Raw genomic sequence first — 115,343 nt, forward strand, 5'->3', positions numbered from 1 at the left:
GCTGGTCCTCAAGCGCGTTGAGCGAGCGGCTGGCCGCGGCGTTCGACATCTCCAGTTTCGCGGCTGCCTTCGAAAGGCTCCCAAGGTCCGCGGTCAAAACAAACAGCTTGATTTGCGCCCAACGGTCCATCGTTCGCTCCTGCCTTCCCGGGCGCTGCAGCGTCAGCTGAGCTTAGCTAATAACGCCGGATCTTTCGACGGACCTTAACAATCCTTAGGAATCCGGTTTGCAGACCTCGTTTAACTACGCTTATCGACACAATCGACCCCGCTCATTTTACGACGCAAACCACGGCCTCGACACTTATCAGGTCGGCACGCATATGGCGAAAGTTTCCTGGCAGTAACGTTACCGCACAGCCACTTAACCGGCGAGGACCTGAACACCTGCTCTCGCGATCAGCGCATCCTGATCTGGCTTCACGCCCGACACCCCGACCGCACCGACCACCTGGCCGTCGACGATTAGCGGCACGCCGCCTTCCAGCGTGCCTTGCAGCGGCGCGCTGAGGAAGGCGGTGCGGCCGTTGTTGATCATGTCTTCATAGAGCTTGGTCTCGCGACGGCCGATCGCCGCGGTGCGGGCCTTTTCCGTCGCGATGTATGAGCTGGCCGGCGCGCTGCCATCCAGCCGCAGCAGTCCGAGCGGGTGGCCGCCGTCGTCGACCACTACAATCGCGACCGCCCACTGATGCTTCTCGGCTTCCGCGCGCGCGGCGTCGAGGACGCGGGTTGTTTCAGCAACGGTCAACACGGGTTTGCTCAGCATAATGAATCTCCAGTCTCTGTTATGGAACGGATGCGTCCAGAAGTTCGATCCAATGACGCACTGGCGTGCGCCCGGCACTGTCCAGATGCGTCTGGCAGCCAATGTTGGCCGTAACGATCAGTTCCGGCTTGCCGCTTTCCAGCGCATCAAGCCGGTTGTTGCGCAATCTTTCCGCCAGCTCGGGCTGAGTGATCGAATACGTGCCCGCCGACCCACAGCACAGGTGAGCTTCAGGCACGGCGGTCAGATCGAAGCCGAGCCGTTGCAGGATCGACTCGACCGCGCCGCCCAGTTTCTGCGCATGCTGCAACGTACATGGGCAGTGAAACGCGATTCGCCGTTGCGCCTGTCCAAGCAAACTCTCGGGCAACGTCGCCGGAAGGCTCGTTGGCAGATTCACCGGCGAATTCGCCTGCAACCGATCGAGCGGCTCGCCAGCCAATACTTCGACGAGATCCCGCGCCAGTTCGCTGACACGCTGCGCTTTCGACGCATAGCGCGGGTCGCCGCGCAACAGATGCCCATACTCCTTGACGAACGCACCGCAACCGCTCGCCGTTTGCACGATCGCTTCAGCGCCGGCCTCGATGGCGGGCCACCACGCGTCGATATTGCGCCGTGCGCGCACCAAGCCTGCTTCCTGCGCATTCAGGTGATAGTCCGTCGCGCCGCAGCAGCCGGCCCGCTCTGCATCGACGATGCTGATGCCGAGCCGGTCGAGGACGCGCGCGGCGGCCGCGTTGGTGTTCGGTGACAGCGCGGGTTGCACGCAGCCCTCGAGCATCAGCATCGTGCGCGGATGCCTCGGCGCCGGCCGGGCTTTCGGTGAAGCGCCACGCCTGGGGATCTTCCGGCCAAGCGCAGCGGGAAGAATCGGCCGCAGTGCACGCCCGGCTTTCAGCAGCGCATCGAACACCGCCGGATGCGGGATCGCGCGGCGCAAACCCTCGCGCAGCATCCGTTCGGCCGCAGGCCGCGGAACCCGCCGCTCCAGTTCCGCGCGGCCGATGTCGAGCAGCGCGTGATAGTTGACACCGGACGGACAGGTGGTTTCACAGTTGCGGCAGGTGAGACAGCGGTCGAGGTGCAATTGGGTCTTCTGCGTGACCGCCTCGCCTTCGAGCATCTGCTTGATCAGATAGATGCGCCCACGCGGGCCGTCGAGTTCGTTGCCAAACAGTTGATAAGTCGGGCAGGTCGCGTTGCAGAAGCCGCAGTGCACGCATGAGCGCAGGATCTGTTCGGCTTCGTCCGCGCGCGACAAGGTCCTGGCGGCGTCGCTGAGATTGGTTTGCATGCTGATGTTCCCTTCAATGGATCGCCTTCAAAATTCAGAGCCCGGCGTACAGGCGGCCGGGATTGAAGAGACCGCGCGGATCAAGTTGCTGCTTCAGTTGCCGATGAAAGCGCAGCAACGCGGGCGGCAGCGGCGTGAACGGCTCGGTGTCCGCATGCGGCGTGAAGCAGGTCGCATGTCCCCCCGCGGCATGCGCGATCTGGCGGATCGTCGCGGCCGGCGCATCGCTTTTCAGCCAGCGTTGCGCGCCGGCCCAGTCGAGCAGCGTGTCGCCCGGCAAGTCGAACAACGGCGAAGCGTTCGGTAACGACAGACGCCACAGCGGGCGCGTGTCGTCGAAAAATGCCAGCCGGTGCTCGCGCAGGTCGTCCCAGAAGCGCGGGTCGAGTTCGGTGCCGACGATGCGATCCAGCGCCGACGCAACCGATCCCATGCCGCCTTCGAGCCGCACATGCAGGCGGCCGTCGACGTGACATGCGGCGCTCACCGGCAGCACCGCGCGGCGCCACGCCGAAAGTTCGCGCATTGCTTCAGCCGCGTCGAGTTCAAGCGCGACGCTTGCAAGTGCACGCGGTTTGGGCAGCACCTTCAGCGACACTTCCGTGATCAAGCCGAGGCAGCCGAAGCTGCCCGTCAGCAAACGCGACACGTCATAGCCGGCCACGTTCTTCATCACCTCGCCGCCGAAGCGCAGATGCTTCGCCTGGCCCGTGATCACGCGGCAGCCGAGCACGAAGTCGCGCACCGAGCCGGCCCACGGCCGGCGTGGTCCGGCGAGACCCGTGGCCACCATGCCGCCGATCGTGGCGGCCGCGCCGAAGGCCGGCGGCTCGCACGGCAGCATCTGTTCGGCGGCGTCGAGAGTCGCGTTCAGCTCGGTGAGCGGCGTGCCGGCGCGCGCGGTAATCACCAGTTCGGTCGGGTCGTAACTGACCACGCCGCGATGAGAGCGCGTGTCGAGCGACGCGCCTTGTGCGGGACGGCCGAGGAACGCCTTGCTATTGCCGCCGCGAATCGCGAGTGGCGTTCCGCTCGCGAGCGCTTGCGAGACTTCGGCGACGAGCCGTTCGCTATCGTCCATCGAGACAGGTTCGACGCGCATCAGAAACGTTCCAGTTCGGGAAAAGGCAACGCGCCATGGTGAACATGCATCGAACCGAATTCGGCGCAGCGGTGCAGGGTCGGCACGTTCTTGCCGGGATTGAGCAGTCCGGCCGGATCGAACGCGGCTTTCAGTGCGTGAAAGAAGCTCAATTCGTCGCTGTTGAATTGCGCGCACATCTGGTTGATCTTTTCGCGGCCCACGCCGTGTTCGCCGGTGATGCTGCCGCCCACCGCCACGCACAGTTCGAGAATGCGCGCGCCAAGCGCTTCGGCGCGTTCGGTCTCGGCCGGTGCGTTCGCATCGAACAGGATCAGCGGATGCATGTTGCCGTCGCCAGCGTGAAACACGTTGGCGACTTTCAGTCCGTATTCGTTCGACAACGCTTCGATACCCTTGAGCACGCGCGGCAATTCGCGGCGCGGAATGGTACCGTCCATGCAGTAGTAGTCGGGCGAGATGCGGCCCACTGCCGGGAACGCATTCTTGCGGCCGGCCCAGAAACGCTGGCGTTCGGCTTCGTCTCGCGCGACCCGGATCTCGGTCGCGCCCGCGTCGCGCAGCAGCGCTTCGACACATTCGACGTCTTCCTGTACGTCGCTTTCGACGCCGTCGATTTCACACAGCAGGATCGCCGCGGCATCGACCGGATAGCCAGCGTGGATGAAATCTTCCGCCGCGCGAATCGCGAGGTTGTCCATCATCTCCAGGCCGCCCGGAATCACGCCCGCACCGATGATTCTCGCGACCGCCGCGCCGGCCCTCTCGACGTCGTCGAAACTGGCGAGCAGTACCTTCGCGCTCGGCGGTTTGCTGAGCAGCTTAACAGTGACTTCGGTGACGATGCCGAGCATGCCTTCCGAGCCGGTGAACAGCGCGAGATAGTCGAAGCCGGGGGCGTCGAGCGCATCCGAGCCGAGCGTGATGCGCTCGCCGTCGATGGTGATGATTTCCAGCTTGAGGATATTGTTGACCGTCAGTCCGTACTTCAGGCAGTGCACGCCGCCCGCGTTCTCCGCAACGTTGCCGCCAATCGAGCAAGCGATCTGCGATGACGGGTCCGGCGCGTAGTACAGGCCGTGAGGCGCTGCAGCCTGCGAGATGGCGACGTTGCGCACGCCGGGTTGCACGCGGGCGGTACAGGCTTCGGGATCGACGTCGAGAATCCGGTTGAAGCGCGCCATCACCAGCAGGATGCCTTTGTCGAGCGGCAGCGCGCCGCCTGACAAACCGGTGCCGGCGCCCCGCGCGACTACCGGAATCCTTGACGCGTTCGCGTATTCCAGCAGTGCCTCGACTTGTTCGACCTTGTCGGGCAAAGCGACCAGCATCGGCGTCGCACGATAAGCAGCAAGGCCATCGCATTCGAATGGCCGCAAATCTTCCTGCTCGTGCAGCAGTTGCAACTCGGGGATCAATGCCCGCAACTGCGCGACGACAGTGGCTTTGTCGTGCGTCGCGAGCGGGCCGTCGACGCTCTCGTCGTAGTGATAGCTCATGGGAAGTCTCCTGGCGTCGCGCCTGACCCGTAAGCCGGTGGAAATACACCGTGCGAACAGGCCAGGACCGTGTCTCCGGGGGAATTGTTCCCGTTGGGCCTGTGAATGTCGATGGCCATCTCAAGTGGTCATACCAGTTTTTTATGAGATGGCGTCCAACCTATTTCGGCAATAATGGTTACCTGTATCGCTTGTGTTAAAAATCCCAATGCGCCGCGTGATAGTATTTTCAACTGGTCACACCAGTTGGAATAAGCGATGCAGATAACGGATCCGGACAACCGCAGGCAGGTTGCCGACGTGGTCGCCGAGCGAATCGAGCGGCTGATCGTCGACGGCGTACTGAAAACCGGGCAGGCATTGCCGTCCGAGCGGCGCCTCACCGACAAGCTCGGCGTATCGCGCACGGCGCTGCGCGAAGGACTTAAGCTGTTGCGCGCGCGCGGCATCATCGAGACCTCGCATGGCAGGGGCTCGTTCGTCGCAAGCCTGACCGCGCAACCCACGCTCACGCCGCTGATGCATCTGCTCGGCTCGCAGCCGCGCACGCTCTACGATCTGCTTGAAGTGCGCGGGCTGCTGGAAGCGGAATCCGCGCGGCTCGCGGCGCTGCGCGGCACACCCGCTGACTTCGTGCTGATCACGCGCCGCTACGAGGAGATGGTCTCGGCGCACGGCGAGGAAACAAGCGCGTCGACTCACGCGCGGCTCGATCACGCATTTCACCTCGCAATTTGCGAGGCTTCACATAACCCGGTGCTAGCGCATACGCTGAGTTCGCTGACCGATCTCCTGCTGAGTTCGGTGTTTGCGTCGGTCAACAATCTGTATCACCGTGAGCCGCAAAAACGCGTAATTGATCGTCAGCATGCGCGGCTCTATAACGCCGTCACCGGTAAACTGCCCGAGCAGGCACGCAAGGCGGCAGCCGAGCATATTGAAAGCGTCGGCGCAAATTTGCGCGAAATTGAACAGGAAGGACAACGGCTCGTACGCGCTACGTTGCGGCTGGAAGGCTGGTAGTGATTCGTGTATTAGCGCTGATTTTAGGTCCAATGCGGGAGATAAACGCAGCCCAGCCGCCATCTCTCGACGACCGACCGTCGTTGACAATCTGCTTAAGATAGGACGGGTAAGATGCCCGCTCCTTTTGGAGACATCCGCTCGTGTCCCGAGTTAGAAATTCGTAGACAAAATCGTTCGGCACGGGGCAGGACCTGGTCGGACGACTTGGTCCAGATGAAAGGCCTCGATTTGCGTCGTATATGCAGAAGCAGATTAAAGAAAGCCGAGCCATGCGACTGCGAGCGACGCTACTTGGGAAGTCGTTTTAACTACGTTCAATCTCGATTGCGAGCGAGAGTTACGCAGCGCTCTTTGACGGCGTTCGACGTCGAGCGTTTTCGGGAAACCATTGCATCGGAAGCCGTTGGGAAAGTGACGTCTATGAAGATAAGTTTGATTATCTTGCCGTGAGGAATTTCTCAATCACCTGACAGCGGGCGCCCCGCCTCCTTCAACCGCGGAATTAAGCTGCCCGTGCACGAGGAACAATCCGCATTGCCGAACGCAGTCGTTCAGCGCGTCATTGCGCCAGTCAACCGAAGCACCGTCCAAGGCGCAGCGAACTTCTGCGGCGAGCCGGGGGCTGGATCAAGGTCAACCACCGTCGAGACGGTGCTAAGCGCCTCGCGGTATTCCTCGTCGTTTTCGATGCGATGCGCGGTCATGGCTCGCCCTTGGTGGAACCGCCATCACTGCCGTCTCAGGCAGCCCGAACGGGACCGGTGAACGCAGCGACTATCGATATGTAGCAGCGGTAACAGTGCCAGGCGCCATTGTGCGGCGCACACTGAATTTCCACGTTCCCGCAGACTTTGTTGTACCCGAACGGCGAACCTTACGATCCCGCAGACTTTGCCGTGCGCCGATAAGACGTATGGACGCACAATAAAGTGTGCAGGAAAAGTCCTCTGTAATGCCCACACCGTCGTGGATGCTCGCATCCCCAGTGCGACCCAATGTCTGCAGGATCTTCCCCGGTCGCGAATTATCGACGCCGTCCAGGAGCACAAAGTCTGCGGCAAGCTTGCAACAGAAGGCAGAGCAAACGGGGGCTACATCAAAGGCACGTCGCTTCATTGATGCAGCGCAACAAGCCGGCGTGCCGCCGCTGTCGCGCACGATGACCGTCGGAGTCAACGGTCAAAAAAATAAGCTCTGAACTGAGACTTTTGCTCATCAGTTTCGCCCAAGCGCAATGCATAAGCCGTTCGAATTCTCCGCTATTTCGGGGCATCTCGGACGTCGGCAGTTTGCGAAACCAAGATAGAACGCGCTCGAAGTAGGTTGCGCGTGATTCAACCAATCGACGTAGCAGTTCCGACCACCGCTTGTTGGTAACCGTCCGACGGCGACCGTTCTTGACAGCATGTTGATGTCGACCGTTGAACGCAGCGTTGAACGCAGCGTTGAGTTCAGGGGGCGTCGTGGTGAAGCTGATCGGCGACGACCCATGGCAACAGCTCGTCGACGCGATTGACGGGATGCTCGGCAATGCAAGCGATCACGTGGCGCAGGTAGGCCTCGGCGGTCCAGAAAGTGGCTTCGCAACATCGTCGATAACCGTCACGGGCAACAACGGTGGTTGAGTTTCCTGCTTCGGTTTACGCGTCGCGGTTGCCGTCACCGTTGGCAGACCATAGGCGCCCTCGAGATATTGATGGCGCCACTTGAACAGCAGATTCACGTTAATGTCGTTCTGACGGGCGATCAACGCGGACGGACGCGCCGGGTTCCCACGCCACGTCTTCGAAGGGACGTCCGCGACGAGCATCAAGTTTGTCCCTGAAATCAGGCCACTGCTCAACGTGTGACCGAAAGCTGGCAGCCTTCACGACTCGAACTACGCGTCGGTTCCAGCTTCTTTGCATCCCGGCCGGAAAACGCACTGTGGTTAGCAACAGCTCGCACTGCTCTATCCATTGCACGCCTGCAAGCGGAGGGATCGCAATCTGATCAACTGGGGCGAGCTCTAATTTTGCCTCAGACTGGTTGGTGTTCAAAATCGCTGTGCCGAACAGCAGCACGGTAAGGCTGCGGCATCATCATAGATATGGTTCAACGTACACGAAAGCAACCTCGAACTCGCGTTCGTTGCTGCCCCGTGAGTGCGTGCCATGATAGATGCGTGAGCGTCGCAAACTCCGCAATGTTACGAGGCCGGTCCGACGGCGCAACGCGACCAAGCCATTCGAGTACGCGTTCGAAGTACGCTGATCGAGATTCAGCGAGCTCTTGTAATAAGCTCGACCACTTTTTGTTACTTCTCACCGCTTCCCGAAGATCTGCTGCTCGAAGAATACCGCTACCACTGATCCGAACCGGTGGCTCGACGCGGAGTTGTTCGTCACGAATTTCGTGCAAGCGAACAATGTCGTTTTCGCACGGATTATTCTTTGGCGGAACCCTGCTACGATTCGGAGATCTATGAGCATGGTTAAATCCCATCAACCATGCATGATCATGGAATGCCAACGCATTCCAAATGGTTGTTCCAGCGAGATATGCTGAACTTATTCGGCGATCTGGTGGCGCGTCGCGGACCAATTTCTGCCATTTCCGCCTTAGCGCTTCAATCTCGGAGCGAGAAATCTTCTTCGCCCTTGCCTTTTCGGGCATTCTCGCGAACACCTTGGCTCGAATCCAGTTGGCCGCAGTGCTTTCCCCGATCCCGATTTCTCGAGCTGCACCTAGCCTGGTGCAGCCCGCAGCTAATAACCCGTGGAGATGCTCTCGATAACGATCTCCATATGCGTATGGCACCATCCGCTCACCGCAGACGCTGGCGTCAGGAGACGTCTTGTAACTAATCCCACACGTGCACTTCACTATCCATCTCCCCGAGCGCCGAACACGAGTTGCGGCACCGAATGAATCCGAATCTCTGTGCAGTAATCCGCTACACTCCGGCATCGTTGGTTGGTTGGCAGCTGGCATACTTTGCGATCTGGTGGGCAAGTGCGGCCCAGAGAACTTACCGTGAGCCTCGAATAACACGTCGGCAGCTAAGAAAATAAACGGGTGAGGGAAAGTAAGCCTAATCGAATCCGTTGAGACAAACTTCCACCACCACAGTATCTTACTTTCATGTATTGCAGTGAGTCGGCAGTATGTGGGACCAAAGAATGCTAGCCAGTCGCGTATCAGTTCAGTGGACCGCAAGCGACCGTCAGGCGTGATATACCCTGCGTCGTGCACTAACCTGACGTAGTGAGCCCTCTCCCTATTGCTTCCACTTGCGAGTTGCTGCGCATTATCGACTGAGATTTTTTTTATTGCCTTCTCTTCGGCTGCTGTTATCTCCATCAAAGCCGTCGATACGGGTGAAAAGCTTCCCGCTTTCAACAAACGAAGATGAATCTCGCAATAATAGGACCCAGGCAACTGATGACTAATTTTCAAATACGGTGCTACCCCCGCACGACGCCAATCGCTCAAGCATGCATCGCAATACCGAACGCCAACGTCGTATCTACTCTTGAACGGGAAAGCTAATCGCAACCCGCCGGCCTCTCGAGGATTTCGCATCGTCTCCCGCATTCTCGCCCGTATCTCGGGTGACACCATCATCGCAACGTAGTTGAATTCGGTAGCCATCTCAATTATCTGATCTGCCTTAAGGCCCCAATAATCCCGAGTCTGTAGTACGAGATTGGAGATGCCGCACGGCAGTCTCGTTCCCGAACGGCATTGATGACCAAAAAGGCGTCGCCATAGGCTGGACGTGGATTTGAGATTCATATAACACGCATAACGCGAAAAATTGCTTTCGAGTGTCTCGCCTTCGTTAAGCGGAAATAGTGAAATAGCCATCGTAGAACTCCCGCAAAAGAATCCTTCTGGACATGGTCTGCAAAGAACACGTGGTTGATATTCCGCGGCAAATTGGCCAACACTTGTGACCCTGCCCTAGCGTTTCTGCAATCACATATTGAAACCAAGATTCAATCCGATGCATCAATCGCCTCCCGGATTCGATGCACTGTTTTTTATGCCTTGAGGTACGTACAACGAACGCCCGGGTGGCGTTCGATTGTCACGGTTGTATGCCATAAACCATAAGTGATCGTATCGCGACAAAGTCCTATATAGCTTTGAATCGATCCGATAAGCTGCGGTGATGCGTTTGTCCGGGCGGGCACTCCGAACAATAGAGTGCCAGCGGGTTCTAAGGCACTCGATCTCTGCTTGGGAAAACTGCGCCCCCTCCTTGTCTCGAATACCTTTCCGTATCGAAGGTACAAACGATCCCGGTGACGCAGACCGCCGATACAGTACTGACTCGGCCGCGATGAACATAAATGCATGAGATGGCTCGCACGTGCTCCTAACATCCGCGATGTTCCGCGACCAAGCATTCATTTTTTGCCCGGTTAATCCGGCAAGCCAGCAGTACTCGGCACCGAAATGCGTCAGCATGCTTTCGATCAAACCTCGATGGTCTGTCTCACCGCTAGACCGCACTAGGCCGGCCTCTCGCAGCAAATCCCGAAAAGACGTCAACGATGGAAGCCTATCCACCCCTCTCAGGTACCGAGCACTTCGCTTCGCAACGTCCTCAATCGCATCTTTGTGTTCAATTGAAGTGGTTATCAAGATCTGTTCATCATCCTTCGATCTCAACGCCGTCAACGTTTGGTCAGTAATATCTTCCGAAAATTGCTTCTTCACCCCTTTAAGAAAGTTCGAATGTAGATAGCAAAGATACACTCCAGGTAGCTGCTGACACAAAATCCGATAGGGGCATACTCGTTTCCTCCTCCACTCTGATAGGCAATGCTCGCAATATCGAAACCTTGAAGCACGCTCTCCGACCCAACCGCATGCGCTCCTACGGAAGCATCTTCCTGCCGGTTGGGAAAGCATATTTGAGAATAGCGTGAGTTTTTGAGCCTCCGGCAAAGTTAAGGTTGCGTAGTTGAATTCGGTATGCTCCAAAATAATCTTTTCTGCCTGCAAGCCCCAATAGTCGCAGGTTTCCTCTGCGAGATGTAGAATCCCACTTGGGAGCTTTGTATAGGGCCTACAGGCATGACCAAATAGTCTTCGTCTAAGCCTTAAGGTAGTATGAAGACCAACGAAATCTGCGTATCGCCCTAAGTTGCTACCGATCGTTTCTCCTTCGCACATGGGGAGAAGAGCTATTGCCATGAGATTTCTTCCTTCTATCCAAACTTGAATAACGGAAGCGGGCACGCTCTTCATTTCCCGCTTCCAGCGAACGAATTCTCATTGTTTGCAAGCGCCCGTATTACCGCTCCATCAATAGGATCGAGTACGGAGATCGATTACACTGTTTCCTATCTACCGCGATCCAATGACTTCTTCTTTCGACCTGATGGCATTCTGCAGAGAGGTCGCCGGTGCTTTCTTCTGATAGAACCGTCGTGCTGCTTCATTACTCAATTCCTGAGATGATGCTCTCGGGTATTCCTTTTGCACCGCGTTCACGAGCGAAGACGCCAACTCCTGCGGCACACCCAAGAGCAACAACCTAGACACCGCGCTGATCGCCGACTCATTCTTGTCGTGCTCCATCGCAAGTTCCTGATTGCCATGCCGCTTCGCCTCGGCCTCGACCGATTCAACGATATCGTCGAGCGTATCGCCCAACAAATCGTCATATGCGAGCATCCTCGCCTTATCTCTGGAACGGATAGCGTTCATCATCGGCCTCAGAGAACCCATCTTCTCATCGAAAACATCTCTAACTAGCTTTTTGGAAAGTCTCTCCGCGCCAGAGGAGATTGCCGCGTACTGCGCCAGCTGGTAAAGAGGCACCGTTACGCCGGGAAGCCCTTGAGTCAAGAATAACAAGTACCGTCGCAAGGCGTCTGACAGAGGAACAGGATCAGCGAGCCATTGATACTTCTGCAGTTGATTACAGAATCGGCGCCAGTCATCTTCGTTCCGCATTCCGTCCCATGTGATTACGCCTTGACTACTGATACGTCGCGCCGATCGCAGCGTCTTCCGAAATAGCTGGGCTCCCTTTGGTGTTCCACTGACAATGACCGGAATTCGCACAACGTTGGTGAGATTGACAAAAAAGTCAAATAGCGGGTCGTTCTTCGCAACCGCGTGCAGCGCGTTCTGCATTTCGTCGATCACAATGAGACCTGTCTGATGCCGCTTCGAAATACGGTGTAGCTTATTTGCATAGTCGGCCAGAGTCGCTCGCGACCCCACTTCCGCCGAGTAATCAGTTCCGAGCAAGCTATCAAACTCGAGTATCAGAAGTTTAAGCGTGTCTTTTAAGCTCGCACTCTTAGGGCAATCTACCTTTATCCAGACGACCTGATTCAACCCGTGATCCTTGTGGTGGATTACCTTTGGCAGTAGCCGCAGCGCCGACTCTAATGCTGTTGTCTTCCCACCACCCGAAAGTCCGAATACGCCTGCGCAATAGGCATGCGAACGCTCGTGATGGTAAATAGGCATGAGCTCCCCATCTTGATTCTCACGATAGCGATCCTTGATACCTTGTACGTAGTCGTCCCCAATATTCACTCCAACATAGTGCTGTCGCACCATCAGCTGCAACGTGCTCACCACGTCGAGATGCGCAGGGAGAGCCAATACAAATCGTGATAGTCTTCCTATGGCGTGCAAGCGATACTCTTCGGACCTAGACCGTTCATCCTCCGAAAAGGCGATAGGCACGTCGAGAGCCTTCAAGATCGCACGTTTGTCCCAAATGCGCCCCAATGCAGCGATCAACGGATTTTTTCGATACTCTGGCAGCAAATCATCTCCGCTGTAATAGCATGCCTCAACTGACTCAACGCATTGCATAATGGGCCCAGGCTGGTTGGACTTCTTACCTGAGGTCACTTTCGCAACCGTTTCCTTGATGTTCATCATATGCTCCTATCTGTCCATTTCCTCGAGCAACTCTCTCGCACGTTTCTCGCGTAGCTCTTTGGAAGTCATTTGAACGGTTTCATCCGACGGGACGTTTGCATCATTTTCGGATCTCTCATAGGCATCTCCTTCCTCGTCATACGTTTCCTTCTGCTCTACAGAGGCTCCCACGCGGGCGCCTTGCACGATCTTCTTGATGATGTTTTTGAAAGATCCACCGGTCTTGCTGTTCCGCCGAGTTTTCCTGGCATCCTTTGATGCATCTTCTGCCAACAAACCTTTGCTCGCCGACCGCTCTACGTTACGCATCTCATCTATATCCTTGATATCAGGCCGACCCATGCCTGCATCGCGCAAGGCCTTTGCAGTCTTCGAAGTCGCTTCCTTGGCGATTTTGGAGATGTTGTAGTCAGTCTTAGCGCGCTCAGGTTCGGCAGCTTCTTTAGTCATCCCCCGATTGGTCGCATCAAGGTCCTTCGCAAGGCTCTGTTCCTGGTATGTCACACCTTGCAAGTTCCCGAGGTCATGTTCTGAAATCGGACACGTGATGGGCTCACCCAATCCGTGAATCTGAATACCGCTGTTATCGGTAGAGTCGAATGTGATTTCAACTTTCGTTTCAGTTCCCTCTGCGCGGAACATCGTTTGCCGCTCAACGAGGTCGAACGTCGGACATGCATAGTGCAAATCGTTGTGCAGTATTCCCCGAGCATAGATTGAAGCTGTCGTTTTGGGCATAACTTTGGCCCGAAACTCGTCTACGTCAACGTGCCTTCCGCAACCGTTTACCTCTGTCCCATACTTCCAGAGGTTGAGCGGCGTCGGCGCAAACTCCCGTTCGATCATCTCCGGAGGAGTGGGGTAGCCTCGGATGACGCGGGTGTTGTAACTCAGCAATGAGTAGCATATGACTCGCCGAAGTTCTTTCAGGTCAAGCGCCGCGTGGTACGCCGGATGTGCGACTCCGCGGTCGAATGAACTCTTCTCGACGATCCCCGGAACAAGCGAAGTCCAAATTGCAGGGATAATGCCAAAGCGCCGCTCCATCACGCTGCGAAGATCTGGACGGTATGCTGGTGCATTCGAGACGCCCACCCGGTAGTGAGAAATCAGCGGGTGCGCTTTGTGGACGCTACTTACCTCGCCCTGATCCGCATATACGCCCTCGCAGAGACGACAAGCGGGCCACTGGTCTTCCCGGATAAGAATATCCAACGACCTGCAGAATTCGACCTTTGGACTGATAGCGTTGACAAGCGCCATCATTGCTCCATCCCAACACGGCGGATCGAATGTGAGATAAAAGCCGACGGCCATTCCAGAATAGTCGTCGATCACTAGATACAAAACTGGTCGACCAATAACTTTCGTTCGCAAAATCTGGCCGACGAGATAGATATCAAGCACGGTCGCATCGATATGAAATCGTTCTCCTGGTCCCTTCGTTGTCCGCAGTTGACCTTTCAGTGGTCGCTCGTGCAGTAGATATTGCCTGAGGCCCACCTTATGAATACGGCGTTCCTCGTATGTAAAATTTTTCAGTATGTAATACTGTAACTGTTTGACCGTTATGACAATTCGATCACTCAACCGAAGCTCGACCATTTCCCCTTTTTCGTTGTACACGGCCCTATCCCGTAGGAAAGTTGCGCGTATCCAGTTCAAGGCCTGCTCGAGCGTCTTTTGGGATCTCTTTCCCTTCATGTACTGGAATGAGAAATAGTAGTCTGCGGCCAATGCAATGAGTCGTCGAACCTCTTGATCGCACGCTGATGCGCCGAACTTCCTACGCCGAGGAGCCTTGCCCGGTCGGCATTTCCATTCCCTCTGCTGATTTCTCCCCCCACACAAATCATAGTCATCAGCGGCGGCTGCGGGAGTTAATCCTCGCTGACAATAGCGGCGGAACGTTCGATATACCGTATCTTCAGAGGTGTTTGAAATTTTGCAATAGCGCAAAACGCGCTTTCGACGTGTCTCAGGTAGAATTAACGCTTCGAATTCGTCCCCGTAATATGACGGCTCAGGCGCCTCACCCTTTTCGTTCAGAGGCAGGTCGAAGGTCAACAGGCCCGCGATGAGTTTCCAGCCTTTTGACTTTGTTGGGTCAATCAATATCTCCTTATAATTATCTGATCTGTTCGACAACGCGAAGGGATGTATTCTTCGCCTTTCTGATACGTCGGTCGGCAACTTATTCAATCTCTCGAGCGCATCTTTGTCTTTGTATTGCTCGGAAAGACGATCCATCAGTTCATCCGTTTTCCGCTTTATTGGTAGCGCCTTATGATTGCTACTGGACTTCTTCTCATGTTCAATATCGATGAGATGCGTCCAACGCGACCCCTTCCCCGTCTTAAGGACGATGTAAACGGTTTTTCCAAACCGTTCTTTTAGAACGTCGCACACGACAAGCTGTGTCGGATATGTGGATTTCATTGGCATGGCACCCTCCGCGGCGCTTCATCGAAGCGTCAAGCATTCCTTTTTGGCCTCCAAACCTCACCAAAGAGCAACTGAATAGGATCGGGAACGTTTAGATTGAACGCCAAGTGTTTGCCGCCGGCGAGTTGACGAAAGGCTTGAACAGCTGTACCCGAGGCCAGTTCGAAGGTGCGATCGACGTACCGGCACGCATCAATCACGCGCATATCTTTTCGCTTTCGAAAAATACGGAGAATTTCCCGCCGAGCTACTAACTCGAAATTCGATAGCTGTCTTCCGACGGTATCGTTGTGAGCACGAAAAATCCAGGACAGATTTTTCGACCGGTTTGCATGCATGCCGTTAGCCGTCACGAATCGGTAGATTGCTCCCTCGTCCTCCCACATCCGGCGTTCAATCAACTGCGCGCGTGTAAGCGTCTCTCCCACATTGGTACGTGCCGATTTAACGGAATGGGCTTCCCTAATGTACGTGCTACCGCGCCGAACGTTGAACACTAGATCAGTGCTTAGCACCGCTGGTTCGGTTCGGCCATCGTATCTGGGATGGTCGATATTGAGGGAAAGTGCTGCACGTTGCGTTTTGGTTCTGTCAAGAGCGTACTGGTCAAAAATTGTCACGACATCGTCGCGGTACCACGCCTCCAAAAAAGCGGCGTGTTCCGCGTCGGACATAAGGTGTAGTTCTTCAGCAGGGGCTTTTTCGCATGCCAAGCGGGTTTTTATCCCTGATCCGGGCATATCCCGCGTGTGGAGCCAGCGCAAATATGTGCCAGCCCTTTTCGCACAATCTTGCTCGTTTAGCTTTCGACTGAGAGTGTGCTCCTTCATTCTTAGCGTTCGTGATGACATAGCAAATCTCCATTTCAGGATTTAGGTACCCGCACAAATCTGTTTCATAGATTAGTATTCCTATGCTTCTGCATAAGTTTTCTCTCCAAATATTCAGGTTAATCGATGATTAAACGACGCTATGCTGATGCACGAAATGACGGTTGAGTTGTTACATTCGTGAGTGAAGTTGACCTCAGCAACGAACCCCGTCTACCTCACAGCAATCTCTGCGAACACCGCGCGAGATCCTGACCTACCCGGAAGCGCTAAGGCAACGATTGAACAATCGGTGAATAGACCACTCGCGCAACAATTGTCCGATGTCGAAGGGGTTCCGATATGCATTGCGTTTGTTGGTCATACAATCTCCTTAGCCGCATCGCGGAGGAGCTTTTCAAGGGATTGCATCTTCTCGGGCTTAGTCTTTTCGGCGCGAAGCTCGAAGTTGATTTTGTTAGTCAATCCATTCTTTGCAGTCAGAAGTATGATTTCGCCCAAACCACGCGACAGGCCGAGATTTGCAACGCTCTTGCATAGTGGCAAAATGTTTAGACCAAGATTTTTTTGAATCAGGAGGTCAATGCCGAATTCCCCGACCAATCCGGCAAGTTCGTCGTATTGCTCGCGCTCTTTCTTGTACAGATAGCCGCCACCACGGCCAACTTCCAGCCAGCCCTTTCCGCCGAGCTTTTCGGGTGTCGTGTTAATGGCCGTAAAAGCTTTATCCCTATCCATATCAAGGATGATGCATTCGAGATGAGTGTAGCCAAGCGCAGTGCAAGCGGTCAAACGGCGATTGCCATCCACCAGTTCACGCTCAGCGGTAATGAGTACAGGATAGAGTTGCCCATACTCCTTGATGCCGTCGATCAAATTTTTCAGCTTTGCTCCCTCTTTGGTTCTGGCCGCCGGGTTGTACGGGGTACGCGAGATTGTCGCGATAGGAACAATCAAAATCTTGCGCTCCGATACCTTGCAATCGAAGACGACTTTGGTCATTTTGTGATCGCTCATTTTGCCGCCCTCTCATATGTGTACCAACCTTCTAAGATCTCCGCATTCGATCCCTCGTACATTAGCTGCTGTGCAGCGATCGCCGTCCCAATGCACATGAGCTTCTTTTCGACTCCGATAACAGTTATGTCCAAGATGTGCCTCCATCTAAAGCGGATTCCTCTACTTGGCGCCAGAGCCTGCTCTTTATTGCGCGCCAGCGCTTCTTTCCGTATCGGCAGTGCTGGTACTGTCATGTCAACCTTCACAAAAAACTATTTTCGGGAGAAGGTGCCAGACAACGATCCGTGCCAACGAACAAAGCTACGATGTTGTCGGTTGGCGGAGTAATCGGCTGTGACGGGTCCGCACCTCCGCCTAAGCCCGTTATCCTGCTGCTAGATAGAACGACTTCGCGCGCTATCGCCAGCGACGCTCCCGCGGGAGGCGGTTGACGGCAAAATTGTTGCAATAAGCTTTAGCGGCGCGATCATTTACGTTGTAGATAGCTGCACTCCTGACAAGCCGAGAGATCATGGTATTTCCATATCCGCATTCCACGGCTTTGCGTTGCAACGACTTGTCCACTTGCGTCCCGTAATGAACTACGGCGGTCGCACCAACTTGAACGCGGAGGACGTTATCGGTGTGGACACGGCGAGAGCTATCCGTTTGATTGCGCGCGGCGAGGCAACGTATCAGAGCCCGAACCACTGGCTTCGGAGAGGAAAATGCAGGATCAGGAGCAACCGCCGCCTTGGGCATCCAGGTCATGTATTCGCAACAACGTTCCGCTACAGACGCGCCGACATACCGACTCTTTGCACGGGACTTCAGATGAATTTCGCCCAAGCTGATGCCAAGTGTCTCCATCGCGGATTTCAACGTCTTGGCCGTCTGATGCGAAAGATCAACAGCACAGATCACAATGACTCTCCGCGCAACCAGCCTTGCAATTTGAACGGCGGTTGAGAACAGACACTGAGAATGGTCGTCGGGTGACTCAAGGGCGATAAACCGGGTTTCCGAAACGCGCACACCCGCCACGACCATACGCAAACGCGAATCGAAGCTCTGCAGCCGCGTCACCCTGAGGATGTAACAGCATCGTGGTGTCTCTTCATTGCTCCCCACGGCAGACGAGCTACGCTTCGCCAGAAATTGCAAAACACCGGACATTGCACGCGTTCGGTAGGGCGAATCGGGACCGTCCAGCAGCACTACCTCGACCGGGCGGTCGAAAGCATATTCCTGACGATGAGCGGCCTGCCGGCGACCGTTGCCGTCTGCGACGGGTTCCTGTAAGTCAGACGTTGGGCGGCAAACGGCGCGTGAAGCGCTCTGAACTGAGGACCCCACCTCTGTTGCCATCTGTGCAAAGTCCACAGAGCCCAGTCGAGACGCGCGGTCATAGACGTTAGACGAAAGCATACCCCTTCTCCTTCGGAGAACGGTTGACAAACGGCTCGGTCAGGGCCACCATCTGTCTTGTCGAAGGACAGGATCGGTTTGCTAATTGAGCCGACAATAGCGGATGCTCCGTTTCGTGACGGATCATCCGCTTTCTCTTTACGCGGGTGTCGGTGGCCGCGCCAAGCCGGTCAGCGATCTCTGCGACAGCCCTGCGGAAATGCGAGGCTAGCTTGAGCTCGCTAGACAAATTCTTTTGCTAACTGCCTCCTTCTATACGCCCGATCAGAGCTTGGGAACCAGCATCTTGATCGAAGTTTTTTGGGCCGTTTGTGTCCCGGCGTGCGAATCAACGCTACCTTTGTTTTTCCCTACTGGCGTGCGATAGCAGGAAGCTTAGTCACACATCAATTGGCAACACAAGCCCAATTTTCCCGCCTTGAACGCTTCTCGTACTTATATTGCACCAGGCGCGTTGCGTCATCGAGATTGTTCTCGCGATTGCTAGATTTGCGTGAGCAGCCTTGCCTGCGCATTTCGTGGCATAGCAATTTCGAATCGCGGAAGTTAACTGTTCTCTTCCCACTCGTCGGGCTTCCAGCGGATCAATTGTGCAAGTCCAAACTTGCATGTCAGCATCGCTGGGTCATAGCGAATTTCTCAAATTTTGAGATACCATCGCCTCATACCCATCTAGCACGACATACATTAATTTGTTGTCCTTAGTTAATTTTTCAAGCATGTCTTTCTGTGCTATATATTCGATATTGTGAGGTCTGCACTTTGCAACCACTCCCGCTCGCGGTTCCGTTCGGCAAATCGCGTTCGCGGCCTGACTATCCCGAACTCGATGATCTGTCGCAGCTTGCTATTTTAGTGAAACATACGTCAGGTTATGAAGGTTGCGATCAGCGTGTTCCAAATAGCCGAGCATCTCACCAACACAAGCGGAAAAAATCTATGTGAATTTTTTTCCACCTAGATTTTGAGGCACATCAACATGGTTTGTAACATGCGAATTTTTGGTGTGTCGGATTTGTAGTATGAATGATGTCGTAAGTGCCGTCGCGATAAAGAGAATCAGAGGGCTAAGCTACCTGTTAGGAAATGCACAAGCGCCGAGATCGCCGCTGCAACCAGCTCGTAGCTTGCATAAAGGCCCTGCACCGACAATTCGGTGACAGTTGATCGGAGATATTCCGTTTTCCAATGGATTTCCATCTCGCTCAGGCTTGCCAGAGAGCGCATGTCTCAGCCAAATAAGCGCCGCATTTTCAAGCAGTCGATGAATCGACCTGCTGAGGTAGGAAACTCTCTGGCAAGTATCGCGCATACTTGCTGTGTAGAAGTGCCACGCCCTGATCTGTCGTTGCCGTGTAGTCCAGCCTGCTTCGAAACGCTTCCAACCTCGCCCGAGACGCCGCAATCACTTCGGCCCATGTCGCCAGGCCAATGCGTAGATTGTCTTCCTGATGAAAGAAACCGTAAGGCTTCCCTTGCTGCCGAACAGTTCTTGCCGCTTCCGGCGACATCTCGTTGGAGATGGCGATAAAGGTCCAGTGCGTGTTTCTGACGTCAAACCTCTCGTCGCTCGCCACAGTCAGCGCATAGCTTTGTATCTGCGACGCTACTTCGAGATCAATCTTTTGGGAGGGTCGTTTCAGCTCCACTACTAGGAATTCCCGCCTGGTTTGCGCGTAGGCGGGTACTTCTCGCGCAAGCAAAAGATCAATCACGGCCTGAGTGCCGTCGTCTCGCACCACTGGAGCTGCCCTACGTCTCGTACCTTTTTCCGGCGGACGAAGCTTCGCGAGATGCTTTCGCAACACCGTATTCAGATTCTCGTCGCTGCTGGTCAACAGGTACTCTTCCCCAAATAGCCAGGTCTCGTTTTCTAGCATGCGATGTAGCTGGGTTCGCTCGCGGAGGCTCTTTTTTGTATCCGGCCGGAACAGCAGTTCCTGAAATCCTGTGAGAAACTGCAACCGGTCGGCTACCATCTTGCTCGCCTCGATGATTGACGACAGGGTCGTGTACTGAAGCAGATCTGCGAGTTCCGTCTGTTTTTCTTTCGGCAACTCCAAAACATCTGACAGGATCCGCTTGAGCGACTCTGGGTTTTCGTCAAGCGCCGCCTTCAACATCCTGAGAGTGAACTGCCGGTCCTTGGGCCGGCCCTCGCGAAATGAGTCGAGGTATTGGTGAACATTCAGGGCGCATATGTCGAACACCTCTCGCCGCGCGGTTTCTAGTGAACCTGCTGCATCGCCGGAAAACGGATAGACCCCCTCGTCTTTCCATTGCTGCACCAACTCAGAGGCAGCCTCGGCCTTGCGCCGTCGGAAATGCGAACGGAGCGCTCCTCGCGCGCTTTCCGCAAGACGGCGCAAGTCCGGGTCGAGTTCGTCAAGCGCCAAGCCGTTGTCATGATTCAGCTTGGCGATGTAGTCCGATCGGATATAGGCTGTGAAGTTGAATTCCGTACCGGGTCGGACGCCCGCCTCTACTTCATGTAGCGCGAAACCCTCAGAATCGCAAAGGCAGATCCGTCTCTCCTTTTTTGAGAAGGACCATTCAACAATATCTAGTACCGCTGTGATTTCACTGCCGTCGGCAGCAATGAACGCTGGGAGTGGCACGGTTTCGTGGGATTTCTGAACGGAAGCCGGGTCAATCCGCTCGCCGCGGTAGATGATCTCCGTGGCGGGATAGTTGCGAAGGTAGAGAGCAAACGTTTCGGCAAGTTGCCGGTTGGCGGAACCATCGCTAGACAAGACACCGAATGGTTCGGGCAAACTGTCAATGCGCACGCGGGTGCCGCGCGATCGAGACATCGGCGCGCTGCGCACCTTGCCAATCTCGAAATCCTGCAACCGGTCGCTCCGCCCGCTTATGACAAAGTGCAGTGGCGTGTCGTTATTGCCCAGATAGACCGAATCCCACACCACTTCGTGTCCAAGCGCAAATGCCTTGAAACGCCCCTTGCCGTTCCGGCCGTGCATTTTCTTGTTTGAGCGAGCGGTGACGCGGTGCTCCCGTTTCCACGAACCGCCAAGACTACCAAAAGTCCTTTCGGCATCTTCAAACGTGATGCCTAGACCGTTGTCCACCACCTCAATGGAAACAGGATTGCCAAGACCGTTGTCCGTCACGCCAATCCGCACGCGGTCTGCGTCGGCGTCAAGCGCATTCCAGACGAGCTCAGCCAGTGCGCTGACCGGTTTTCCGCGGGCGAGAGATGCAAGATGATCAGGTTTCGCGTCGACGTGAATAAAGCGCGGCTCGCCGGCGTCTGTCTCGATCAATTCGCTCATTCGCATCCCCGTTGTCACTGTTATTTACAGGTGCCGTGCGGCACCGACCCGCGATGTCCGGGCGACATCTTATCCCGATCCTGCCCGTCTTGACAGCCGCCGCCATACCGTGCCCGACCGTCAGCCAACACATGAGACGGTCCATGCGGGCCTGCAAAGATTCTGCCCGCGTGGCGTGCCACCGGCTCAGTTTCTCGGAAGGTATCCGGCAGCTTGGCCGACAGGCGTGTTGTACGGCGGGACATAGTAGGTGACCAAACAATACATTTGCGATAAATAACCTTATCGCAAGATGTGCATGCGCGACCTAAACTGGTTGTATGCACATCGCCCCCGTCCCGCCCTCCGGACAGGGGAACGGACCTTCCGGTGGAACGCCCGCTGCCCTGCCCGCGGCACTGCCTGATCTCGCGTCGCTCGGAGCGCTGCGCGCCTGGCATGAAGGGCTCACCGCGCGCGCCGCCGCCACCCGCTACCTCGCCCACGTCCGCGATGACGGCCAGTCCTCCCGTAGCCTGATTGCCCGCATCCGCCGGCAGCTTGTGGCGTGCGCCGCCGCGCGCCAGCGCAACGATCTCATCCCGCTCTTCCAGTGTCCGGCCGACGGGCGCACCCGACAGGCGACCGCCGTCACGCACGCCATCGACCTGCTGCGTCATACGCCCATCCCGCTGCCACGGCTGACCGATGCCGTCGGTGCCTGGCTGCCTCCGCGCCTCGCGCGGACGCTGTGCGCCGCCCGCCTGCGCACGCTCGCCGAGCTGACGGCGCGGGTGCCACGCCGGCGCCTGTGGTGGCGCGACATCCCGGGGCTCGGCCGCGCGGGTGCCCACCAGGTCGAATCACTGTTTGCCACGCATCCGGCGCTGACCCGTCAGGCGTGGGCACTGGTCGAGCGCATTCAACCGCTGTACGACGACGACATCGTGCCGTGGGAACGCCAGCACCCGGTGCCGGAACTGGACGGCTCGCACGGTCGCTTCCGGGCGTCGCCCCGTGCCTGCCTGCTCAACGCCCGAAATGACTACCAGGCGGTGCAAGCCTGGCTGGCGCTACACGAGGCGCCCCACACGGTGCGCGCGTACCGGCGGGAAGCTGAACGGCTGATGTTGTGGGCCATCGTCGAGCGGCGTCAGGCGCTGTCGTCGCTGACGACGGATGACGCAATTGCCTACCGCGTGTTCCTGCGCCATCCCGTGCCGAAGACGCGCTGGACCGGACCGCCGCGGCCTCGTGAGTCCGTCGAATGGCGACCGTTCGCAGGCGGCCTGTCAGCGCACTCGACTGCCTATGCGATCGCCGTGCTGAACGCGCTGTTCCGCTGGCTGGTCGAGCAGCACTATGTGATTGGCAATCCATTTGCCGGGCTGACCGTACGCGGCGGCCAGCGCGCCACGCCGTTCGATACGGCGCGTGTGCTCACGGACAGTGAATGGCAGGCAGCACGCAGTCTCGCGGACGGCCTTGAGTGGTCGTACGGCTGGCAGCTCCCGGCTGCCCAGCGCCTGCGCTTCGTGCTCGATTTCACGTACGGGACGGGGCTGCGCGCGCACGAACTGGTTAGCGTGACGCTCGGCGACCTCCACACGGATGCCCATGGCGACTCGTGGCTGCGAGTGACGGGCAAAGGCGCGAAGCCGGGTGAGGTCTCACTGCCGCCACTCGTACTCGAGGCCCTCGAGCAGTACCTGCTACAGCGGGGCCTGCCCGTCACGCGCCGTCGCTGGCATCCGTCGACGCCACTGGTGGTATCAGTGGACCCAGTAGGCCACGGCAGCAAGCCGATTACACCGACGCGGCTGCGCCAGGTGACGACGGCGTTCTTTACCCTCGCCGCAGCACAGGTCGCCGATGACAACGTTGAACTGGCCACGCGACTCCGGGCCGCCAGCCCACATTGGCTGCGGCACACGCATGCGTCGCATGCCCTCGCACGGGGCGTCGAACTCGTCGCGGTCCGGGACAATTTACGGCACGCGTCCATCGGGACGACATCGACCTATCTGCACGGAGACGATGCGCGGCGCGCCCATCAGGTCGGCGCGGCATTCGGGCGACGCGTGACGCGTGGATAGCCCGTGTCCGCGGCCCGGCCGATCGCCCAACGGTAGACGAGCCGTCGCGTCGCGAACACCAGGAATCACCCAAGGTCCTACTGTGCAGTTAAGCCTGACCTAGCTTCAATGCATTGCACTCTGTTGGTCCGCCCCCAACGGCATCAGAACGCTAGCTTCTCAGCTGCGTATTGATGGGCGGTCCGCTCTGGCCAATCGTTTTCCGGCAAAACAGATTGCGCTCTATGCACCCGTTGCAGCCTTGGCGCAGGCAGCCAAAAATATTTCCTGCCGAAAACTCGAAGCACGTGAGCCAGTTTCCCGAATTCGACGTGCGTCCATCTTCCAGATTCGTGATTTCGCGATTTTCATGACCGCCTCGCGCGCTTATACGAAGAGGTCTGCCATTGCGGACATCGGGCCGTCCGCCGGATGGACACCTCCCGAACAACAACGAGTTACATATTCGAAGAGGCTATTTTGATGACGTGCAGCTCTAAAATTTTGATTGGCGGCTATGAACTGGATGAAATGAGACGCTCCTACACCGTGTGGGAAAGATTCGAAAAGAAGGACCGGGTGATTCGCTCGCCGAAGTATCCCCTTCGTTGGGACATGCCCGACGGTGAACAGCGAATGACGCTCAAGTTTGCATATTCGGTAACGGCTGACGTGCTTCGCAGGCGCCTTGGACGCGCGGGTTTTACGCGGACAACGTTGGAACAGGAATTCCAGCAGTACTACGAGGCCGTTTGCCAGCAATCGGGGACATTGTTCTTCGATACCTACCTCGACTCAAAAAAGGCACAGGCTCGCGCCGACGCATTCCGGGCTGCCACACTGGACGACTGGCTGGAAGCGCTCGCGAAGGCGGTCAAGGCGAGGGTCACCCGGGTTCGACGGAATGCCCGTGAGGCCGCTCATCCCGACGACATCCTGGTGGACATCATCACTGGTTCCGACGCACCCGATGAGCCCAACCTGATGCCCAAGCACTCCCTTCTCGGTTTTCCGTGCAGTTCGCTCGACAACATGGCGGTCGCACTGCTGGAGGTTGTGGATGGCGACGCGCAGTGCGAGCAGGACGTGTCGATGTTCGTCGAGTTTCTGGACGATACGACGTTCGATGACATGAGGCTCCGGCAGAAGCAGCCCGCTCAGGGTGTGGTTCACGACGAGTGCGACATCTAGCAACACGCCCCGCGGCGAATCGTTACAGACACAGACTTGGGTTGGAAACATCGAACGGGACTACAGCTTACTGAACGTCTCAAGCGAGTAGAAAGAGTCTTCCCTGGAATGTGCTCTCTCAAGTATGCAAACAAAGGAATTTATATATGCAATGCGTCGTACATACCACCATCGGTGGCTACCCAATCGCGACTACAGTCAACCGGTACAACCGCTGGTACTTTAAGCCGGAAGACCGGCTCATCCGTTGCAGAGAACGAGGTCCCGAGACGGTCGACCTTGAGTTTGTTTACTCGATAACGGCCGATACGCTTCGTCGGCGACTCGCCGGCGCCGGATACAACCGCGCTACGTTGGAAAGAGAGTTCTGGAAATACTACGAAAAGGTCAGCATGATGTCTGAGGGAGCAAACCTGCACTTCACTGGCGAATCCGCTGAAGCTTACGGAGAAGCGTTCCGAATGTCCGGCTCTCTCGGTGGTTGGCTCAATGCCCTTGAAACTGCCGTGGAAACTGGCGTAACTCCCGCTCGACGGGCTGCAGAAGGATTCAAAGTAACAGGCAATCCATACGTGGACATCATTACCGGTCCGGACAAGCCTCCCTTTGAAGACCTTGAACCTGAACATGGTCTCCTGGGATTTCCGTGCAGTACCTTCAACAACATGGCGGTGGCGTTGCTTGAAATTACGGATGGAAATGCAGTGTGCGAGCTGGATGTGACGTCGTTTGTGCTGCATCAGGGCGACATCACCTTCGATGACATGCTCGGGCGAAGGGACGAATATTAAACTCAACGTGCGCGACTGACGGTTGCGCACGTTTTTCTGCTTTAGCTGCTACGAGACGAAACGGGGTTCGTTCGATCCAGAGCCACTTTCGTGCTGTCGCACAGGAGTCTAGCCAAAACAGATGTGAAACTGGAAGCTCGAAGCCGATTCACAGGGCCGCGAGTCAAGCGGAAGGTGGTGGAGCTGGCCGGAGTATTCTTTGATTGCCACGTCGGCAACGAATGTCGCACTCGCCCTTTCGAAAAGGCTCGATCAGCAACAAATGAAAAAACGAGCGCAACATGTGGTGCGCTCGCCGGAGATGCATACTGCCCCAACTCTACGGATTGGGCCAAACCAAAGCTGCCTTTCCTTGGGTTATGGGATATAGGACTGCCACTGTTGCCACGGCTTGTCATCCCATAGCGACGAGCTTCCTAGCCATATATATTCACAGCACCATCCACCGATGCATATTCAAACATACTCCGCATCAACAGATAGTGCTTGTAAAACTTCCCCCTCCTTTGTAATCGGACACGGTCATCCCACTTATCGAATTCGCACACCAGCTTTGCCGAGGCGACTGGTCCTATCATTCCACCATTTCCAGAGCGAAAGATGTCGCGAAAAGCAACCTTACTGTCAGCCGCAGGAATTTTCCCTTCGCACCCTACGAGATAAGATAGCTCCATCACCCAATCAACGAACTCGTCATGGTCGTCGAATAGAAAAAACCTCTTTCTTTCTGCACATACGTACCGCGCGTTGACATCGAGTCCCTCAGTGAAAAACGGGCTCCACGGATGGCCATATACAGTAACGAATTCGTTCCCGTTTTCAACAGCGTCGACCTCGTCATCGAAGCTGATAATTTTCTTTAAGCCTTTATAGGCCAAAAAGCTAACTGGCATTGTTTTTCCCGTATCAATTGTATGGTTGCCGGGCGACGAACGCATAGTTTCGCCGCATCGCGCGTCGCAAGATGTCTCGGAGAATGACAAAGCTCGGATTGTTCTCTGTCGTCCCCGACGCGACTGATGTCCTGCAAATCAGTATAAGAAGATCAACCGGGGATAATTTGAATAACCTGGATGAAAATGCGATTTCCCTGCTCTTCCACATGATTGACAGCGGAGGCGGGAGACTCCTATTGTGATACCGGCTTCAGGTATCCTGGCGGCACATGTGATGTAAGCCAAACACCGTTATCCGACTGGGAAAAGGAAAGCCCGTCCGCGTGCATTCTGCCTGCGTCAACCTCCAGCACGATGGGCCGTCCATGGCGCTCCCCTACCCGAGTTGCCGTAACGATGTCGGTGCTCAGGTGAACTGCGTGACGATTGCCGGGTTTTAGTCCTTCTTTGGATATGGACGGCCAACTGCTCCACGCGGTACCGTGATAAAGGACCGGCGGCGGTTCGCTGTCCGCATACCCCAAGTCGACGTCGATCGAATGCCCTTGCGCGGCACGCAGTCGCTTTCTATCGGGGGAAACCGAAAAGCGCTGCTTGTCGCTGGAAGCCACCACATCCAGTACGAGTTCCTGTGTGACGGTGGGCAGCGACTTTAAGCGCTTCGGCGCCTGTGCAGCACGGGCACTGCGATTGATTGAGCGCACGAGTTCGTCGATTGCCACCCAGCCTTGGGCATCCAGACGGATGCCAACCATTTCCGGCTCATGCCGTAGTATCCTGGACAGCACTCTGCTCACGGCCACATGCTCTTCTGTTGCCATCCGCCCCTTCTGTTCATTGCTCATCTGGCGACCCTCCAGGCTTCTCTTAGCTATTCGATTTGCGACATGGACCTTGTCCAACGCGCACTCAAACGCCACAAACATCCAGAGAACGATACTACTGCGATCGGCGGCTCATTAACTATGTTGACGCGAGCCTGCCTGGCTGCTCGACGCGATGCTCTGTCAGTCACCTGCGAGGCGACAGTTTCGAATGGACCGAGCGACTTGAGTCCCAAGTCTCTCGTACACAATTCCCAGTGCAGCCCGCTCGACGCAGTGCAAAATCTCAAGAGCACCCTCGCCACATCGATTGCCATCGCGCTGCGCATATCGTAGCTCTCGCTGGAGATTTCGTTTCCGAAGCTCCGAGAAAATCCACTCAGATGCCGCCTCTCTATCCTGCGGACGAGCCGCCAACGGCAGAGCCATCATCATTTCCGCGTTCGCTTCATCGAAGGCGTAAGTGGCCAGAACGCCCTCGACTTCACTCAGTACGTCGCTGACAGACTGTTGGCGGACCACAGCGGTCGCACGCCAATCGGGAAATTGACGCGTTATGGCTTCGAGCACCGCTTTAAGGTCGAAGTCTCGCCAGAATCGCGGTAGCGGCCTATAGGCGTACTCAAACGCGAAACAAAGGTTGCCTACGTTGACCTGGTCGCTATTCATTCCGCAGTCGACCATGAATTCAACTACGGCATTGGCAACCTCCGTGCAGATGATTTCGGTGGCCCGCTGCTTCGCTTCTGCAGTTTGCATGCTGGTTTTGGTCATTTGCGAGGGCACGCAACAAAATAAACTGGACTACCCACAAAACACCCCGAAAATAGTATAGATTTTTACGCAATGGTGGCGCTTGATAATCCCCGAAAGAAGGAGAATGCCGTCTTACCGGCATTTCCAAACCCGCTCCAAGGGACCGCTGGACGAATTTATATCATCCAAATTCGAGACAAACAAGTGGAGTTCCATGTTGATTTACCTATTATCGAGCGCATATAAAAAATTCACCCCTTAGTAACGGGGAGATTTTGGAGTAAATATTTTTCGCTCACTGCGGCTCTGCCGACTCGGCGCACAGTGGGGGGTTCACTTACGCCGAGGGCCAGCAAGCCAACGCTGGCTGCGAGCCTGCCTGATGCGGAGAAGCGGCCTAACGATCAGGAATTTGGGCCCAAAGTGGCGCCACAGAAAACCAAAAATGGAGGTCCAAGTCAAACTCCCTTTATACGAACCGAAACTTTATAATTATTATTTTTATTCACGCTGAAAGGCCGACCAATACATGGTTTTTCATATTTTTTTCGCTCATCGGCACATGTATCGACCTCCAAAACAGGCATGCATTTACACTTGATTTTTAAAATCGACAAGCTGGTTGCGCCGACCGAAGTTGTACACGGCACCTTTCGGCCAAACATATCATGGCCGCGTACCTATACTTTACTCAACTGACAGAATGCTCAGACAACACGGAGCACCGCCGAAGCGACTACGCCGAACATCACGTAGCGCAGTAGGAATGCCTTCCCCGGCCTCCGGTAGGCGAGCAACAGCGAGAGTGGGAACGGTCAGCTCATTCCTCGTCAGATGCGGATGTCCTGTCGGCCTTTGCTGTAATTTGGCAGGCGGCTTGATAATGCGGCACCAACGCCCTCGTCACGTATCGGCTATTCGCAGTCTTATGATGGAGCTTCAGCCCCCTTGTTCCAGCAGCTTCACCACATGTGGACGAGAGACGAATAGCAGCGTCGCCGCTTCCGCGGTGGACGTGAAGTCGCCGGCATCAGCTCGCCTGGCGGGATGCTGGTTCAGTATCTCAGTGAGGATTGCGTCCACTCCGCTGGAGAGCTCCCGTTGAAGCTCAGCAGGCAGGCTGGACCCCAGCCTTCTGAACAGCTCTTCCATACGCTCATGCGCGAGTGCCATTGCGTCGGCGATCGATGGCGTCGAAATCTTTCTGTCATTCGACATTGCCTCACCGCGGTGAGTAATGATTGAGTGTAGACCTTCTGTGAAAACAACTAAACGCTCGAAGGCCGAAAGCATTTGCACCCGAGTTCGCCAAACCAGTCCGCGTCCATGCGCGCCGGGGGCGCAACAGAGAGCGGTACACGTGCGAGTGCACATTGGTGACGGGCGTACGTACCCATCCTCGGTCCATGCCGAAGACCACATGCGTAGCGGTGTCCCACGCCATATTGGCCCTCGCAAGTTGTTGTTATGCGCGATCTTACTAACCGGCGCAACCGGCCATTTCATCGAGCTAGTCCCTGTCGCCGCTTCCGTCATAGGGTCTGCTTACGACATTTGCGCCGATAGTTTCACTCCGCACTAGCCGTGGCTATCGAGCCACGCACGACACCATGAAAGACCTGCTGATTCAGCGTCTTCGTCAGTCTCGTAGGTCCCAAGCACCCCGACACTTCTACGACTTTAGCGTCGCGCATGATCGTGCCGCTTGCCGTGAATCGCTCCGCTCGCAGGATGTCCTCTTGCTGGAAGCTAGTGTGGCCCCACAGCGTGTATCCGCGATATTTCTCAGTTTGCTTCTGTCGAGTCAGCCCGAAGGATTTGCTCGGTTCCCTACCACCGATAGATAGAAGCTGATCAGCCGTGCGGCGCTTCGCGGTCGCACCGTCAAGGCAGGTGCTATCCGGCGCTATCTGTGATGCGACAGTCTCTGCCGCTACCTTTTTTAGTCTAGCCGGCGCAGAATGTGCATCAACATGCGATGGACTCTGGACAGGGTCGCCGACCACACGGATTTTCACCATTGTCAAGTGGCTTGGAGAGATTATGGAAATGAACCATTCGATCGAGCGCGCCGCCCAGTGGTTGAAGGATGCGAATGGTTTGCTCATCACCGCAGGCGCCGGTATGGGCGCCGACTCCGGGCTGCCCGATTTTCGTGGCACGGAAGGCTTCTGGCGCGCCTACCCAGCGCTGGGTACTGCCGGAATCCGCTTCGAAGAAATCGCGTCGCCGCAGAGCTTTCGGAGCGACCCGACGCTCGCATGGGCCTTTTACGGGCATCGGTTGGATTTGTATCGCGGTACTCAACCGCACCGTGGCTTCGACATCCTGCGCGGATGGGCGGGAAAAATGCCTCGCGGAGCGTTCGTGTTCACGAGCAACGTGGACGGGCACTTCCAGAAGGCGGCATTCTCAGAAGACAGAGTCGCGGAATGCCATGGATCGATAAACTGGCTGCAGTGCGTTGACGAATGCACTCAGCGCACTTGGCCCGCAGACGACGTGTTTCCTGTCGTCGACGATCGCAATTTTCGGCTCGTCTCGCCTTTACCGACGTGTCCGTCCTGTGGCGCGGTCGCCCGGCCGAACATCCTGATGTTCAACGACTCGCACTGGATAGAGAATCGGACCAACCAGCAGATTCGACACTTGGAAAGCTGGATTTCGCAATGTCACAACCTTGTCGCGCTGGAACTTGGAGCGGGTCGAGCGATTCCGACTGTACGTCGCTTCAGTGAGCACTATGCTCACCGCCTGATTCGTATCAATCCGCGCGAGTTCAAGGTCTCAGAGGACCGAGGCGTTGGAATCGCTGAAGGCGCACTCGATGCGCTCGAAAAAATTGAGCGACTGATGCAGCCGCCGCGGGAAAATTAACTGCTCCGAAACCTGTTCGTCGGCAGCGCCGTATCTTTAAGGCGCTGCAACGACACTGCAATGCAATGGTCGCAGCCCTACCCATTCCTCCACCAGCTAAACACTTTCGAAAATTGCAGTGAATAACTGGTGGTTGCGACCGCTGAGCGAGACTGCGGGGTACCATCTTCCGATACCCCCAGTCGCGTCACAAGCGCGATTACTCAACCGTCGACGCACTCATCCCGTCGTGCACCTGCTCGGGGGCTTGGACCAACGGCACCGCTGTCGCCGCCGTCTTCTTGCTAGCAGATTTTTTCGCCGCCCGCTCGTCCGTCGCTGGCTTATAGGCTACGGATTTTTTCCCGGTTGACTGCTTGGATGCCGCCGCAATCTTCTTCGCCATCGTCAGCTTCCCGGCTGGAACTTTCTCGATAGTCAACTTATGCGTCGAAACCTTTTTGGCCGTAGTCTGCTTCGGTGCGGCATCGCTATCAGCAGCAATTAGAAATTTGGTTCGGTCTTTTGCTCCGGCGATCCACGCCGGGGCTCGTCCACGCCCGCTCCAGGTTGCTCCGGTTTTCGGGTCACGATATTGCGGCGCCTGTGGCCCACGAACATAGTTTCCGGCTTTCGCCGGTTTCTTGGCTGCAACCGCCGACTCCCCCACGCCATCGACAATCAAAAACTTGCTTCGGTCTTTCGCTTTCGCTATCCAACCCGGCGCACGGCCCATGCCGCTCCATGTCACTCCTGACTTCGGGTCACGGTATTTCGCCGTTGCTGCAGGCTTACGAGCCAATTTCTCGCTTGCAGGCTTGCGACCTCGTTTTTTACCTCGCCCGGATGCTTCGATGTCGGATATGGTCAGCCCATGCTCCTGCATAAGCTCTCGAATTTTGGCGATAACCGTCGACGACTGATCTTTAACAATCGCTTCAGCTTGCTCCTGCAGCTTGGCTATTTTTGCTCGTAGATTTTCTAGCGTACCCATTGTTTCTCCCGTGTGTTAGCAACTGTCGAACTATGCCACACCGAGCATCGTGTCGACAAAGCTGCCAACGAAGCGGTCAGCGCAAACGGGTTGTGACCTATTCGACAAAACTGAGGCGCTTGAGAACAGGCCAACGTAACCATCAAATGTCAGCGGTTGCGTTACTTCGATTGAAGCAAATGTGGACCGCCACGGTGTCGCGGCCCATCTGGTTGACCATCAGTGCCGAACTCTGAAGTCTAATGTGCCTTTTCCTCCCGAATACTTCCGACAACACATAGCCGCCGTACGGCATATCGACCGCAAAAAGATTAGCGCTGTCCACTCTCCCCAATCTGTCGGGGCTCACCTAAGTTCGCACGGCCTCGGCAGCCCGCAAACCTAGGATCAACCAGCCTATCGAGCCTTTTAATCGGCGTGCACGGGCCATAAATCTTGATGCTATCGACATATTTAAGGCTCGCTTACGTTTCAAGTGGCGATCCGCCTATGGTCGATATATGATTTCAGGGCTCGCGAACGCGAGCGAACAAAAGACGCGGTTTACTAAAACAAAAGAGGAAGACCATGAGTATTGTTGAGGGGTTCGAGCGCAAGGCGCTTTTTAACATCACGCGGGCCGTGGCTCTCGTTTGCGTAACCGTCTTTCTACTTGGCATCGTCGGCGGCGTGTTCTACGGCGTTTCAGTCTGGCAAGAACAGGTCAATACAGAAATCTCACCGCAAGAGATTGTCGACCGGTTGAAGCCTGTTGATCCGCCCAAAACGGAGATGCAGCAGCCGCAGGGAACACAGCCTCCGGTCGCCCAAGGGCCAGCACAAAGTCCCTTGTCCGGATTCCAAATTCCCTTTTCACTGCAGAAATATATTTCAGGCGACAACGCACAAATCGTACGCACTCACCTCAATGAAATTCCTGCTGAGGAACGTCAGGCATATCTGAATGAACTCGGAGCCGTTGTTACCGCCGCAGAAGCTAACAAGATCAATGCGGTCGAGGCAATAAACGCCTACATGGAAGCAAAAAGTGAGCGCTATAAGCAAGCGGCGGTAAAGCGCGCAGAGAAATGGGAAACCCTCAAAGTCGTGGCAGAAATCACCGCTAGCGGCCTCTTTCTTGTGGCGATCTTTAGTCTGGTTCTAGTTCTGCTCGCTATCGAACGCAACACCCGCTCACTGCGTCGTTCGAGCGGGTTGCCTATGAAATCTCAGGAGCAAGAGGTCATCGGCGCATGAACTCAATCAGAAGACGGCACTTCAATTTTCTGCCTTGGGTTGCCACAGTTGCAGCCGCGATGGTTATGGCCGCATGCGGTAAGAACGCTGGACCGCAGAATTCCGAGGTCGCCTCAAAACAGTATCCTGGATACCAGCAGGTGGGCGGCTCAGGCGATGCCGCGCAGTTATGGTTTAACCCAACGGACATCTCCCGAAGCGGCAGCAGCTATTTGATTCACGCGCTCAAGGCTTTCCCCCAAGGCTACGCAAGGTTCGATGTAGCGACGAACTGTCGTGACACAACTCGACGGCAAGCGGGCACTCAGTATCGCGCAGACGGAACCGCCGAGCAGGAGTACCCCGGCAATGATGCCGCAGTCCCCGCGAAATCCGAACCGGGCATGACCGAGTTGATGACGACGGCGTGTGGAGTCGCAATGGCGTCCCGTTCAATCGCTGGAGATTTCAGCGCTCCCGCAGCACTTGAGCTCCTGTACGGACCGTATGACGAGAGTTCGAAGACTGCGTCGTGGACCGACGCGTCTGTTCCCGCAGATCTGCCGTGGCGCGACAACCTACAGTTTGCGCCTGGGAAGGTGCTAGCAGTCACCAGTATGGCCATCTTCAACCTGACCGAGGGCGGAAAGGAGAAAAAAGTTTTTGTGACGAATGCGGTTCCGGACGGCGGCGGTTGTCATGCCTGCACCGGATTACTGGGCGTCGCCGTATTCACCAAAGACGGCAACAACTGGAAGGTCGAGTCGAACAACCCATACGTCGCGTCAATGGGCGCCATGGGTTCGGTTGGCAGCCACTTCGAATGGGCACCCGCCGGCGACGACACATACGCGCTGGTAATTGGTGGCGACGACATGCATCAGGGCTACCAAACGGCGTCGATTACAGCCTTCATTCGTGGCAAAGACGGCGCGTTTTCACCTGCAATCGATGATTCAGATACCGGAGCCTCCGACCAAGAGACCATCTCGACCAAGACCACGTTTATCAAAGGCAAAAACGCAGCTCACTATGACGTCAAGGTAGCGTTCTCGTATTCGTTACCAGGTCAGGCGGCATATATAGCCGACCACGTGTACCAGTACGCGGGAGGTAAATATGTATTGGTCAAGAAGGACGATCCGCCGAAATTTGTTCAGACTGCCGGTGACGTGACTTCTGTCGACACATCTGCCAACGTCTCGCCCGCCGCGTTGCAAGCACCCCAAAGGATGTTACCGCCGTCGACTGCATCATTAGCTCCTAGTTTCGATTGCTCCAAAGCAAGGTCAGATGCAGAGCATTTAATTTGCAGCGACCCCGAACTGGCGTCCGACGATGTTGCGCTGGCAAGCATTTTCGTCATGGCAAAGGCTGCTGTCGTCGATCAGACAGGCTTCAAGGAACGCGTTCGCCGGCAGTGGAACTATCGAGAGCAAAACTGTCACGATCGTGAATGTCTGCTGCGATGGTACGCGGACCAGAAGGCGGCGCTTTCGCAGATTGCGCAGACCGGGCGTCTGGATTAGGGATCGTGTGTCACAGGCGGTCGACATTGTCGACCGTCCTCTCCTGTTGGCCAACGCTTGCAAAACGGCTTCGGTCAAAAAGCGGTGGACTCACTTTTGGCGACCGACAGGAGCCTGAGACTACTCCGAACTGCCAGATCCGCGCTTGACATGCAGGCGATCGGCTAGACGGCCCATTTCCACGTCGAGTTGTAAGTCCAGATGTCCATGTCCGACCAATACTCTTTGACCCACATATCGACGCCGTTCGTGTACTTCAAATTGTCAGCCAGCAGGTTGTAGACGTCAGCGGTGATGCGAGTCGGCTTGCCAGCGAGATTTGTAAGCTTTGCGGCGTAGTTTGCAGCCCGACCAATCCAGACAAGATCGTTGTCGCCGCGTACACCGATACGTGCTGTTCTCAGGCGACTTGTGTCGATGCCAACGACATGCTTCAAGACAAAATCCGATGTCCAGCCCTTTGAAATTGATGGCTGGATAATATCCAAAACAGCGGCGTTTATACGCAACGCGCATCGGGTAGCAGACGTGTTCTTGGAGCCTCCGGTGAAAACAGCCATCACCCGGTCGCCGTCATAAGCGGTAATCACACCATCTTCGTCCTTGATGATATCGGAGGCACATTTCAAGAAGGTCTTATAAATCTCAGCGCTGAATTCCCATTTCTTGGTATTCACCATGTCGGTGGAACCATCTAGGTCCGCATAAAGCACAGTCGCAGCATTGAGGTCCTTCGCGTGATTGGAGTTGAGACGCAGATCCTGCGCGTTGGGTACGCCCGTCGTCTCCTGAACCTCCCAATCACTGGCAAACGTGTCACCAACCCACTTCTTCAGATCATCAGCGAGCGCCACTGGTATTCCTTCGCTTTTTTTATAGCGACGCGAATGCTTCTAAAAAAAGCACGCACGGCTTGATATCACGCTTTAAGAGATCGTCCCGAGGCTCATGATGTGCTTGCGGAGCGCAGTCGCAGCCGGGCCGAACTTCGCTTCGGTATCAGTCTTTTCATCGTAGACATAGGGAATGGTCGTCACGCCCGCCATATCGCTCGGGAGCTTTACGCCTTCGCCTCGCGGCTCCATCAGGATCGCCCGCTTGCGTCCGAGGCGCCCCATGAATAGTCCGAGCTCAAAGACAACGTTGTCTCGCGGTGCAGGCCACTCAGTGCCGCGGGCAGTGGTAACGTCGTCCCCATGAGCGATAGCTACTGCAAAATCGCATTGATCCAGCTCGCGTTCAATATCATCGAGCGTATAGTTCGCGACCTTAAACACGCCCTGGTTCCAGGGTACAGTCAAAAACTTGTCATGTGCGAACATGGATTGCAGCAGATGCGCAACCCCGACTGCTTCAGCGCTCGATATCACGAAGACACGGATTTTGTCGCGCTTCGCATTCACAAACTGATTGCGTTCAATGAGGCGTTTCGAGAGTTCCTTTGCCATGCGACGCCATAGGTCCGGATAGCGGCTACCGAGTTCGCTGAGCTGCTCTTCTGAAATTTTCGCGATAAGGGAATCTTCAAACGCACTCACCGTCGCAGACCGTTTCTGAATTGGTTCGACGGCCGCCATTTCACCGACCGAGTCACCGGGAAACCGCCGCCGGATTGGGGTAGCGTTGACGACAATGTCAAATCCGCCGGCAATGATGAAGTACAAGTCATTGTCGGTGGCGTCCTGCTGGATGATGACACCGCCGGCCTTGACCGAAATCAACTCCGCCATATCCGCCAACTCCGCCGCCAACGCTTTGTCGCCGCCGACCAGTTTCTGCCCCATGAAGGCTTCGACACGCAGGCGTTTGCCCGCGTCCCCGGAAAATCGCTCGATCATGCTAGTTCTCTCTATTTTCGTTTTATACGTAACACACCAACGTCAATCTTAGGTGAGGATGTGTAAGTGCTTCCCGTCTTCTGCCCGCGTCACATTGATATCTCGAGCGAGGGTGCCTTAGACCCCCACAATCTCATTCCAATGGTCAATAAACTGTTGTGTCCATGATGCCGTCGACAGCAACATTACACGTCAAAACTTCATGTAACCCGCCAGTGCCAACGCCCAAGGAATGATTGAAAACGCGGACCAGACATAAGCCCGGCGGAGCGACGAGAATTTGTGGGTCAGGATGACTGAGTTGCGCCAGCTCTGAGATAAAAGATCTTCCGTGAGCGAAGACGAGGAAAGTCGCGAGAACTCAACAATAAAGTCATGCTCGCCCCGCGCTGCAATTTCACGGAAATACACGAGAGATCTCGCGCCTCCGTCGAGGCTCGGAAAGGAGCCTTGATAAAGATGATACGAGCTAACCCCCAGCGCAGCCAGGAAAATGACAACCAACCCCCAAAGGATGTAGGCGGGGTACGTCGCGGTGCCGACCGCGCTCACGCGAGTGAACAGCACGCCTAGCATGCCCACGTTTGCACCGAGCACAACCGATAGTTTGGTGTCGACGCGGGAAAAAAAGCTAAGCACCAGATTCAGCTGGTCGCGCGCAGCTTTCAGCCGATCTTCCTCGCTCAATCGCACAAGTGCCGGTTGACCGTCTTCTGCCATTTTTAACCTTCTCAGATGATCGAAATAACCCGGAATCAGCCCGGTTTCCTGTTACCAGCAGTAGTTTCGGCAATGGCTGCCTTCATGGCCTGATAGTTCTCGACAACCAGTTGGTTTGCCGCCGGCGTCTGATCGTACTCGTACATGTCGAACCGCAAACGCTTATAGAAGTAAAACAGCATCGCCATGCGTACGGGCAGGACAATGCGGTCTTCGGACATGCCATAGTCGTGCGCCACAGTGCTTCTTTGAGACTTGCTCAATCCAGGATTTGGTGCGAGAACGACATCGAACCGTCGATTCCAAAAGGTGTCGTCGCTACTGGCTGCCGCTGCCACGCTCTGCTCACGAACTCCGGTAAACCGCGAGAGGACGAAGTCTTTGAAACCCATCGAAAGATGACAAAAGGCTCGGACGTGCCAGCGAACTCCGTCAAAACCGAACGCGTGGGGTGTGATCCGTCGCCACAGTTTCTCCGGCCTCACAGCGTTAAACGACTGGTATTCAACCTCGACGGATTGTTGCGCCCTAATCACAGCCAGCAGATCGCGCAGAATTTCCGGTGAAATCCTCCCCTGCGGGATGAGCATTGCGTCCACATCCGGCTCTGCCGAAATCCAGGTGTCGGCCAAGCCCATGCCCCCGTCGGCCACAGCGCCAACCTGACTCAAATATTGCCCGGCGTTCGGTGTGAGGAACCGAGATTGAAAGCTCACAGTCGCGACGTAGCGCTTCAGACTGCTGTCATAAATCAGGTTATCAGGCGCCACCTCTTGATAAAGGGACAGATCTGCCGACGCTTGAGGCACAGAAACGCCAAACTTGTCGACGATTTCCGAACGGTTGACGCCGCCCTCCCAGTAGACGCGGAACTCGATGAATTCAAGCCTACGCTCGGTACCCCAACGGATCTTGCCCTTCGTGTCTTTTTCCATATGAAGATAGTATCTTGACGGGTAATATTTTGCTACCCATAATGAAACTATACGCATATCCGCGTTGAAGTCCAAGACCAAGAAACATTCTGAGAGGAAAAAGATGTCGCATACCTGGAAGCATGACCGCGCGGCGGAGAACATCGACAAGCGCATCAAGGATGTCGAGTCGGTCAAGATCGTCGATTACGTTCGTGACACCGACCTCGAAAGCATTCCCACCGCAAAGGCCTATAAGGTAGACGGTGTGCATCTGTATGCGGACATCCTCAATCTCGAAGACATGCTGCACTGCACTGACTTCGAAGGCGAGACATGCCACAAGCGCACGCTGCGATTCCTGAACCAGCACTTCCGCGCTGTCGATCGTATTCTTAACAAGACCGACGCAAAACGAGTCGACTTCCACAACCAGCGACTGCACGCGCTCATTTCCAAACCGTACAACACGCAAACTGGAGCGGAAGCAGCGCGCGTCAACCGGGCTGTTGCGATCGCTCAACTCGTCATCGACGTTCTGAAGCAAACCGGCGATAGCGACGAACACATTCCGGATGCGAAGGTTCGAGTAGGCATCGACAGCGGGCGTGCACTCGCAGTCAACAATGGACGGAACGGTTATCGCGAACCCCTTTTCCTCGGCGAGCCCGCAAACCAGGCCGCAAAAATCGCTAATGGCGGGGCTTCAGGCATTTTCCTGACCAACGCGGCTCGCAAAGCGATCGGTCTCGACTCGCTAGAGCAGCCTGCAAAGACGGCTCTTACCCGTGAAGAAATCGAAGCGTGTCAGGACAAAGCCGCTTTGGACGTCACTGCGCAGACGATCGTGAGCGAATGGGAAAAGGACATGGAAAATAATCCCATCGGCGCGTTTCAGTTTTCGCGCCATACCCCGCCGTTCCGGACGATGGACATCCCCTCGCTGACGCCTGCCAACTCCCGTCGTCAGGAAGCCATCTCCATTTATGCGGACATCGATGGATTCACGAACTACGTCAATCGACACATCGATGACCGTCCCGAAGACGTGGTCAAGGCATTGCATGTCATCCGCGCAGAGTTGGAACGTGTCTTGACGAGTGACTTTGACGGCCGCCGGATCCGTTTCATCGGGGACTGCATCCACGGGCTGCTTTGCGAGGGTACAGCCCAGACCACCGACATCGAGGAAACCATCCGGAGCGGAACATTGTGCGCGGGCGCTCTCCGGAGCAGCTTCGATCTGGCGTTGGAAAAACTTGGGGATAACGGTGTCGATACCGAGGGACTAGGTCTCGCCATCGGATTTGAGTATGGGTTTATGGCCGTCAGTCGTTTGGGCATAAAGGGTGGACGTGTTCGCTGCGCGGTAAGCCGTGGCGTCCTGGCGTCGGAACGAGAGCAGATGGGCTGCACTGGTGTGCAAACCGCAATCGGACAAGCCGCGTACGACAACGCTCCCGACGAGATCAAAAAGCTTTTCGGATCGAATAGAAAAAAGAGCGATCTTGACTACGACGCAGCGAATGCCGGCCAGGCCGAACAAACGCAAAAGGCCGAATCTCGCCAAGGCGGTGGACTGCTGCGCAGTGCTGCCCCAGCTGCCGCAGCAGGCGGTTTCAGCTTCCCCGCAAAAGCGGCCGGTCCGAGCAAAAAGCCGGCATCATTCGCATGATGTGGGCGATCGAAGATCTCGTGCGGTTCGCACACGAGCGAGACGCGATTGCGTCACTTTCGGGTAGCGTCGACTGGCTTACTGTCGTTCGATGGTATCTGTCTGATTCGCATAATTTTTGCGTAGACGCAGATCTGCAAATCGGAAGCGTGACGCGAAAAATCACGCTCAAATACCCAGAGATGTTTCCACACGCACCGCCTACGGTCGTTCCCCGAGAATCTGAAGGGAGGTGGAGTGCTCATCAGTATGGTTCATCGGGGGAGCTTTGCCTGGCGTACAGACCGGACAATTGGGTTTCGACCATTACCGGCGCTGACATGCTCGCCAGCGCTTACGAGCTACTTGCGACCGAGAGCGGCGTAGCCACCGACAATGCAGAACCTCGAACGGTTCCGTCCGCTCATCGAACATCGCTGGGACAGGCCATTCGAGGTGAGTCGTGGCGATTTTTGCTAACTGCCTCGACAGAAGCCCTCCTGCGCAAGCTCGCCGCAATCGAGGTTGGAACGATCAAGTTTTGCTCTACGGCTGGAACCGTGGTGGGCTGGCTGAGAGCGGTCGGAGCGGAGTCCGTACCAGTGAACGAAGCAGGTTTTCCAGCTGAAATCCGTTCCAATTGGCCTGAGACGCGAGCCACGATTATTCCGATTTCAAATGCAGGCCCCGCGCTTACAACTGAGGTCGGCAAGGACGCTAGTGCGCTCCGCGCTGCGCTTGTCGGTACACAACAGGATGCCGGCGACGCGAAGGATGAACTCCTGCTCCTTGTCACACCCACAAGCGTCCGAGCAATCTACCTATGGGTTGAAAGCGGTAGGAACAGCGCCTTCGAGATTTCGGTTATACCTATGGCTGAGTCGCGACCCCGGCAGGACAGCGAAGCGGCCGCACTCGCTGACCGACGAATTGCAATAATCGGTTGCGGATCACTCGGGTCAAAGGTAGCGTCCATGCTTGCGCGTGCAGGCGTCAAAGACTTTCTTTTGGTCGACGACGACTTATTTCTTCCGGAGAACATCGTCCGCCACGAGCTCGACTGGGAGTTCATTGGTCTACATAAAGTAGACGCCTTAGCTTGCCGCCTAAAGCTCCTCGGTGCGAGGGATGTGAGCGTACGTCGACAGCAGCTAGGCGGCCAGGAGTCCGGAGGCTCTCTCGCTAGTGTCATGCTTCAATTGAAAGAATGCACTTTGTTAGTAGATGCGAGTGCAAACGATCTTGCATTCAGCTACGTCTCTGCCGTCGCAGAGCGTTTCGATAAGCCGGCGGTATGGGGCAAGGTCTTTGGTGGAGGGTTCGGAGGAGAAATTGGTCGTGTCCGCCCCGGCATCGAGCCTACCGCCGAAGTCGCACGCCACATTATTGCGAAATGGTGCGACAGTCGGGACAGCGCGCCGCCGGCCTCAGCAAACGGAAGATACGAATCCGGTGAAGCTGATGCACCGATGATCGCTTACGACGCTGACATTTCGGTCATTGCGGCACAGGTTGCACGAATGACTATTGATACTGTATTGCAGCGTACGCCCTCCGCTTTCGAAAGTTCGGCTTATCTGATTGGGTTACGCAAGGAATGGATTTTTACCGCCGCATTTGATACCTGGCCAATCGATTTGGGCGGATCGGTGCAAGCTGAGGAAAGAATGTCGTTGCCGGATGACCGGCTCAAAGCGGCTGCAGAAGATCTCCTAAAAATTGTGAAACAGGTCCAATGATCTCGGTTGAATTATCCAGCCGCCAGATCGAACGCTTTCGACGCGAGCTTCGGCGAGCGGGCAACCAAGAAATCGGCGGTGTAATGGTCGCTGAGCACTTGGAAGACGCTGCGTTCCGCCTAGCTGGCTTTTCTGTGCAGCGAAGCGGCGGAAGTTTCGCGTCTTTCGTGCGCAAACCTGCGCTACATAGAAGGTTCTTAAGCAGATTCTTCCAGCAAACTGGCCAAGAGTTCGAACGCTTCAATTATCTCGGCGAGTGGCACTCCCATCCGTGCTTCGTCGCTCGTCCTAGCAGTCAAGACATTGTTCAAATGCAGGCGTTGGTCGACGACCCCGATCAGGCAGCGCTGTTCGCCGTGCTGCTGATAGTTCGTCTCGGGCGTCACAATGATCTCGAGGTTTCCGCATATGCATTTCGACGAGGGTGTAGTCCCGTCGAGGCCGAGATTTACTGCGCTGACGAGTTATTATCGGCTCCCCGAGAACCAAGCTTCCGTGTCGGAAAAAGCCGTCTGCAGTTGGGATACCGCCGGCGGCGTCGCTAGCCCTTCAACCCTGACTCGGCAATTTGGAAATCCGGGCGCCGGAGGCGCTACACCGAGTAGCGCCGCAACGATCGCAGGAAAAACATGTCGGCAAGCACAGGGAGGCACACTCGGGTTCGCAGAGAGATTCGCTGAACACAACTCCTTGGCATAACACCATGTACCCATGCACCGCACGGCTGTTCATTTCGCATTTCACGGCCAACTCAAGCGATTGCCGCATGGTGACGCAGAGACACAAGCCAAGCGCAACAGCCACTGCGTTCGCAAGCTTCCGTGTAAAACACCACCTCAGCGCACATAAACGTCCCCAAAGTGACGGACGCTCCCGAATTTCGCCTCTCAATCTTCACACGGCGTAGGTGTCGCAACGCTTGCGGCTATCATCTCCCGTAAAACCCACCGCCTGAGTTGACGCAGCAAGAGCGATATACGAGTCACGCTGCGCATTCAACCGAGACACCGCCCACAACATCTCCTCCCTGGTCAGCCGGCCGCGCAGCGACAAAAACACTCACCTGCGAAACAAGGAACATCTGCTCGATCGAGCACGCTCTCCCACACCTAAAGGAGATCCTCAAGGGAGGATATGTTTTTTGAGGGTTGCTAGTGAGGATATGCTTACGTAAGAAGAGCGGCAATGCCGGAGGCCCCCAGCGATGTCGCTGAGTGCCTTCTTCATCGCTCATGCAATGACTCCGCCAGACTATTTGCAGGTCCCGCGCCTCTAGCTTCGCCAGCGCGTTCGTTGTCTCAGGACCGATCCCCGTGGAACGAATTTCCCTGGCGCGCCACCGGTCGCAACCCGTCCATGCCAGCGGTCACTGCCGATGCCCTTCAGTCGGAAGGGGCGGCACTCTCATCGGGCGGCTAGTGCTCAGCCGATGCGTGACATGTAAGGTATAACAGCGCGGCAGCGGCATCGTCAACGCCGCGTGAAAGTCAGACGATGGAATGCATCCGCTGCTACCTCGAAATCTCGAAGCCTAATTGAGAGTATTTCGATAAATTCCGACATGAAGTTTTTTGTAACAATACGTCGGTCGCAATACAGGTAGTCGCAATGAACAATTTGTTTTGGCAGCCGCTCCGCTTATGCTGTTCAACAAGTGGCAATGGGATAGCTGAGCAAACAGATAAGCACGAGTAGATAAATAGGCCGCAGCTTTCTGAGGATCATCCGCAGGTTGTGACCTGCGCTGCACCGCATGCATCGCATGCGCCGAGTGCGCCGTCGAGCCAGTTCCGGTCCAGTCTTCCGTCTGTCTTCATGTGGCCGATGACTGGTTCGATTGCGCGGCCCTGCTAATCATCGCTCGTAGTGAACGTGTGATGCCACGCCGCAAATCCGGGCGATAGGTCTTCGCGCCGTCGACGGCGACGCCCTTAACCACGATCCACGATTGTCACCTTGGGATTCGCAACACTCAGGATCGCGGCCTGTTCCAGCGCATCAGCCAGCGTATGTCCGCCGTAGTGATTACCTGGCATCGAACGCCTGCCGACCACCGCCCCTTCCTTGTAGATCGACGGGCAGCAGTTCCCTTTTTCGTCGATGCGGGCTAGAGTCAACACCGGCGTCGCGCCCGCAGCATTAGATGCTCACGCAGGAACCTTCGACGTGACCGCATCTTACTGTTGGTACGACTGTGCGGCATGTCTGCCGTGACGGCAGCTCACGCGACCGCCCGTCCAAGATCCACTCCGCACAATTGCCGTTTTCGCCTTTACGATCAAATGGAGGCCATGGCGAGGTCTTGCAGGCAGCCGCATCGGCGGCGACGCGTTTGGTACTTCGCTCAGCAACCGGACGTGCATCTGCGCAAGACGTTCGGGCCCTGCGGCAAACACGATTTCTATGCCGATTCGGTCGGCTGTGCCCGTCGCTGCGCGCCGGCCGAATCAACCGTTACCTGCCTGTATCGATGAGACTCGCGGTTCCTGCAGACTCCAACGCGAGTTTGCAACCCTGTTTAGAGTAAATAATCTAATCAATAAACACTAACTATTTATTGAGTGATTTTTCGACAGCCGCATTTCATACATTTTTCTAAAGCGCCAGATGCTTTTCAATCCAATGTTCTGGTATTAAGATACAAAACATACTTCATTTGCCCTTCACGAAGCAAATTTAGTTAATTCTTCGAAATTGTGCGGATCGCAAATATTTCTACCGTTTTGCCCTTCTAACATGACTGCTCCCGATACACTTTTTCGTGCCACTCTTTATCTCAATCGAGAGAAGCACCGGCTTCGCCCTTCCATTGATCTCCGCATCGATAAGTCGAATCATTCGAGCCGTCGATGCGCTAACACATCAACAGAAGGGAATGAAAGTAATGTCTGTTATTTTTGTAGCGTGCAAGGGTCTCAGGAAGTTCAATGGCATCGTTGACGACCAGTTCCGCAGTGCACATTTTGATACCGACGCGGTCGAAATCGATGAAAACCCTAAGTGGCCATATTTCGCCAATGGTCTTGAGGTCGGCACCACGTATATGTACGAGGAAGACTGCTGGTTCAGCTTTGGAAGAAGGTATCCGTTCTACGAAAACGTGGATAAGCTAGCCGTTTTTGTGGGCTATGACTATCGGCTACCCGGCGCGGGTGACCCGGGCCCCTTTCGCGAATTATTTTGCTGGGGCAAAGGAATGGTTGGGCCTGTGATTTCGGCCAAGCTGGTTAGCGATTTCGACGACTGGGATGACCGAGCTCGAGCACTCGACGACGAGAACTTCTACAACTTTTATCAAGATATGCGCAGGATGTTCGAGTTTGCAATGAAGGATGGTTGCGTGTTTCTTCGGAACATGTGACCTAACTCCGAATCGGCCGCTGATATTTGAAGCCATTTGATTTATTGGGCGCGGCATTTTCATGCCGCGCCCGCGCTTTATGATTGTAAGTGCCGTTGCACAGTCCCGTACCGTCTCAACCTACGATCTGCCAGCTTGGCTTCAGGTAATGACCTCGCCAACACAGCGGTGTAGCTCTCTCCTACAACTTTCGCACAACCATGAGCATCATTGAAACCAACCAAAAACCGGGAACCAATACTCGCAATGAAGTGGCCAATGCCATCGTCGACTTCATGTCCGACTGCGGATTGCGAGACGCCGACGTAAATGCAGGCCACCTGTTTCTTGCGTTCGAATTTGCGTACCGGCCGCTCCCGAGGTTTTGGCGCGAGTTCGACTTTCCAGCGCTCGTAGAGGCCATCACAGAGCGCTTTCCTAACTGGCGTTCCGCCGTCCAAAAGCCGGACCGGAATGCTGATGATGCACTGCGTGAAGTCGAAGAAATCCTGCACTCCAATGCATTCGACGAAGCGAATGCTGAGATGATGATGCGCCTGCCCACGCACGCTCGACCAACTGAATGGCAAGAAGCCGCCGATTGGATTTGCGAGGAGTTGCGCAAGAGGAAGCTCGGAGCAGAGCTGAGCTTTGCCGAGCGGCTTGGCAAACGTTGCGGCGAAGGCGCGCTGCAAGAATTGCACTGCCTCGAGCGCATTGCAAATGGGGTTTCGTTCGAAAGAATCGGAACCGGGGTCGCCCGGACCTGGCGCAACCGGGCGCTGGCTGAGCGGCAGAAAGACGGTTGCAACGCCTGAGGCGAGGTGCGGCGAGTAGAAGCGACCGTCGCTTCTCTTCCGCACCGTGCCCCGCCGCGGATGCTGGCCCTCGGTGCTTCCCAACGACTACTCAACGGTAGGGTCATGATGAGCAGCGACCCGCAACGCGGCCGACATTGGGCTAAGGTTCCCCGTTGTTGGCGGCTAGTTCGTCGGCAAGCGATCCGCAAGCTGCCTCTTCCGCAGCGCATACGTAACGGCGGCGTTCTTACGCAAGGACCGGCTTGCGGCAGTTTCAGTTTTGAGGCAAAGTAATATCGATGGGGACCGGGAGGGCTAATCGGCGACCCCTGCGAAGCGCGTGAGCGCAACCGTCCTCCGCTTCTGGACATACATAAGACATGGAATTTTTGAGGAATCTTCCGCAACGACCTCTGGTGCCCGCAGCGGCGTCCGGAGTTTGCTCGCGACCTCAAAATACGCATATGAAAGGCTAGCCACCAGCTTCTTGCGTGACAATCGACGATCCGGACGCCCCTCGCGGGCGTTTTTTATTTTCAGGCCTGTTTTTCCGCTGAATTTAGAATCCGGAGCACACGATGAAGTTCTCACAACAGTTTTTTTCGAACAGTTTTTTTGAGCAAGACAACACTAGGCTGGATCTGACCGATCTCGCTCGCAAGGCATGCTTCATCCACCAGGACGCCGCAGGACTTTACTCATGGATGTCGCTGGGATTGAGGGCTCAACGTCGCGTCGAAGTCGTTGTGCGCGAGGAGATGGACCGGGCCGGATTTTGCGAGGTCCAGATGAGCCTGCTGCAGGATGCCGACCTGTGGCGGCAAAGCGGGAGAATCGACGCCTATGGCGACGAGTTGATGCGAGTGACCAATCGGAGTGGTCGGCTTTTTTGCCTCGGCGCTACGTGTGAGGAACTGACTACCAACATGGTCAAGACTCACTACAACAAGACGGACCTGAGCCTAGGCCTCTATCAGTTTGGCAACAAGTATCGTGACGAGTTAAGGACGCGCAGCGGGTTGGCGAGAGCCAAAGAGTTCATCATGAAAGACGCCTATGCGTTCAATGCCACGGAAGCTGGCGCTCGAGAAGCGTACGAGGCGGTTCGTGATGCATACATTCGCATCTTCAACCGGCTTGGATTGGACGCCATCATAAGGTCCTGCGACAACGGCGAAATCGGCGGACGAAGTTCCGAGGAGTTCCATGTTCTCAGTGAACTGGGCGAGGACGAGACCGACGGCCAAAAATCGCTCGAATGCGCGCACATCTTCGACCTCGGCGACCGCTACTCGAGGGCCATGGGGCTGGTCAATGCTCAGGGCGAATTTGTCAAAATGGGTTGCTTCGGAGTGGGCATTTCACGCCTTGTAATGCTCCTGCTGAGCCGCCAACGCGACGATCGAGGATTTTGGGGAAGTGAATGTTTCAACGCGTTCGATGTCGTGCTAACGGTGATCGACTGGGAGCGTCAGGAGCACCAGGACGAAGCCGAGAAGCTTCGACGCGTTCTGCAGACGAAAGGATTAAGTGTGCTCGTTGACGACCGACTAGCCCAGGCTGGGAAAAAGCTTGCCGATGCTGAGTTGATTGCGTGTCGGCAACGCGTGGTGGTTGGCAAAAACGCCATCCTGTCTGGCCGCTTCGAGTGGATGGACCGACGCACGCTCGCGCGAGAAAGTGCGACGGTTGAGCAGATCGCGGAGCTTTGCACGAGGAAGCTGTAAAGAGCTGAGGGCCGTGGATCTTCACGGCCCTCTACCAGCAATTGCTGAAGATCTTGGTCGATGGCGAGTGTCTCAAATCGGCCCGATAAGCGACAGTTCGAGCCATACCTAATCGGGGGAACGACGGCGGCCCAAACATCGGATTTTCCTACTGTGGATTTTTCCGGTCTTCAGCGTCCGGGACAAATATTTGGACCGAATTTAACGCTTGGGGCAACAAGCTTTTCAAGTGGATACCCAAAAGCGCACATCCCCCTCAAGGCGCCACCTTATACTAGGAGCAGTCCCTTGAATCGGGATTGTCGCGTGGCTGGTCGGAGACATAACGGCAGCGGCCACGGGATACCCCGGGACTGTGGGATAGTCTTGAGACCCCGGGCAAGGTGGCGAAGTTAGTGCCTTGGAGACGAACGACTGACGGGTGACGCTGGCTCCGGGGTGCATCGAAAAGATGCTCGCGAGTTGGGTCTGAAGGCTCCCGGTAGGATGGGGGCCGGGCTCAACTCCACCACGATGCATCTCAAAAAACAGAGCATGCATCTTGAGCGTTGATCTCAAACCTAAGCTCGTGAGACAAGAACGGATTATCCGTGGAGAAGTGCAGGTTACTTTGCCGCAGCTGTACATACCGGCGTGCTGGAAAACGGACTTGGAAATTATCCAGTTCTACTTCTGCGCCCTCCAAGCATCCATGGCAATGCGGATCGAACGAAAATTCTCACGGGCTATTAAGGCAGTACCTGCCTGAAAGCACCAACCTGTCAGAATATTCCCAAGCCAAACTTAATGCTGTAGCAACACGATTGAATGAGCGTCCGAGAAAGACCCTGAACTCCGAAACGCCAGCCGGACGATTCCAGCAAATCATTGCATCCACCGGCTGAATCCCGACCGATGGTTGACAGTCGGGCGCTGGTTTCCGCCCGATACCCGTCATTGTAAGTGGCGGACAGTGTCCGGTCTTTCAGGGGGCCGCTCCATGATGGAAATAAAAACCCAGGATTTCTGTTGGCAGGCTCCGACTCTCTTGCCTGAACGCTCTCTTTCGCTACCGCTACACAGAAAAAACAACGGCGTCGCTGCGAAATCAAGGTCGCTATTGTGATTTAGAATCTCGATCTCGGTCTTCGCGGATAGGCAAAGTGAATTGAAACGTCGCCCCCGAGCCCATATTGCTCGATATCCACAACTGCCCGCCATGCGACTCGACAATTGAACGGCTGATACGAAGTCCCATGCCTGTGCCATGCGGCTTTGTCGTAAAGAATGGGTCGAAAATCTGCTCCGCCAGTTTCGACTGGACACCGATTCCGGTGTCCCTGATCGACACGAGAATCGCCTCGCCAGTCCGCTCGGCCGTCACGACTATCTCTCTTAAGCCATTGATATCCTTCATCGCTTCTATGCCGTTAAGAATCAGATTCATCGCGACTTGCTGCAATTGCACTCGATCTCCCACCACGCGAGGGAGGTCGGGTGCCAAGTCAACTCTCACGGCTACATCGTATCGTTGAATCTCGCCGCGCAAGAGGGCGATTGTGTCACGAACGATCTCACCGACCTCAAAGACTTCACGGTTCAGAGCACCCTTTTCGAATTGTTTGCGGATCCTGACCACGATCTCCGCCGCCCTCCGAACGTTTTCCACCATATTGGTTGCGGCCGTGCGCGCCTCTTTTGTGCGCGGCTTGTCACGGGAAAGCCACCGTAGACAGGCGCTTGCGTGGCCGATCGCACCCGAAATCGGTTGACTGACTTCGTGGGCCAGAGAGGCTGCCATTTCTCCCATGGTTGTCGCGCGATTGATGCGTGCAAGATCGATCATCGCCTGCCGCAGGCTCTCCTCTGCCCGCTCGCGTTCCGTCACATCACGAACAGCACCGACAAAATCAAGATTTTCTATATTGACCGCTTTACCCGAAGCGTGGATATATTTGATGCGCCCATCAGGCATCAGAAAGCGATGTTTGCTATCAAAGTCCTTCTTTTCGGTCCAGGAAGCGTCAAGGGCTCGACGAACGGAATCTCGATCTTCAGGGTGAACGCGCAGCAGTACGAGCTCGACGGAGGGTTGAACCCGGGAATCGTACTCGATGATGTTATAACCCTCCTCAGACCAATAATGGTCTCCACTCGATGCATTCCAACCAAAGCTGCCCGTGTGACTGATCTTCTGACCTTGTGAAAGAAATGCTTCACTACGCTGCAAATCGGAATACAGTTTTGCGTTCTCCAACGAAATCGCAGCTTGCGAGGCAAGAAGTTGCAATAACTCAACTCGGTCAGAGGTGAAAACACCCGCTGCCAAGCTGTTTTCCAGATAGAGAATGCCGATAAGTTTCGCCTGCTTCAAGATCGGTAAACACAAAAGGGAGCGCGATCGCTTCTGGTTTACATAGTCATTCTCCGAATAGAAAATGTCGCGTGATGCATCATCGAGTAGAACACGCTCTTGAGTGCGGATTACGTAATCCAGCGCTGCTTGCGGAAGGTCTGACGACGTGACGATCGACTGCCGCACGACAACATCAATTCCACCGGCCTGGCTCGTCGCCTCGGCCTCGATTCTCGGCTCACCACCCTGCGCAGCGCTTCGAAGCAAAATGAGCAAGCCGCGCTGCGCTCCCGCATTTTCGACAGCAAGTCGAACCAGCTTCTCGATCAGGCTCGGTAGAACCATCTCGCTCGACAGTGTCTGCGAGACTTTGATGACCGTGGCCAAGTCGAGAAGTGAGGTCGGTGCGGTGATCGTGCCACTGAAGGCCGGCGTGGTCAGGTGGCCGTTGAGATAGGGGTACAGTTTGTCTAGCTGTTCGACCTTGCTTATCGCACCCCAACTGAGATAGCACCGGCGAGCATCGCTTAGATAAGTACGCGCAATCTTGTCAAATTCCAAAGTCGCATAGAAGCGCCCCGCTAGCTCGCTTGCAGTTGCCTCGTTGTGCACAAATCCGTTCGCACTCGCCGAACGAATGGCCTTCTCATAAGCAAACTGGGCATCGAGCAGACGCCCCTCGATGCGGGCAATTTCTGCCTCCACCAGCGCCGCGCAGTTTTCGAAATTGGCAGGACAATTCGTTGCCCATATCCTGAGCTGTCGATAGTGTCGGTTTAGTGCCTGCGCATGCTTTTTTCTCAGCTCGTCCGTCGCGTAATCGATGGCGCAAGCTCTTGCTAGAGCACCATAAAAATGGAACTCCATCACTTCAAAATTGGAATGCGACTTCTCGAAGAGTCGCGCGGCGTGCTCCGACGCGTCGATGGCACTTTCATAGTCGTTCGCCAGAAAGCGCGCCTGCGACTTGCGAATCCAATACCAGCACTCAGGCCTCGCTAACGTCGGGTTGCTGGACAAATGACGCTCAAATCGAGATTCATCGAAACGATCGTCGTTGAAGGTCCCAAATCCTCCGGTGAGGCCGCGAAGCGTCCGAATAAACATGACCTGCGTAGTGATCGTGCTGATGACACGGCCGAACTTCAGTTTCTCTGCAAATGCTAGACCCGTTTCTGCTTCGCGCTGAACCTCGGACAGGGGGTCTCCGGCTGCAAGCATGTTCGTGTATAGGTTGCTGCAGCTATATGCTGCAAACGTAAGGTCGCCAGACTGGATCGCGGCGTCGAACGCGCGGCACACCAGATCCCGCCCTGTCTTGACATGGCATCGCCATGGCATGATCAGATTGCCGAATCGCATGTAAACCCGCGCCCGAAACCGAACAAACGCGTGCTTTTCGACCAGTTCGTAACTGAGTTTCCCGAGTTGGAATCCGGCTTCGTAATTACCAAACCGGGATCCGGCGAGCTGACCCAACGTGACATATGCAAACGACGATGCATCACTATTGCCATAGTCGAGACTTATTTCTACCATTCGGCAAAGAATAAGGGCGTGCAGGTTCTCATCAGTGAATTGCGCCGTCAGAACAGCTTCGGTGAGCACATCCAGAATATCGAGCAGATCAGCATCCTTGACCAGGGGTAAGTTGACAAGCTCTCCCTTCTGCTTCTCACTCACGCGCGACCAAACCTGATTGAACTCCTTCGACACTTCGCCGACCGATGGGTGCGGTGACCACCTTTCGCCGCGACCTCGTTGATATTCAATGAATACATCGACGCCTCTGTCGCTGCGATCTAGGAGGTTGTAGAGCGTCAGACGCAAACGCGTGATCAATGCCCTATCGCGCGCACTCGTGGCCCGTCGCGCGAGCATCGAAAGCCGCGCTTCTGCAGATGCCAGATTAGCCGTCTGTACATCGCATTCTGCAAGGAGACTCTCGATTGAAAAGATCAGTTCGTCGTTGCGGTCACACGTCTCGTCCGTCAGCAATTCACGCCCGGCGTTGAGATACCCAATTGCCGAGGCATATACCGTCGAGGTCTTCGCCCGTCGTCCGGCGATGAGATTCAACTGAGCAATCCGCTCGCGCTCCTCAATCGAGTTGACCAGATGAGCGCCACGATTAAGCTGGTTCACAATTTCAAAGATATGCTCATCCAGCGCTTGTGGTGACGCACGCGACGCCATCAACATGCCGATCCGCAAATGCGCATCCGCCCGCAGACTTTGAGGAATCAGCGAGTAAGCGGCTTCCTGCACACGGTCATGAACGAAGCGGTAAGAGTCTTCGAGCTGATGAACAAGACCCATTCGAACTGCGTGCCAAAGCTGGTCATGCAATTCATCAATCGAGTCCTGATAGACCACATGCAGTGTCGCAAAGTCAGCACTGATTCCCAGACAGGAAAGCTGCTGAAGTGCTTTCTTGGTTCCACTCGGTAAGCGATTCAGTTTTTCCACCATCAGGTCCACGACGTTGTCGGTATAGCCTTTGTCGCGGATGCGATTCAGATCCCAACTCCACGCCCCTCGACCGTGGTCGAAGATAAGCAGTTCTTCCTCGAACATCGCGTAGATAAATTGAATGACAAAAAACGGGTTACCGCGGGTCTTCGCCTCTACGAGTCGTGCCAATGCGCCGACATGCGGCCGCTCACAATGCAGCGAATCCGCCAGCAACGCCTCCAGATCACTGCGCTCTAACGGTGCAAGCACAATGTCGCTCACCCTCACACCTGAGCGGCGGACCGCTTTCAGCTTGCGCTTCAGCGGATGCTCAGGCGACACCTCGTTGTTGCGGTAAGCACCGATTAGAAGAAGGCGCTCCACATCTGGCTGGGTGACGAGATCTTCGATTACATCGAGCGTGGCTGCGTCGAGCCACTGCAAATCGTCGAGAAAAAGCGCCAGCGGTTGATCGCGCGTGAAGACGCTGATGAATCGCCGGAATACCAGTTGAAAGCGGTTTTGCGCCTCTCTCGACGAAAGTGCAGGAGGGGCCAACTGTTCGCCGATGATGAGTTTCAATTCCGGAACGAGATCCACCATCAGTTGACCATTCGGTCCGAGCGCTTCGCGGAAAGCAACTCGCCACCGGTCTAACTCTTCCTCTCCTTTTGAAAGGATCGCACGGACAGGGCCTTGAAAAGCTTCTGCGAGAGTCGCATACGGAATGTTGCGCTTGTATTGGTCAAACTTTCCCGATGCGAAAAAGCCCCGGGGCGGCACGAGCGCCTTATGAAGCTCATTGACGACCGAGGATTTGCCTGCACCGGCATAGCCGGACACGAGTACCAGTTCCGGCCGGCATCCGGCAGCAACTCGTTCAAAGGATTCGAGCAGTACGCCGATTTCCGATTCGCGCCCGTATAGCTTTTCCGGGATCAGAAGTCGGTCCGGCACGTCGCGTTCACCAGGCAGGAACGCATGGACTCGCCCGTGCGTCTCCCAATCGTCGAGGCATCGCCTGAAGTCACGCTCCACGGCTACGGCTGTTTGATAACGCTCCTCAGCCGTTTTGGCCAGCAGGCGCATGATGATGGCGGCGACGGAAGAAGGAATGACCGATCCCTGTTCTCCGGGCAAGCGCGGCTGCCTTGCAACGTGACAATGCACCCACTCCATCGGATCTGACGCAGAGAATGGGAGAGCGCCGGTGAATAGCTCGTATAGTGTGACGCCGAGGGAATACAGGTCGCTGCGAGAATCCACAGAGCGATTCATACGCCCCGTCTGCTCTGGCGACATATATGCAAGTGTGCCGGAGACGATCTCAGGCGGCATGGGCGGCAGACGTTCGCGCGGCACGCGTGATGCGATACCAAAACCCATAAGCCACGCGCGTCCAGAATTGTCCACGAGTGTATTTGCCGGCTTAACGTCGCGGTGTATGAGACCGTGTCGGTGAACCTGGTCCAGTGCCGCCACCAGTCCGATGGCAATGCGCAGGCAACGCGTCAGATCGATCTGAGTGTTTTTTTGCTGCGTAATGATTCGATCAAGAGGCTCACCGCCCGGATCCTCAAGAATAAGGGCCGTGCGCCCTTGGTGACGCGTTAATGCAACTGGACGGGCCGCCCAGGCTGAATCGAGCGCAGTCGCGAGCGACCACTCATGTTCGAGCCGCTGCAGAATGTGTGGCGACGGCTGAGGGACGGTAGCAGCAACCGCCACGATAGGTGTTAACGTGTTCGAATCCCTGCCACGGTAAAGTGTGAGACCGGCGTCTTCGCGAAGCAATTCCAGCGTGTACCCGGAATCCTCTGTCATAGAGAACACCCGTCTGTCAGAAAGGAGAAAGCGCTTCTATCAACGCGAAAGAAACGGTTTTTGGAGATTACATAGTCGCGGACAATGCTGCCTTCAGACCAACAATCGCTGAAGCCAGCATAGATCTTGCGTTTCACGACTATGCCGTCGTTCGTAAACGCTCAACCATTCCGCAATTTCTTCGGCACAAATAGCACAAGGCAGGCGGCGAGTAACAACGCGATCGAAATCCCATACAAGCCGGACCGGGAATTGTTCGTGGCCATGCTTGCAGAACCATACGCATACTGGCTCGCATAGTTTGCTAGAGACGCGAACGCATTAAGCGCGCCAATTCCTACTACCGCCGCTCGCCCCTTAAGGTATGTCGTTGTATAAGCCCAAAACACGCTGACACAGCACATGATTCCCGTGTACGCCAGCGACAACGCACCTATTGCGACATAAAAATTCGTTCCATCTCTGGAAGCCACGAGTAACGCGAAGCCGCTCATGGAAGCGGCTATTGCATAGTGCCATCGGCGCTCCCCAAACCGGTCTGAAGAGTATCCCCATATGATCATTCCGATACTTGCAGACAGATAGGGAATCGCAGTGACTAGGCCGTTTCTGCTTAGCGTCCGAACCCCAAGATCGTGAACAATCTGGGGAAGCCAATACGCGAACCCGGCGACAGCAACACCCCCAATGATTTCAATGAAGGCGAGGATCAGAAACGTCTTCGATGTCATCGCTTCCCATACGCCGGACCGACGCCTGACTTCCGATTCTCCGCCAGCGTCCGATGCCAGGGCAATCGCCACCGATTTCTTCTCGGCCGCAGTGAGCCATCTCGCAGTTTGCGGCGAGTTTTCAATCATAAAATAGGCCAGTATGCCGACAATGATCGAAGGAATACCTTCTACCAAGAACATCCATTGCCAACCTTTAAGGCCATTGACGTTATGCATAGTCTCGAGCAAGTAACCAGATAATGGCGCACATAAAACGCCAGCTACCGGAATAGCGGCAAGGAAGATGGCGATCATTCTTGCGCGAAGCGCATCAGGAAACCAGAAGGTCAGATAGAGGTAGACGCCAGGCGCCAGTCCGCCTTCAGCGACGCCCAGCAGAAATCTAAGCAAATAAAACTGCGTCGGCGAGGAAATACACATCATTAGCGATGAGACAATTCCCCAAGTAATCATTATTCGCGAAATCGTCGCACGAGAGCCGATGCGTACAAGCAGCAGATTGCTGGGCACGCCCGACACCAGATACCCAATAAAGAATATCCCCGCGCCCATCCCATACATCGCATCGGTCAAACCCAGTTCGTGAGAAAACTGAAGCTTCGCGTACCCGATATTGACGCGATCCATATAGGACAGAACGAATATCAAAAACAGCACTGGCATAATCCGCCAGATAACTTTCCTAAAGACCTTATCCGGCTCGCTCGAACCGGTCGACGTGAAATTTCCTGAAGGAACTGACCGCCAATGAACATGCGACACAAGCCACCTCCTCCGCGGCACGGCCCGAAAACTGCAAATGCGTAGTGCGGTCGCAATACGCCAGGATAGTATTGCAAATGCTCAACTCTAGCGCTGTTCCAAATGGAACACAACGAAAGGCTCAAGACGCCTGTTTTTTGCAGCCATGGGGACGACTGTGAAGATATCGTGGCTCGCCGGCGCTTCGATGATGGCGATAACCAGCGGGCTGCCCGCTCAAAGCGCGGTTACGCTATATGGGTCGATCGATGAAAGCTTGCTGCTGAACACGAACAATAACGGGAGCCGCGCCATCAGCCTCAGCGACAACGGCATACAAGGTAATCGGGTCGGGCTATCGGGAACGGAAAACCTAGGCAGCGGAATGCGCGCCGTGTTTAGGCTCGAGAACGGCTTCAATGCGTCGAATGGCGTTCTGGGCCAAGGCGCTCGCCTTTTTGGCAGCCAGGCCTATGTCGGACTTGCCGGCGACTTCGGCTCTTTGCGCGCCGGGAGGCAGTTGAATACAGACGTCGCGCTCATCGCACCGGATTTCGCGGCTGCGTCCCAGTGGGCTGGCATCCTTGGCTCGCATCCGGGAGACGTCGACAACTTTTACGACACATTCCGGGTACCGGGCGCGTTGAAGTATGTTGCGCCGCAAATCCGCGGCTTCAATCTTCAGTTACTCTACGCGCCGGGAGGCGTTGCCGGGCACATCACCCGGGGACAGGTTGCATCTATTGCTGCGACATACGATGTTGGGTCGGTCGTCCTTGGTGCCAGCTACAACAATGTCCAATCGCCAAACCGGGGACTGGCCGCCGAAACTGCCAACGTCAACATTCCGGTTACAACGGCAGGCGTCTATTTTCTTTCCCCGGTCGACAGTGGGTTCGCGTCTGCCCATACTTATCAGGTGTTTTCTTGCGGGGCATCCTACAATGTGGGATCCGCCATGTTCGGGGTGCTCTATACGAACACGCAGTTTCAAGGCCTCGGCGATCTCGATGCAGGACCCAACGCTCTCCAATATACCGGAAACGCGATATTCCAAAACATCGAGTTTAACGTCCGGTATACAATCTTACCGTCATTGATCTTCGGGTCTGCATTCAACGTTACGACCAGAAATAGCGTATCCACCATTGATAATCCAAATGGGCTCGGTTCCGCAAGCTACATCCAGACGACAATCGGCATTCAGTATTTCCTTCAGAAGACTACCTTCATTTATGCTGAGGCGATGATACAAAAAGCGTCTGGAGTCGACTCGACTGGACAAACTGCGGTCGCTGCCAATAACTTTATCGGCCGGTCGTCGAACTCAACGCAGACTGCGGTGCGCGTGGGACTCAATGTTCATTTTTGAGCGAACCTGAAGGAGACACAATCAGTCGCCCTTACACAATAGCTTGGCAATTAGTGCAAGTAGTTCCTCATCGTCCACCGGCTTTGGAAAAAAACCAGCAGCCCCGTCAGCGCTCGCACGAGCCAAAATCGCTTCCGTCGCGTAAGCTGTAATGCAAATCACCGGTATTGGAGGCGCCCAGAGCTTGATGGCAGCGAGCAAGGCAAAGCCGTCGATGCCGGGCATCTGGATATCCGTGATCACCAGCTGAAGCTTTGTCCGACGGGTATCAGCCAGCAGTTGCTCAGCCGAAGAGTAGGTAGCGGACTTCCAGCCTTCTGCGCGTAACATGCTTGCCAAGCCCATCCGAGCGAATTCGTTGTCGTCGACCACGCCAATGAGTGCAGAAGCGCGTTTTGCTTTCATCTCAGGCCCTGACTTCGTTGGAATGATTCTGGGATCTGAATCTAGGGCAAGTCGTCGTCCAGCGGTCGACACGGCAATAAGGTCTTCGAACGACGCAGATTCGGTGACAGTGTCCTACGGGGACATCCTGGGCACAGACGACCGTGCGCGACGTATGCGCGCAGAAGAACTACTGCGATACCTCGTGAGACGGCTATACTCGTTGATGCATTTTGACCAGACCGTATTAATTTGCGGGGAAACATGGCCCGCCCAGCGCGGTAATCTGCATCGAATAGTGCCCCGCATAGATCCCTGGTCTGCTCAGGGAGAGGCCGGAGAAGAGAGTGATCCGCGTGGCTATATTGGGCACCTTCCGCCGCGGCCGGTGTGCGGGCGTCACCAAGAAGCTGAATCGCCGACGAATATTCAGTCGACCAGCGAGCCGAGCGAAGAACGCTTGACGGTGCGATACGGATAAACTCATCGTTGTCTACCATTCAGATCATCCCGGAAGATTGTACCGATCGCATCAAGTGGCCGATTGATTGAGTTTCGGCTCAGTCGGGTTTCTCAGATCAAGTTACTACCTAACCGATTGCCCGCCAATTCGACCTTCGGATGATACAAATAGACGTGGGAATGATGAGATGGAAAAACGTTCCGCGCAGCGCTACTGTCCTCGCGCTTCGGGACTAAAGATTAAGCGAGAAATTGGTCCGTGCCCCCGTTAGCCTTTTGATGTCAACTGCTGCAACTTTTTAATTAGATCCGCTACAGACCGGACACCCAACTTGTGCATCGCTCTTCCGCGATGAACCTTGATTGTCGGTTCGCTGACTCCTAACGTGTCAGCGATCTGCTTGTTCAGAAGTCCTTGGGCCACCAGCTTTATAACTTCCTGCTCTCGCAAAGTTAGCGAGCCGTATGTGGTGCGCACGTCCGCAACAAGGCTCTCATTTCGCTTTGATTCACGATCTTTCCTTAACGCTGCGGCGACGGTGTCAATCAACTGTTGATCTTTGAACGGTTTTGTCATGAAATCAAAGGCACCCGCTTTCATTGCCTTTACCGACATCTCGATATCGCCGTGTCCGGTAAGAAACACAATCGGGAAGCGAATACTTTCTTTCAAAAACTCTTCCTGCAAAACCAGGCCGCTGGAGCCTCGCAGCCGGATATCCAAGATAAGACAGCTGGGCACTGCCGGCAATTCTTCGGCCAGGAAGTCGTCTGCCGATTCAAAGGCCCGCACCTGGATGCCGACGGACGTGAGTAACGATGCGACCCCGCCGCGAACATGCTCGTCGTCGTCGATTATGTAAACCAGCGATTTAGGTACCGGTTCCCTTTCTGTTCCACGGATGTCCTGTTTCATGGCTAAGTCTTCGAAATGGTTTGACGAAATCGAGCGGCCCGCTTTCACTATAGTAATCAACGCCCGCGCGTTTCGCCGAAATTTGTACCGATTCCGGTATGTGCGCCTTTGTGTCTTGTGAGGTAGAAGCTTCTGGACCCGCTGGTGCTGCACGTCTTTCATCTGACGAAAATGCAGACGCCGAGGGCCATGACGGACGACTCAGCTGCAAGATTGGCAACAGACGCACCCATCTTCGTCTCAACCACACGAAGTTCCAGCGTGCCTGATAGACCCGAGTCAAGATGGCCACGCGTCGTCCATCCTTGCAACATCGACGATCTGAGTATTTCAGTAATACCCACGTATAACGAACTTTGCGCCCGACGCAAGAAGGGCAGCCGTTTGTCGAATGGTGAATCTTACGATCAAGGCTTAACTTACCTCTATGGGTCCACTGTTCTTCGTGACCCACAGATGAGAGCGAAACAGGGACGGACTCCCTGGCCTCACGCAAGGCAGGTTCAGTTCCACTGGCATTACTGAGCCGGGTCGCTCCCACGGACTCTTGCATCAACGAAAATCATGGGCGCACCTGACGGGGATGCAGACTACCTTTGAGGTGGATGATGGCATACGCGAGCAATCAGGACATCTTCGAACGAGCTATTTTGACGCTGCTTAATCCCGAGCGGGTGACGATGGGAAAGGCCGTGAAAAGCACCTTCGAAAGAAGATTTCGCCCCGGCAAACGCAAGCCCCCGAGCCCATACCGCGACGCTGAGGCGACTCCTCGTCCGTCCCGAATCTTTGTACAGGAGATACTTTCCGTTCACACCGTGAGTATTTACTGGAGCGATTCGCAAACAGGACACTATGCAGAACAGCTCTGGCGGCTTGGCCTAGCGAGAGTTGCCGGATGCTGCGCTCTTTCAGGCCGGCCTATATCTTCCGGCGAAAGGGTCTTTCGTCCAAGGCGCAGTCCGATGAATGTTCCGGGTAACTGGGACCGCATGGTCTTGGCATCAGCAATCCTGGAACAGACGCAGACACGCCACAGCGCGTGAGAATGTTGAAGCGGATCCTACGTCGCCTCATTCACGACGCGATTTATATCGGCATTCCGAATGGCTTCCCTTCCGCGGAGGAAACTGACATGAGCCAGCACGAATTACAAAGCACGGCTAGGAACGCAAGCGGCAGCACTGTCGACATGAAGCTCGAAGTGGTCGTCATCCCGGTGTCGGACGTCGATCGCGCGAAGGAGTTTTACATCGGCCTAGGTTGGAAACTCGACGTCGACATCACGAAAGGAGATCGATTCCGGGTCGTACACTTCACACCACCAGGTTCACATTGCTCCGTCTTGTTCGGCGACGGAGTCACTACGGATAAGCCAGGATCAGTTCAAGGACTTCACCTGGTTGTCTCTGATATAGAAGCAGCTCGGACGGCACTAATCAGCCGCGGCGTAAATGTGAGCGCGATCTTCCATGACGTGGGTGGCGTATTCCACCATGCCGGCGAGGAAGGACGCGCAAGCGGCCCGCATCCGGCGCGGACAAGCTACGGCTCTTTCGCTGCGTTCAATGACCCTGACGGCAACGGCTGGGTTTTCCAGGAGGTAACTGAGCGACTTCCTGGAAGGGTACGAGACGGTACGACGTTCTCATCGGCAACGGACTTGGCGAGTGCGCTCCGCCGTGCTGCGGCCGCGCACGGAACCCACGAAGCGGTGAGCGGGGAGCGCGATGAAAATTGGGCAGACTGGTACGCCGATTTCATCGTCCATGAGCAAACTGGCGAGCCATTGCCAACCTGAATCGCGGCGGCGGGTCGGGAAGACGTGACACCGTTCCACCCAGGCCGCTCCGCCTAATAAGCTCGAAAAAAGTTGTTGGCGAAAATCGAGACTGTACCAAGCCAAGCACACAAAGCGGTGACGACAGACGTGGCACCGCAGTTTGCATAGCATTACGAAAAGATCCTCCTGGGGTCCTCCCCGATTTAATTGACATTGGAGCAGATTATGAACGCTTTTAGAACGCTTAAAGCTGGCAGTATTGGAATGATCGTTTTTGCTTCCGTCCATGCGTGGGCACAAGAGAATGGTACAACAGAGACATCGGCGGCAACGCAGAGCACCTCGAAGTCTTCTATCAGAAAGGCAAATCTGACTCTGAGCAAAACGGTGATACGGGCGCTTCACAAGGGCGGTGTCGACACTATGAACATCAATGCCCTAGCGAAAAACGGTGCAGTAACGCTCGCCGGATCAGTTCCGGACCCGTCGCAAATCGACAAGGCAGGTTCGATAGCTGAAGGAGTCTCCGGCGTAAGCTCCGTGAGGAACAATCTTACAATCCACGAAACTGGAAATTAGCATACCGATTCGTCTCGGCCAATCTTCGGAATTGTCACCTCCGCTATATTGACCGAGACATTCCGTCTGCCACCATAATTTAAAGCATTCCTATTGGATTCTTACCTTCTCTTGATGAGAATGTTGTTGAGTTCTCTTCGAAAACAAACCGTTATGGAGAGCGAAAATTGAGTAACTTATTCCGCTCCTTGGGCGAGTAACTCGATGCGTGCCCCGCAGAGCCCGCATGACCAAACCGGCTTCTTTGAGGAGAAACAACATGCCAGATCGAATTGATATTCGGCGCCGTCATTTGCTTGGGGCGGCGATAGCTACCGTCAGTCTGATGCAGCTACCTCCACGCCAGGCGTCAGCTGCGCAAACGACCACGCTGGGGCAAGCCCCGTTCGCCGACATTCGTCAGATCAACGCGGGGACGCTTAGCATCGGTTACGCTGAAGCCGGTCCCCCAAACGGCCCAGTCGTCATTCTGCTGCACGGCTGGCCCTACGATATCTTCAGCTTTGCTGAAGTCACGCCCCTACTCGTTTCAGAAGGCTATCGGGTAATAGTCCCGTATCTTCGCGGCTATGGTTCGACGCATTTTCTTTCACCGGATACGCCTCGAAATGGACAGCAGTCGGTAGTGGCAATTGACATCGTGGCGTTGATGGACGCATTGAACATCGAACGAGCAACCTTGGCAGGATTCGATTGGGGCGCCCGGACTGTCAATATCATTGCCGCGCTCTGGCCGCAACGGGTCAATGGGTTGGTCTCGGTAAGCGGCTATCTGATCGGCAATCAGGCTGCCGGCAAGTCACCACTGCCTCCAAATGCCGAACTTCAGTGGTGGTATCAGTTCTATTTCGCAACAGAGCGTGGTTACGAAGGTTACCGGGCAAACTGCCACGACTTCAACAAGCTCATCTGGAGTCTCGCGTCGCCCAAATGGAAGTTCGATGATGCGCTCTACGAGCGCTCGGCCGATTCGTTCAAAAATCCGGATCACGTCGCCGTGGTCATACATAACTACCGTTGGCGCCTAGGGTTGGCCCAAGGCGAGCCGCAATACGACTCCCTCGAAGCTCGGCTGGCATCGGCGCCAACCATTTCTGTTCCCACCATCACGCTTGAGGGCGATGCGAATGGCGCACCGCATCCTGTGCCGGCCACCTACGCGAAGAAGTTCACCGGGAAGTATCAACACCGTAACCTCGACGGCGGAATCGGTCATAACCTGCCGCAGGAAGCGCCGAAGGCATTTGCCGATGCAGTCTACGATGTCAGCCGGATGTAGCCAGCTCGGCATGCATCGAAGGAAACGACCGCGATACATCAATGGGTGACTGAGCAGCTTGGTCTCTCATTCGTTTGATGGCGTTCAACGCCCTATTGCGGGCGACAATCTGAAAGAGCGGTCCAGAAACAAGGGGCGCAAGAGTTTGTCGTGCAGCGAAGCTGTCGAGATCGACATCAGGTTTTCGAAACCGAAGTGCTTCTAGTGCTTGTCCTCGCAGTCTCTTTCATTTTGGGTCTTCGCAAATAGGTGAAACGCAACGAGAGCAAATTTTCCCTTCATTCATTTGACACTCGCGGCTAGCGGCATCAAAAAAAGTTTCGGGTCGCAAGGCACTGAGCGCAAGCAGAGAGAACATCGCCTGCTTCGGGAAATAGTCTGTTCAAGCGGCTTGTCCCGTTGCGCTTGGAGTGCGCTTGCTTGTGCCCGCTGCTTGCGTCACTGCCGGAGTCTGCGCGACGTCTTTCTTTCCGCGCGCTTGGTAAGACTCACCCCATTTCCTCAGGCTGAGTAACACCGGTGCGAGGGTCTCGCCGAAGGGCGTCAATTCGTATTCGACCTTCGGCGGTACCTGAGGGAAGACATGGCGCGCAACGATGCCGTCAGATTCAAGTTCACGCAACTGTAGAGTCAACATGCGCTGCGTTGTGTTCGGCATCAGTCGAGTGAGTTCCATAAATCGCTTCTTCTCGCGCAGCAGATGAAAGAGGATGACCGGCTTCCAGATGCCTCCGATTACGGAGAGCGTGACTTCAACCGCGCAGCCGCTCTTACTGTCCAAACGTTTCGGTCGCATTGCGTGGATACCTACATAAATGATCGTACCAGCGATAATTGTACCTTCTTGCGATAATCGATGCACGGTCTGACAATGTCGAACCGACCATCAGGAGTTGCTTTCATGAACGCTATTATCTTGGCCCAACCGGCAGGGCTGGAAAACCTCAAAAGCACGGATCTTGTCGATCCAGGTGCCCCGGCCCCCGGCGAAATCCGCGTGCGCATCCACGCGAGCTCACTGAACGCCCACGACCTCGGTGTTGTTACGGGACGACTGCGGACCGAGGACGGGCGTATCCCGATGTCGGATGGTGCAGGCGTTGTCGAATCGATCGGCGATGGTGTGACCGAATTCGCAGTAGGTGACGCAGTCGTATCCACATTTTTTCCCTACTGGCTCGACGGCGGCCCAACGCTCGCCGATTTTTCGACCACTCCAGGCGATGGTGTCGACGGTTACGCGCGCGAAATTGTTGTTCGCCCTACTCAGTGGTTTACACACGCGCCGCGAGGCTATAGCCACGCGGAGGCCGCGACATTGACCACTGCGGGCCTGACGGCGTGGCGTGCGCTAGTTGTTGACGACGCGCTGAAGGCCGGCGACACAGTGCTAGTTCAAGGTACGGGCGGCGTCTCAATCTTCGCTCTACAGTTCGCAAAACAGATGGGCGCGACGGTGATTGCGACGTCGTCGTCCGACGAGAAACTGACGAAGGCCAAGGCGCTCGGCGCCGACCACCTGATCAATTACAAGCGCGACGCCGATTGGGCCGCGAAAGTACTCGAGATCACGAACGGTCGCGGGGTCGACAACGTGGTCGAAGTCGGCGGTCCCGACACACTTGGGCAGTCGATCCGGGCCTGCCGGATCGGTGGCCATATCGCGCTGATAGGCGTATTGACCGGCCTTGTCGGGCAAGTGCCGACTGGCGAATTGATGCGCCGTCAGCAGAAATTGCAAGGGTTGGTCGTCGGCAGCCGCAGGCATCAGATCGACATGATTCGCGGGATCGATGCAACCGGTGTCAAGCCGATAATCGACAGTAGCTATCCGCTTGACGAGATCGCCGACGCATTCAGGCACCAGGCATCTGGCAGGCACTTCGGCAAGGTTTGTCTGTCGTTCTAAAAGCCGGCCACGTGCGCCTCGGTGCGTCACGGTAACCACACAAACGCCAGCGGATACCGTGACCTTCGAACAGGCCTTTGCGTAACGCGACCGGGCAGACGCTCGCGAGTTGACGTCGCATGCAGTCGAACTGATTCTTCGTTCTGTACACGCGTCGCCTCGATCATTGAACGCAGTTCTCGGTTGGCGTTGATTGCTGCTCATCTCCGGGCTAGCATCGAACATAACAACCGTAGTGGCATGCTGCCGTTGGCGAGAGCAGTAGCTTTCGCCTCCAACCATTGGAGCAAAGAAGACAATGAAGCACTCGAAACTCGATCTGTCACGATTCCCCCAAGCGTCCCTGCGCGATGGGCCGTCACCGATACAGCATCTTCCCCGCCTAAGTCGGGCATTGGGCGGCCCCGCCATCTTTGTGAAGCGTGACGATCTGGACGGTTTGGGCGGCGGCGGAAATAAGCTCCGGAAACTAGAATTTCTAATCGGAGAGGCACAGGCCTCCGGTGCGGACACGGTCATTACGGTAGGTGGTCGCCAGTCCAATCACGCGCGACTCACGGCGGCAGCGGCGGCCCGTGCGGGCTTGAAGTGCGAGCTTGTGCTCTCCCGTCTGGTGCCAATCGAAGACGAGGACTACGTGAACAATGGCAACGTGCTGCTAGACGTTCTGTTCGGTGCCGTCATTCACGATATCCCCGGCAACGTTAGCGCGCTCGATATTGCGGAGGAGCGTGCCGCGAAGCTTAGATCTCAAGGCAGCCGTGTCTACGTGTGCCCACTCGGGGGCTCAAGCCCTGTCGGGTGCCTTGGCTATGCGGCCTGTGCGGCCGAGATTGACGAGCAGTCCGCCAAACAAGGTATTTCATTTGATCGTATTGTTGTTGCAAACGGCAGCGGAGGGATGCAGGCAGGCCTCATATCGGGAACCATCGCTATGGGCAAGGACCCGGCAGCGATTGTTGGGTACACGGTCCTGGCATCGCTGGAGAAGGCGTTGGCGACAACTTTCGAGAAGACACAGAAAACCCTCGAACTACTCAATCCTGACCTCTCAGTGCCTGCAGACACGGTGGCGATTCGCGGAGAGCAGCTTGGTAGTGGTTATGGCCTGCCGACAGAAGCTATGCGTGAAGCCCTCAGCCTCGCTGCAACCCTTGAGGGGCTCCTGCTAGACCCTGTCTACAGTGGCAAGGCGTTCGCTGGCTTGATTCACGAGATCAGAACAGGCGTATGGAAGCCCGATGAGAAGGTCTTGTTCGTAATGAGCGGGGGCGCTCCTTCATTGTTTGCGTATCGTCGGGCACTGTCGTAATCCAGGATCGATGATGGGCAGACGTGCCGACCGAATTGAGGGCGTTGATATGCGATATCGACGGCGGCCGCAGAGCACGGTTCGCGCCGCTCTATAACGGTATCGCACAGACCGGATGACCATCATGTGGAATTACTGGTCTTCGTTTGACACCTATTGACGTAGGGAGACTTGGACGTGCACCAGGCATGCGTGATGGTCTAATGGTCGACGCGTGTGTCTATTCCAATCCTTTTTACTGCACGGGGCCTGGCCTGAAATACAGCAGTCCGAACCCTCATTGAGCTCGCGGAAAACGCATTCAGTAAGCTTGGGCCAAAAACCCGTGGATCTGCGCGATCACACCGGCACCTTCGCCCACTGCCGAAGCAACACGTTTGGTCGAACCTGAACGAACATCGCCAATTGCAAAAATGCCTTGGATGCTCGTCTGCAACGGCACGGATCGCAAGGTCGTGTTCGAAAGGTCGATGCCTGTCAACACGAACCCTTTGCTGTCAAGCTCGATGCCGCATTTAGCGAGCCAGCCCGTATTTGGTTCTGCGCCGATAAACACGAACAGATGATGGGCGGTCATGCTTCCTTCGGTTCCCCCAGCACCGCGATAGTGCACCCGTTCGAGACGAGCATTTCCTTCAAGCGCGGTTAGTTCGACACGAGTGTGAATCGTCACATTCGGCAGCAACAAGACTCGCTCGATCAGGTAATGTGACATACTGTCCTCAAGCGTTGCGCCTCGAATGAACATGTGCACATGCTCGGCGTGCGATGCGAGAAACACGACAGCCTGTCCCGCCGAATTGCCACCTCCGACGAGCAACACCGGCTCCTTGCGGCATACCTTCGCTTCTATCGGCGTAGCCCAGTAATACACGCCACATCCCTCAAAACGCTCAAGATCCTCGACGACGGGGCGCCGATACTCTGCGCCGCTCGCGATGACCACAGTGCGCGCGGTGATGCGATGGCCGTCGGTCAGCTCTACTACAGGCGGTTGCTGGTCGCAATACACGGCCTTGACCTCGCACGGAATGCCGATATGTGCACCGAACTTCTGCGCCTGGACGAACGCGCGGTCCGCAAGAGCGTGACCCGTGATGCCAGTAGGAAAGCCGAAAAAGTTCTCGATGCGCGCACTCGCGCCAGCCTGGCCACCGGGTGCGCGGCAGTCGAGCACCGCGACCGACAGTCCCTCGGATGCTGCGTAGACCGCCGCCGCAAGGCCAGCGGGGCCTGCGCCGACGATGGCCACATCATAGACGTGATCCGGGTCAAATTCAGGAATCAGTCCGAGACACGAGGCAAGCTGTCTCTCATTTGGGTTCTGCAGCATCGTGCCGTTCGGACAGACGACTAGCGGGAAGTCGTCCGGTTGTGGAGTCGGTCCCTCAGGGAAAGAGACGGAATCGGCCTGATCCGCATCGAGTGTCACATTTGGATAGGTGTTTCGGCGTAGGAAGTTCTGCAACGCTAGTAGCCGCGGATTACCGGGCGAGCCGACCAGAACGGCGCCGTTCACGCGTTCCATTGCAACGAAGCGCCTGAGAATCAGCGCGCGCATGATCTTTTCGCCCAGTTCGGCTTCACTGATTAGAAGCGGACTTAGGTCGTCGGGCCGGACTAACAGAGCTTCGACATCTTCTATGACACGAGAATCCACGAAGGATGGCTTATTCGAAAACTGGTTCACGTCAGAAGTGAATTCGCCGCGCTGGGAGAAAGTATGAATGATCTGCTCGCGCCCAAGACCATCGCGGGCGACAGCCCGGATCTTGCCCGAAAGCAACACGAACATGCCCGGGGTGCGCTCTCCTACACGATAGAGCAGCGTGCCCTTGGGATACCGTGACACTCTGCCAAAGCGCCGCACTCTGCCGATGTCTGCTTCGGTGAGGACGGGAAACAGTTGCTGGAGCCGGGGGTGGCTGGACACGAAAGCAGCGTCAATGACCGCATCGTCGTCGACGTGGTTCCTTTCTTCCGCGGGCTGAGGGAGCGGTACAAGGCCGCCCGGTACGGACTCGTTGCTCATCAGTTATCTCCAGCGGCCGTCGGATAGAACTGCGTCTGAGAACGTAAAGCACGCCGTTGTTAGAACGAATCAATGGCTGACCACCAACTTGGCCTGCCAATAACTGCCCGAATCAGACGTCGAGGGACGGATTGATCAGAAATTTCGATCCGGTGCTGCGTTTTGTGTACTCGCGAACCAACTCAAGCGAGAGGACATCCATGAGTGAAATTTCGGCCTTGAACTCACTATGGAAAGTCGTACGCAACTCTGCATTTACCCTGTCACGCAGTGCCTGCGTTGCTTCTGGCCCAATCCTGCCAAGGAAGTGGAAGAGTAGCCATCCTCCAATTCCCCATGCCATGCCAACGCGCGGCACCTCGATCGGTCGCGGATCCAGACTGCCATACATGTACACCTGCTTGTGAGTGGAAGATCCATATCGACTGTACCCTGGCATTTCGCGGACGAGGGCTCTTTCCATTGCAAGCAATATGCGTCCGGCAAGCGGTCCACCCGTCAACGCGTCAAAACAGAGCGTAGCCTTGGTGTTGACTAACGCGTCTGTGAGGTCCGCATCGAAAGTGGCTGACTCGCTGTTGAGAACATATTGCGAACCAAGATCTTTCAGAAATTCCAGCTGCGTTTCGTTACGGACGACGTTAACAAGAGGTATTCCTTCGTTCCGACAGACATTGATGAGCATGCGACCGAGATTTGAGGCCGCTGCCGTGTGTACCAGCGCCAGATGACCCTCCCGGCGCATTGTTTCCACCATACCGAGCGCCGTGAGCGGGTTGATAAAGGCGGCGGCGCCCTCTGCTGGCGTCACGCCTGGATCCAGAACCATGCATTGGGCTTTGTTGAGCCGACGATACTGCGTGTACATACCGCCCCCCGCTACCGACACGGTTCTACCCAGTAAGTCCGCGGCTCCCCGGCCAGCCTGGACGACCACCCCCGCGCCCTCATTACCGACAGGCAGAGATGCATCGAGCCGCAGCGAAAGACTATCCATTGCCTCGACTGGAATCTTCGCGGTTATTGTTCGTTGACGACCGACACCCGTTTCTGTCGCGCCGTTAAGATCAGCGGGACCAAGCAGCAGGCCGATGTCGGAGGGATTGAGCGGCGCGGCCTCAATGCGCACAACAACCTCGTCTCCTGTCGGAGGCGCAACATCCAACTCGATGAGTGAAAGCTTCAGTTCACCGTCAGGGGTTATGCAAGAACGCAGTTCTAGTCCTTTCAACGGTTGTTCGTCGGGGGTTCCGTCGCGCAATTCAGGAGAAGTGGTATTCATATCGCATCCTTTGTTCATTCGGTAGTGGGCTCATTCATCAGGCTTCCGAGGCGCGCTCCATAGTTGCGCTCCAAGTCACTATCTTGTCCTGAACCCAGCCTCGCCAGTTTTTGGGCACGCGTGACCGTCGTCGGCCAAGAGAGAGCGCTGAAGAAAGCCTTCTGCGATTCGTTAATTGCGGCCGACAAAGACGGCGCAGAATGTGCGTTGAGCAATCGCTTGGCTTCACGCAGCGGTTGCTTGTCGAACGAGGCGACCCGTTTTGCGAATCGGTCCACGAAGTCTTCGAACTCTGCGTCAGGAATAGTCCGATTGACCCACCCGTAACGCTCGGCAGTGGCTGCATCAAAATCGTCAGAACCAAGAATGATCTCGAACGCACGTCCACGTCCCGTCAAATGGGGCAGACGCTCGATCGCTCCGCCTCCAGGAAACAGACCCGCGCCAACTTCAATTTGCGCAAGAATCGCCTTTTCCTCGCTGGCAAAGCGGATGTCGCACGCCAATGCAAATTCGCTGCCCACGCCGCGCGCGCGTCCACGAAGCGCAGCAATCGTCACCACGGGGAGCCGAGCGAGCCGGTCCACGATATTTACCCACGGGTACATCCCATCCGGCAGCGGCGTCACGATCGTTTCGACTCCAGCCGCTGCACTGAAATGAGCGATGAAATATTCAGGGTTGGCGCTATCAAACACGACGACGCGCAGCTCAGGGTCCGAGTCCATCAGATCGAGTAGCTGCTGCAATTCTGTAATCGTCGCGCTGTCGAGCACATTGATAGGTGGGTTATCGAACGTGACCCGCCAATATGCAGGGCTTTGAGGCCTAACACTGAATTGTCGAAGCGACGTGTTCATAGTGCGACTCCCAATGAAAAATTGTCGTCTTGCCGCTGGTCTGCGTCGTAGGACGTGCGCAGCTGTCGGGGAGACTTGCCAGCACGTCCCACACGGAGTCACAAAAGATGCGTCGAGCACTTCTGAGGCCCTTGCCCGAAGCCACCTTTCGTGACCGCTGTCAGTTCTTCGACGGCTCGCCATCAGTCAGGCGCCAAATCCCCGCAGGGTTGTCCCGCTTCAACGCTTCAGGGAGGAGATCGTCCGGGAAACCCTGGTAGCACACCGGACGCAGGAATCGCTCAATGGCAGTCATGCCTACAGACGTGAATCGGCTGTCGGAAGTTGCAGGAAAAGGTCCCCCGTGAATCGATGCGTACGACACTTCCTGCGGGTGTGAGAAGGCGTTGACCACGATTCGTCCGGTACGACGCTCGAGAATTGGAACCAGCCGCGCAGCGAGGGCGTGATCGGCGGCATCGATCTGCATGGTGGCCGAGAGCTGTCCTTGGAACTGCCGTGCAATTGCGATCAGCTGTTCGATGTCTTTCACGCGGACCAGCAGTGCGGCAGGCCCAAACACCTCTTCCGACAGCACCGGATCTTCCAGCAAGCGCGCTCCGTCGACTTCGAAGAGCACCGACTGCCCGTCCCATTTGCCCTGCGGTGGTCCGCCCGCGGCGATCCGCTCTGCGCCCGAATTGCGCTGACGCTCGACGTTCTTGCGATACGCCGAATTAATCCCTGGGGTGAGCATCGTACGCGCGGGCATGTTCGTTATGCGGGGGAGCATCGCTGCTCGAAGTTCGTCATAACCGGGGCCATCGATGGCCAACAGAATCGCAGGCTTCAAACAAGCCTGGCCGACGGTGACGAGCATGCGTTCTGTGAAGCCATCGCCGATTTCCGCGCCGCGGGCGGCGAGCGCCGCGGGCAATACAAAGGTTGGATTGACGCTTGTCATTTCGGTGAAGACGGGAATCGGATCAGGACGTTGCTGCGCACGGCGGAAAAGCGCCATCCCGCCTACTTCCGATCCGGTGAACGTCACGCCTTTGATGAGCGGATGATCGACAAGCGCCTCGCCGATCTCATTGCCGCCACCGCGAACCAGAGAAAATACGCCTTCATGCAGTCCCGAGGCGTTTACCGCCTGCTGGATCATGCGGCCCATCATTTCCGATGCGCCAGGATGTGCGTTGTGCGCCTTCAATATGACGGGGCAGCCGGCTGCTAACGCTGACGCCGTGTCGCCACCCGCGACCGAGTACCCAATTGGGAAGTTGCTCGCGCCAAAAATGGCAACGGGTCCCAGCGCGATCTTCTGCAGACGGTGATCCATGCGCGGACGCGGTTGACGGTCGGGCTGCGCGGGATCAATCGCGGCTTGCCGAAAACGCCCTTGACGCACGACGGTCGCAAACTGACGGAACTGTATCGCTGACTTTGCCGCCTCGCCTTCCAGCTGAGGGACGGGCAAACCGGTTTCGAGCGAGGTGCGCTGCGCGAGTTCAGACGCAATGGCGTCAAGGCCGTCTGCGATCCGTTCAAGGAACGCCGAACGTTCGGCAAGACTTGTGTTGTTATAACTGTCGAAAGCATCGTCAGCAAGTCGCGCGGCACGATCGACTTCCGCCACGCCGCCAAGTGCGAACGGCGGTTCAATTTCGACGTTCGTTGCAGGGTTCAGCGCCTTCATCGTCCCTGCGCTTGCCGCTACTTCCTGAGCTCCAATGAGCAGGTTGCCGGTTAGTGTCATCTCTGATCTCCTTCAATTCAGGCACCAGTGCTGGCGTTAAGCGCCGCACTGAGTTCCGCAGTTGTCAGAATCGCATGGGCATACGTCGGGCCGTTGAGCTCATGCGCAGCACGCATCATTTCCTTCGAGAATGCAGCCGTTGCGTCGCGCACGAGTGTGACGTGGTAGCCCAGCTCCATCGCGAACCGACTGGTCGACTCGATGCAGGTATTCGCTAATAGTCCGATGACAATCACATGCGTGACACCTTGCTGCTTCAACTGAAAGTCAAGATCGGTATTTGCGAAACCACTCTGCGCCCAGTGTTCTTTGATGATGATGTCCTCTGCGTGTGGCACGAAATCGGGATGCCATTCCCCGCCCCACGTCCCCTTTTCAAACGTGTGACGTTGCTTGATCGCGTCTTGCGTCGGGTTCGGATGATCCCAGTTCTCGTAGTCCCCCGGCTCCCAGCGCCGATGCGGCACATAGAACACCTGGATGCCTGCCTTGCGAACGCTGGCGACTGTTGCACGAAGATTGTCCAGCAGCCTGTTCTCGGTAGCGATCTCCTTGATCATCGGAAAGACCTTGCCGCCCTCCGAGAGAAAATCGTTGTAGGGGTCGACCAGTAGCAAGCCGGTGCGTTCCGCGCGATACGTGGGATTACCCATTTCGGTTCTCCGTTAAAAGAGGGAAGTTATTCGCTTCTCACTGGCGGCGGTGGACCACGTTGTTTCACAACGCAACCCAGATCGAACGCCGTGCAGTCCTTGATTTCATTCGTTCAGATCACAGCAGTGCTGTAAGCACTAGCAGGCGTCCAAGGAAGTTGCAGCAATAGAATACGACTGACCTTGCTGATGGCGCATCGCAGGTGACAAGTTGTAGCGATATCGCGTGGTCACTGGGAACCGGGCGCAGTGGAAGGCATCAAATATTCCCGGGCGACGTTCAACGGGGAGAGCTGGATCCAGTGGGAGTGGGACGCGTCCGCCCGCGCGACATGGCACCAGCGAGGCAGCATTTCCCGCGATGACTTTCGAATAGCTGTACGCCATCGGCAGAATCAGACGGGGATTTCAATACTCTTTTTATTTTCCGGTCTTAGTAACGCAACTAGGTTGCGTGACTTCGCATCCCGTTGTTCCGTCGGTTGCTCGTTGGCGGACAAGATCTCTGCGGAGAGAAGTACACCCGTACCACCAAAGTATGATGCGCGTACGTCTGGACGCTGCGCTTGCAGCCATTCGTAGAATGGCTGAATCATCGCCGGTCGCTTACCGTTAGTTCTGACGGGCCACGCGATCGGAAAACCACCGGACCTGTGTATGCACGCAGGTCGATCAGAGCTAGTTGTCGTTGCGTTCCGGTGATTGGGCTGCAACGCCTAACGCGCGACCCGGCTGCAGAGGTGCCAACGCCTGTATTCCAACGGTTGTTGTCTCCGCTACTGCGAGATATCTGCAAGTCACAGCGTTTCCCGTCGGATACAGATATGTTCGTTGTCGGCAACAGAAGCTTGGATACGGTGTAGTTGACCTATACGCTTGTTTGGGACGTTCAAACCCCGGCCCGCGCACGTAATTGTCGTTAGCATTTATCTGAGCATTGTGGCCTGGAAGCACGCGCGTCGCGCGCCATCGATAACGCCTCTATGTTCACAAATCAGGCTTAAGGGCCTCTTACGACTACAGGAGCTCCCATGTCAAACGACATACTTCCTCAAGCGCCATCGCGCCGTCGTTTTATCGGTGTCGCTGCTGCCGCAGTTGCGACTGTGTCGCTGAGTGAGTTCGCTCTGGCAGATACAACTCAGTCAACCTCGGTCACGGAGATCGCGCCGGCGACGAGTGGAGACGCGACGGCCGTCCGCAAACTTCACGTCCGCGTGCCAGAAGCGCAATTAGCCGATTTGCGTAGACGCATCAAAGCGACGCCGTGGCCTGAGCGCGAAACTGTCACGGATTCATCGCAAGGCGTGCAACTCGCGACGATGCAGAAGCTCGCACACTATTGGTCGACGGATTACGACTGGCGCAAGGTCGAAGCAAGGTTGAACGGGTTGCCGCAATATGTGACCCAGATTGATGGACTGGACATCCACTTCATTCACGTCCGGTCGAAGAATGAAAATGCGCTGCCAATGATCGTCACACATGGTTGGCCGGGTTCGATCATCGAGCAATTGAAAATCATCGAGCCGCTGACCAATCCCACGGCGCACGGCGGAAATGCATCCGATGCGTTCGATGTTGTGATTCCGTCGTTGCCTGGTCACGGGTTTTCGGGCCAACCAACAATGACGGGCTGGGATCCCCAGCACATCGCACGAGCGTGGGTTGTGCTAATGAAACGCCTTGGCTACACGCGCTACGTGGCGCAAGGTGGCGATTGGGGCAATGCCGTTACGGAACAGATCGCGCTTCTTACGCCGCCGGGGCTTATTGCCATTCACACGAACATGCCGGCGACCGTGCCGGACGATATTGCGAATGCGCTCAAGTACGGCAACCCCGCGCCGGCTGGACTGTCATCCGACGAGCAGCACGCGTTCGACCAACTCGACTACTTCTACAAGCACGGTCTGGGTTACGCTCAAGAGATGACGAACCGCCCGCAGACTCTGTACGGCATCAACGATTCCCCTGTCGGTCTCGCAGCATGGATGCTCGATCATGACGCTGCGAGCCAAGCAATGATCGCTCGCGTTTTTGATGGGCAGTCAGAGGGACTTTCGCGCGATGATGTTCTCGATAACATCACGTTGTATTGGGTCACGAATACGGGCGTCTCATCTGCCCGTTTGTATTGGGAGAACAAGCTGAACTTCTTCGCACCGAAGCACGTCGCCATTCCTGTCGCCGTCAGCGTATTCCCGGATGAGATCTATGCGGCGCCAAAGAGTTGGGCCGAAAAAGCGTATCCGAAATTGATTCACTATAACCGGCTGCCCAAAGGAGGACATTTCGCGGCCTGGGAACAACCTCAGGAATTTACGGACGAAGTGCGTGAGAGCTTCCGTTCATTGCGAAACGCAAGCGCACCGGCTTGATAACATGGTCCACCGGGCAGTGAGCGACCGCGATCAGTATTGACGAGTGGGTACAGGATTGCGACAGCGCTGCTGCCCGTCCCGGACGCGCGCACTAACAAATCGCCGGCGTGTTAGTGACCATGCGCCACACAAGGGCCTTCAGACGCGGCCAGATATCAGAGGGGAGTGAGTCAACACACAATACCGGGGACAGGCCTACTTTCTTTTAAACGCCGCACGCCGCTCCGCACGTTCGACTGCAAACTGATCGCTCATTGACGCATCGAGATCTTTACGTTCGACAAGTACTTCACAGCTTGGGCATACAGACCCGAGACCCACATCGTGACCGCACGCGCGATGGACGAAACGGATTGCAATCTCCTCGCGCTCATCCTTGCACCAGGTTTCCCCCCAGGCGCGCAACGCGTAAATGACAGGATAAAACGATCGCCCTTTCTCTGTGAGTCGATATTCATAACGCAGAGGCTTTTCGTTGTAAGGGTGACGTTCGATCATCCCATCGGCCTCGAGCGATTTAAGACGAGCCGCCAGCATCTGCGGCGTCGCTTCGGTCTGAGTCTGTATTTCTTCGAAGCGCGTCGCGCCCATCGACAGTTCTCTCAGGACCAGAACTGTCCACCGGTCACCGACCACCTCCAAGGACCGCGCCACCGGACATATCGTGCTTGCCGCTTCCGAACCACGTGCCACACCCGTTCTCCAATTGAAACTATGAATTGCATAGTAACAGATTTCACGGGAGTGTGTTCGCCCCAAAGGCCCGTCCTTCGGGGCATCACAGGTGTTTAGGGGACACACGCATCCGGCCCACTAACCCTGTGCAGACCCGGACACCTCTTGACACTATGTTTTTCATAGTTATATTCTGCACGCACTCGATGCGATGCGTGAGACGTCACGAATCGTTTGACAAACGCATGTCGGCGCCGACGAACCGCGACCGTGTTCGCATAAATCTTGTAACTGGAAAACGAAATGACAAACCTCACATATCGCGCAGAGCGCTCCGGCCTGTTGCTGGTCGATCCCTATAACGACTTTCTTTCGGACGGCGGCAAGCTATTCCCTATGATCAAGGCAATCGCCGACGATGTCCGCCTCCTCGATAACCTGCGCAGCACGGTCGCGAGCGCCCGCAAAGCGGATATCCAGGTGTTCTATGTGCCTCACCGTCGCTGGCAACCAGGCGATTACGAGAATTGGGATCATCCGAACCCGACCCAACGCCTCGTACAGCAGCACCAGACGTTTGCGAAAGACACATGGGGTGGTGAATGGCACCCCGATTTCGTGCCGCAGGAAAACGACATCATCATCAAGGAGCACTGGGCGCAGAGCGGCTTCGCCAACACTGACCTCGATTTCCAGCTAAAGCAGAAAGGCATCACGCACGTGATTGCCGTCGGTCTGCTGGCCAACACCTGCATTGAATCCACGAGCCGCTTCGCGATGGAACTTGGCTATCACGTCACGCTCGTTCGCGATGCGACAGCGGCCTTCACGCAGGAAATGATGCGCGCCGCGCATGAACTGAACGGCCCGACGTACGCCCACGAGATCCTGACGACAGCCGAACTCATCGGCGCTCTCAACATCGGCACAACCGAGTGAACGGAGACGAGACCAACATGAAACTCACAGGCAATTTGCTGATCGGCGCGCAGGAAGTGTCCGCGACTGCTGGCACCATGAAGGCGCTGAACCCGGCGACGAACGCCGAAATTGAACCGTCCTTCGCATTCGGTAGCAGCGTGGAAATCGATCGCGCCGCGCAACTGGCGGATGACGCATTCGACAGTTACAACAACACTAGTCTTGAAGATCGTGCCGCGTTCCTCGAACGCATCGCCGACGGTCTCGACGCGATCACGCCAGAACTCGCGCAACGTCTTGCGCTCGAATCAGGCTTGCCCATCGCGCAACTCGAAGGCGAAGCCGCCAAGTCCGCGATCCAGTTTCGCCAGTTCGCGACTGTCGTCCGTCAGGGACGTTTTCGTCAGGCGACCATCGATCCCGCCCAGCCGGAGCGTCAACCGCGCGCGCGGATGGATCATAGATTGCAGAAGATCGCGCTCGGTCCCGTTGCAATCTTCGGTGCAAGCAACTTCCCGATCTCGTATTCAGTCGCAGGCGGCGATACAGCATCGGCGTTAGCAGCCGGTTGTCCCGTCATTCTGAAAGCGCACAACGCACATCCTGGCGGATCGGAACTGATGGGGCGCGTGATCCAGCAGGCAGTCAGGGATTCAGGTCTGCACGAGGGTGTGTTTTCCCTTGTCCGCGGTGGCGGCAACGAAACCGGCGAGGCGCTGGTCGATCACCCGCTAATCAAAGGGGTGACCTTTACCGGATCGGAAGGCGGCGGCATGGCGTTGTTCCGGCGCGCGCAGCAACGTCCCGATCCGATTCCAGTCTTCACCGAAATGACAAGCGTCAATCCGACCTTCGTGCTGCCGGCTGCACTCGCTGCGCGCGGTGAAAGTATCGGCGACGGCTTTACGGAACGCATGCTGATCACAGTCGGTCAGGCGTGTCTGAAGCCCGCAATTCTGCTCGCGATCGACGGCCCCGGCTATCCCGAACTGAAGAACGCGATGGTCGCCCGCGTCGAAGCAATGAATGCGCGGACGATGCTGACACCTGGCATCAACACGGCTTATCGCAGGAACGTGAAGCGTCAGGTCGAAGCCGGTGCTGAGCGAATTGCCGCGGGCGGCGAAGAGCAAGGTGCGTGGGACGGACAATCGCTTCTCTTCGAAGTAGACGGCGGGCGGATTCTTGATGATGCCTCGCTGGCGGAAGAAGTGTTCGGCCCGTCCGCGCTCCTAGTGCGCGTAAAGGATATCGAGCAACTTATTGCGATCGCAAAGCAGTTTCGCGGGCAACTCTCCGCGACGATGCACATCGATCAGGCTGACCACGCACTCGCCACGCGCCTGTTGCCAATCCTTGAGCGTCGCACCGGCCGTATTGTGGTCAACGCGTTCGCGCATCCCCAAGAAGTTTCGTATGCATCGATTCATGGCGGCCCGTTCCCCGCGACTTCCGATAGCCGCTTCACTTCAGTCGGCATGAGTGCGATCGAACGTTTCCTGCGGCCGGTCTGCTATCAGGGCTTTCCGAACGAACTGTTGCCAGAATCGCTAAAGCATGGCAATCCGTGCGGTCTCTGGCGTCTGGTCGATGGCGAGATGTCGAAAGCCTGATCCGGACTGACACAGAAATGAGCGCAGCCCGCGACTTGTGCCTGTTGTAACGTCGCGGGCGACCGGGCGCGCTGTGACAATCAGCACAGCGCCTCTTTGAAGGAATATCGTTTCGTGGACAAGATTCATAACATACGCGTGTTTTCGCGCGTCATCGAAGTTGGCAGCTTCACCGCTGTGGCCAATGTCCTTGACACCAGCGTTGCGCATGTCTCACGCTCTATTTCAGATCTCGAAGATGATTTGCGCGTGCGCCTTTTTCATCGCACGACGCGCCGCATTACCCCCACTGAAGCCGGCGCTCGCTATTATCAGCGTTGCCAAGCAATTCTGGCCGACCTCGACTTCGCCGACGCCGAAGCATCCGATGCGCTGATCGAGCCGTACGGCAAGCTGCGCGTCCACGCAATGCCTGGACTTGGGCAGACGCATCTCGCAGCCTGCATTGTCGACTATCAGCGGCGCTACCCGAACGTCAATATCGAACTGACACTGTCCGCGACGATGCCGAGACTCGTCGAGGAGCAGTTTGACGTATCCGTTGTAACAGCACCCACGCTTCCCGATTCGGACTACGTCAGCCACGTGACAGGCAGCAGTTACAGCGTGCTGGTCGCCGCTCCGTCGTATCTGCAGCAGCATCCTCCACTACGATCGCCGGAAGATCTTGAGAGTCATGAATGCATTCGCTTGCAGTCTCCAGCGACACCATCAACAGATGGCTGGCAACTCGAAAGCCAGGATGGCGAAGTGTTCTCGAACGTCTCGACGGCGCGCTTCAAGGTCAACGACCCAGCGGCTATGCGTGTGGCCCTGCTCGCCGGCGCGGGCATTGGTGCGTTGGCCGTCTATTCGGCCATGGACGATCTTCGCAACGGAGCGTTAGTCCGGGTTCTGCCTGAATTCAAGCTGCCCACTCGGAACGTCTATTCGGTTTATCCTTCGCGCCTTTATGTCGACGCGAAGATCCGCACGTTTGTCGACTTCCTTAAGCGCGAACTTAGCGCACGAATCGCGTTGCAGGAGGCCGAGCTGAATGCCTGACCTGAATCTGGCCATCCATTCATAGGGCCGTGATGCCAGTCAAATGACCTACATCGTGAAGCACTGTAGAAACCGATTGGCCGTCGAGCGCAACTCGGTAGATCGAACCGCTCAGGTCGCTCGCGAAGACGACGTTCCGGTTCGGATGCACCGACAATCCAATTGCCTCGCGAAAGCCACCGCGGAGCACCTCTCGGTGCAATTCGCTTGCATCTAGGCACGCGCGATTCAGCGTGTTGCCGAACGGCGGAGCGCCCCGGTCGGTCCAGTAAAGCGTCATCGTCGTAGTATCCAGTTCGAGATCGACAGGCTCGGGCAATGCGCTGAAAAGCGTGTCGATATCTCGGCGCGATGCAGGGGAGTCGCCCCACCTCAGACCATTGAGTGGGGCACGCAGGATACGTCCCGTGTTGGACTTCGGTGCGCCTTTTTGTGTCCAGTACACATGCTCGCGATTGACATCGACCGCGATGCCGACGCACCAGTTGCGCGCGTCCGCCTGATCCGACGCTCCAGAGCCGGTTTGCACGAGCGTTTCGATGGACGATCCATCGAGCTTGGAGCGCATGACCCGCATTCCTTCGCGATCGCACCAGTAAAGATGCTCTCCAAACGGCTCAATAACGATCTGCTTGGGAGTGTGCGTTAAACCCGGCGGCACGATAGTCGTCACATGGCGCCCATCGAGATCGCATCGCATGATAAAGCCGTCGTTACGCGACGGCACACCCATATTGGTCCAGTAGAGGTGACCGCGCGCAGCGTCGATCGCGATCCCGTCCGGTCCCGCGCAATGTTTGCTGACAAGGATTGTAAGATCACTGCCGTCGCTCATCGCCGACAGCACGCGATTGCCGCCGTGGTCGAGGAAATAAAGGCGGAGGTCGTCGGTTGCGGCCGCGTGTCGCTGACAGACTTCAAAAAGCGGATGATCCATCATTTCGCCCCAGCAGCAAACCCGCGATACGCTTGGAGCGGGACGAACGTCTCTATGACAAGTTTGCCGGCTTTCATCAGAGGCAATCCCTCGATCACAGCATGAGCTTCGTCTTTGCTTGCCGCCTCAATCAGCAAACAGGCACCGGCCGCGTCCGTGCGCGACCAGACATGACGTACCGATTCCCCTGCATACTTCTCCTGCACGTACGCGACCTCTAACTCGCGCTCCTCGATAGTGACGGAAGCAGCATTTCCCTTGACTCGCATCGCAAACAGAAACTGCATGACAACTCCTTAAAAATTCACGTCGTGGTGAATGGTGCGCACCATATCGCCGACGCGATGCTTGAGCGTTCGCAAAAGCGTCGTACTCGCAACGGCACGCGGTCGAGGTTGAGTCGATCGATGTCTGAAGAACACCGTGCTCGCAGTTTAGAAATAATGCTTTGAGCGAAAAAGAGCATGTTCGGCAAAAGCCTCTTTGCCAAAGAGGCAAAGTGACCAATAGGCGGAGCGATTGCTATCTCGTGAGTCAAAGCCCCGACGTCGAATTGAATGCGCAATGTTGTTCAAAACGACTGCTGATACTCCATCGGTCGCAAATCGATAATATGACTCACCACCTTAAAAGGCTCCATAGACGTTTAGATGATGCCCTTCCGCGTGTTAGCCAAATGGAGTGATCGACTTCGCGGCAGTTACTGAAGGCAAACATCTCCATAATCGACGGTGCGTCGCATTACATAGTGACGGCGAACCGGCACGAGCCAAGGGTCGACGCAGAGGATTTCGAGATATCCATTGGCCAAAAGAGCGATTGAGGTAGACATGTTCACTCCAAAAGCGACTGGTGGGCGAGTTACAAGACGGGTCGGACTTTCACAACCTTGTTGTCTCGTGAAAGCTTGTATTGATGGTACTGTCCAACTGGTAAGAGCGCCATCGTGCAAGCGAATAGGCTGAATCTGAGCTCGTATCGAACTGTTATACCAAGGTTGATGTCCAGTCAGACCAATGTGTAGCGGCCTTCTTCCTTTTCGTCGGTTTGCTGGTGCGAGGAGCGTCGACTCCTACTCGGCCGTTATGTTGAGCAAACGTTCGGATAGACCGGTCTTTCAGCCATCGCTCTGCTGCAACCGTTGGTCTGCAGAGGCTCGTTTTCGCATTCTGTTTAAATTTTTCCGGGCTTTCAGACGAAAATCTAAGGTTCGCGCGGTGGCACAAGCGGGACCTACTCTCGCATGCACATCACACTTTAACGAGAGCGCTTTCGTCAGAATTCAGGGCGACGACGTAGCTGGTCGGCCGGATAGATAAAGAATGGCCCAGAAGGCCTAGCGGGAGACCTATGTACAAAGCTTCTTGAATCGTTCTCACGTGATGTGGTTCGGGGTTCACCGATATTTCCAGCTAATGTGCTCCGAAACACCGATGTAATCGGTCACAGTGTCTATGTTATGGGGCAGCTACAATTAACGCACGGGCATGCATCTATCCAATCAGTCCACATCGTTACGCGGCGCACCTGCTGCTAAATTTATAACTTTTGGAAAACTTCACAAGCCGCAAGGGTGGAGAAACTGGCGATGAGCACTTTTGCTTGCTAACTACCGCAAACAAGAGCGGCGGGACACTGTATGCGTGTTACCGCCGAGAGACGTAAAAGGACAAACGAACCAGCGGAGCAACCTACTGTACCCGAACCGCTCCGCCGCGCGCCATTACAAGACGACCAAGCTATCAAACCGATACGTCGATCTTCTGATTGTTTTTTGTTTCTTCAAGCTGCTTTTGTGCATCCATTTCTTTCTTGAGCAGATCTTGCACTTTCTTCATAACCTTGTCACGTTCTTCGGGAGACATATTTTTCAGATCTCCTTCGGTCACGCCAAGCTTCGCGAGAATCATCTTTTGCAATCGATCGCCAGTAGTGCCTTTCGTATAGTCGACGAGTTGCGCGAGTAGCTCGGCGAAAGTGGGCTTGACACTGTTGTGCGCGCCCGATGCCGCGAAGCCGTTGCTATTGCTTTGGAGATTCGACCCGATGGAGTTGTTCGTCTGAATGGACATCTGATTCCCGATGACGTTGTGTGGCTTGTTTTAGATAGTGACTGCGGGGAGTGGCACATGTCCGCTCGGGCAGGTTCACGCGAATTTCACAATTAACAAGTTCCTCCGTACATAAAATTACTAGTCGGCGTTCTTGCGTGCAGAAGTATATCACTATGATATTCATAGTGATATACTTCTGGAGGAAGAAGACGCGACATTCGGCCGCCCGGCACTTCCCCAACATTCGCGGCCGCGGACAGAAGTTTGGACAGCTTAGCGCTTTCGCTAGTGTGAGCAGTTTCTCGTCTGGTCACGGCGGTTCCGGATTGCGAGATTGCCTGAGGGTGCGGATTGTTCAGAGCGAAGGTCCAGCATCTCTCATGATTTCAACTATTTCGGGTGCCGGACACCTTGCCCTTCTCGAGCTTGTCCGAGCGCGCAATAAAAGCATCGGCTGTCTGCAACACCGGCTTCATTTCGCCATGCAAGAGCGCTTGCAGTGGCGTCAAATTGGCAAGCGACGCCTTCGGATCTGTGAAAAATCTCCATTTGACCCAGCCAGTCAATCCATTCAGCCGTCGCACGACCTTCGCTAATTGCCTGCGATCGAGCTCTTTTGCAAGGAAGAACGCCGGATAGAATTGATTACCTCCAACGTCGACGCTGAAAATTTGACCCCCGGCCACGTTTTTGGCGAGCCTTTGCTCCGAGATACCGAAGGCTTCACAGACGACTGCTGCTGGGAGCAACCTGCCTTGGGATACGAGCGACTTACGCGGTGACACCCGGCGATGCGGGACGCGATGGAGATCCTCGTTTGGACGTTCACTGTGCTCGTGGTTTGAATTCATGTCCAAGTTCAGCGCGGTCGACAAACCGATGACTTGTGCGAGCTTCCGTTTGAACAACCGTCCTAACTCAGCATTGGGCAGCTCGAGAAGCGCCTGTGCCGCTGACAAATCGAACAGAATTGCCGCCACAGCGGCGGTACGGAGTAACCGCGACACCGGGGTGCTGTCGAACGAGGGGTCGTCATCTGACCCAGGTCCAGAGCGTGACATCTCCGTTTTCTTCATTTTCCATTCACACCCTCTGCGTGAAAATTTTGACGGTTTCGATACAACTATAGGACATCCTTAGTGTGGATCAAGCTCGATCTGACTTCGGGCGAGGGATTCCTACCAAGCCTGCGGCACCTTTACGGGCGGCCTCGCAGAGATCTGATTGGTCCACGAACAACTCGATGCCTTGAAACGAGCAGACAACCGAGCACTGCAGAAAAAGGATGGCAGCGAAATCACCGGTGGAAACGGCCACGGAAAGCGCGTCGGGATCCCAGTTCTCGCTGATCGAAGCAAGCCGTCGCCCGATTTCTACCCAATGCAACCAAGGGCGCGCCGCGAGTTCGGCCTGAAACAGGTGCGATGCGCGTGCATCCCAATTGCCTGCGGATGTCATAGCGGGACGCCAGTGCGGAGGATAATCCGCGTGTATAGTCGCCACGACCTGAAGGAAAAACCCGAAACGGAACGTTCCTCGGTGCATTCTGCCTTCCAACGCACGAGCGGATTCGGACGCGCCGTGCCGGGCAAATTCCGACGCCAAGCGTGGCACGCTCACACCCTTACGGACCAGTAGTCCCCGAATTGCTCGCGAGGCCAACGCCGCCCATTCCTTATCGTTGCCCTCCACTTCGCGTTCCTTGCTCTAACGATTGAAACAACCTATGATTTACGTGAAGATTTTCATGCACCGCAATGACAGTGCTGAGTTGACCCCTGCCTGTCTAGTGGTGAGGACGAACTGACGCCGATTGAACTGTTGTCGTCTCTCTGTTTTTTCGGATACGAGCGCCACGATGCGAGTGCTTCATGTAACGGAGGGATCTGAATCTCGGCTTCGCCCCTATTGATCGATCTGCCCATGCATCAGCCACGTGCGGTAGCAACGGACAGATACGAGTTTCGCCGATGACGAGCAAAGCTCAGCTTTGATTCAACGAGACGCTCTTAGCAAAGAAGAACTGACAAGTGTTGCCCAACGTTGTCATCGTACCTCTTATAATTCGTAGTCCTGATTATATGAGTTTGTTGCGGATCTTAGCATTTAATGTGAAACGTCGTTTTCCCTACTTGTACGGCGTCGCGATTGTTGATACCGCTAGGATATGTTGCTGGGAGTACGTAATGGCAGACTTCGAAGAGGGTCGCTGGGATTCAGTCTCGCTAAGCGACGTGTCACGTGCATGGTTCGTGACGCAGTGGAAAGGGAAATACTTTGGCAACCCAGATTTTGAGGCGCTAGTGGTAATCGAAGCGCCGCGATCGAAGTGCATTTCCATTGCGCTTTATGAACCGAGCCCAAAGAACTGGCAGGAGCATGAAATTATCAAACTAGCCTCTGGAGGAAATTTTCCGGACTTCGTGGTTACAGACAATCAGCGACTGGTGACCGCTTGCACACTTGCCTGCTTCTGGTTTCATCAGCCGGCGTCGGTCTTCTTGGAAAAGCCTATCACGGCGATGCCTGCAATATCCAACTGCATTCATTCGCTGACGAAGCTCTTGAACGATGCCGACTATCAGTCGGCGAAGTCCGCCGATGAGATTAACGGACGGCTCGAATCATGGCGAACTGACTACAACCGACGTTCCAATTCGTCATAGACGAACACGGGGACTAAGAGCAATGCGACCGTTGCGCGGAGAGCGGGTCCGCCCAATGTCCGGGCAGTACCATGCAAGTTGAGTAATCAAAGCAGCGTATGTTGACGTCAAAGTGCGTGGCTGGTCGCCGTACTATGCCGACGTAACACTCGAGGTTGCGATCAGCTCTTCATAGATTTCGTAGTCGACGAGATTGAAATCACCGAACTTGGTAGCCAAGTCGAGCAATTCGCATGCGCTCCCCGGCCCCTCAGCCCGCGCAAACGTTTCGACAAACGCTATCACTTCCCCAGCACCACGTGGATGGCCGGCAAATCTCTCGCGCTGTGCGATAAAGACATTCAAGCGCTCTGACACAGTTGACGCCGGAAGAGCATTTGCCACAATCGGTACAGTCAAGGCGTGGCATGTTGTGCCTGTCGAACAGGCCGTGGAGATTTGTGTGTTCGGTTGCATAGGAACAGAGTGACTACGGCGACACTCTGTATAACGCGCACCGGCGTGGTTGAAGATACTAATGTATGGTCTGGCTACTAGAGCCCACACCGCATACATCTCTGAAAAGAGATTGGTGAATCCTCGCATCTCGAAGGCGCACGCGCATCGCTACTTCGTGGCGGAGGGTTTACACAGCACGAGAGGAAAATCTGCGTGCAGAGGCGACCGCCAACGCTCGCCACGCGACCCAAATTCAGTGAAAATGCGCGACCACCGGCCGCGCATTGAGAAAGTTACGAAATGTCCTCAGTAGACAATTCCATGTCGGAAAACTGGCTGGACATGCGCCGGCTTCTCGACCATCTGATTTGCATCGACGCAAGGCACGAAGCGCTTCGTGAGCAACAGATTCACGAAAACCCGGCGCAGAGTGATTCCTTCGATATCGGATTCCGCTTGCTGCTCAAGAATCCCACTATGAGCTAAGGCCGACATGGCGGCCCAAATATGACGCGCCGAAGGAGCCGGTCCATTCCGGAATTGTTCGTTGCGGTACGCGCCTTGCGGCACACCGGGTTTAAGAAATACCGAGTGCCCCAACTCTCCCGGTTCGCCTCGAACGTTGAATTGAACCAAAGCTTGCTTTGCCTTCCGCCACTTATCCAGCGCAGCCCAAACTGCAGGGTCTGTCATGTCAGTGAGCCAATAAGTCTGCACGTCGTTAATTTGGACCCGGATGCTCTGCACCAATCCTTGTCGCAGTTGGATGGCTCCGAATCCAAAGTTTACTCGCCCCTCTTTCGTTGCAAAGCAATCCGCATCTGAAGCCGCAACCGGGCACATCATTACCGGCATGTCACCAGGCAGACCAATTGCCTGGTTCGGCCTTGATTCGAAAGATTGGAGAAGTTCCAAGCGACCAATCGCGATGAAACTGGGATTCATATCGAATACTTCGATTCCGTTCATTGTGTTACCTAATATATTTGATTGACTTTGGCACACGCTTTGTGCCGCCACTGCATATTGCTGCCGAAGGGTCGGTTTTGAGGACACGCCGCTTCGACGACTGACTGCTAATTCGTATAGCTCTAAAGACGCTCGATGAAGGGGTGCGAAACCATCCTTCTCGTAGAAGCTTTCATAACGCCCTGAAATCTCCGCCTAACTCGCGCGCTTTAGTGCGCGATCCATTGCAAAGCGCAGCAATCCCCGCTCGGGATGCTTCCCACTGAGTTCTCGCCCGATCGGCAAAAAGCCGCGATACGAGAGCAAGTTCTCACTTTGCGGTCACCACACGCTTTGTCTATTGGCTGCTTGCCTCGCCGCAGGCCGCACCGAAGGCCGATCACCTCCAAAAAATTGTGCATCGCACAACGCAAATTGGCGTTCCCGCACACTTTGTTGTCTCTGAACGGCCCTTTCTCGCTTCCCGCAGACTTTGTTGTCTCCCGATAAGACGCAAAAGAAGTTTGACAAACTATCTTAAGATATATATCTTACGACACATCTTAAGACACAAATGGGAGCACCACCATGCGTCATCATCACCGTTTTTCCCGTCCGCCCATGGCGGACGACCGTTTCCCCGCCGACCAGGAACGCGGCGCGCTCCATGCGTTCTGGCATGCCTTCGGGCATCGCCATGACTACCGCGGCGAACGCGGCAGCGAAGCACGCGGTGACGGCTCCGACCGCCTATCGCTGCACGCCCTGTGGCACGCCATCGGCCGACATCACGAGCATCGCGGCGGTGGGCGTGGCGGGCGCTTCGGCGGTGGCCCGGGCGGCTTCGGCGGCGACGGCGACGGCTTTCCGCGCGGCCGCAAATTCAGTTCCGACGACCTGCAACTGCTGCTTCTGTCGATGATCGGCTCGCAGCCGAGCCACGGCTACGAGCTGATCAAGGCGCTCGAAACGCGCTCGAACGGTTTTTACAGCCCGAGCCCCGGCATGGTCTACCCGGCGCTCACGTATCTGGAAGAACTCGGCTACGTGACCGTGCAGCTCGAAGGCAACCGCAAACGCTACGAACTGTCGGAAACCGGTCGCGAATATCTGGCCGCCAACCGCGACCGCGTCGAACTGATGCTGGCCAAGCTGAACCACATTGCCCGCAAGATGGATTCGGTGCGCCGCGCGTTTGCCGGCGAAGAGCCGGCCGACATCAGCGAAGGCGGCTGGCTGCCCGAGTTGAACGAAGCGCGCCGCGCGCTAAAGCATGCGTTGCTTCGCCGTGACAACGCGCCGGCGGCGGAACAGCGCCGCATCGCTGAAATCCTGCTGCGGGCGGCCAAAGAAATCGAAAGCGAAATCAAGCCGGACCGCGGCGAAAACGACGACAACGCCGAGCCGGCCGCCTGACCCCTACTGCCCGTTGCCAGCCGCGCTCATGCACGCCAGCAACTCCGCTTGCGCGCGTGAACGCTCGCCCATCGAATGAACAGGAGAAGCACTCTTATGCTGACTAAAGACCATCAAGCCGCGAATCTGACCAACAGCCGAGCCGACCTCGCCGTGCATCGCGTGCGCCATCCGCTGAAATTCCGTCTGCTCCAGGTCAAGCAGGTGCGCGCGCTGACCCCGCATCTGATCCGCGTCACATTCACGGGCGACGATCTGCACGACTTCGTCTCCGCGTCGTTCGATGACCACATCAAGGTGTTCTTCCCCGAACCCGGCGCGGACCAACCGGCACTGCCGGAAGCGGGCCCCGACGGTCCGGTGTTTCCGGCGGGCCAGCCGCGTCCGGTCGCGCGCGATTTCACGCCGCGCCGCTTCGATCGCGAGGCGCGCGAACTCGATATCGAGTTCGCGCTGCACGAAGCGGGCCCCGCGGCGACGTGGGCGGCGCAAGCCAAGGTGGGCCAGTATCTCGGTATCGGCGGCCCGCGCGGTTCGCTCGTGATCCCGAAGGGTTTCGACTGGCATCTGCTGATCGGCGACGATACCGCCTTGCCCGCCATCGCCCGGCGCCTCGAAGAGCTGCCGCCCGGCACGCGCGTCGCGGCGGTGATCGAAGTGGCCGATCCCTCGGCGCGGATCGAATTCACGACGCAAGCCGAGTTGCATCTCATCTGGCGCTACCGCAGCGAAGCGGGCATGCGCGGCGAGGCCCTGCTGCAGGCGGTGCGCGACACCTATCTGCCCGAGGACGGCGAAGGCTACGTGTGGGCAGCCGGCGAATCCGCAACCATGCGTGCGGTGCGCTATCACCTGTGCACGGAACGCGGCGTCGACAAATCACGCATTCGCGCGGCCAGCTACTGGAAACAGGGCGCCGAAGCGGTGCACGAAACGCTCGACGATTGAGCGTCGGCCGTTTGCGTGATTGCATGCGCCTCGAGGCGCGTGCAATCCGGCGGCGGCGCGAATCGCGCGAGCACCGTGCCTGCAGAAAACAACAACAAGGAATCGATCGATGTACTCAATAAGCGCAAAGCACGAACGCCGCCTGCTGTGGCTGCTCGCGCTGACGCAGTTCACCATCATCATGGACTTCATGGTGATGATGCCGCTCGGCCCGCAGATCATGCACGCATTCGCCATCACGCCGGCCGCATTCGCGACAGCCGTGTCGGCATATTCATGGTGCTCGGGACTGTCGGGACTGTTCGCGGCGACCTATATCGACCGCTTCGACCGGCGCCGTTTGCTGCTGACCATGTATGCGCTGTTCGCGCTGTCGAATCTGGCGTGCGCGCTGGCCAGCAGTTTTCCGCTGCTGCTCGCCGCACGCGCATTCGCCGGCATCACGGGCGGCGTGTTGGGCTCGGTGATCATGGCGATCGTCGGCGACGTGATTCCGGTTCAGCGCCGCGGCGCCGCCACCGGCACGATCATGACGGCGTTTTCGCTCGCGGCGATCGCGGGCGTGCCGGCCGGTGTGCTGCTGGGCGCGCACTTCGGCTGGGCCACGCCGTTCTTTCTGCTGGTGGCGCTGTCGCTGCTAGTGTGGACGGCGGGACAGCAACTGGTGCCGTCGCTGGCGGAGCACTTGAGCCGCCGTCAGCCGCCGCTCGCGGAGGTGCTGCCGGATTTGTGGCGGCTCCTGAGCAACCCGAGGCATCTGAATGCGTTTGCGCTCACCTTCATGATGATGGTCGCGCACATGCTGGTGATTCCGTTCATCTCACCGGTGCTGGTCGCCAACCACGGCGTGGCGCCCGAGCAATTGTCATGGCTTTATATGGCAGGCGGCGCGGCGACGTTCTTCACTTCGCGTCGCGTAGGCAAGCTCGCTGACAAGTACGGCACGCGGCGCGTGTTCCGGATCGCGGCGGTGCTCGCGTTTGTGCCGGTGCTGTTCGTCACGCATCTGCCGAATCTGCCGTTCTACGCGCTGGTGATGTTCTTCCCGGTTTTCATGGTGCTGATGTCCGGCCGCATGGTGCCGATGCAGGCGCTATTGACCACGGTGCCCGAGCCGGCTCGGCGCGGCGCTTTTCTCAGCGCGAACAGCGCGCTTCAGGCATTGGGTACGGGATGCGGCGCGTGGATCGGCGGCCTGATGCTCAGCGGCTCGCAGAGCGGTCAGATCGTGGGGTACGGCACTGTCGGCTGGGCCTCGGTTGCGGTCGCGCTGGCCGGTGTGCTGTGGGTTTCCCGCGTGCGTGGCGCGCAAGCCGATGCGCCCGCGCCGGGCGTGATGCACGGTGAAGCAATCGGCGAAAGTTGACCGCATGTCTCACGCGGCGCTGTCTTGCACGGCGTCGCGCGGACTCATGCGTCAGTCGGTTTTGCCGGTCAATGCGCGGCGCGCGGCTTCGCCTTCACCGTGTGAAGCTGCATAGAACACGCGCGCCCGTCCGATGATGATTTTCAGCATGGCAATCACCGGCACGGCCAGGAAAATCCCCGCCACGCCGCCCAACTGATCGCCGGCAAGCAAGCCGACAATGACGAGAAACGGACTGACCTCCACGCCTTCGCTCATCAGGTACGGATTGAGCACGTAGTCCTGAAACAGCCGGTAAAGCGCGATAAAAATAACCAGCCAGAGCAGATGCGCATAGCCGCTGAACACGGCCACGATCAACGTGATGGCCACCGCGGCGAGCGGCCCGGCAAACGGCACGAACTCCAGCAAACCGGCGCTCACCGCCAGCAGAAACGCATAAGGCACGCCGAGCAGCGAGAACGCCACGCCATAGCAGATCAGCGTAGCCAGCGATAGAAACAGCAACGCGCGCACGTACTTCGACAACAGCACGTTCAGATCCGTCACGATCTCGGCCCACAACGTGCGATGCCGGTCGTTCAGCAGATCGAGAAAGTCCTCGCGCATCTGCGGACCTTCCTTGATCAACAGGAAGCTCAGAATCGGAATCAGCACGAGATAGATCAGATTGCTGGCCGCGTGCATCACGCCGAGGCCGACGCTGCGCGCCATCGGCACGGCCTTGTCGGAGCCCGTCTCGATCTGGCCGCGCACGAAATCGATGATCCGCTCGCGCAGTGGCTCCAGAAAATGCGGCAACGGGATGCGGTTGGGCACATCGGACTTCATCAACTGAGGCAGTTGCGCGAGCAGGTGCGTCGCTTCGTCCTGCAACTGCACACCGAAGATCGACCCGACCACCGCGATCAACGCGACCACCACCACGAACACCAGCGCGATCGACGCCACCCGCGGCATACGACGCGGCCGGATGCGCTCGACGAGATCCACCATCGGATAGATCAGATAGCTGAAGAAGACCGCGAACACCACCACCAGCACGGTGGACGACGCCATATAAATGCAGAAAAACAGCAACGCGATCAGCAGCGCGGTCCAGACCTGTCTAGCCGTGCGAACATCGAATCCCAGCATGAACCTTCCTCGAATAGACGATGAGATCGGGCGCCTCGAACGCGCCGGGAACATCGGACAGGCATCGCAGACACAGGGCGCCTTGGTAAGCCAAAGCGCCCGTGCAATGAAAGCAGCGTAAAACGCGGGGCAGAAATGACGCGCCGACGCCCGCGCGCTCAACAAACGCAAGGCGCGGCGCGCGACCCGATCAGATCAGCTTGCCGAGCAGGAAGCCGACGCCGACTGCGATCAGCAGCGCCCCGATGGGATTGTTGCGCGTCGTTTCGGCAACCTGGTCGACACTTTCGCCGTATTTCGCCTGTGCCTTGCCGGCAAACTGCCGGACCTTGCCTTCGGCCTGCAGTTCCGCGTCTCCGGTCAGGCCGCCGACGGCGTCCTGCACCTTGCCCGCAGCATCCTTCACCGTACCTTCGAACTGATTTGAATTCATCGATATTCTCCTTTGAACCGGGTCAACAAGCCATTGCCGACAGGAGCTGGCGCTCAATCCTACTCTCCGTCAATGCGGTTATCGCTTTACGCGATCCCGATCATCAGCATGGTTCGTTCCCGGCCACCGTTCGCTCGCTAAAAAAATCGCGCGAGTACGGCGGACAGGCCGGCTCGAGGCTTCGAGGCTGCGCGATTTTTACGGCGCGGCGCGCCGCCGGGTATGGGATGGAAATGATCTACGGCAATGCATGCCGTTCCGTCTGCGAGCGCAGCACGTTGTCGTCGGCGGGCGGCATGGCGCCCGGTTGCGGCTTGCGTACGGGGAGCGGGCGCGGCGCCCGTCCCGTTTTAGCGCTATGGCACTTCAGCCCTGCTCCGCGCCCAAAGCGGCCAGCGGATGCGCGTCGCTCTTCCACGGCGAAGCAAGAAAATGCCTGACGCGCTCCGGCCGCACCTCGGCGAGCGTGGCGGGCGCCCAGCGGGCTTTGCGATCCTTATCGATCAACTGGGCTCGCACGCCTTCGCAGAAGTCGCCCTCCTCGATCACGCGTTTGACAATACCCAACTCCATGCGGAAGCACTCCGCCAGGGTCATCTGCCGGCCGCGCAAAAGCGCCTCACGCGTGACGTAGAGCATGGTGGGCGAATGACTGGTCAGCGCGTCGTAGGTGGACTGCAACCACTGCTTCACCTCGCGCGGCGGCTCACGCAGCAAATCGTGCCGCACCGTGGCAACCATCCGGTCGATGCTCGAACGCCGATCGAAATGCCGCAAGATCAGTGGGGTGAACGCCGCCAGCGGCGCGTGCGGAACGATATTGCACGGCGGTTCGAACACGCCGCGCAAGGCAGCCATCAGATCGCCGTCGAGCGGCATGCGCTGCAGACGCTCCTCGAAACTGGCGAGCCATTCAGCCGGCACGCACAGATCGGCCAGTTGCAGACGCAACGCATCAGCGCCGGACAAGGTCGCGCCGGTCAGCCCGGCATACAACTCGAGCTCCGCCGGCATCACGCTCAGAAAACGCGTCGCGCCGACGTCCGGCAGAAAGCCGATGCGCGTCTCCGGCATGGCGATCTTGCTGCGCTCGGTCACGATGCGCAGCCGCGCTCCCTGGCCGAGCCCCATGCCGCCGCCCATCGCAATGCCGTCGAGCAAAGCAACCACCGGCTTTGGAAACGTGTGCAGCGCATAGTCGAGCCGGTATTCGTCGACGAAGAACGCGAGCCAGCGGCTGTCGTTGTTCTTCGCGAGCCGCTGCACTTCGCGCACGTCGCCGCCGGCGCAGAAGCCCTTGGCGCCCGCGCCTTTCAGCACGAGCGCGACGATGCCCTCATCCGTGCGGCAATGTTCGACCAGCACGGCGAGTTCGCGCACCATCGCATGCGAAAGCGCATTGAGCGCGGCCGGCCGGTTCAACGTGATGATCGCCACGCGGTTCACCACGCGAAACAGAATCTCGCGCTCCGCTTCGAAGCTCGCATCGTGCGCGACGCTTTGCAAGGCGCTCATTGACGCGTCTCCGGTTGCGCGGCATCCCCCTGCGCAGCCTGCGTCACCTGCCAGCGCGGCGTGCGCTTTTCGAGGAATGCATTGACGCCTTCGCGCTGATCGGGGCCGTCGAACAGATCGACGAAACGCTCACGCTCCAGCGCCAGCGCGGCCGCGCGCGGCACGCCGTTGCGGCCCTGATGAATCAGCGCCTTGCTGAAGCCGACCGCTTGCGGGCTCAAGTTGGCGACACGCGCCGCCATGGCCAGCGCCGCCTCGCGCGCCGCGCCCTTCTCCACCACTTCTTCGACCAGACCGATGCGCAACGCCGTCGCCGCATCGACGCGCTCGCCGATCAGAATCATTCGCTTGGCCCAGCCTTCGCCGACCAGCCACGGCAGCGTCTGCGTGCCGCAACCGCAGGGCAGCAAACCGACCGCGGTCTCGGGCAACGCCAGTAACGCATGCTGTTCCGCAATGCGGATATCACAGGCCAGCGCGCATTCGAGCCCGCCGCCCATCGCATAGCCGTTGATCGCCGCGATCACCACGGGCCGCGCATTCTGCAAGGTTTCGAACGCTGCGCCGAAGCGCGCCGCCGCCGTGCGCGCGACTTCGCGGTTGCCGTCGGCGAAGGTGTTCAGGTCGGCGCCCGCGCTGAAGAACTTGGGGCCTTCGCCGGTGATCACGATGGCGCGCACGCGCGCCTCGCCGTTCAGGCGCTCAACGGTCTGCTGCAATTGCAGCAAGCCTTCGGGCGTAAACGCGTTGGCCGGCGGCCGCTTGAGCGTGAGTTGCGCGACGGCGCCGTCATGCGCGTAGTCGAGTTCGATCATGCGGCGCCTCCGTCTTTGCCGCCACGGCCGTCCTGACGATACAGCTTGATGACCGCGGAAAAGTCGAGACGTCCCGCGCCTTTCGTGCTCATCGTCTGATAAAGCTGTTGCGCCAGCGCGCCGAGATAGACCGGTTGACGCGCGGTTCTCGCGGCGTCGGTGGCGAGGCCGAGGTCTTTGAGCATGAGATCGGTGCCGAAGCCGCCCGTGTAACCGCGCGTGGACGGCGCCGTCTCGATCACGCCGGGCATCGGGTTGTAGGTGTCCGAACTCCAGCACCGTCCCGTCGACGTATTGATGATGCCGCCCAGCACTTTCGCGTCGATGCCGAGCGCTTCGCCGAGCGACATGGCTTCGGCGACGCCCGCCATCGTGATGCCGAGCACGAGGTTGTTGCAGATCTTCGCGACCTGGCCCGTGCCGGTGTCACCGCAATGCACGATGTTCTTGCCCATTGCCGAAAGCACCGGCTTGACCTGCTCATACGCGCTCGCGCTGCCGCCGACCATGAAGGTCAGCGTGCCCGCCGCCGCGCCGCCGGTGCCGCCTGAAACCGGTGCATCGACAAAGGTGTTGCCGTGCTGCTGCGCGAGTTCGGCGAACGCCTTGACGCTCGCCGGATCGATCGTGCTCGAATCGATGATCGTCACGCCCTTCGCGATACCGGCGAAGATGCCGTCGTCCGCGCTGAGCACACTGCGCACATGCGCGGCGGCGGGCAGCATGGTGATCACGCATTCCACGTCGGTTACCGCGGCCTTCGGCGAGCAGGCCGCTTTCGCGCCCGCATCGACGAGCGCCTGCACGGCTTGCGCGTTGAGGTCGAATACGTTGACCGCGTGACCCGCCTTGAGCAGGTTGTGCGCCATCGGCGCACCCATGTTGCCGAGTCCGATAAAGCCTATTTTCATGATGTCTCCCGTGGACCCTTGAACTTAGCGCAGGCTGATGGTCGTGTTGACGCCGTCGTTGACGGTGTCGTCGTCGAACCAGCGGGCGGTGACGGTCTTGGTCTGCGTGTAGAACTGCACGACCTGTTTGCCATAGGGGCCGAGGTCGCCGAGCTTCGAGCCGCGCGAGCCGGTAAAGCTGAAGGACGGCACCGGCACGGGAATCGGAATGTTGATGCCGACCTGGCCGATATCGATCTCGCTCTGGAATTTGCGCGCCGCCGCGCCGCTCTGCGTGAAGAGCCCGACGCCGTTGCCGAACGGATTACGGTTGACCAGTGCGATTGCGTCATCGAGCGTCGCTGCGTTCAGCACCACCAGCACCGGACCGAAAATTTCCTGGCGGTAGATTTCCATCTCGGTGGTGACGTCGGTAAAGACCGTCGGGCCGATGAAGTTGCCTTGCTCGTAGCCGGGCACTTTAATGTCGCGGCCGTCGAGCGCGAGGGTCGCGCCTTCTTTCACGCCGGTCTCGATCAGTCCGAGAATGCGCTGCTTCGCCGCGCGCGAAACCACCGGGCCGATGTCCGTGTTCGGCTCGTTGCCCGCATTGACCTTCAGCGTCCTGGCCTTGGCGACCAGGTCCGGCAGCCATTGCTGCGCGGCGCCCACCAGCACGACCACCGAGGTCGCCATGCAACGCTGCCCCGCTGCGCCGAAACCCGCACCGGCCAGCGCATTCAACGTCTGCTCGCGGTTCGCATCGGGCAACACGACGGCGTGGTTTTTCGCGCCCATCATCGATTGCACGCGCTTGCCGTGCTCGCTGCCGAGGCGGTACACATGCGTACCGACCGCCGTCGAGCCGACGAACGAAATGGCCTTCACGAGTTCGTGCGTGCAGAGCGCGTCGACCACCTCCTTGCCACCGTGCACGACATTCAGCACACCCTTCGGCACGCCCGCTTCGAGCGCGAGTTCTACCAGTTGCATGGTCGAAAGCGGGTCTTGCTCGGAAGGCTTCAGCACAAACGTATTGCCGCACACGATCGCCATCGGGAACATCCACAGCGGGATCATCGCCGGGAAGTTGAACGGTGTGATGCCGGCGCATACGCCGATCGGTTGCCGCAGCGTGTACGTATCCACGCCGCCGGCGACGTTCTCCGCGAACTCGCCCTGCTGCAAGGTGCCGATCGAGCATGCATGCTCGACCACTTCGAGGCCGCGGAAGATATCGCCTTCGGCATCGGGAATGGTCTTGCCCTGTTCCGCGCTCAAGGTCTTCGCGATACGCGGCGAATGCTCGCGAATCAGCGCCTGATACTTCAGCATGATGCGCATGCGCGCGCCGATCGGCGTGTCCTTCCAGGTCTTGAACGCGGCGTGGGCGCAACGGATGGCTTCGTTCACTTCATCGGCGGTGGCGAACGGTACGCGCGCCAGCACTTCCTGCGTGGCGGGATTGACGATGTCGCGCCATTCGGCGGTCTTCGATTCGACGAACTCGCCGTTGATCAGCAACTTGACGGTGGCAACGGCTGCATTTGCGCTCATGCTGGAACTCCTCTGCAATGGCCGCGAGGCGGCCGGACAGTGACTGGAAAAATATCAACGCAGATCGGGGAAATCTTCCTCCCAATACTCATCGGGCAAACGCGCGGGTTCGGCCTCGCGCTCCATTTCGCGGCGTCGCAATTCGACGCGACGAATCTTGCCGGAGATGGTCTTGGGCAGTTCGCTGAACTGCAGGCGGCGAATCCGCTTGTACGGTGCGAGCTTTTCGCGCGAGAACGCGAACACGGCGCGTGCGAGTTCGGGACCGGCTTCATAGCCCTGACGCACGGTGACGAATGCTTTGGGCACCGACAGACGCAGTGCGTCGGCGCTCGGCACCACGGCGGCCTCGCCGATCGCCTCGTGCTCGATCAGCACGCTTTCGAGTTCGAACGGACTGAGGCGGTAATCGGACGATTTGAAGACGTCGTCGGCGCGGCCGACGTAGACGTAGTAGCCGTCGTCACGGCGCAGCGCGACGTCGGACGTGCGATAGAAGCCGTTGCGCATGGCTTGCGCGGTGGCGTTGGCGCTGTTCGCGTAGCCGGTCATCAGACCGAGCGGCCGTTGCGCAAGCGGCAGAGCGATTTCGCCTTCGGTAACGGGCTGATCATCGGCGTCGATCAGTTCGATCGTGTAGCCCGGCAGCGGACGCCCCATCGAGCCCGCCACGACCGGCTGGCCCGGCGAATTGCCGATCTGGCAGGTCGTCTCGGTCTGGCCGTAGCCGTCGCGGATCGTAATGTCCCACGCGTGCTTCACGCGCTCGATGACCTCGGGATTCAACGGCTCGCCGGCGCCGACAATCTCGCGCAGCTTGACCGGATAGTCGCTCAGATGCTCCTGCACCAGCATGCGCCAGACAGTAGGCGGTGCGCACAGCGTGGTGATGTTGAAACGCACCAGCGCGTTCAGCGTGTCTTTCGGCACGAAGCGTGGGAAGTTGAAAACGAACACGCAGGCCTGCGCATTCCACGGCGCGAAGAAGCAGCTCCACGCGTGCTTGGCCCAGCCCGGCGAGCTGATATTCCAATGGATGTCGTTCGGTTGCAGGCCGATCCAGTACATCGTCGACAGATGGCCGACCGGATAGCTTTGATGCGTATGTTCGACCAGCTTGGGCTTGGAGGTGGTGCCCGACGTGAAGTACAGCAGCATCGGGTCGGTGGCCAGCGTAATGCCTTCGGGCGTGAATTGCGGCGATGCGTCATAGGCCGCTGCCAGGTCGATCCAGCCGTCGCGCGACGCGCCCACCGAGAGGCGCGTGAGCGGCGCTTCGAGCGCATCGAATTTGGCCAGTTCAGCGCTATCGACCACCGCGAAATTCGCGCCGCCGATCTGCACGCGATCGCGCACGTCATCGGCGGAAAGCTGGGTGGTGGCCGGCAGCACGATCGCGCCGAGCTTCATGGCCGCGAGCATCACGTCCCACAGTTCGACGCGGTTCGGCAGCATCAGCAACAGGCGGTCGCCGCGGCCCACGCCCACGCCGCGCAGGAAATTCGCCATGCGCGCCGAGCGCTCCGACATCTGCGCGTAGGACAGGCGCAGGCCGTCGGTGGCGGGATCGTCGACGATCCATAGCGCTGGGTTGTCGTTATCGCGCGCGATCACGTCGAAGTAGTCGAGCGCCCAGTTGAACTCGCCTAGTGCCGGCCACGCGAATTCGCGGTAGGCGCGGTCGTAGTCGGTTCGATGGCGCAATAACAGGTCACGCGCGTCGAAAAAGGCCTTCGCTGCAGTCATCGTCGTCTCCAGTTGGCGCGGTCTATCCGCTTTGCTTTTTTGTCCCGCTGCTGCACTGCTTTCTATCCGGCGGCCAGGCTATTTTGCGCTCGAATGCCGCTTCGTTTGCATTTACACATGCCGCGCGATCAGCATGCGTTGCACCTCGCTGGTCCCTTCGTAAATCTGCGTGATGCGCGCATCGCGATAGTGGCGCTCCACCGCGTAGTCCTCCAGATAACCATAGCCGCCATGAATCTGGATCGCGTTCGAGCAGATCTCCTCGGCCAGTTCCGACGCGAACAGCTTGGCCTGCGAAGCCTCCGACAAGCACGGCTTACCCGCCGTGCGCAGCCGCGCCGCGTGATGCACGAGCAGCCGCGCGGCATTCAAACGCGTGGCCATATCGGCGAGCATATTGGCGATGGTCTGATGCTCCTTCAATGCTTTGCCGAACTGGATGCGTTCGTTTGCATAGAGACGCGCGGCATCGAACGCGGCGCGCGCGATCCCGATTGCCTGCGCCGCAATGCCGATGCGCCCGCCTTCGAGATTCGACAGCGCGATGCGCAGGCCCTCGCCCGGTTCGCCGAGCAGATTGGCTTGCGGCACGGCGCAGTCGTCGAGCGAAATCGGACAGGTGTCCGAAGCGCGAATGCCGAGCTTGTGCTCCGGCTTGCCGACATTGAAGCCCGGCGTATCGGTCGGCACGATGAAGGCCGACAGGCCGCGCTTGCCACGGTCGGGATCGGTGACGGCGAACACGATCGCGAGGTCGGCGCGCGAGCCGTTGGTCACGAACTGCTTGCTGCCGTTGAGAATCCACTTGCCGTCGCGCAGCACGGCGCGGCTGCGCAGATTGTTCGCCTCGGAACCGGCCTGCGGTTCGGTCAGGCAGAACGCGCCGATCCGGCGACCGGTCGCGAGGTCCTGCAAGTAGCGGTCTTTTTGCGCGTCGGTGCCGAAGTTGAGGATCGGCCCGCAGCCGACCGAGTTATGCACGCTCATCAGCGTGGCGCAGGCGGCGCAGCCCGCGGCGATCTCTTCGAGTGCAAGCGCATAGGCCACGTAGTCCGTGTAGGAGCCGCCCCATTCGGCCGGCACGATCATGCCGAGAAAGCCGAGTTCGCCCATCTGCCTGACGACCTCGGCGGGCAGTTGCGCGTCACGATCCCATTGGCCGGCGTGCGGTGCGAGCTGTTCGGTGGCGAAGTCGCGAGCGGCGTCGCGGATCATCCGTTGTTCGTCGGTGTAGAAGCTGTCCATGGCGCTCGGTCCTGTGCTGTGCGTTTGATCGCGGCGGGTTCGCCGCCTCACGTTCGTGTCTGTGAGGCCAAGCGAAGCGCGATCGATTGAGGCCCAGTGTAGGCAAGCCGACGGGCAGGTTCGATGCTCAGCCCGATCAATCTGACTGAGCGCATTTGCCATGCTGGTACGATATCAATCCACATACGCCCATGATTTCAGGCACTTGGCGAATCGCCATCAGGAAACCACTGAGCGCTTTTGCCAGCTTCGCCGTCAAACCGGACATGCATGAAAAACGATAAAGGGACGATTTCCGTCAGCATGGTCGAGGAAGCGCTCGCGCTGGCGCGCTCGCGCGGCCTCGACGCGCTGCCGCTTGCCGAAGCCGCCGGCATCGCCGCGCCAATGCTGGCGTCGCCGAAAAGCCGCGTGTCGTCGGCGCAATACGGCGCACTGTGGGCCGCGATTGCCCGCGCGCTGGACGACGAGTTCTTCGGTCAGGACTCGCATCGCATGAAAAGCGGCAGCTTCATCGCCATGACGCAGACGGCGCTCACCGCGCGCAACGGCGGGCAGGCGCTCGTGCGCGCGGTCGGCTTCATGCGGCTGGTGCTGGACGACCTGGGCGTGCAGATCGAAACGGACGCGCAGCGCGTGCGCCTGCGCTTCGTGGAAAACGCCGGCGCGCCGCCGCCGGCCATGTTTGCTTATGCGACCTACTTCATCGTGGTGTACGGGCTGTTGTGCTGGCTGGTCGGGCGGCGCATTCCGCTGCTCGAGGCGCGCTTTCGCTGCGCCGAACCGTCCGCCGCGCACGAGTACCGGCTGATGTTCTGCGATCACATGAGCTTCGAGCAGGCCGAGTCGTACGTCGATCTCGCGCCGGCCTTTCTCGAGTTGCCGGTGATCCAGACGACCAAATCGGTCAAGCCCTTTCTGCGCGACGCGCCCGGCAGCTTCATCGTCAAGTATCGCAATCCCGGCTCGCTCGCCGCGCGCGTGCGCAAGATGCTGCGCGCCATGCCGATGGCCGGCTGGCCCGCGGCCGATCAGATGGCCGAACGCCTGCACGTCGCCGAGGCCACCATGCGCCGGCGTTTGAAGCAGGAAGGCTATACGTATCAGTCGATCAAGGACGACCTGCGGCGCGACATCGCGATTGGTGAACTGCAGGACACCGATCGCACCATCGCCGACATCGCGACCTCCGTCGGGTTTGCCGAACCGAGCGCGTTTCATCGCGCGTTTCGCAAGTGGACCGGCATGCGGCCGACCGACTACCGGCCGGCGCGCGCGGAGTTCACGCGCAAGGCGGAATCGGACTAAGCTGTAAGCAGCAGGCCAGCCTTCTTTTGGGGTATCGGCCCGCGCCGGCCGATACATGTCGGCAGGGCGCGGCAGCCGTCAGCGATGAGCACGTATCCACGTCTCCCGTTCCGGCAGTCCGGCTCGCGCATGTCGCTTATCCGTGGCGATATGGTGGGCCGGTTGATGCGCGGCATGACCGTGCTCGGCGCGCTTTTGGCGTTTGGGTTCGCGTCGTGCGAATCGGATGTGACGCTGCGCGCCGCCGTCGCCCCTAACAGCGTCGTCGTGATTCCCGTGAACGGCGCGATCAGTCCGGCGAGCGCCGACTTCATCGTGCGCAGCCTGCAGCGGGCAATTGACGATCACGCGCAACTCGCGGTGCTGCAACTGGATACGCCGGGCGGGCTCGACACGTCGATGCGGCAGATCATCAAGGCGATTCTCGGCTCGCCGGTGCCGGTCGCCACCTTCATCGCGCCGAGTGGCGCGCGCGCCGCGAGCGCCGGCACGTATATCGTCTACGCAAGCCATATCGCGGCGATGGCGCCGGGCACCAATCTCGGCGCGGCGACGCCGATCCAGATGGGCATCGGCGGCGCGGAGCCGCCGGGAGGCGGCGGAACGCCGGGCTTGCCGGGTGTTGGCGGTAATCCGGGCAGTGGTAACGCTGGCGATAGCGGCGTCGGCAACCCGACGAAACCTGCGGCGTCCGCGCCCACCGGCTCCGCCAGCGCCCTGCCGCTCGACACCCAATCGACCGAAATGCGCAAGCAGGTCCACGACGCCGCCGCCTATATCCGCGGCCTCGCGCAGATGCGCGGACGTAACGCCGACTGGGCCGAGCGCGCGGTTCGCGAAGCCGTCAGCCTGTCGGCGGCGGACGCGCTCGCGCAGCATGTCGTCGATCTGAATGCGCGCGACGTGCCCGACCTGCTGCGCCAGCTCGACGGCCGCATGCTCGTCACCAGCGCGGGCAACGTCAAACTCAACACGGCCAGCGCGCCGATCGTGACGCTCGAAGTCGACTGGCGCAGCCACTTCCTCGCCGTGATCACCGATCCCAACGTCGCGCTGATCCTGCTGATGATCGGCATGTACGGTCTGTTCTTCGAATTCGCCAATCCGGGCTTCGTACTGCCCGGTGTGGTCGGCGCGATCAGCCTGCTGCTCGGCCTCTTCGCCATGCAAATGATGCCCATCAACTACGTCGGCCTCGGTCTGATCTTTCTTGGCACCGCTTTCCTGATCGGCGAGGCGTTTCTGCCGACCTTCGGCTCGCTTGGCTTCGGCGGCGTGGTCGCGTTCGTGATCGGCGCGCTGATGCTGATCGACACCGACGTGCCCGGCTACGGCATCCCGCTGCCGATGATCGCCGCCGTCACCGTGTTCAGCGTGGTGTTCGTGCTGGGCGTTTCGCGACTCGCGCTGCGTGCGCGGCGCCGTCCGGTGGTGACGGGTTCGGAAGCCATGATCGGCAGCGTCGGCGTGGTGCTCGACGGCGGCCTGTCGCCGGCGGACCTCACGGCGGACGGCGCGCTCGCCGGTTGGGCACAAGTGCATGGGGAACGCTGGCGGGTGTCCAGCACGGCCCCGGTCGCGGCGGGCCATGCGGTGCGCGTCACCGCGCGGCGCGGCCTGACGCTGACCGTGGTGCCCGCGGAAGCACGACAACAAGGAGAAAGCTCATGATCGGTTTCACATTCGGCTTTAGCAGCATTCTGATTCTGCTGGCGGCCGCGCTGGTTGCCTCATCGATACGGATTTTCCGGGAGTACGAACGCGGCGTCGTGTTCATGCTCGGGCGTTTCTGGAAGGTCAAGGGGCCGGGCCTCGTGCTGATCATTCCCATCGTGCAGCAGGCCGTGCGCATGGATCTGCGCACCGTCGTGTTCGACGTGCCGCCGCAAGACGTGATCACGCGCGACAACGTCTCGGTGAAGGTCAACGCCGTGGTGTATTTCCGCGTGGTGGATCCGGAGAAAGCGGTGATCCAGGTGGCGCGTTACTTCGAGGCGACCAGCCAGTTATCGCAGACGACCTTGCGTGCGGTGCTCGGCAAACACGAACTCGACGAATTGCTGGCGGACCGCGAGCAGCTCAATGCCGATATCCAGAAAGTGCTCGATGCCCAGACCGACGCGTGGGGCATCAAGGTGTCGATCGTGGAAATCAAGCACGTGGATATCAACGAAACGATGATCCGCGCGATTGCCCGTCAGGCCGAAGCCGAACGCGAGCGGCGCGCCAAGGTGATTCACGCGGAAGGCGAATTGCAGGCATCCCAACACCTGCTGGAAGCGGCGCAGACGTTGTCGCGCCAGCCCCAGGCGATGCAGTTGCGCTACCTGCAAACCCTCACGACGATCGCCGCCGACAAGAACTCGACGATCGTCTTCCCGCTGCCGATCGACCTGCTGAGCGCTGTCCTGGATCGTTTCAGCAAGCCGTCGGCGCCGTGAACCACAGAATCATTGAGCCCGGTTTGATTCACTGGGCGAAATGGTGCATTGCCTTCAATCGCCTTACTTGAAATGCATACCAAAACTAAAATGCCGGGGTCGTTTTTAACCGCTCCAGAGGAGCTCGTCATGAAAATTGTTTCTCTAGCTGGATTCGGCGCGCTGTTGGCCGCCGTGAGTATGAGTACCGCGTTTGCGCAGTCGGCGCGGCCTTACGATCCGTCGGCGCCGAAAACGCGCGCCCAGGTGAAGGCCGATCTGACCGAATGGCGTGCCGCCGGCTACGATCCGCTCGACTGGATCAACTATCCGGAGAATGCGCAGCGCGCGGGCCGCATCGTCGCGGCGCGCCGGGCGCAGGAATCGGGCGGGACGATGACGCAGTAACGCGAGCCACCGCGCGGCGTGCGGCGCTGCCTGCGACTGCAACGGTCGCGGGCGTGGTTCGGCCCGCATGCCTTTCCGGCTTTCACCGCCTTACCCTTTTCCGCAACATCGTCAATTAGCTTGCCGCGCCACCCCGTGCGCTGGCAAGGTATCATCTCGCCCCTTCGACAACCCGCTGCCGGAATCCGAACCATGTCAATCTGGGTTGATGCCGACGCCTGCCCCGTCGTGATCAAGGACATGCTGTACCGTGCCGCACGCCGCACCAACACGTCGCTGACGCTGGTCGCCAATTCGTTTCTGCGCGTGCCGTCTTCGCCGCTGATCCGCGCGATCCAGGTGCCGGCCGGCTTCGACGCCGCCGACGACCTCATCGCCGAACGCGTCGCCGCGGGCGATCTCGTGATTACCGCCGACATCCCGCTTGCCGCCGCGGTACTGGCCAAAAACGCGCAGGCGCTCGATCCGCGCGGCAACTGGTACACGCCCGGCACGATCGAAGAACGGCTGCGCATGCGCTCGATGCTCGACCAGCTGCGCAGCAGCGGCGTCGATACGGGCGGCCCTTCGGCCTTCAGCCAGCGCGACAGCAAAAGCTTCGCGGGCGAACTGGACCGCTGGCTGGCGCGCCAACGACCGCAGCCTGAGCCTGATGCATCGGCGCCACAATCTGCCGACGAACCACCCGTCGAATGAGCTTTTACACGGCCGCCAGGTCACACAATGCGGCACGCCGCCGCCGATCCTGACTACAATCCGGCCGTGGTCATAGCGCCCGTCACTCCGGCGAAATGGCGCCTTCGCCGCCCCAATCACAACAAACGCTTTCTGAACGACGAGAGACCCGCCTCATGGACTCCATACAACGCTACTTCGGCTTCGAAGCCGCCGGCACCAACCTGCGCACCGAAGTGCTCGCCGGACTGACCACCTTCCTGACGATGGCCTACATCATCTTCGTCAACCCGGCGATTCTCGGCGACGCCGGCATGCCGAAAGACGCGGTGTTCGTCGCGACCTGCATCGTGGCCGCGCTCGCTTCGCTGATCATGGGTCTCTATGCGAACTATCCGATCGCGCTCGCGCCGGGCATGGGGCTGAACGCGTACTTCGCGTATACCGTCGTGAAAGGCATGGGGTTCACCTGGCAGGCCGCGCTCGGCGCGGTGTTCATTTCCGGCTGCCTGTTCCTGATCGTCACGCTGTTCCGCGTGCGTGAAGTGATCGTCAACGGCATTCCGCATTCGATACGCATTGCCATCACCGGCGGTATCGGCCTCTTTCTCGCGATCATTTCGCTGAAGTCGGCCGGCGTGGTGGTGGGTAACCCCGCCACGCTCGTGACGCTCGGCGACCTGCACAATCCGCACGTGATTCTGGCGGTGATCGGCTTCTTCGCGATCGTCACGCTGGACCATCTGCGAGTACGCGGCTCGATCCTGATCGGCATCGTCGGCGTGACGGTGCTGAGCTTCTTCTTCGGCGGCAATCAGTTTCACGGCATCGTCTCGGCGCCGCCGTCCATTTCGCCGACGCTGTTCCAGCTCGACATCCGCGCCGCGCTGTCGGGCGGTGTGCTCAACGTGATCCTGGTGTTCTTCCTCGTCGAACTGTTCGATGCGACCGGCACGCTGATGGGCGTGGCCAATCGCGCCGGGCTGCTGGTGGAAGGCAAGATGCATCGGCTGAACCGCGCGCTGCTTGCCGACAGCACCGCCATTCTGGCCGGCTCGATGCTGGGCACATCGTCGACCACGGCGTACATCGAAAGCGCGTCGGGTGTGCAAGCCGGCGGCCGCACGGGCGTGACGGCCATCACCGTGGCCGTGCTGTTCCTCGCGGCGCTGTTTTTTGCGCCGCTGGCGGGCGTGGTGCCCGGTTATGCGACCGCGCCGGCGCTGCTTTACGTGTCGTGCCTGATGCTGCGCGAAATGCTCGACCTGCCGTGGGACGACGCCACCGAAGTCGTGCCGGCCGCGCTCACCGCCCTGCTGATGCCCTTCACCTATTCGATCGCCAATGGCGTCGCATTCGGCTTCATTTCGTATGCGGGCCTGAAACTGTTGACCGGCCAGGCGCGCAAAGTGAAGCTGGTGGTATGGATCATCGCGGCGATTTTCCTGTTCCGGTATTTCTATCTCGGCAGCGAGTAGGCGCGGCGCGGACGCTCGTGGGCCAAACCCGGGTCTGGATCAACGACGGTTTTATTGACGGTGCCCGTTCCGGTCGGGCACCGTTTATCATCCGATGATTCATAAAAACGTTCGACCTGGACACGGGAGTTCCCTACATGTCTTACAGCCGCACCTCGGACCGCTATACGGCGCCCGCTATTTTCTTCCACTGGGCGATGTTTCTGCTGATCGCACTGGCTTACCTGGCGATCGAGATTCGCGGGCCCAAGGGTAGCGACAGCCGCGCGCTCTGGAGCAGCGTGCATTTCTGGTGCGGCACGCTGGTGCTCGGGCTGGCCTGTTTGCGTCTCGTATGGCGACTGTGGGCAGGGGCGCCCGCTGAGGTGGACAGCAACCGGCTGCTGGCGTTTCTCGCGCGGGCAGCGCATCTCGCTCTGTACATTTTCATCTTCGCGCAGCCGCTGCTCGGCATCCTGATGATCAACACCGGCGGACATCCGGTCACGCTGGCGTGGGTCAACATCGACTACACGCTGGTCGGCGCGGATCCTGTCGCGCGTCCGTTGCTCAAGACGGCGCACGAGTGGCTCGGCAATGCGTTTTATTGGGTGATCGGCTTGCACGCGCTGGCGGCAATCGCGCATCACGTGGTGCTCAAGGATCGGACGCTGCGGCGGATGATTTGAGCGCGAGCGCGCTCACATTCGCATTCGCACACGAGCGGCATGGCTAGCCGCGGACAGTTTGAATGTTCGATGCCGCGCGTGAGTTTCCTGGACATCTGCTTCTTGCGCGGCTGTCCTGCTTGCAGCGTCGGCCGACCAGAGGTCGGAAACGCCCTCAGTCAATTACGCCAGTTGGCTTCGTAGAAGCGCACGTAGCCGCTTCTCAGCACGAGACATTGCGCTCTCGTTTCCGAGATCAGACGCCGCGTGGCCGCTTCGATCCGGGCGCGATGCGTGTCGAATGCGCCGACCATGTCCTCCAGACGCGGCGATGCGGCGCCGTAGTGGTCTTCCAGTGCCTCCGCCGTGATCATGCATTCCACCCTCTGCCCATCGACCATCGCCGGGAACGCCAAGGTGAGTTCGCGACCTGAATATTCAGGAGTTTCATTGGGGAATAGGATCTGCATGGGTGTTCACCTGGAAGGTAGGTGCTGCGCGTGGTGTAGCCTGGTAGTGCGCACGCCGGTTGCGTCTGATCGCGTCGCTAGCGCCAACCTCCTTGTCCAATGCTGACGACGCGGGCTCGTCACCTGATTGCGGCGCGGAATAGTTCGCGGCCTGCGGAGGTGATTTGATTCACTTTAGACGAGTTCGGCCACGGCGCAAGTTTTCCTTTCCGTTTGCCTGATTTTGGTGCTGTACGCGTTTTTTTGAGGCATGGCGCCGCTAGCGTTTCCGTTTTTTCGCTGCCGCGCGCGGCGCGTTTCGTCCTGTAATATCGGTGTTCGGCCGCGAGCGCGCATGTTGCGCTGCGGCATAGAGCGAGGGCAACGTACCCGCCGCATCCGTTCACCGGAGACATGCCTTGACCCAACGTTCCGCCACGCCGCCCGCTATCGGCCGGCCCGATGTCCTCGCGCAAGCTCACGCCCGCTCGCTCGAAATCGGCCTGCGCGCGTCGGAGACACCGGACTTTCATCCGCTGCCGCGGCCGGCGCTGCGTGAGCTCGTCGAGCGCAATCAATCGCTGTTTACGCATGCGCTTCCCGTCATGGAAACGCTGCACGCGCAGATCGTCGATACGCAAAGCATGGTGCTGCTCACCGACAATCACGGCGTGATCCTGCACAGTCTCGGCGACAGCGACTTCGTCGAGAAAGCCAATCGCGTCGCGCTGTGTCCGGGCGTGTCGTGGGCCGAAGCGGATCGCGGCACCAATGCGATCGGCACCGCGCTCGTCGACGGACAGCCAACCGTCGTGCACGCGGGCGAACATTTTCTGCACGCCAACCGGATTCTCACCTGTTCGTGCGCGCCGATCGCCGATCCGTTCGGGCGCACCATCGGCGCGCTCGACGTGAGCGGCGACACGCGCGGTTTTCACAAGCACACGCTCGCGCTCGTGAGGATGTCGGCGCAGATGATCGAAAATCATCTGTTCTCCAATCAATTCGTCGACGCGATCCGCGTGCACTTTCACGCGCGCGCGGAATTCATCGGCACGCTGTTCGAAGGGCTCGCGGCGTTCGCGCCGGACGGCACGTTTCTATCGGCCAATCGCAGTGCGCTGTTTCAATTCGGGCAACCGCTCGCCGAACTGCAACGGCAACCGTTCGATGCGCTGTTCGGCGTGGCCCTCTCGAGGCTGTTGCAGCAGATCGCGCGTGCGCCTGGTGAGAACATTCTGTTGACGCTGCCAAGCGGCGTGCGCGTGGTCGCGCGCGGCGAATATACGCTGACGCGCTATGTCGCGCCCTCGGAAAGTTTCGCCGGCACATCACGTGCGCCGTTATCCGGCGACGCGCGTCATGCGCCCCGCTGCGTCGATCCCGCGCCGCTGGCCACGCTCGAAACGCTCGACACCGGCGACGCGCAAGTCGCCGCGATTCTGCGGCGCGTTGCCAAACTGCGTGGCCGCGATATTCCGATTCTCGTGCTCGGCAAGACCGGCACCGGCAAGGAATGGCTCGCGCGCGCCATCCATCACGATTCACCGCGCCGGGCCGCGCCCTTTGTCGCGCTGAATTGCGCGTCGTTGCCGGACACGCTGATCGAGGCGGAGTTATTCGGCTACGAAGACGGCGCGTTCACCGGCGCGAAGAAACGCGGCAGCGTCGGCAAGATCGTGCAGGCCGACGGCGGCACGCTATTCCTCGACGAGATCGGCGACATGCCGCTCGCCCAGCAAGTGCGTCTGATGCGCGTGCTGCAGGAGCGCAACGTCGTGCCGCTCGGCGGGACGCGGGCGATTCCGGTAGATTTGCGCATTATCTGCGCAACGCACCGCAACCTGCGCGAGATGATCGAAGCGGGCACGTTCCGCGAAGACCTGTACTACCGGATCAATGGGCTCGTCCTGACCTTGCCGGCGCTGCGCGAACGCACCGATCTTCACGCGCTCGTCGCGCGCATGCTGGAGTTGCAGCCCGACGGCGAACGCTTGCCACGGCGCGTGTCCGCCGAAGTACTCGAACGATTCGCGCAATGCCGCTGGCCGGGCAATCTGCGGCAACTGGCCAACGTGCTGCGCACCGCGAGCATCATGGCCGAAGGCGCGGATCAGATCGAACTCGATGATTTACCCGAGGACTTCTTGCAGGATTGCATCGACACCGTGGCTGAGCCGCGCGCGGACTCGTCGGCGGCGCGCGCGGGTTCCGAGTTCCGCGATGAGGTCCGCGCAGCCGCGCAAACCCAAGGGCAGCCGGCGACCAGCAAGATGGAGGCATGGCAGGCCACGCTGATCGCGCAAACGCTCGAACGGCTCGACGGCAACGTGTCGGCGGCGGCGCGCGAACTGGGCCTCGCGCGCAATACGGTGTACCGGTATTTGCGGCGCAACGGTTCGACTCATTGAAGACGCGGCTGGAAAAAGGCAACTGAAGCGGCAACGTGTAAAGTGTGGCGCACTCCGTCACAGACTCACACGATGTCCGACTCCACCCGCCCGCCCCTTGTCCGCGTCGAGCCGCTCGGCTGCAGCTTCGAAGCACCCGATTCGCTGACGATTCTCGAAGCCGCCGGCTTTGCGAATCTGCGTTTGCCGCGCTCGTGCCGGAATGGGACGTGCCGGACGTGCATCTGCCGTCTGGTCAGCGGCACGGTCTCTTACACGATCGAATGGCCCGGACTGAGCAGGGAAGAGAAGGCGGAAGGTTTTATCCTGCCTTGTGTCGCGGTCGCCGAGACCGATCTGGTTATCGATGTGCCGGACGCCTCAGAAGCTTAAGCGCACTACGCCGATTCCAAAGTTATCCCGAATCGCGTGTGCTTCCGCTATCCGCAATGGAGTGCTGGCGACGATCTGCAAGTGGTTTCTGGTCGCCCGTGCCTTCAATGCTTTGAGGCAGCAATTTGCGGTAGTCCGACACCGATCCAAATTCAATATACCTGTACGAAAACCACGCAATCAGATAGGTAAGGCTCAAATACGCAACGTACGTGGAAACCGAAAAAGCCGAAGATCGGAAGTGAGAAATAATAGGCGCATGCCACAGATAAATGCTGTAGCACATCAGCCCTGACATTTGCAGGGGCCAGATGCTCACCATGCGCACGACCGGTTTGCAGCCGACGACCAGCGCATTGACCGTCAACAGCAAGCCGGCGTCGAACGGTATGTTGAAGAGCGCTGCAAGTGGTTCCGCGAAGGTTCCGCGATACCACAGGGACCACAGCACAGCCGACGCTGCGAGAAGAGCGACGCCGCACACGAGTTGAAGCGGCGGCCGCCAAAGCATCAGGCGCCGCGAGAACAACCATGCGCCCAACATGCCGAGAGCAAATTCATCAAGCCTGCCAAACAACGAATCAGAAATGAAATTCAGAACTCGTCGCGGATTAGTCGGCACGATGAGTTGGCCTGCAAAACGGACACACAGCGCCGTGATAAGCGCGATTACCAGTACTTTTCGCCAGCCGAATCGGCCGATCGCGATAACCACGGCTGGAAACAACAGTGAAAACCAAAGTTCAACTCCGAGCGACCAAAGCGCCCAGTTGATCGAAGGAAAAAACGTCTCCCTGCTAAATACAAATGTCGCCAATGCGTACTGAACGAGCGCCCGGTATAACGACGAATCGTCGAGCTGATATTGCGTTGTAAATAACAACAGGATCAATGCCGAGGTGTAATACACCGGCAACAACCGGCGCGCTCGATGACCGTAGAAGCCGATCAGCGATCGACGTCCCGCAAACGAGCGCTGGCCCGTTGCATACGGAAGGTACAGAACGAAACCTGACAGAAAGAAAAAAAGGTTCACCCCAAGCCAGCCACTGGATCCGAGCACGGTCAAAGGGGTGAGAGTGACGGATCCAGCCGCGTTGAAAAATGCCGAAAACGAGTGGTGGTAGACCACCGCAATGATCGCCATTCCGCGCAGCCCGTTTAGAACGGGAATTCGTCTCATTTGCTTGCCGAGGGTAGATAACATCTTAACAGCAGATTCCTGGCGCGTACTGAACGTAAGATTCCAGGCGGGCTCAGCCCACCTCGGTTGCCGCTAGCCGCCTGTCCTTCCGTAAGCGCTCACGCCGCTCAGCGCCAGCCTCAACGCCCATTCCCCATCGCCCGCTCAATTTTCCTGTCGGTGTTGTACTGGCTGAGCGCATACACCGACCAGATCGCGGCCGGAATCCAGCCGATCAACGTGATTTGCAGGATCAGGCAGATGATGCCCGCAAACGGGCGGCCGATCGTAAAGAACTGGAACCACGGCAGAATGATGGCAAGCAGTAGTCGCATGCGGATTTCCCGTTGTTGATACTGACTAGTCGATCGGCGCGAAGCGCGGCGCCATGGCGCCGTCCACTTCGATCATTTCGAAAAATACCGGAGCCGGACGCGTCCAGATCGTACCATTGCTCGCTTTGTAGACGATCATCGTGACCGTCGGATCCGACTCGAGCGTGGCCTCGCAAACCAGTTCGTAAATCCCGCCTTTGTAATGCCGGTACCGCACCATTCTGTTCTCCCTGAATTGACCCACCTCGACCGTTAAGCACGGCAACGGCCGAACCGTCAGCCGCTCTCTTTCATCTGCTTGAGAATCTTGTAGACCGTGGCGCGCCCCATCGTCAGCACGGCGGCCACGTAGTTCGCGGAACTGCGGCCGCGAAATGCGCCCTGTGCGTGCAGCGCCTCGACAATTTCCCGCTTATGCTCGCGCGTGAGCGCATTGATGCCGATCTGCCGCTCGCGCAGCCACGTGTGCAGATACGTGTTGATGCGGTCCTGCCAGTCGTCGCGGAACAGTTCCTCCGTGGGCGCGTCCGTCAGATTGCCGCCTTTGATGAACAGATCGAGCGTGGAGCGCACATCTTCGAACACGGCGATATTGAAGTTGATGCACAGCATGCCGGCCGGCTTGCCGTCGTCGTCGAACAGGATGTTGCTCACGCAGCGCATGCGCCGGCCGTCCCAGTTGAGCTTTTCGTACGGGCCGATGGTCTGGCCGCGCGCCGCGTAATGGACTTCGTCCAGCACCGACGGCCCGCCGACTTCGAGCTTCGACAGGTTGTTCACGAGATAGGCGATAGTCTGGTCGCGCAGGTCGTGAATCACCACTTCGGCACACGGGTAGAAAAGCGCCGCGATGCCGTCGGCGATGGGAGCGTAGCGCTCGAGCAGCAGGTCTTTCACGGGAGACACGTTTGGGTTGCGCATGGGCAGTCGCAATGTTCGAAGGATGCGGCAACTCGCCATTGTAGCCACCCGGCCCGAGCCCGGCGACCATGGCGCCGGCACGCCTGCAAAAAAAACGAACGCTGATGCGCTTCTTCACGTGGCGAATTTTGTCCGCTTGGCGAGCGATTTTTTTTCGTGCGATAAAAGACCTATCTATTTCACGGAGCAACTGATGGCCACGCTTGAAGCGTTTCGCGCCGTGCTGGATGACGAAGGCACGCCGGAAATCATCCGCAATCACATCATTGATTCGCTGCAGTACACGCTGCGCAATCATGGACAGATCTTCACGTCGAAGGAAGTCGAATGGCTGGCCGGCTGGGACGACGCCCGCATTCCGCTGGCGGCGTCGCGCGAGCTGCAGAAGCGTGTCGCCGAAACTTCCCGCTGACGCACGAGTCTGTTGATCGTCCCGTGCCCGCGCCGTGACGGCGCAACCTTCACCCGGCGTGCCGCGCATACCCCGGCATGTCGGCTTCGCCCGGCGGGCCGCCCTCGAAGCCCCGCCCGCCGGGCGGTTTGCCCCTGCCTGGAACTTTTTGCTATCCAATTAGCCCCATTTAGTGCATCATATTGGAATAGCTGTGCCCCGCATTCGCATTAGCAGGCAACATCAGGCAACTCCGGATAGTCTCGAACCGGCGTCTGCGCACCACCCCCGACTGTTCGACCGCCGCCCGCCGGCGATCCCGTCACTCCGGCAATGCGTCGCAAGCATTCGCCGTCGCGAGTCGTGCAGCTGAGTGTTCAGCTTTACGCGTCCGGTGTCTGCGCGACATCAGCGTGTTTCTTCTCCATCGAACCCGCGATTTTTGCGCGGTCGCGCTCAAGCCCTTGCCATCGGGCCTGTGCCAACCTTTTTCCATGGCGGCGCGCCCCAAGGTGCAGCGCTGCCCGGCCTGTCGTGCCGCGCGTAACACGCGTGACACGTCGGCCACGTATTACAGGACACGTGTTTCATGAATTCAGTTGTCAAGACGTACAAGGGTTACGAAATTCACCCGCTCGTCTATCCGCGCCGCCCGGCGGACGGTCAGGCGAGCCGCAATCCGGACGCCGGCTACGACGCGTCGGTGCGCATCTGCCGCGTGGGCGCCAATGCGGCGGCCGACGGGCGTGTGTTCCGTCTGCAGTACCTGTTTCCGTTCGACGGCACGGGCAAGGCGCGCATTGCGTGCATGGCCCACGCTGAACAATTGATCGACGGCCGTGTAGACGGCCAGTCCGTCGCCGATCTTTGAGCGGTACTATCGGCACATAGGCCGATACCGCAGTACGGCGGGCTCGAAAAGCCCGCTTTTGCCCCCATCTGATGTTGTGCTGCCCGGCGTGGGCGACCAACACCCCTTATCCCATCGACCAGGAGTTATGCATGGCGAAAGAAGAACTGCTTGAACTTGACGGTATCGTCGACGAAGTACTTCCGGACAGCCGTTACCGCGTGACGCTCGACAACGGCGTCGTGGTAGGCGCTTACGCGTCCGGACGCATGCGCAAGAACCACATCCGTATTCTCGCGGGCGACCGCGTGACGCTGGAACTGTCGGTCTACGATCTGACCAAAGGCCGGATCAATTTCCGTCACAAAGACGAGCGCGCCACCGGTGGCGGCGGTGCTCGCAACACGCAATTCCGTCGCCGTTAAGGCTGGCGGCACGCTGACCGCGCCCCGCACGGTCCTGGCGTGATCCATTGCGATTGAGTTGTACGCGAAGCCATTCGCGCGCCTTCTCCGGCTTGACTCGCTGATCCAATCACTCGAGCCTGAGCGGCGCGCTGCGGCATCGCTTTGTCGCAGCCGGGTTTTGCCCGGATTTCTCAAGCACTGGCGCTTTCCACTGCCAGCAGGCGCTTCGCAGCCGTCTCGCCTCCTCCATACGCACGCTTAAAGTCCGAACACCGCCCCGAGATCTTCTCCGGCGGCGCTTTTGCGCAGCTGCTCGATCACCCGCTCCTCCAGTTCCGCCAGATGTTCGCGCATCGCCGACAGGGCAACGCCGAGGTCGCCCGCGTCGAGTGCGTCGATGATTTGAGTGTGTTCATCCGCGGAGCAGGTCGAGCCCTTTGACGGGTCGAAGAGCGCTTTGTACAGCTCGGTCTTGGCGACCAGTTGCCCGACCAGCCCGAGCAATTCCGTGCCGCCGGCCAGCTCCGTCAGCAGCACATGAAACTGGCCAGCAAGGCGCACGGATTCCTCGACCGCGCCCGCTCTCATTGCCTTCTCCTCGCTGCGCACGTGCGCGCGCAGGCGCCGCTTGTGCGGCGCGCTCAAGGCGCCGCACAAAGCCGCGACGATGCCCGCCTCGACGATCTGCCGCGCGCGATACACCTGGCGAATGTCCTCTTCCGACGGCGACGGCACGAACGCCCCGCGATTCGCCTCCAGCACGAGCTTGCCCTCGAAGCCTAACCGCGCCAGCACCTTGCGCAGCGCGCCGCGCGTGCAGCCAAACGCGCCGGCGAGATCGCGTTCGACGAGTTGCGCGCCCGGCCGCAGGCGCCCTTGCAACAACGCCGCGGTGATGGACGCGTAAACGCGCTCTTCGACGCTGATCGCGTCGTCGTCGCGTGCGGCTTGAAGGGGCGTTTCGGTGTCGGCAGGCGACGAACGGCGGGGACGGGGAGCCATGAATTCAGTAGTCGGGAACGGAGCGATGTCGGCAGGCATTCTAGCTGCAGCGGCTCCGCCCGTCAGTCGCGCTTTTATTGACCCGTGTTGAGCACAACCCTGAACCGTGCAGCACCGCTCATCATCCGGTCGTAGGCGTCGGCGGCTTTGGTTAGCGGGAATTCTTCGATCATCGGCTTGATACCCGATAGCGCGCTGAAGGCGAGCGTGTCCTGAGAATCCGCTGAGGTGCCCGACGGCCAGCCTTGCACCGAATTGCGCCCCATGATGAACTGCGCGATCGGCACCTCCACCGGCTCCTCGGAAAGCCCGACCATGATCAGCTTGCCGTTCAATCCCAACCCGCCCACCACGGCGCTCATTGCCTTGCCGCTGGTGACGGTTGCAAGAATGACGCGAGCGCCGCCCAACGCCTGCAGCGCTTGTGCGACGTCCGCCTTCGTGCTGTCGATGTAGTGATGAGCGCCCAGCTCTTTCGCGAGGCTTGCCTTGTCCTGCCCGCGCGCGATCGCTACCGTGACAAATCCCATCTTTCGCGCGAACTGCACGCCGAGGTGACCGAGTCCGCCAATGCCCAACACGGCGACTACATCCCCGGCGCGCGCGCCGCTGTTGCGCAGCGCGTTGAATGTCGTGATGCCGGCACACAGAAGCGGTGCGGCATCCACATCGGAAAGATCATCCGGAATGCGCGCCAGCGCTTCGACCGGGGCCACCATGAACTCGGCGTAGCCGCCGTCGTAGCTGATGCCGGGCACGAGTGCGCGCTGACACAGAACGAAATCGCCTCGACGGCAATGCTCGCACCGTCCGCAATGTCCGCCGTGCCAGCCGACGCCGACGCGCTGTCCCGCCGTCCATCCTTCAACGCCCGCGCCGACGGTATCGATGACGCCCGCAATCTCGTGCCCAGGCACTCGCGGATATTCGAGGCCCGGCCACTGCCCTTCCTTAGTCAATACGTCACTGTGGCAGATACCGCAGGCCTGGATCTTGATGAGTACCTGGCCGGCACCCGGTTCCGGCACGTCCCGTTCGACGAGTTCCAGGGGGCCGCCAGCCTCTGCCACCTGCACTGCCTTCATCGTCCGCATCGCTTTCCTCCTTATGCAAGAGACGAACGCGAGTTGACCGAGCCCGGTTCGCGGATTTGTCTTCGACGTCACCCTCCGGTCAAGCGCTCAGCTTACGCCGAATTTTCAGCGACGCGGCCTGGCCTCGCCGATCCCGCGCGCGGCGTCGAGTCTGTTTCGCACGGGTCTT

Annotated in this window: 93 protein-coding genes and 4 pseudogenes (1 of these 97 cut by a window edge); 41 read left to right on the top strand and 56 right to left on the bottom strand. The window is 57.8% G+C overall.

Annotated features, from left to right (window positions below; all coding sequences use genetic code 11):
- The 5 genes from B0G82_RS20655 to glcD form a co-directional block, all read right to left on the bottom strand.
- Positions 1-130, bottom strand: the beginning of a protein-coding gene (locus B0G82_RS20655) for a LysR family transcriptional regulator (RefSeq protein WP_116120952.1). Its footprint begins 821 nt before the window's first position; the window shows 130 of its 951 coding nt (coding positions 1-130); the start codon lies at positions 128-130; the stop codon falls past the left edge of the window.
- Between the two features lie 234 nt (positions 131-364).
- Positions 365-769, bottom strand: a complete 405-nt coding sequence (locus tag B0G82_RS20660) for a heme-binding protein (RefSeq protein WP_121308858.1) — start codon at positions 767-769, stop codon at positions 365-367.
- 19 nt (positions 770-788) lie between these two features.
- Positions 789-2,066: a glycolate oxidase subunit GlcF gene (gene glcF / locus B0G82_RS20665; protein WP_121308859.1), complete on the bottom strand. Its 1,278-nt coding sequence runs from the start codon at positions 2,064-2,066 to the stop codon at positions 789-791.
- A 34-nt stretch (positions 2,067-2,100) separates the two neighbouring features.
- Entirely contained in the window at positions 2,101-3,168 is a 1,068-nt protein-coding gene (gene glcE, locus B0G82_RS20670; RefSeq protein WP_121308860.1) for a glycolate oxidase subunit GlcE, read from the bottom strand.
- The gene (gene glcD / locus B0G82_RS20675; protein ID WP_121308861.1) at positions 3,168-4,667 is read right to left on the bottom strand and encodes a glycolate oxidase subunit GlcD; all 1,500 of its coding nucleotides are present in this window, start codon (positions 4,665-4,667) and stop codon (positions 3,168-3,170) included. Before glcD ends, glcE begins: the two co-directional genes overlap by 1 nt.
- A 258-nt stretch (positions 4,668-4,925) precedes the next feature.
- On the opposite strand from glcD, the gene glcC reads away from it, so the two are divergent.
- Positions 4,926-5,690: a transcriptional regulator GlcC gene (gene glcC, locus B0G82_RS20680; RefSeq protein WP_121308862.1), complete on the top strand. Its 765-nt coding sequence runs from the start codon at positions 4,926-4,928 to the stop codon at positions 5,688-5,690.
- 554 nt (positions 5,691-6,244) lie between these two features.
- Here glcC and B0G82_RS39795 read toward each other — a convergent pair.
- The 8 genes and pseudogenes from B0G82_RS39795 to B0G82_RS20735 form a co-directional block, all read right to left on the bottom strand.
- Positions 6,245-6,397 carry a hypothetical protein gene (locus B0G82_RS39795; protein ID WP_158608177.1) on the bottom strand — a complete coding sequence of 51 codons (153 nt, stop codon included), beginning with the start codon at positions 6,395-6,397 and terminating at the stop codon, positions 6,245-6,247.
- A 747-nt stretch (positions 6,398-7,144) separates the two neighbouring features.
- Positions 7,145-7,255 (bottom strand): annotated as a pseudogene (locus tag B0G82_RS20685) (transposase domain-containing protein); the annotation flags it as partial.
- A 3,778-nt stretch (positions 7,256-11,033) separates the two neighbouring features.
- Positions 11,034-12,593 carry an ATP-binding protein gene (locus B0G82_RS20705; RefSeq protein WP_241974757.1) on the bottom strand — a complete coding sequence of 520 codons (1,560 nt, stop codon included), beginning with the start codon at positions 12,591-12,593 and terminating at the stop codon, positions 11,034-11,036.
- Between the two features lie 6 nt (positions 12,594-12,599).
- On the bottom strand, positions 12,600-15,038 hold the full coding sequence (locus tag B0G82_RS20710) for a DDE-type integrase/transposase/recombinase (RefSeq protein WP_121308866.1): 2,439 nt from the start codon (positions 15,036-15,038) through the stop codon (positions 12,600-12,602).
- 29 nt (positions 15,039-15,067) lie between these two features.
- A complete protein-coding gene (locus B0G82_RS20715; protein ID WP_241974758.1) occupies positions 15,068-15,712 on the bottom strand; it encodes a TnsA endonuclease C-terminal domain-containing protein in 645 nt (214 codons plus the stop codon).
- A 516-nt stretch (positions 15,713-16,228) separates the two neighbouring features.
- Positions 16,229-16,885 carry a ParB/RepB/Spo0J family partition protein gene (locus B0G82_RS20720; RefSeq protein ID WP_121308868.1) on the bottom strand — a complete coding sequence of 219 codons (657 nt, stop codon included), beginning with the start codon at positions 16,883-16,885 and terminating at the stop codon, positions 16,229-16,231.
- 399 nt (positions 16,886-17,284) lie between these two features.
- Positions 17,285-18,295 (bottom strand): hypothetical protein, encoded by a 1,011-nt coding sequence (locus tag B0G82_RS20730; protein WP_121308870.1) that lies wholly within the window; start codon positions 18,293-18,295, stop codon positions 17,285-17,287.
- A 1,253-nt stretch (positions 18,296-19,548) separates the two neighbouring features.
- Complete coding sequence (locus tag B0G82_RS20735) at positions 19,549-21,588, bottom strand: ATP-binding protein (protein ID WP_158608178.1); 2,040 nt, start codon at positions 21,586-21,588, stop codon at positions 19,549-19,551.
- A gap of 320 nt (positions 21,589-21,908) precedes the next feature.
- Between B0G82_RS20735 and B0G82_RS20740 the strand changes: the two genes are divergently transcribed.
- From B0G82_RS20740 to B0G82_RS20750, 3 genes are all read left to right on the top strand, one after another.
- The gene (locus B0G82_RS20740; protein WP_121308872.1) at positions 21,909-23,663 is read left to right on the top strand and encodes a phage integrase family protein; all 1,755 of its coding nucleotides are present in this window, start codon (positions 21,909-21,911) and stop codon (positions 23,661-23,663) included.
- 462 nt (positions 23,664-24,125) lie between these two features.
- The gene (locus B0G82_RS20745; protein WP_206751621.1) at positions 24,126-24,833 is read left to right on the top strand and encodes a HEPN/Toprim-associated domain-containing protein; all 708 of its coding nucleotides are present in this window, start codon (positions 24,126-24,128) and stop codon (positions 24,831-24,833) included.
- A gap of 146 nt (positions 24,834-24,979) precedes the next feature.
- Entirely contained in the window at positions 24,980-25,624 is a 645-nt protein-coding gene (locus B0G82_RS20750) for a HEPN/Toprim-associated domain-containing protein (RefSeq protein ID WP_121308874.1), read from the top strand.
- 416 nt (positions 25,625-26,040) lie between these two features.
- Here the strand turns inward: B0G82_RS20750 and B0G82_RS20755 are convergent, their stop codons facing one another.
- The 5 genes and pseudogenes from B0G82_RS20755 to B0G82_RS40515 form a co-directional block, all read right to left on the bottom strand.
- A complete protein-coding gene (locus tag B0G82_RS20755; RefSeq protein WP_147439542.1) occupies positions 26,041-26,562 on the bottom strand; it encodes a hypothetical protein in 522 nt (173 codons plus the stop codon).
- A 191-nt stretch (positions 26,563-26,753) separates the two neighbouring features.
- Positions 26,754-27,365 (bottom strand): RNA 2'-phosphotransferase, encoded by a 612-nt coding sequence (locus tag B0G82_RS20760; RefSeq protein ID WP_241974760.1) that lies wholly within the window; start codon positions 27,363-27,365, stop codon positions 26,754-26,756.
- Positions 27,366-27,527: 162 nt separating this feature from the next.
- A complete protein-coding gene (locus tag B0G82_RS40510; protein ID WP_241974761.1) occupies positions 27,528-28,103 on the bottom strand; it encodes a hypothetical protein in 576 nt (191 codons plus the stop codon).
- 936 nt (positions 28,104-29,039) lie between these two features.
- Complete coding sequence (locus B0G82_RS20770; protein WP_158608179.1) at positions 29,040-29,318, bottom strand: hypothetical protein; 279 nt, start codon at positions 29,316-29,318, stop codon at positions 29,040-29,042.
- A gap of 360 nt (positions 29,319-29,678) precedes the next feature.
- Positions 29,679-29,908, bottom strand: a pseudogene (locus tag B0G82_RS40515) (hypothetical protein).
- Between the two features lie 235 nt (positions 29,909-30,143).
- On the opposite strand from B0G82_RS40515, the gene B0G82_RS20780 reads away from it, so the two are divergent.
- Positions 30,144-30,977, top strand: a complete 834-nt coding sequence (locus tag B0G82_RS20780; RefSeq protein WP_121308877.1) for a Sir2 family NAD-dependent protein deacetylase — start codon at positions 30,144-30,146, stop codon at positions 30,975-30,977.
- A gap of 199 nt (positions 30,978-31,176) precedes the next feature.
- On the opposite strand, the gene B0G82_RS20785 is transcribed toward B0G82_RS20780, so the two are convergent.
- On the bottom strand, positions 31,177-31,950 hold the full coding sequence (locus B0G82_RS20785) for an H-NS family nucleoid-associated regulatory protein (RefSeq protein ID WP_121308878.1): 774 nt from the start codon (positions 31,948-31,950) through the stop codon (positions 31,177-31,179).
- Positions 31,951-32,517: 567 nt separating this feature from the next.
- Here B0G82_RS20785 and B0G82_RS20790 point away from each other — a divergent pair.
- Positions 32,518-33,186 carry a hypothetical protein gene (locus B0G82_RS20790; protein WP_121308879.1) on the top strand — a complete coding sequence of 223 codons (669 nt, stop codon included), beginning with the start codon at positions 32,518-32,520 and terminating at the stop codon, positions 33,184-33,186.
- Positions 33,183-34,694, top strand: a complete 1,512-nt coding sequence (locus tag B0G82_RS40520) for a hypothetical protein (protein WP_241974763.1) — start codon at positions 33,183-33,185, stop codon at positions 34,692-34,694. Before B0G82_RS20790 ends, B0G82_RS40520 begins: the two co-directional genes overlap by 4 nt.
- A gap of 164 nt (positions 34,695-34,858) precedes the next feature.
- Here the strand turns inward: B0G82_RS40520 and pycC are convergent, their stop codons facing one another.
- The 4 genes from pycC to B0G82_RS20815 form a co-directional block, all read right to left on the bottom strand.
- The gene (gene pycC, locus B0G82_RS20800; protein WP_121308880.1) at positions 34,859-35,548 is read right to left on the bottom strand and encodes a Pycsar phage resistance system uridylate cyclase PycC; all 690 of its coding nucleotides are present in this window, start codon (positions 35,546-35,548) and stop codon (positions 34,859-34,861) included.
- A 72-nt stretch (positions 35,549-35,620) separates the two neighbouring features.
- Positions 35,621-36,532, bottom strand: a complete 912-nt coding sequence (gene pycTIR / locus B0G82_RS20805) for a Pycsar phage resistance system effector protein PycTIR (protein WP_121308881.1) — start codon at positions 36,530-36,532, stop codon at positions 35,621-35,623.
- 192 nt (positions 36,533-36,724) lie between these two features.
- The gene (locus B0G82_RS20810) at positions 36,725-37,252 is read right to left on the bottom strand and encodes a Pycsar system effector family protein (protein WP_121308882.1); all 528 of its coding nucleotides are present in this window, start codon (positions 37,250-37,252) and stop codon (positions 36,725-36,727) included.
- Positions 37,253-37,287: 35 nt separating this feature from the next.
- Positions 37,288-38,187, bottom strand: coding sequence for a WYL domain-containing protein (locus B0G82_RS20815; RefSeq protein ID WP_121308883.1), 900 nt, complete (start codon positions 38,185-38,187; stop codon positions 37,288-37,290).
- A 64-nt stretch (positions 38,188-38,251) separates the two neighbouring features.
- Between B0G82_RS20815 and B0G82_RS20820 the strand changes: the two genes are divergently transcribed.
- From B0G82_RS20820 to B0G82_RS20830, 3 genes are all read left to right on the top strand, one after another.
- A complete protein-coding gene (locus B0G82_RS20820; protein ID WP_241974765.1) occupies positions 38,252-39,841 on the top strand; it encodes an adenylate/guanylate cyclase domain-containing protein in 1,590 nt (529 codons plus the stop codon).
- A gap of 320 nt (positions 39,842-40,161) precedes the next feature.
- The gene (locus tag B0G82_RS20825) at positions 40,162-41,559 is read left to right on the top strand and encodes a ThiF family adenylyltransferase (protein ID WP_241974766.1); all 1,398 of its coding nucleotides are present in this window, start codon (positions 40,162-40,164) and stop codon (positions 41,557-41,559) included.
- Complete coding sequence (locus B0G82_RS20830) at positions 41,556-42,104, top strand: Mov34/MPN/PAD-1 family protein (RefSeq protein WP_121308886.1); 549 nt, start codon at positions 41,556-41,558, stop codon at positions 42,102-42,104. The genes B0G82_RS20825 and B0G82_RS20830 overlap by 4 nt, the downstream gene beginning before the upstream one ends.
- A gap of 1,102 nt (positions 42,105-43,206) precedes the next feature.
- Here the strand turns inward: B0G82_RS20830 and B0G82_RS40525 are convergent.
- A pseudogene (locus B0G82_RS40525) lies at positions 43,207-43,634 on the bottom strand (IS5/IS1182 family transposase); the annotation flags it as partial.
- A gap of 686 nt (positions 43,635-44,320) precedes the next feature.
- Between B0G82_RS40525 and B0G82_RS20840 the strand changes: the two are divergent.
- From B0G82_RS20840 to B0G82_RS20855, 4 genes and pseudogenes are all read left to right on the top strand, one after another.
- Positions 44,321-44,920, top strand: a complete 600-nt coding sequence (locus B0G82_RS20840) for a hypothetical protein (protein ID WP_241974768.1) — start codon at positions 44,321-44,323, stop codon at positions 44,918-44,920.
- 200 nt (positions 44,921-45,120) lie between these two features.
- On the top strand, positions 45,121-45,717 hold the full coding sequence (locus tag B0G82_RS40530; protein ID WP_241974770.1) for a hypothetical protein: 597 nt from the start codon (positions 45,121-45,123) through the stop codon (positions 45,715-45,717).
- 560 nt (positions 45,718-46,277) lie between these two features.
- Positions 46,278-47,426, top strand: coding sequence for an aminoacyl--tRNA ligase-related protein (locus tag B0G82_RS20850; RefSeq protein WP_121308888.1), 1,149 nt, complete (start codon positions 46,278-46,280; stop codon positions 47,424-47,426).
- Between the two features lie 658 nt (positions 47,427-48,084).
- Positions 48,085-48,310: pseudogene (locus B0G82_RS20855) on the top strand (IS30 family transposase); the annotation flags it as partial.
- Between the two features lie 212 nt (positions 48,311-48,522).
- Here the strand turns inward: B0G82_RS20855 and B0G82_RS20860 are convergent.
- Positions 48,523-54,039 carry an ATP-binding sensor histidine kinase gene (locus B0G82_RS20860; RefSeq protein WP_121308889.1) on the bottom strand — a complete coding sequence of 1,839 codons (5,517 nt, stop codon included), beginning with the start codon at positions 54,037-54,039 and terminating at the stop codon, positions 48,523-48,525.
- Between the two features lie 161 nt (positions 54,040-54,200).
- Positions 54,201-55,535: an MFS transporter gene (locus tag B0G82_RS20865; protein ID WP_241974772.1), complete on the bottom strand. Its 1,335-nt coding sequence runs from the start codon at positions 55,533-55,535 to the stop codon at positions 54,201-54,203.
- A gap of 187 nt (positions 55,536-55,722) precedes the next feature.
- Here B0G82_RS20865 and B0G82_RS20870 point away from each other — a divergent pair, with 187 nt between their 5' ends.
- Complete coding sequence (locus tag B0G82_RS20870) at positions 55,723-56,886, top strand: porin (RefSeq protein ID WP_158608180.1); 1,164 nt, start codon at positions 55,723-55,725, stop codon at positions 56,884-56,886.
- Positions 56,887-56,907: 21 nt separating this feature from the next.
- Here B0G82_RS20870 and B0G82_RS20875 read toward each other — a convergent pair whose 3' ends face one another.
- The gene (locus tag B0G82_RS20875; RefSeq protein ID WP_121308892.1) at positions 56,908-57,291 is read right to left on the bottom strand and encodes a response regulator; all 384 of its coding nucleotides are present in this window, start codon (positions 57,289-57,291) and stop codon (positions 56,908-56,910) included.
- 709 nt (positions 57,292-58,000) lie between these two features.
- Positions 58,001-58,648: a response regulator gene (locus B0G82_RS20880; protein ID WP_121310753.1), complete on the bottom strand. Its 648-nt coding sequence runs from the start codon at positions 58,646-58,648 to the stop codon at positions 58,001-58,003.
- Positions 58,649-59,328: 680 nt separating this feature from the next.
- Here B0G82_RS20880 and B0G82_RS20885 point away from each other — a divergent pair.
- From B0G82_RS20885 to B0G82_RS20900, 4 genes are all read left to right on the top strand, one after another.
- Positions 59,329-59,694: a DUF3331 domain-containing protein gene (locus B0G82_RS20885; RefSeq protein WP_241974987.1), complete on the top strand. Its 366-nt coding sequence runs from the start codon at positions 59,329-59,331 to the stop codon at positions 59,692-59,694.
- A gap of 89 nt (positions 59,695-59,783) precedes the next feature.
- On the top strand, positions 59,784-60,449 hold the full coding sequence (locus B0G82_RS20890) for a VOC family protein (RefSeq protein ID WP_121310755.1): 666 nt from the start codon (positions 59,784-59,786) through the stop codon (positions 60,447-60,449).
- Between the two features lie 207 nt (positions 60,450-60,656).
- Positions 60,657-61,010, top strand: coding sequence for a BON domain-containing protein (locus B0G82_RS20895; protein ID WP_121308894.1), 354 nt, complete (start codon positions 60,657-60,659; stop codon positions 61,008-61,010).
- A 259-nt stretch (positions 61,011-61,269) separates the two neighbouring features.
- Positions 61,270-62,289 carry an alpha/beta hydrolase gene (locus B0G82_RS20900; RefSeq protein ID WP_121308895.1) on the top strand — a complete coding sequence of 340 codons (1,020 nt, stop codon included), beginning with the start codon at positions 61,270-61,272 and terminating at the stop codon, positions 62,287-62,289.
- A gap of 382 nt (positions 62,290-62,671) precedes the next feature.
- On the opposite strand, the gene B0G82_RS20905 is transcribed toward B0G82_RS20900, so the two are convergent.
- Positions 62,672-63,085 carry a helix-turn-helix domain-containing protein gene (locus B0G82_RS20905; protein WP_121308896.1) on the bottom strand — a complete coding sequence of 138 codons (414 nt, stop codon included), beginning with the start codon at positions 63,083-63,085 and terminating at the stop codon, positions 62,672-62,674.
- 105 nt (positions 63,086-63,190) lie between these two features.
- Here B0G82_RS20905 and B0G82_RS20910 point away from each other — a divergent pair, with 105 nt between their 5' ends.
- Positions 63,191-64,198 carry an NAD(P)-dependent alcohol dehydrogenase gene (locus B0G82_RS20910; protein ID WP_121308897.1) on the top strand — a complete coding sequence of 336 codons (1,008 nt, stop codon included), beginning with the start codon at positions 63,191-63,193 and terminating at the stop codon, positions 64,196-64,198.
- A 298-nt stretch (positions 64,199-64,496) separates the two neighbouring features.
- Positions 64,497-65,510, top strand: coding sequence for a D-cysteine desulfhydrase family protein (locus B0G82_RS20915; protein WP_121308898.1), 1,014 nt, complete (start codon positions 64,497-64,499; stop codon positions 65,508-65,510).
- A gap of 301 nt (positions 65,511-65,811) precedes the next feature.
- Here the strand turns inward: B0G82_RS20915 and B0G82_RS20920 are convergent, their stop codons facing one another.
- The 5 genes from B0G82_RS20920 to B0G82_RS20940 form a co-directional block, all read right to left on the bottom strand.
- The gene (locus B0G82_RS20920) at positions 65,812-67,542 is read right to left on the bottom strand and encodes an FAD-dependent oxidoreductase (RefSeq protein WP_121308899.1); all 1,731 of its coding nucleotides are present in this window, start codon (positions 67,540-67,542) and stop codon (positions 65,812-65,814) included.
- A 112-nt stretch (positions 67,543-67,654) separates the two neighbouring features.
- Positions 67,655-68,824: a zinc-binding dehydrogenase gene (locus tag B0G82_RS20925; protein WP_121310756.1), complete on the bottom strand. Its 1,170-nt coding sequence runs from the start codon at positions 68,822-68,824 to the stop codon at positions 67,655-67,657.
- 14 nt (positions 68,825-68,838) lie between these two features.
- Entirely contained in the window at positions 68,839-69,684 is an 846-nt protein-coding gene (locus B0G82_RS20930) for an enoyl-CoA hydratase/isomerase family protein (RefSeq protein WP_158608181.1), read from the bottom strand.
- Positions 69,685-69,844: 160 nt separating this feature from the next.
- Positions 69,845-71,422 (bottom strand): aldehyde dehydrogenase (NADP(+)), encoded by a 1,578-nt coding sequence (locus tag B0G82_RS20935; RefSeq protein ID WP_121308901.1) that lies wholly within the window; start codon positions 71,420-71,422, stop codon positions 69,845-69,847.
- A gap of 17 nt (positions 71,423-71,439) precedes the next feature.
- Positions 71,440-72,075: an isochorismatase family cysteine hydrolase gene (locus tag B0G82_RS20940; protein WP_121308902.1), complete on the bottom strand. Its 636-nt coding sequence runs from the start codon at positions 72,073-72,075 to the stop codon at positions 71,440-71,442.
- 1,031 nt (positions 72,076-73,106) lie between these two features.
- Here B0G82_RS20940 and B0G82_RS20945 point away from each other — a divergent pair.
- Entirely contained in the window at positions 73,107-74,456 is a 1,350-nt protein-coding gene (locus B0G82_RS20945; RefSeq protein ID WP_121308903.1) for an epoxide hydrolase family protein, read from the top strand.
- A gap of 198 nt (positions 74,457-74,654) precedes the next feature.
- Here the strand turns inward: B0G82_RS20945 and B0G82_RS20950 are convergent, their stop codons facing one another.
- Positions 74,655-75,152, bottom strand: a complete 498-nt coding sequence (locus tag B0G82_RS20950) for a helix-turn-helix domain-containing protein (protein WP_121308904.1) — start codon at positions 75,150-75,152, stop codon at positions 74,655-74,657.
- Positions 75,153-75,437: 285 nt separating this feature from the next.
- Between B0G82_RS20950 and B0G82_RS20955 the strand changes: the two genes are divergently transcribed.
- From B0G82_RS20955 to B0G82_RS20965, 3 genes are all read left to right on the top strand, one after another.
- Positions 75,438-76,073 carry an isochorismatase family cysteine hydrolase gene (locus tag B0G82_RS20955; RefSeq protein ID WP_121308905.1) on the top strand — a complete coding sequence of 212 codons (636 nt, stop codon included), beginning with the start codon at positions 75,438-75,440 and terminating at the stop codon, positions 76,071-76,073.
- A 17-nt stretch (positions 76,074-76,090) separates the two neighbouring features.
- A complete protein-coding gene (locus B0G82_RS20960; protein ID WP_121308906.1) occupies positions 76,091-77,668 on the top strand; it encodes an aldehyde dehydrogenase (NADP(+)) in 1,578 nt (525 codons plus the stop codon).
- Between the two features lie 114 nt (positions 77,669-77,782).
- A complete protein-coding gene (locus tag B0G82_RS20965; RefSeq protein ID WP_121310758.1) occupies positions 77,783-78,712 on the top strand; it encodes a LysR family transcriptional regulator in 930 nt (309 codons plus the stop codon).
- Between the two features lie 19 nt (positions 78,713-78,731).
- On the opposite strand, the gene B0G82_RS20970 is transcribed toward B0G82_RS20965, so the two are convergent.
- From B0G82_RS20970 to B0G82_RS39465, 5 genes are all read right to left on the bottom strand, one after another.
- Positions 78,732-79,652, bottom strand: a complete 921-nt coding sequence (locus tag B0G82_RS20970) for a hypothetical protein (protein WP_121308907.1) — start codon at positions 79,650-79,652, stop codon at positions 78,732-78,734.
- Positions 79,649-79,936 carry a hypothetical protein gene (locus tag B0G82_RS20975; protein WP_121308908.1) on the bottom strand — a complete coding sequence of 96 codons (288 nt, stop codon included), beginning with the start codon at positions 79,934-79,936 and terminating at the stop codon, positions 79,649-79,651. Before B0G82_RS20975 ends, B0G82_RS20970 begins: the two co-directional genes overlap by 4 nt.
- A gap of 1,455 nt (positions 79,937-81,391) precedes the next feature.
- A complete protein-coding gene (locus B0G82_RS20980; protein ID WP_121308909.1) occupies positions 81,392-81,721 on the bottom strand; it encodes a hypothetical protein in 330 nt (109 codons plus the stop codon).
- A 368-nt stretch (positions 81,722-82,089) separates the two neighbouring features.
- Positions 82,090-82,779 (bottom strand): hypothetical protein, encoded by a 690-nt coding sequence (locus B0G82_RS20985; RefSeq protein ID WP_121308910.1) that lies wholly within the window; start codon positions 82,777-82,779, stop codon positions 82,090-82,092.
- Positions 82,780-82,849: 70 nt separating this feature from the next.
- Positions 82,850-83,161 (bottom strand): DUF6471 domain-containing protein, encoded by a 312-nt coding sequence (locus B0G82_RS39465; RefSeq protein WP_147439547.1) that lies wholly within the window; start codon positions 83,159-83,161, stop codon positions 82,850-82,852.
- Positions 83,162-83,889: 728 nt separating this feature from the next.
- Between B0G82_RS39465 and B0G82_RS20995 the strand changes: the two genes are divergently transcribed.
- A complete protein-coding gene (locus tag B0G82_RS20995) occupies positions 83,890-84,369 on the top strand; it encodes a hypothetical protein (protein ID WP_121308912.1) in 480 nt (159 codons plus the stop codon).
- Positions 84,370-85,113: 744 nt separating this feature from the next.
- Here B0G82_RS20995 and B0G82_RS39470 read toward each other — a convergent pair.
- Positions 85,114-85,776: a hypothetical protein gene (locus B0G82_RS39470; protein ID WP_147439549.1), complete on the bottom strand. Its 663-nt coding sequence runs from the start codon at positions 85,774-85,776 to the stop codon at positions 85,114-85,116.
- Between the two features lie 567 nt (positions 85,777-86,343).
- Between B0G82_RS39470 and B0G82_RS21005 the strand changes: the two genes are divergently transcribed.
- The 3 genes from B0G82_RS21005 to B0G82_RS21015 all read left to right on the top strand — a co-directional run bounded on the left by B0G82_RS21005 (position 86,344) and on the right by B0G82_RS21015 (position 89,485).
- Positions 86,344-87,171: a PadR family transcriptional regulator gene (locus B0G82_RS21005; protein WP_116145281.1), complete on the top strand. Its 828-nt coding sequence runs from the start codon at positions 86,344-86,346 to the stop codon at positions 87,169-87,171.
- Between the two features lie 96 nt (positions 87,172-87,267).
- Positions 87,268-88,119 carry a siderophore-interacting protein gene (locus B0G82_RS21010; protein WP_116145283.1) on the top strand — a complete coding sequence of 284 codons (852 nt, stop codon included), beginning with the start codon at positions 87,268-87,270 and terminating at the stop codon, positions 88,117-88,119.
- Positions 88,120-88,228: 109 nt separating this feature from the next.
- Positions 88,229-89,485 carry an MFS transporter gene (locus tag B0G82_RS21015; protein ID WP_121308914.1) on the top strand — a complete coding sequence of 419 codons (1,257 nt, stop codon included), beginning with the start codon at positions 88,229-88,231 and terminating at the stop codon, positions 89,483-89,485.
- 51 nt (positions 89,486-89,536) lie between these two features.
- Here B0G82_RS21015 and B0G82_RS21020 read toward each other — a convergent pair whose 3' ends face one another.
- The 8 genes from B0G82_RS21020 to B0G82_RS21055 all read right to left on the bottom strand — a co-directional run bounded on the left by B0G82_RS21020 (position 89,537) and on the right by B0G82_RS21055 (position 98,823).
- Positions 89,537-90,622, bottom strand: coding sequence for an AI-2E family transporter (locus tag B0G82_RS21020; protein WP_116145287.1), 1,086 nt, complete (start codon positions 90,620-90,622; stop codon positions 89,537-89,539).
- A gap of 190 nt (positions 90,623-90,812) precedes the next feature.
- Entirely contained in the window at positions 90,813-91,055 is a 243-nt protein-coding gene (locus tag B0G82_RS21025) for a CsbD family protein (protein WP_116120687.1), read from the bottom strand.
- A 366-nt stretch (positions 91,056-91,421) separates the two neighbouring features.
- The gene (locus B0G82_RS21030) at positions 91,422-92,570 is read right to left on the bottom strand and encodes an enoyl-CoA hydratase/isomerase family protein (RefSeq protein ID WP_116145289.1); all 1,149 of its coding nucleotides are present in this window, start codon (positions 92,568-92,570) and stop codon (positions 91,422-91,424) included.
- Positions 92,567-93,385 (bottom strand): enoyl-CoA hydratase, encoded by an 819-nt coding sequence (locus B0G82_RS21035; protein ID WP_116145291.1) that lies wholly within the window; start codon positions 93,383-93,385, stop codon positions 92,567-92,569. Before B0G82_RS21035 ends, B0G82_RS21030 begins: the two co-directional genes overlap by 4 nt.
- A complete protein-coding gene (mmsB, locus tag B0G82_RS21040) occupies positions 93,382-94,296 on the bottom strand; it encodes a 3-hydroxyisobutyrate dehydrogenase (RefSeq protein ID WP_116145293.1) in 915 nt (304 codons plus the stop codon). Before mmsB ends, B0G82_RS21035 begins: the two co-directional genes overlap by 4 nt.
- A gap of 24 nt (positions 94,297-94,320) precedes the next feature.
- Positions 94,321-95,832 carry a CoA-acylating methylmalonate-semialdehyde dehydrogenase gene (locus B0G82_RS21045; RefSeq protein WP_116145295.1) on the bottom strand — a complete coding sequence of 504 codons (1,512 nt, stop codon included), beginning with the start codon at positions 95,830-95,832 and terminating at the stop codon, positions 94,321-94,323.
- 54 nt (positions 95,833-95,886) lie between these two features.
- Positions 95,887-97,578, bottom strand: a complete 1,692-nt coding sequence (locus tag B0G82_RS21050) for an AMP-binding protein (protein WP_121308915.1) — start codon at positions 97,576-97,578, stop codon at positions 95,887-95,889.
- A 111-nt stretch (positions 97,579-97,689) separates the two neighbouring features.
- Positions 97,690-98,823, bottom strand: coding sequence for an acyl-CoA dehydrogenase (locus B0G82_RS21055; RefSeq protein WP_106277598.1), 1,134 nt, complete (start codon positions 98,821-98,823; stop codon positions 97,690-97,692).
- A gap of 270 nt (positions 98,824-99,093) precedes the next feature.
- Here B0G82_RS21055 and B0G82_RS21060 point away from each other — a divergent pair, with 270 nt between their 5' ends.
- From B0G82_RS21060 to B0G82_RS21090, 7 genes are all read left to right on the top strand, one after another.
- On the top strand, positions 99,094-100,131 hold the full coding sequence (locus tag B0G82_RS21060) for an AraC family transcriptional regulator (RefSeq protein WP_121308916.1): 1,038 nt from the start codon (positions 99,094-99,096) through the stop codon (positions 100,129-100,131).
- Positions 100,132-100,215: 84 nt separating this feature from the next.
- A complete protein-coding gene (locus B0G82_RS21065) occupies positions 100,216-101,802 on the top strand; it encodes a nodulation protein NfeD (RefSeq protein WP_121308917.1) in 1,587 nt (528 codons plus the stop codon).
- The gene (locus B0G82_RS21070; RefSeq protein ID WP_106277592.1) at positions 101,799-102,572 is read left to right on the top strand and encodes a slipin family protein; all 774 of its coding nucleotides are present in this window, start codon (positions 101,799-101,801) and stop codon (positions 102,570-102,572) included. The genes B0G82_RS21065 and B0G82_RS21070 overlap by 4 nt, the downstream gene beginning before the upstream one ends.
- A 129-nt stretch (positions 102,573-102,701) precedes the next feature.
- The gene (locus B0G82_RS21075) at positions 102,702-102,959 is read left to right on the top strand and encodes a DUF4148 domain-containing protein (protein WP_106277590.1); all 258 of its coding nucleotides are present in this window, start codon (positions 102,702-102,704) and stop codon (positions 102,957-102,959) included.
- Between the two features lie 192 nt (positions 102,960-103,151).
- Positions 103,152-103,655, top strand: a complete 504-nt coding sequence (locus B0G82_RS21080; RefSeq protein ID WP_116145307.1) for a YaiI/YqxD family protein — start codon at positions 103,152-103,154, stop codon at positions 103,653-103,655.
- A gap of 155 nt (positions 103,656-103,810) precedes the next feature.
- Entirely contained in the window at positions 103,811-105,112 is a 1,302-nt protein-coding gene (locus B0G82_RS21085; RefSeq protein WP_121308918.1) for an NCS2 family permease, read from the top strand.
- 137 nt (positions 105,113-105,249) lie between these two features.
- The gene (locus B0G82_RS21090; protein ID WP_116120668.1) at positions 105,250-105,780 is read left to right on the top strand and encodes a cytochrome b; all 531 of its coding nucleotides are present in this window, start codon (positions 105,250-105,252) and stop codon (positions 105,778-105,780) included.
- Between the two features lie 158 nt (positions 105,781-105,938).
- Here B0G82_RS21090 and B0G82_RS21095 read toward each other — a convergent pair whose 3' ends face one another.
- Positions 105,939-106,229, bottom strand: coding sequence for a DUF1488 domain-containing protein (locus B0G82_RS21095; RefSeq protein ID WP_012427513.1), 291 nt, complete (start codon positions 106,227-106,229; stop codon positions 105,939-105,941).
- A 398-nt stretch (positions 106,230-106,627) separates the two neighbouring features.
- Here B0G82_RS21095 and B0G82_RS21100 point away from each other — a divergent pair, with 398 nt between their 5' ends.
- Both B0G82_RS21100 and B0G82_RS21105 read left to right on the top strand, forming a co-directional pair.
- Entirely contained in the window at positions 106,628-108,619 is a 1,992-nt protein-coding gene (locus B0G82_RS21100; RefSeq protein WP_121308919.1) for a sigma-54-dependent Fis family transcriptional regulator, read from the top strand.
- Positions 108,620-108,691: 72 nt separating this feature from the next.
- Entirely contained in the window at positions 108,692-108,991 is a 300-nt protein-coding gene (locus B0G82_RS21105) for a 2Fe-2S iron-sulfur cluster-binding protein (protein ID WP_121308920.1), read from the top strand.
- Positions 108,992-109,013: 22 nt separating this feature from the next.
- Here B0G82_RS21105 and B0G82_RS21110 read toward each other — a convergent pair whose 3' ends face one another.
- From B0G82_RS21110 to B0G82_RS21125, 4 genes are all read right to left on the bottom strand, one after another.
- On the bottom strand, positions 109,014-110,198 hold the full coding sequence (locus B0G82_RS21110) for an acyltransferase (RefSeq protein WP_121308921.1): 1,185 nt from the start codon (positions 110,196-110,198) through the stop codon (positions 109,014-109,016).
- Positions 110,199-110,314: 116 nt separating this feature from the next.
- Positions 110,315-110,509 (bottom strand): YqaE/Pmp3 family membrane protein, encoded by a 195-nt coding sequence (locus B0G82_RS21115; RefSeq protein ID WP_106277577.1) that lies wholly within the window; start codon positions 110,507-110,509, stop codon positions 110,315-110,317.
- A 25-nt stretch (positions 110,510-110,534) separates the two neighbouring features.
- Positions 110,535-110,729, bottom strand: coding sequence for a DUF1653 domain-containing protein (locus B0G82_RS21120; protein WP_121308922.1), 195 nt, complete (start codon positions 110,727-110,729; stop codon positions 110,535-110,537).
- 56 nt (positions 110,730-110,785) lie between these two features.
- Positions 110,786-111,430 carry a PAS domain-containing protein gene (locus B0G82_RS21125; RefSeq protein ID WP_106277573.1) on the bottom strand — a complete coding sequence of 215 codons (645 nt, stop codon included), beginning with the start codon at positions 111,428-111,430 and terminating at the stop codon, positions 110,786-110,788.
- Between the two features lie 193 nt (positions 111,431-111,623).
- Between B0G82_RS21125 and B0G82_RS21130 the strand changes: the two genes are divergently transcribed.
- The 3 genes from B0G82_RS21130 (at position 111,624) to infA (ending at position 113,096) form a co-directional block, all read left to right on the top strand.
- The gene (locus B0G82_RS21130) at positions 111,624-111,842 is read left to right on the top strand and encodes a hypothetical protein (protein ID WP_106277571.1); all 219 of its coding nucleotides are present in this window, start codon (positions 111,624-111,626) and stop codon (positions 111,840-111,842) included.
- 568 nt (positions 111,843-112,410) lie between these two features.
- The gene (locus tag B0G82_RS21135; protein ID WP_106277569.1) at positions 112,411-112,692 is read left to right on the top strand and encodes a hypothetical protein; all 282 of its coding nucleotides are present in this window, start codon (positions 112,411-112,413) and stop codon (positions 112,690-112,692) included.
- A gap of 131 nt (positions 112,693-112,823) precedes the next feature.
- A complete protein-coding gene (infA, locus tag B0G82_RS21140) occupies positions 112,824-113,096 on the top strand; it encodes a translation initiation factor IF-1 (RefSeq protein WP_012427521.1) in 273 nt (90 codons plus the stop codon).
- A gap of 240 nt (positions 113,097-113,336) precedes the next feature.
- Here infA and B0G82_RS21145 read toward each other — a convergent pair whose 3' ends face one another.
- Positions 113,337-114,080 (bottom strand): GntR family transcriptional regulator, encoded by a 744-nt coding sequence (locus tag B0G82_RS21145; RefSeq protein ID WP_241974773.1) that lies wholly within the window; start codon positions 114,078-114,080, stop codon positions 113,337-113,339.
- A gap of 74 nt (positions 114,081-114,154) precedes the next feature.
- Complete coding sequence (locus B0G82_RS21150) at positions 114,155-115,174, bottom strand: alcohol dehydrogenase (RefSeq protein WP_121308923.1); 1,020 nt, start codon at positions 115,172-115,174, stop codon at positions 114,155-114,157.
- Positions 115,175-115,343: the final 169 nt, after the last annotated feature.

The organism is Paraburkholderia sp. BL17N1, from assembly GCF_003634175.1.
Taxonomy (GTDB): Bacteria; Pseudomonadota; Gammaproteobacteria; order Burkholderiales; family Burkholderiaceae; genus Paraburkholderia.

What these genes read in the sequence shown, in the direction of transcription:
- B0G82_RS20660 (WP_121308858.1), bottom strand. Translation starts at nt 769, where the DNA reads ATGCTGAGCAAACCCGTGTTGACCGTTGCTGAAACAACCCGCGTCCTC.
- glcF (WP_121308859.1), bottom strand. Translation starts at nt 2,066, where the DNA reads ATGCAAACCAATCTCAGCGACGCCGCCAGGACCTTGTCGCGCGCGGAC.
- glcE (WP_121308860.1), bottom strand. Translation starts at nt 3,168, where the DNA reads ATGCGCGTCGAACCTGTCTCGATGGACGATAGCGAACGGCTCGTCGCC.
- glcD (WP_121308861.1), bottom strand. Translation starts at nt 4,667, where the DNA reads ATGAGCTATCACTACGACGAGAGCGTCGACGGCCCGCTCGCGACGCAC.
- glcC (WP_121308862.1), top strand. Translation starts at nt 4,926, where the DNA reads ATGCAGATAACGGATCCGGACAACCGCAGGCAGGTTGCCGACGTGGTC.
- B0G82_RS39795 (WP_158608177.1), bottom strand. Translation starts at nt 6,397, where the DNA reads ATGACCGCGCATCGCATCGAAAACGACGAGGAATACCGCGAGGCGCTT.
- B0G82_RS20705 (WP_241974757.1), bottom strand. Translation starts at nt 12,593, where the DNA reads ATGATGAACATCAAGGAAACGGTTGCGAAAGTGACCTCAGGTAAGAAG.
- B0G82_RS20710 (WP_121308866.1), bottom strand. Translation starts at nt 15,038, where the DNA reads ATGCCAATGAAATCCACATATCCGACACAGCTTGTCGTGTGCGACGTT.
- B0G82_RS20715 (WP_241974758.1), bottom strand. Translation starts at nt 15,712, where the DNA reads ATGTCCGACGCGGAACACGCCGCTTTTTTGGAGGCGTGGTACCGCGAC.
- B0G82_RS20720 (WP_121308868.1), bottom strand. Translation starts at nt 16,885, where the DNA reads ATGAGCGATCACAAAATGACCAAAGTCGTCTTCGATTGCAAGGTATCG.
- B0G82_RS20730 (WP_121308870.1), bottom strand. Translation starts at nt 18,295, where the DNA reads ATGCTTTCGTCTAACGTCTATGACCGCGCGTCTCGACTGGGCTCTGTG.
- B0G82_RS20735 (WP_158608178.1), bottom strand. Translation starts at nt 21,588, where the DNA reads ATGAGCGAATTGATCGAGACAGACGCCGGCGAGCCGCGCTTTATTCAC.
- B0G82_RS20740 (WP_121308872.1), top strand. Translation starts at nt 21,909, where the DNA reads ATGCACATCGCCCCCGTCCCGCCCTCCGGACAGGGGAACGGACCTTCC.
- B0G82_RS20745 (WP_206751621.1), top strand. Translation starts at nt 24,126, where the DNA reads ATGACGTGCAGCTCTAAAATTTTGATTGGCGGCTATGAACTGGATGAA.
- B0G82_RS20750 (WP_121308874.1), top strand. Translation starts at nt 24,980, where the DNA reads ATGCAATGCGTCGTACATACCACCATCGGTGGCTACCCAATCGCGACT.
- B0G82_RS20755 (WP_147439542.1), bottom strand. Translation starts at nt 26,562, where the DNA reads ATGCGTTCGTCGCCCGGCAACCATACAATTGATACGGGAAAAACAATG.
- B0G82_RS20760 (WP_241974760.1), bottom strand. Translation starts at nt 27,365, where the DNA reads ATGAGCAATGAACAGAAGGGGCGGATGGCAACAGAAGAGCATGTGGCC.
- B0G82_RS40510 (WP_241974761.1), bottom strand. Translation starts at nt 28,103, where the DNA reads ATGCAAACTGCAGAAGCGAAGCAGCGGGCCACCGAAATCATCTGCACG.
- B0G82_RS20770 (WP_158608179.1), bottom strand. Translation starts at nt 29,318, where the DNA reads ATGTCGAATGACAGAAAGATTTCGACGCCATCGATCGCCGACGCAATG.
- B0G82_RS20780 (WP_121308877.1), top strand. Translation starts at nt 30,144, where the DNA reads ATGGAAATGAACCATTCGATCGAGCGCGCCGCCCAGTGGTTGAAGGAT.
- B0G82_RS20785 (WP_121308878.1), bottom strand. Translation starts at nt 31,950, where the DNA reads ATGGGTACGCTAGAAAATCTACGAGCAAAAATAGCCAAGCTGCAGGAG.
- B0G82_RS20790 (WP_121308879.1), top strand. Translation starts at nt 32,518, where the DNA reads ATGAGTATTGTTGAGGGGTTCGAGCGCAAGGCGCTTTTTAACATCACG.
- B0G82_RS40520 (WP_241974763.1), top strand. Translation starts at nt 33,183, where the DNA reads ATGAACTCAATCAGAAGACGGCACTTCAATTTTCTGCCTTGGGTTGCC.
- pycTIR (WP_121308881.1), bottom strand. Translation starts at nt 36,532, where the DNA reads ATGATCGAGCGATTTTCCGGGGACGCGGGCAAACGCCTGCGTGTCGAA.
- B0G82_RS20810 (WP_121308882.1), bottom strand. Translation starts at nt 37,252, where the DNA reads ATGGCAGAAGACGGTCAACCGGCACTTGTGCGATTGAGCGAGGAAGAT.
- B0G82_RS20815 (WP_121308883.1), bottom strand. Translation starts at nt 38,187, where the DNA reads ATGGAAAAAGACACGAAGGGCAAGATCCGTTGGGGTACCGAGCGTAGG.
- B0G82_RS20825 (WP_241974766.1), top strand. Translation starts at nt 40,162, where the DNA reads ATGCTCGCCAGCGCTTACGAGCTACTTGCGACCGAGAGCGGCGTAGCC.
- B0G82_RS20830 (WP_121308886.1), top strand. Translation starts at nt 41,556, where the DNA reads ATGATCTCGGTTGAATTATCCAGCCGCCAGATCGAACGCTTTCGACGC.
- B0G82_RS40530 (WP_241974770.1), top strand. Translation starts at nt 45,121, where the DNA reads ATGAGCATCATTGAAACCAACCAAAAACCGGGAACCAATACTCGCAAT.
- B0G82_RS20850 (WP_121308888.1), top strand. Translation starts at nt 46,278, where the DNA reads ATGAAGTTCTCACAACAGTTTTTTTCGAACAGTTTTTTTGAGCAAGAC.
- B0G82_RS20860 (WP_121308889.1), bottom strand. Translation starts at nt 54,039, where the DNA reads ATGACAGAGGATTCCGGGTACACGCTGGAATTGCTTCGCGAAGACGCC.
- B0G82_RS20870 (WP_158608180.1), top strand. Translation starts at nt 55,723, where the DNA reads ATGATGGCGATAACCAGCGGGCTGCCCGCTCAAAGCGCGGTTACGCTA.
- B0G82_RS20875 (WP_121308892.1), bottom strand. Translation starts at nt 57,291, where the DNA reads ATGAAAGCAAAACGCGCTTCTGCACTCATTGGCGTGGTCGACGACAAC.
- B0G82_RS20880 (WP_121310753.1), bottom strand. Translation starts at nt 58,648, where the DNA reads ATGAAACAGGACATCCGTGGAACAGAAAGGGAACCGGTACCTAAATCG.
- B0G82_RS20885 (WP_241974987.1), top strand. Translation starts at nt 59,329, where the DNA reads ATGGGAAAGGCCGTGAAAAGCACCTTCGAAAGAAGATTTCGCCCCGGC.
- B0G82_RS20890 (WP_121310755.1), top strand. Translation starts at nt 59,784, where the DNA reads ATGAGCCAGCACGAATTACAAAGCACGGCTAGGAACGCAAGCGGCAGC.
- B0G82_RS20895 (WP_121308894.1), top strand. Translation starts at nt 60,657, where the DNA reads ATGAACGCTTTTAGAACGCTTAAAGCTGGCAGTATTGGAATGATCGTT.
- B0G82_RS20900 (WP_121308895.1), top strand. Translation starts at nt 61,270, where the DNA reads ATGCCAGATCGAATTGATATTCGGCGCCGTCATTTGCTTGGGGCGGCG.
- B0G82_RS20905 (WP_121308896.1), bottom strand. Translation starts at nt 63,085, where the DNA reads ATGCGACCGAAACGTTTGGACAGTAAGAGCGGCTGCGCGGTTGAAGTC.
- B0G82_RS20910 (WP_121308897.1), top strand. Translation starts at nt 63,191, where the DNA reads ATGAACGCTATTATCTTGGCCCAACCGGCAGGGCTGGAAAACCTCAAA.
- B0G82_RS20915 (WP_121308898.1), top strand. Translation starts at nt 64,497, where the DNA reads ATGAAGCACTCGAAACTCGATCTGTCACGATTCCCCCAAGCGTCCCTG.
- B0G82_RS20920 (WP_121308899.1), bottom strand. Translation starts at nt 67,542, where the DNA reads ATGAGCAACGAGTCCGTACCGGGCGGCCTTGTACCGCTCCCTCAGCCC.
- B0G82_RS20925 (WP_121310756.1), bottom strand. Translation starts at nt 68,824, where the DNA reads ATGAATACCACTTCTCCTGAATTGCGCGACGGAACCCCCGACGAACAA.
- B0G82_RS20930 (WP_158608181.1), bottom strand. Translation starts at nt 69,684, where the DNA reads ATGAACACGTCGCTTCGACAATTCAGTGTTAGGCCTCAAAGCCCTGCA.
- B0G82_RS20935 (WP_121308901.1), bottom strand. Translation starts at nt 71,422, where the DNA reads ATGACACTAACCGGCAACCTGCTCATTGGAGCTCAGGAAGTAGCGGCA.
- B0G82_RS20940 (WP_121308902.1), bottom strand. Translation starts at nt 72,075, where the DNA reads ATGGGTAATCCCACGTATCGCGCGGAACGCACCGGCTTGCTACTGGTC.
- B0G82_RS20945 (WP_121308903.1), top strand. Translation starts at nt 73,107, where the DNA reads ATGTCAAACGACATACTTCCTCAAGCGCCATCGCGCCGTCGTTTTATC.
- B0G82_RS20955 (WP_121308905.1), top strand. Translation starts at nt 75,438, where the DNA reads ATGACAAACCTCACATATCGCGCAGAGCGCTCCGGCCTGTTGCTGGTC.
- B0G82_RS20960 (WP_121308906.1), top strand. Translation starts at nt 76,091, where the DNA reads ATGAAACTCACAGGCAATTTGCTGATCGGCGCGCAGGAAGTGTCCGCG.
- B0G82_RS20970 (WP_121308907.1), bottom strand. Translation starts at nt 79,652, where the DNA reads ATGATGGATCATCCGCTTTTTGAAGTCTGTCAGCGACACGCGGCCGCA.
- B0G82_RS20975 (WP_121308908.1), bottom strand. Translation starts at nt 79,936, where the DNA reads ATGCAGTTTCTGTTTGCGATGCGAGTCAAGGGAAATGCTGCTTCCGTC.
- B0G82_RS20980 (WP_121308909.1), bottom strand. Translation starts at nt 81,721, where the DNA reads ATGTCCATTCAGACGAACAACTCCATCGGGTCGAATCTCCAAAGCAAT.
- B0G82_RS20985 (WP_121308910.1), bottom strand. Translation starts at nt 82,779, where the DNA reads ATGAAGAAAACGGAGATGTCACGCTCTGGACCTGGGTCAGATGACGAC.
- B0G82_RS39465 (WP_147439547.1), bottom strand. Translation starts at nt 83,161, where the DNA reads ATGACATCCGCAGGCAATTGGGATGCACGCGCATCGCACCTGTTTCAG.
- B0G82_RS20995 (WP_121308912.1), top strand. Translation starts at nt 83,890, where the DNA reads ATGGCAGACTTCGAAGAGGGTCGCTGGGATTCAGTCTCGCTAAGCGAC.
- B0G82_RS39470 (WP_147439549.1), bottom strand. Translation starts at nt 85,776, where the DNA reads ATGAACGGAATCGAAGTATTCGATATGAATCCCAGTTTCATCGCGATT.
- B0G82_RS21005 (WP_116145281.1), top strand. Translation starts at nt 86,344, where the DNA reads ATGCGTCATCATCACCGTTTTTCCCGTCCGCCCATGGCGGACGACCGT.
- B0G82_RS21010 (WP_116145283.1), top strand. Translation starts at nt 87,268, where the DNA reads ATGCTGACTAAAGACCATCAAGCCGCGAATCTGACCAACAGCCGAGCC.
- B0G82_RS21015 (WP_121308914.1), top strand. Translation starts at nt 88,229, where the DNA reads ATGTACTCAATAAGCGCAAAGCACGAACGCCGCCTGCTGTGGCTGCTC.
- B0G82_RS21020 (WP_116145287.1), bottom strand. Translation starts at nt 90,622, where the DNA reads ATGCTGGGATTCGATGTTCGCACGGCTAGACAGGTCTGGACCGCGCTG.
- B0G82_RS21025 (WP_116120687.1), bottom strand. Translation starts at nt 91,055, where the DNA reads ATGAATTCAAATCAGTTCGAAGGTACGGTGAAGGATGCTGCGGGCAAG.
- B0G82_RS21030 (WP_116145289.1), bottom strand. Translation starts at nt 92,570, where the DNA reads ATGAGCGCCTTGCAAAGCGTCGCGCACGATGCGAGCTTCGAAGCGGAG.
- B0G82_RS21035 (WP_116145291.1), bottom strand. Translation starts at nt 93,385, where the DNA reads ATGATCGAACTCGACTACGCGCATGACGGCGCCGTCGCGCAACTCACG.
- mmsB (WP_116145293.1), bottom strand. Translation starts at nt 94,296, where the DNA reads ATGAAAATAGGCTTTATCGGACTCGGCAACATGGGTGCGCCGATGGCG.
- B0G82_RS21045 (WP_116145295.1), bottom strand. Translation starts at nt 95,832, where the DNA reads ATGAGCGCAAATGCAGCCGTTGCCACCGTCAAGTTGCTGATCAACGGC.
- B0G82_RS21050 (WP_121308915.1), bottom strand. Translation starts at nt 97,578, where the DNA reads ATGACTGCAGCGAAGGCCTTTTTCGACGCGCGTGACCTGTTATTGCGC.
- B0G82_RS21055 (WP_106277598.1), bottom strand. Translation starts at nt 98,823, where the DNA reads ATGGACAGCTTCTACACCGACGAACAACGGATGATCCGCGACGCCGCT.
- B0G82_RS21060 (WP_121308916.1), top strand. Translation starts at nt 99,094, where the DNA reads ATGAAAAACGATAAAGGGACGATTTCCGTCAGCATGGTCGAGGAAGCG.
- B0G82_RS21065 (WP_121308917.1), top strand. Translation starts at nt 100,216, where the DNA reads ATGAGCACGTATCCACGTCTCCCGTTCCGGCAGTCCGGCTCGCGCATG.
- B0G82_RS21070 (WP_106277592.1), top strand. Translation starts at nt 101,799, where the DNA reads ATGATCGGTTTCACATTCGGCTTTAGCAGCATTCTGATTCTGCTGGCG.
- B0G82_RS21075 (WP_106277590.1), top strand. Translation starts at nt 102,702, where the DNA reads ATGAAAATTGTTTCTCTAGCTGGATTCGGCGCGCTGTTGGCCGCCGTG.
- B0G82_RS21080 (WP_116145307.1), top strand. Translation starts at nt 103,152, where the DNA reads ATGTCAATCTGGGTTGATGCCGACGCCTGCCCCGTCGTGATCAAGGAC.
- B0G82_RS21085 (WP_121308918.1), top strand. Translation starts at nt 103,811, where the DNA reads ATGGACTCCATACAACGCTACTTCGGCTTCGAAGCCGCCGGCACCAAC.
- B0G82_RS21090 (WP_116120668.1), top strand. Translation starts at nt 105,250, where the DNA reads ATGTCTTACAGCCGCACCTCGGACCGCTATACGGCGCCCGCTATTTTC.
- B0G82_RS21095 (WP_012427513.1), bottom strand. Translation starts at nt 106,229, where the DNA reads ATGCAGATCCTATTCCCCAATGAAACTCCTGAATATTCAGGTCGCGAA.
- B0G82_RS21105 (WP_121308920.1), top strand. Translation starts at nt 108,692, where the DNA reads ATGTCCGACTCCACCCGCCCGCCCCTTGTCCGCGTCGAGCCGCTCGGC.
- B0G82_RS21110 (WP_121308921.1), bottom strand. Translation starts at nt 110,198, where the DNA reads ATGTTATCTACCCTCGGCAAGCAAATGAGACGAATTCCCGTTCTAAAC.
- B0G82_RS21115 (WP_106277577.1), bottom strand. Translation starts at nt 110,509, where the DNA reads ATGCGACTACTGCTTGCCATCATTCTGCCGTGGTTCCAGTTCTTTACG.
- B0G82_RS21120 (WP_121308922.1), bottom strand. Translation starts at nt 110,729, where the DNA reads ATGGTGCGGTACCGGCATTACAAAGGCGGGATTTACGAACTGGTTTGC.
- B0G82_RS21125 (WP_106277573.1), bottom strand. Translation starts at nt 111,430, where the DNA reads ATGCGCAACCCAAACGTGTCTCCCGTGAAAGACCTGCTGCTCGAGCGC.
- B0G82_RS21130 (WP_106277571.1), top strand. Translation starts at nt 111,624, where the DNA reads ATGGCCACGCTTGAAGCGTTTCGCGCCGTGCTGGATGACGAAGGCACG.
- B0G82_RS21135 (WP_106277569.1), top strand. Translation starts at nt 112,411, where the DNA reads ATGAATTCAGTTGTCAAGACGTACAAGGGTTACGAAATTCACCCGCTC.
- infA (WP_012427521.1), top strand. Translation starts at nt 112,824, where the DNA reads ATGGCGAAAGAAGAACTGCTTGAACTTGACGGTATCGTCGACGAAGTA.
- B0G82_RS21145 (WP_241974773.1), bottom strand. Translation starts at nt 114,080, where the DNA reads ATGGCTCCCCGTCCCCGCCGTTCGTCGCCTGCCGACACCGAAACGCCC.
- B0G82_RS21150 (WP_121308923.1), bottom strand. Translation starts at nt 115,174, where the DNA reads ATGCGGACGATGAAGGCAGTGCAGGTGGCAGAGGCTGGCGGCCCCCTG.